Here is a 109,999-nt window from a genome sequence, read left to right as displayed (position 1 = left end):
CCGAACGGCTGGCGAGTGCTGAGGCAGCGCGGTGATGCGGTGGAGATCGGAGCGCCGCTCGACGCCGACCGTCGGCTGTGGCTGCTCGCGTCGGTGCGGCCGGGGGAAGAGGTCTGGCTGCTCGAGAAGCCGGAGCCTGTGCGTGCGAGCTACGCCGAGCGGCGTCGCGGGCTCATCCTCCGCTGGCCCGCAGCGGTTCGTGCGGACGCGGGGCCGGATGGTTTCGCGATCGACATCGTGAACACCGGTGAGGTGCGGTGGGAGCCGGACGGTGACTCGTTCGACGTGATCGGCACGGTGGCGGCGGTGGACGACGGCTCGGTCTCCATGGGCTGGGCGACGATGGGAGAGCGGGGAGCCGTACCGCTCGACCCGGGCGACTACGCGCGCGTGCCGGTGCGCATCGACGAATCCGCCTGGGCGAGGCTGACACCCGGCGAGCATGAACTGCACGCGCTGCTGGTGCCGTTGGCCGTGAGGAGCGAGCCGTTGCGCATCGACGTCGCCCCGCACACGGTCAACGTTGCTCAGATGTCAGAGCGCTCTCGGGACGGCGGCCGGCGTCGGCAGGCGATGCACGACGACCTTCGTCAGCAGCAGGCGATTCTGGATGCCGCCCCGCGCCTGGCAGACATCGTCGCCGCCGTCGGCCCGACGCAGACGGAAGAAGACGCAGTCGCGGCGATCGGGCACCTGCTGAGTGTGGACTCGGTCGGTGCCGAGGCGGTGTTCGCGGCATCCCTCAGCGATCTGCATCCCTCATCGGCGGAGTGGCGACGTGAGCGGATCGCGCACACCGAGCGGAGTCTCGAGCGGTCAGGCGCCGGTCTGGGGAAGGCGTGACTTCTTGAACTGGCCGAGGGCCAGCAGCAGCAGGATGATGCTGGCGCAGGCGAGCCAGCCGGGCCAGCTCAGTGGGGATGCCGTGAGGGGCTGCAGGCCGGGTGTCGACACCAGGAAGGCGAACCCCGCGGCGGCGTTGAACGCGCCGTGGCCGAGCACGGCTGGCCACACGTTGCCCGACCGCAGGCGCAGCCAGCCAAGGAGGATGCCGAAGCTGAGGCATCCCATCACCATCAGGCCGACGCCGAAGAGATTGGGCTCGGCGAAGTTGTAGCCGAGCAGGATGATCGGCGAGTGCCAGAGGCCCCAGATCACGCCGCTGATGAGCAGCGCCGGCCAGGTGCCGAGGGGGCGGAGTGCGGAGAGCAGCCATCCTCGCCAGCCGAGCTCTTCGCCGAACGCGAGGAACGAGTTGATCACGGCGCCGACGGGAATGAAGGCGATCTGGGCGATGACGAGCGCCGCCACCGGGAGCTCGATGTTCGGCGTGCCGGCCGCCTCGAGCTGAGCGTTGAGGGCCACGGCGAAGCCGGAGAAGTTGACGAGGTCGAGCTGCAGCGCTCCGGCCGCGGCGGCGATGAACGTGGCGAGCACCGGCACCACGACCGCGATGGCGAGTCCGATGCCGAGCAGGCCGAAGAAGCGGCCGAGGGGCTTGATCGGGACGAGCGCGAGCATGCGCCAGGCCCGCCGTCCGGCGGTGCGGCGCAGGAACAGGGTGACGATGAGCGCCGCGACGGCCGGCGTGAACATCATCACCGGCAGGAGCAGCGGTGCGATCGGGGTGGCGAGGCCGTCACCCGTCCAGAGCGGGAGCGTGACGAGCCAGGCGAGTCCGCACGCGATGAGGGTGAACGCGATGACCGCGATCCAGGGGACGGTGGTGGTTCCGCGCGTGTCCGGAGTGGTGGGGGCGGATGCCGCGGGGGTGGGGTCCGTGCTCATGGTGGGGTGGCCTCCTGGTGGCGAGGTGCATCCGCCGGTGTGGTCTGACGTGGGGACGAACGGGATGCCGACATGGTCGTGCGGCACTGTCGCAGCTGACCAGTAGCAGCTCATGTCGTGGTCGGCCGCGCCCGGGAACGAACATCTCGTGAATCGGACAGTTGTTCGACGAGGCATCTCGCGCACGGACGTCCGTTCGCTCTCCAACGTAACGGTTGCTGACACCGGGCCGAGGAACCTGTCCGACGTCTGCATGAGTTTCCGCTCGAGCGTGCTCGCCCCCGGCGAGTGTTGCGATGTTGGCGAGCCCGGCGGTGTGACCCTCAAGGTGGCCTCTGTCGCTCTCGTCACGATCGGATCGGACCCTGACCAGGTTCGTGCCGTCGCGGAGGACCACACGTGTTAGGCGTCGCGGGTGCGATCACAATCCGCGCAACGCAGTAGTTTGATTCGAGGGGCTCTGGGGGAGTCACCATCTGTGAGGCTCGGGGGCCGGAGTGTTTGTAGTCGATTCGATGATGATTCTTGGCGTTCCGACGCCGACCTGGATAGCGATTGCGGCGGCCGCCGTGCTGATTCCCCTTGTGATCGCGGCGGTGGTTGCCGGGCTTCGTCGGCTACAGCGGCGGCGTGTGGCCGAGTCGAGTTCTGCGCTCGGTGCGCTGGGTCGCCTCAACCACCGTTTCGGAGAGGTGATCACCCCGCTCCCCGCGATCGACCTGGAGTTCTTCGTCCGCGTCGATTCGAAGTCGAAGTTTGATTCATACGACTTGGCTCGGTATCTCCGTGAAGAAGTACTTGTTCACGAGCAAGAGTTCGAAGCCGAGATTGCCGTGCGCCGACAGGCGGTCCGCCACTACCTCGACTACGAGGCGGGTGTGGGCGCGGAGGTCATGAGCCGTCTGGGGCGCAGCAGTCGGGACGATATGCGCCAGAAGCGTTTCGACCGCGTCGAGACCGACCTGTACGAGAAGGGTCTGCTTCAGCGGCCGACGCCCGAGGCGAGCGTGCGGGCCGCCCTGCGATACACGAGCCCGCAGGGCCGAAACGCGTACTCCCGCACCGAAACGTGGGGGTTCGACGAGCTCCGCCAGGGTTTGGCGTGGGCGAGGGAGGAACGCGCGCGCCGGTCGACCACCCAGCACCTGCACCAGCGCGAGCGCGCGCTTATGACGCCGTCGCTCCGGGCTGATGTCCTCCGGCGCGACGGGTCTCGCTGCCGCGCGTGCGGTGCGTCGTCAGCTGATCGCCCCCTCCACATCGACCACATCCTGCCGGTGTCACGCGGAGGGCGGACCGAACTGACGAATCTGCAGACGCTGTGTCAGGCCTGCAACCTCGGGAAGGGCAATCGGTTCGTCGGGTAGAGCGAGCCTCCGGCGTGATGCGCTCACGCAAGGAGCCGCTTCCCCCTTTCGTCCCTAGACTCGCCAGAGACGTCTCAAGGGGGAGATAACCATGGCATCCACCGCGCCAAGCCGACGTGCAGAACGGATCCGCGCTGCTCTCGACTATCTCGCGACTCACGCTGGTCTGGACGAATATGTGCAGGCCTCGACTGTGTGGGACGCGGTTCAACATCGTTTCCCCCTCGCGCCCCAGGAAGCGGAACCGAACTCAAGCGGTCTGCCAAAGGGTGAAACGGAGTGGCGCTGGGCAAGTGTCGATGTCGCGGCGGCGGGATGGCTGAGGAAGGACCCTGCCGGTTCCGGTCGGTGGGCGATCACCTCAGAGGGTCTCGAAGCCCTCACGCAGTATCCGGGGGACGATCTCTACGCGGAGGCGGCTCGTCGGTACGCCGTGGTGCGAGCTGAACAACAATCTGACATCGACAAAGCCCTACCCGCGCAATGGGTGTCTCGCAGTGGCTCTGAACGGAAGCTGTTGGCGGCCGCTCACTCCTGGGTTGAGAACGGCTTGAAGCAGGGTGGTTCAGCCTTCAGCTCCGGGCACAACGTGTGGGACGTGCAAACCGTGGGTGCTTTGCATGACCTCTGGTCTCGAGCAGCTAAGACGGACGGAAAGGACCTGACTCAGAACCTCGCCGTCCAGCTGGAGAACCAACCGGACTCGGTCAAGCTCCTCATGGCGGAGATCATTGCGATCCAGGTTCTGCCGATCTCCGGGGCGCTTGGCCACGCGAAGAAGACCGAAAGAGTGCAGTCCATCCTTCGGCTGATGGAACATCCAGTGTCCATCCCGACACTGTTTGACGAGGCTTTCGGTTCCGGCGCGTTTGGTCCCGGTCCGGCGATGGCGGTGAACGTCAACAATGCCATCACCGTGATTCTCAATGTGGCCCGGAAATGGGTCGACGCGGGACCTGACGAGCAGGAAGCTGCGCTGCTGGACCCTCGGAAATGGCGCGCCTTAGTCATGTCTGCCGAGGGCCACGCTTTCCCCACCCAGCGCTACGCGTTGATGTACTTGGTCTACCCGGGGTACTTCGGTCCGATTGTCTCAACTGCTGATCGTGCGAAGATTCGCGAATCGTTCATCGGTGAAATCGGTGGAACGTACTCCAACGACGCAGACGATGATCTGTTTCGGATTGTCATCGCATTGCAGACGAAAACGGGAAAGCCGGTCGACTTCTACCGCGCGCCGCTGCTCGAGCGTTGGCAGAAAGCGCCGACTCCGCCATCCCGTGAGCCCGACCCTCTGCAGGACGGCGAGGACGTAGAACAGACACCCCACCCCCGCGGCTTCACCCCAACTGATGTCGACACCGCCGCGCTGAGTGACGAGCTCAAGCTCGATGTCTCTTGGCTCGACCGAGTCGTCTCTGCGCTCCATCGCCGCGGGCAGATCATTCTCTATGGTCCGCCCGGAACCGGAAAGACCTTCGTTGCGAAGGCGCTGACGAGTGCGCTGACGGGGCGGCCGGATGCTGCACGCCGCATCCAGTTCCATCCGTCGTACACGTACGAAGACTTCTTCGCCGGATACCGACCGCGGGAGAAGAATGGGCAGCTGATCTTCGAGCTCGCGAAAGGGCCGCTGCGAAGGATCGCCGACGACGCGCGGAGGGACCCCGACGTTGCTCACGTCCTCCTCATCGACGAGATCAACCGCGCCAACCTGTCGAAGGTGTTCGGAGAGTTGTACTACCTGCTCGAGTATCGCGATGACGAGATCGACCTCCTGTACGCCGGGTCGGGGACCGACGGGGGAGATACCTTTTCGCTACCTCCGAACGTTCTCATCATTGGGACGATGAATACCGCGGACCGATCCATCGCGCTGCTCGATTCGGCGATGCGTCGTCGCTTCTCCTTCTTCGAGCTGCATCCCGATGTCGAGCCTGTCGCTGGCATTCTCGACCGCTGGATCCACGAGCACCCCCAGGATCTGCCGCTGCCCGCGCTGTTCGCCGAGCTGAACGCCCGCATCGTCGAGCGAGAAGACCGCATCGGTCCCAGTCATCTGCTTCGGCGGGACAACCTGAGTCAGGCGGACCTTCACGCGATCTGGAACGAAAGCCTTCTGCCTCTGCTCGAAGAGCGCCACTTGGGAACCCAGGTCGATGTCACAGTTCGCTTCTCACTTCGCAGCCTGATGGATGCCGTAGCCCGGCGCGCCGAGCCCACACCGCCCTACCCGACATGACCGACGAACGTCGTTACGTCGCCGAGAAGGGCGAGACCTTTCTCGAGCTCTCGCTCGCTCAGGCGACAGAGCTGACGGAACTCGGCTTCTGCCGTGTGACCCCCTCGAGCTCGCCCGGTCGGTGGCGGGTGACGGACGTGAACAAGGTGGGTGTCGCCGTGCTCGACGGTGTCACCATCCACGTCATGCCCAAGACCCCGCTGGAGAACATCGTCTACATGGCGTCGCTCGGAGGGATGCAGCTCGCGCCTGGCGCGCTCGTAGGTCACGGCGTCGACCGTTCGCTCCCTTCGGCTCTCGCGCAGGCGTTCGTTCAGACAGTGGATGCGGCCACTCGGCGCGGGCTGGTGAAGGGGTACCGCACCATCCAGGAATCGGCATCGGTCGTCCGCGGTCGATGGGATATCGCGCGACAGCTCAGGGTGCGCCCCGGCATCCCTCTGCCTATTGAGATCGATTACGACGAGTTCTCGGAAGACACCGACGAGAACCGGATCCTCCACTCCGCGATCCGCCTTCTGGGCGGGCTCACTGATCTGCCGGGTGCTGTTCGCGTATCGCTCGCGCGCTTGCGCATGATGTTCGCCGAGGTCGGGACGGTTCCGCGAGGCGCCGCGCTACCGAACGTGACTCTCACGCGGTTGACGCAGCACTACGACCCCCCATTGCGACTGGCTCGAGTGATCCTCGATGCTCTGTCGTGGACCCACGTGGAGGGGCCATCGCGCGGAGGGAGCTTCCTCGTGAACATGGCGAACGTGTTCGAGCGCTACGTTGCCGCACGGGTGAGCGAGCATCTGCGCGATGCTGGAGTGGCACTCACGGCGCAGGATCGCGCGTGGTGGCTCGATGTCGACCGCGTGATCTCCCTGAGGCCGGACCTCGTGATTCGGCGTGCCGATCACGTCGTGACTGTCGCAGACACGAAGTACAAGAACCTGAGCGTGAACGCGGGGTCGCCCGCGAACAGCGATGTCTATCAGGCAGTGGCGTACGCGCTCGCGCTTGGCGTCTCGACCGCTCACCTCATCTATGTCGCGGGGGAGGTCGACTCCCGGCATCTCGAGGTCGCCGTCGCGGGTGTTACCGTCTGCGTCCACTCGGTGCCGCTCGCGGGCAATCCTGAAGCGCTCGAGTCGACGATGACCGCGCTTGCCGAAGTGCTCATCGAGTCGGAGCGCGCTCGGGTCTGAGGCAAGTCAGTCGCAGGTCTTGAACACGTACGCCGGGTCGTCCGGTGTGAGGAGATCCCGATCCCGCAGAACGACGGATGCCGGTGTCTCCGGGTCGGCGCAGACCTCGTCCCACGGGCGGGGGAGGTTGTCGGTGTACTCGATGGAGAGGACGTGATCGCCGTAGACCTCGGTGTAGGCGGAGCACTCCTCGTAGGCCGCGCACTCCTCGACGACGGCGAAGTCGAACCCGGCGCGGGAGCGGAGGAGTGAGGCATCCTCGGCTGCGTTCTTCTGCCCGGCCGCGAGTCCGACGTCGTGCGCGGTATCGACGAGCAGGGTCGCAAGGTTGAGCGCGTCGTCGCGACTGAGGGCGCCGTTGGTGCGGGTGTAGGTGTCGAGGTTGTCGAACTCGACGGCGTCGAACCCGTCGGACGCGCAGTCGCGAATCCACGGCCCGACGATCTTCGCGATCTCGTCCGCCTTGCGGGTGTCGAGGATGACCTCGTCCGGCCAGTCCGGGTCGATGACCGGCTCGCTGTCGTCATCGCGCAGGAGGAGATCGTCGGGCCAGGCGTCGAGCTCACCCGGCTGCGTCTGGAACCCGTTGACGTAACAGATGGAGTAGAGGTCGTCGACGGATGCTGCGGCCCGATCGCGCACGACGAGGTCGACGCCGCCGGGTGGGTCGTAGGCGCCGCCGAGCTGGTAATCGAGCTGGCCGCCGTCGGGTGAAAGCTGCGGTCCAGCGGGTGGGTCGTGCGGCGGCGACTCCTGGCCGGCGCAACCGGCGAGCAGCAACGCGGTAGCGGCGAGCAAGGGGAGTGCGCGCCGGACGGTCATGTCGCGAACCTACCGGACGCCGGGGGATCGGTAGACTCGTCGGGCCAGCCTCTGTAGCTCAATGGAAGAGCAGTTCCGTCCTAAGGAAACGGTTGGGGGTTCGAGTCCCTCCAGGGGCACTTCTTACGACTCGAGTCGAAGGGGATGAGAGTCGGGGCATGCCCTAGGCTCACTGAAGACTCACTGCCGGAGGAATGGTGACCATGGGGGTATCGGCCGTCTCGGAGCAGGTCATCCTTCAGTTGGGAGACCTGCACTTCACCGGATTCAAGGACGCCACGACGAACGTCGACAATCACGATCGGTCAACGCCGGGACGGCTCGATTCAACACTGGGGCTGCCCATACCTACAGCTATTCGTCGGGCTCTGGTCGAGCAGATCAACAAATCTCCTGGCGCGATGATCGCGATTTGCGGCGACATCACCACTCAGGGAAACAGGGAAGACTTCATAGGTGGCGTAGATTTTCTTGCCGACACGCTCGCCGATCCGCTTTTGGCTGTGCGTCCGCACGAGGATCATGTTCATCTAGTCCCAGGCAATCACGACGTCAGCTTTAAAGGTGATCAGCCGTTCACAAGTTTTGAAGATATCTCGAGGTTCGACGTTCTTGCCGACATCTGCAGAACCGCCGGGTTAGGGATCCTGGCGACGAGTCTCCGCCACACCACCATCACGCTCCCGCGGGGGGATGCGGGGTTGAGCGTCTTGAGTGTCAACACGTCCCGCGGGGCGGGGGCGACCCGACGTGATCTGCCGGGCGGCTCCGATGACGCGCTCCTCGACGCGCTTGTAGCGGAAATTGGGGGATCGGTAGACATTCACGGAATTTTGAAGAAGCACGCGCCTGAGAGTTCGGCGGCTGAAGTGCTGGATGTGCCTTTACTGCATCCTGAAGAACTGCATCAGATCGCCGGTCATTGGAGCGCTCTGAGCACCAGGTATATGCCGGTACTGCTGGCTCACCACGGTCTTCTGCCGCAGCACACTCCTCGATTGAACCCCTACACAGAGATGGCCAACGCCGGCCAAGCTCGCAAAGAACTCACGAAGCTGAATCGATCCGTACTCTATCTCCACGGACACATCCACGAGCACGTCGTGGAGGTTGTCGACTTTCCGAGGGCGGCGGATGTTATGCCGATGCATAGTCGAGCGATTATCGTTGCCGCCCCGGAACTGAAAGTGGGCTTCAACAAGGTATCGGTTGTCTTCGACGCCAAGGGATCCCCACTTGGTGTCCGCGTTGAGAAGTTTCGCATCAACCCAGGCGAGCAGACAGTCTCTCGCGAGCCAGACCTTATTGAGGTCTCGCTAGCGCGCCGCCCGAGTCTTACTGCAAACCAAAGGAAGGTGCTTGAGTTCGCAGTTGCCAGAGGCTCGGTGATGGGGATTGAACTCGCCGAGCACGCGGCAGGACTTACGCCCCCGTTGGACCGCCCCGGTGTCGAGTCTCTTGTGGAGACCCTTTGCTGGTCTGGTTTGCTCCGTCGCAACTCCCCGCCGAGCACGCCGTTCGAGGATACGGGGTACCTGCTTTGACATCACAGACGCTGGCCCATTTTTTCGATGACCGGTGGGAGCAGGATCGCATACAGCACTTCTACTACCTTGACACTCCGGCCTATCGAAAGGTCTCGCGACTAGCCAAACATGTCGTGCTGAAAGGACACCGAGGCACGGGAAAAACAACGCTCCTGCGGGCACTCGATTGGCGGGAGCGGCAAGCGAACTCTCACTTACGAGCAGCCCTCGGGCCCGATCCATGGGCCGACGGTGTTATTGGGTGTTTCCTCCAGATCAAGCTTCTCCCGGTCGACATGCTTGACATCTGGTTGCGGGAAAGCAGTGACCAAGTCCGTTACACAGTCATCTCTAGCTACTTGCGGGCGACGTGGATCGTCGAGATTTGTAGGGCAATCGCGGGACTGAACAGGGAGCGCAGATTCGCTACCTACAGCGAAGAGTTGGCAGACCTCAATCCGATAGCGGAATCGGTGTGGGCCTGGACTCCTGCTGTGCTCAAAATCCGGCCCATCGGTCCAGCCGACGTGATCTCGCTACAGGATGTGGATCGTCTGGGGCGAGCTGTGATGAAATACCTTCGTTCGGCAGCTGCTATCGAGTTGCCCAGCCCGGAGGATGCACTCGATCAGCTTGATCTGCTGGAGATGGCTTCGATCACATCGCAAGTGTTCGGTGCCCTCGCTTCGCTCGTGTCCAGACTTGGTGGGCACGAGGCTTGGACCTTCCGAATTTGCATGGATGAGGGAGAGTTTCTCTCTGAAGATTGGGCTGTGGCCGTTAGAACCCTCATCAGGGAGACGGATGCTCCGGTTTACTTGGCCGTATCTGTGCTGCATTCGCTCGGCACGACAACCCGAGCAGACGGCGTTTCGCTGTCAATCGATGATCGAGAGATAGTGGATCTCGACGATAGAACCGCCGAGGACATGATTTCGCTGCTCAATGGCGTGTTGCGAGCGCGAATGGAGGTGGTCGGTCTTGACCGGTCCAGTTTTGACCTGAAGCAATTCTTGGGCAATCCTGACCTGAATGAGCTGCTGGAGATTGCCGTGTCACGTTCGGAGACGCGGGAGGCTGAGCGGTTTAGGCGCCGATATGCGGACAAGTCAGCTGACCCAATTCGAGATCACTTGCTAGCGAATGATGCCATAAGGAGCGGTGAAGTGCTGAGCCGCCGAGAGGAGAGCGCCGGTTATCGAAAGAAGAAGATTGCCGGGTATCTGAATCTTTTGGGTTCCATTGGCGTCGATCGTCCCACCTACGCGGGATGGCGTATCGCGGTGAACATGGCTGACAACAGCGTTCGCGATTTTATACGGTTCCTCAGATATGCGATGGAGATAGGCAATCGGAGCGAACCGGAGTTGGCCACGAACCGAGACGTGGCTCGTTTTCTGTCCCTCAGGCAAATAGATTTCCGCACCCAGGATGGAGCGCTGGACCGTTTGGGGCGGCGGAAGCTCGAATCGATGTCGGCGACACTTGTAGATCACTTTGCCGCTTCCGCAGTTATTCGACTGTTTGGCGAGGTGTCCCACCGAGGCGACTTCTATCTTTCTGGTCGAATGGGCAAGCCGAACGCAAACCGTATAGTTATCCGCGATCCCGGTCGATCACTTGAGCCGCGCGCTTCCTTTGGGGCATTTCTTTCGCTACTGCGTGATGCGGCAAGCTACGGCTATATTGCGGACTTGAGTATCGTCGACGGCAGAGTCACTTGCCGGGTGAATAGGTCGTTCGCGAGACATTTCGGGTTCAGCTACTGGAAACCCCAATACGAAACATCGGTGTCGTTCAAGCTGGTTGAGCGCGCCATTGAAGACCCCGACGCCCCACCGAGCCGTTGGCTCGAGCCGGTGGCGGCCCGACGCTTGACAAGAAACCAGGCTGCGTTGCCAGGTTTTGAGGACTGGGCGGAGGGCGGCTCGTGAGTCGTCGCCGGATCGTCTCTCAGAGCGTCGCGGTTGATTCTATCGAAGTCAGCATTGAGGACGTCGACCTACTGATCGGTGGGGCAACTTGGGACGCGCGGTGCCTCGTGGTGAACGACATCTCGTACCGGAATCGGGTCACGCACGCGATGCTCCTGACCTTCGAGGATCGCGGTACTTCGGGCAGAGTAGACATTCACGAGGGACTTCTTCGCGAAGGAATGAGCAGGATTTCTGATAATCCGCTACTGACGCTACAGATTGATACATCCGCGCTTGTAGGAGCATGGGCGATGTTCCGTCGCGCTGTGCTCAATGTCTATGAGGCTGTTGGCCGACCTCTCCGCGTCGCCGTCGACCTGAATAGCGTGCCCCGCTACCTAGCGTTGAGTTTGCTCGGGTTTGGCGCAAAGACGGGAGTGGTGGCGAGCTTTTCAGCGATCTACTCCGCTGCCCGGGCCTACATCAACGAGAGCAGCTCACTTTCTTTCACCGAAGGATCCTGGAAGCCTCGGGCTATCCCTACCCTGGGTGAGGGAGCGTTTCCGAGTGCTCGCTCTGTGCTCGTCGTGTCCGGTGGTTTCGAGGGAGATCACACCCTCCGCCTCGTTAACGCGCTCGAACCCGACCGAGTGATCGTCGCGCTGACGACCGGGATCCGTGTCGAGCACGATCGGATGGCCCAACGCGCGAGCGTCAACCTCGCGGAGGACTATCTGCTTGCTGAGGGGGGCGTTGTGACCTTGCCTGCGCAGGACCTCGCGAGCTCAGTCGAGAAGCTCGAAGCTTCGCTCTCGCGTTTCTCAGAGGAAGGTGAGGATGTCGCGCTGAGCTTCCTCCTGAGCGGCACGAAAATCGCAGCGCTCGCTATGGGTTTATACGCTGTAGATCACGGGGTTGCGCAGGTGTACTACGCGGAACCCGAGCGACGTCTGGAATCGAGCGCGGTGGAGATCGAGTGGCACACAGTAGTTACGATCGCGCTTTGAACGCTCCAAATGCCGGGGTCTGCGAATCGCCGCTGCGGTGGGCGGGCGGGAAGCGTAGGCTCCTCCCGCTCCTCAGGTCCATATTGCCGCATCATGTCGATCGGATAGTTGAGCCGTTTTTCGGTGGGGGAAGTGTTTCATTCGGGTTATCGTCTGTGCGGGCGCACGGCACCGATTCCAATGCAGATCTCGTCAATTTTTACGACCAGTGCAAGATCAACCCGCTGGGCATCATCGACGGTCTGCGGCCGCTCGCTGATGACTCTCAGACATATCAGCGGATAAGAAGCGAAGAGCCCACGACTGGACTGGGGCGGGCAATAAGGTTCACGTATCTGAACCGGACGGCATACTTCGGTCTCTATCGAACGAATCAACAAGGACTCTTCAACGTTCCATACGGAGGCGGAGGGCGCTTACGGCTAGACACTCTTGAAGCCGGCCTGCTACGTCTTTCTAAGGTTCTCGATCGGGTGACGGTCGAATGCAACGATTACCTGACTTTGTTGTCGAATGTCGAGTCATCCGACGTGGTCTTCATCGATCCGCCTTATGGAACTAAGGGTGACTTTCCGTTCCGACGCTACGGGTCTCTGGTCTTTACGCACGCGGATCATAGAAGGCTCGGAGTCGAAGCGAATCGTTGTCGCTCCCTCGGAGCGACGGTCATTCTGACTCTCCCGGGCGATGGCGATGTTCTGGATGCGTACGCTGGTTGGTCGGTTATCGGCGAACGCACCCGTGGCGGCAAGATTGTGGAACTGTGCATCGCCTCGGCGCCCCTCCGAGCTTCGCATCTCAAATCCGGCGGGTGGCAAACTGTAAGCGGCGAACTGCCGATTTATCGGGGCTCTTTGTCGGCCACGGGAACTTGATCTGGACCAGTCCCATTCAGGCTAGGTGCCCGAACACAAAGCGCTGCCGAGCCAGCATGGTTGTGCACCCATCGCGTAAACGTCAGCGCGACATCCGCTAGCCTCGGTTCCACATGACCCGTCGAACCGGGAGGCGATCATGATCCATGCGATCGTCCCCTTCCTGCGCGTCGTTATCGAAGTCCTCGGGCGCATCGTCGCTGTCGACCCATCTATGAGCGCCCCCGCCCTTACCGTCGCGCTCCTCGCGCTCGCCGTCCTCACGCTCGCGCTCCTCGCGACCGCGCTCCACGCAGCAACTCGCGGGTCCACCCCGCATCCCACCCGCCGCATCGAACTCACGGCGCCGCTGGCGCAGAGCGATCCCGATGCACCGGGACACGTCCGCCGTCGTGGGCCCGGTCAGGTGACTGCGGCCGCGTAGCGTCGAACCGTCTTGGCACCTGGTGCCCCGGCATCCGTTCGCGGCCGATCAGTCGACCCTGATCGCTTCGACGAACGGAACCCTGTGGACATCACCACCCTGCCTGTCATCTCCACCCTGCTCGACCTCACCTCCTGCGGCCTCATCGGCCTGACCTCGCTCCTCACCCCGTGGACGGGAGCGTTCGCGGGCGCGCTCGCCGTCGTGCTCGTGACCCTCGTGGTGCGGGCGGCACTCATCCCCGCCGGCATCGCGCAAGCCAAAGCCGACCAGGCGCGTATCCGGCTCGCGCCGCGCCTGCGGGAACTCCAGACCCGCTACCGCGGCAACCGGGAACGCCTGCAACGCGAAACCATGGAGCTCTACCGCTCCGAGAACGTGTCGCCGTTCGCCAGCTGCCTGCCGATCCTCATCCAGGCGCCGATCGTCGGCCTGCTTTACTCCGTGTTCATCCACCCGAACCTCGCCGGGCACACCAACGAGCTGCTGTCGCAGACCCTGCTCGGCGTCCCGCTCGGCACGAGCCTGCTCCACGCCGTGTCGACCGGAACCGCCGGCCTCGCGACCTGGCTGGTGATCGGATGCCTCGTGCTGGCGATCGCTGCGGTGGGGGAGATCACGCGACGGGCGTTCCGGATCACACCGGTCGAGGGAGCGCCGGGGGTTCCGGTGGCGATGCTCGGGGCGCTGCAGTTCATGACCGCGGTGGTGGCGGTGTTCGTGCCGCTCGCGGCGGGGATCTATCTGCTGACGACCGTGACGTGGACGCTGGGGCAGCGGTTGGTGCTCAGGCGGGTGTTTGGGTGACTTGAGGCGGTTCCGCCGACCGGCCCGACATGAGCTCGCAAGTCGACAAACCTTCGCCGCATCAGCACTGAGTGGCGGTCGCCCGCGCCGGCGATACGATCAGCGCATGGGTGAGCAACTGGCGGGGTGGGCCGCCTTTGTCGGCGCAATAATTACGATCTTTCTCGAGATCAGGCGCCATAGGCGGAACGATCAGCCCGATGCGAGCAACATTCAGCGTGTCCTGCTCTCTGGGCTTGGAATTGTCATCCTCTCCCTTTCGGCAGTTGCCTTGAACGCGGTCGCTGCGGCTTTTCGGCTTGACGCCGACTACTTGAACGATTGCTTTGGCGACACCTGCTTCGGCACGACGCTCGATCAACTCAATGTCGAGAAGTTGGAGCTGGCGATTTCAGTCGTTGAGACTGTCACAGTCGCCGTCTGGGCGATCGCGGCGGTAGTCGCGCTGGTTGCCGTCGTAGATCTGGTGAAGTTGCTCCGACAATGGAAGAGGACCCGGCCCCGACAGACTGCGAGGCCTCATGTCTTGGAGGGAGCGCCCTCAGCTGAGCGCACGGCGACGCATTCGCGGACCAAGTTGAAGGCCGAGGGGCTACGGAGGGATCGCCGAAGTCTCTAACTGGCGCATCGAGGAGTGCGATGGCGAATGGTCGGGCTCTCTTTAGCTGCGAGGGTGCGGGGTCGGTAAGTCCTCGAACGTACGACATCTTCTGCGGCGCCGCTCTCGGGCTGCGCTCTGTAATTCATCACGCCAATCGTGGCTCGGCGGTCCCACGACCGCTCCCGCTAGCCTGACCGAGTGCCCTTCGCGCTCGTGCTCACCGTCATCCTCGCCCTGCTCGCGGTCTTCCAGATCACGCTCGCGCTCGGCGCTCCGCTCGGGCGATTCGCCTGGGGTGGCCAGCACCGCGTGCTGCCGACGCGGCTCCGCATCGGCAGCCTCGTCTCGACCCTCATCTACGCGCTGATCGCCGTCCTCGCCTGGGATCGTGTTCGCGCGATCGACGTTGTGCCTGACGTCGTCGCCCAGGTCGGCATGTGGATCGTCTTCGCGTACTTCGTGCTCGGAATCCTTCTGAACGCGATTTCGCGCAGCACGCCCGAGCGGAACACGATGGTGCCCGTCACGATCGTGCTCGCCGTGCTCTCCTTCCTCATCGCGATGGGGTACGGCGAGCTCGCCACCGCCGCTGACGCATAAATCCGGCATCCGCCCGCCCCACCACCTCACAGCGGTGGCACGCTGGAACCGTGACCCCCGCACCACCCGCTACCCCTCCGTACGTGACGCGGCTTCGCGCCCGTCTGCTCACCGCGCTCGCCGGTGACCCGACCGGGATGCCGCCCTACGTCCGGGCGATCGCGGAGGGCGACGACGCCGGCTACTTCGTCGAGAACGGCCCCGCGTGGACGGTTCACGCAGGCATGGGCACCCTGGTCGCCGGCATCCGCGCCCTGCTCCTGCAGGCTCTGCATCCGGGCGCGCTCGCCGGGGTGCACGACTGGTCGCGGTACCGCGACGATCCGATCGGGCGCCTCACCGGCACCGTCCGCTGGGTCATCACCCTCACCTACGGGTCGACGACACAAGCGGATGCCGAGACCGCCCGCGTCGGCCGCTTCCACCAGCGCGTGCAGGGCGAGTACGTCGCCGGCGACGGTTCGGCCCGCACCTACACCGCTGAGCAGACCGACCTGGTGCGCTGGGTGCACCTCGCCTTCACCGACGCGTTCCTGCGAAGCCACGAGGCGTACGGTCGCGCGATCCCCGGTGGCGCCGACGCGTACGTCGCTGACTGGGCCACCGCGGGGGGCCTTATGCGCTTGACCGACCCGCCGCTGACCGAGGCCGCTCTGCGCGCCGAACTCGACGGCTTTCTCGACCGCGGCGAGTTGCGCCGCGACGAACGCGTCGACGACGTCGTGCGGTTCCTTAAGAAGCCTCCGTTCACCGGGATGATGGGCGTCGCCTACCGCGTGCTCTTCGCCGCGGCGGTCGCGACCTTGCCGCCGCGCATCCGACGGATGCTGGGCCTCCGACGTTCGTGGCTGCCGGTGAAGACCGCGACCCGGCTCATCCTGCGGGTGACCGAGCGTGCCCTCGGCTCGGGCCCCCGCGCGCAAGACATGGCGCGGCTCCGCCTCGAGCGGCTAGGGCGCTAGCGCAACCGCCCGGTCGGCGTGACCCGCACCAGAGCCACGCCGACCGGCATCCTTCCGTCTTGGATGACATCGAGGACGTCGGACTGTCGTGCACCCGGTGTGAAGCAATACGCCGAACTTCCGCAGGAGCTCGGCGCGACGCCCCGCGACGCCCTCAATCGAACGTCGCCGCAGTGTCGCGCGGGTACTCGCCGCCGGCGAGCTTCACCAGATGCGCGTGCGCGTACTCGCAGACAAGCGCGTGCCGGTAGACCATCTGCGGCACGTCGACGTTCGAATCCATCCAGAGGCTCAGCGCCCCGACTTTCCACGCGCGGAACGTGTCGTCGCCCGTGATCGTCGTGAGGATCTCGAGGAACGAGTCGTCGAACTTCATCGAGTGCACCGCGCGGCGATACTCCTCGACCGTCAACGCCATCGAGAACGGGATGTTCATGAACGTGAGCGCCGTCTGGATGTCGAGGCGGATCAGCCGGCGGACGTGCCGCTCGGCATCCAGCTTCGGAATGTCGAGCTGGTCGAAGCTCAGCTCGTCGCGCTGCGTCACCCGCACGGTGTCGAGCGCGATCAGCACGTCGTAGACGTTCACGTCGTGCTCGACGACCGCCGAATCGCCGAGCCCCGACAGCGCCGTGGGCCGCAGCGTCACGGGCTCTATGTCGACGGGCGTGTTCCGGATGATGAAGTTCACGAGGTTCGTCTCGACGACGAAGTGGCGGATCAGCAGGTCGACGGCGCTCGGCGACACGAAGTGCCGCAGGAACCAGACGCACAGCGCGTCCATGACCGACAGCGGCATCCACCGGAACGGCAGCACCCGCTTCACGACCGACACGACCCCCACGACGACGCGCGAGAACACCCGCGCGACCGGATACAGCCACCGTCGCGACAGCCGCCGCTGGTCGTTGATGATCTGCCGGACCACGGCGCGGTCGAGCGGCACCGATGGGTCGGCATAGATCGCCTCCCACATGCTCGGATCGCTCTTCACGAACTCCCGCACCACCGGCAGCGGCGGCCGCTTCGCCACGTCAGCGATCCAGTTCTTCGAGCTGCAGTGCGTAGAGGCGCGCGACGACCTGCGCGCATCGGACGATCTCGTTCGCGTCCTCGTCGGTGATGATCCCCGAGGTCAGGATCGCCTCGAGGTCGCCCGTGTGGTTGCCGTCGGCGACCTCGTGGTACCGCATGAAGTTCACCTGGTTGTCGGCGAGCCCCAGCACTTCCTGGAAGCGTGCCGCCCACCCGGCCGCACGCTGCGCACCGAGTCCCTCGATGATGAACATCGCGCCCAGGAGCCCGGTCGGATTCGGCCGGTCGGCGTAGGTGAACATGTACCCCGACAGCGCCTCCGACCCGAGGTTCTTGCGGCCCGCGCGCAGCTCGGTGAGGGTGCCGCCGATCGCCACGTAGTCGCGCTCCAGCATCAGATAGTCACGGTGCTCCTCCTCGGCATGTTTGATCGCCGCCGCGCGCAGGTCGAAGTGGGCGATGTCGAAGTTGGATGCCGCCCGCGAGATCCACGGCGACCCGTCGACCACCTGCTGCCGCAGGTTGAAGAGCAACCGCTCGTAGTCGTGCAGGGTGACCGTACCGGCATCCAACCGCTGCAGGATCGGCACGCGGGAGAGGTGCTCGTCGAGATCGGTCCAGACGTCGGCGAGGCGGTCGGCGAGCGTGTCGACGGTGGCGGATGCGGTCATGAAGGTGCTCCTTGCTGCGGTGGGGCGACGACGGTCAGGTGGGCAAACGCGAACGAGAACCGGCCCGACTCGGGCACGGCGAGGAGGATCGTCTCGCCGGGGGCGAAGCGTCGGCTGCGGAACGCCTCTTCCAGCGCGATGAAGATGCTGGCCGACCCCGTGTTGCCGCAGGTCTCGAGGTTCGAGAACCAGCGGTCGGTGTCGAGCGTCGGGACGCGCTTTCGGAGGCCGTCGAAGGCGAGATCGCGGAACGCGTTGGTGCTGTAGTGGCAGATGACGTGGTCGAGATGGCTGATGTCGACGAGTCCGATGTCGACGAGTTCCTCGAACTGGGCGAGGCCCGCGCCGGCGAGGTCGTCGAGCATGCGGACGTCCTGGCGGAGCAGGAACATCCCCGCCGCGGCCGCGTCGTCGACCGGCAGGTCCTGCCACGTGGACCCGACGACCGGTTCGGGGCCGTCCATCCCGGCGCGCATGCAGACGTCGTGCTCGTGCGCGAGGGAGACATGCCTCACCCAGTCGACGCGGAGCGACAGGCGGGTCGGATGCGGCTGGAACTCGACGACGACCGCGCCGGCTCCGTCCGAGAGCATCCACCGGAGGAAGTGCGAGTCCATGCCGGCGCGGATGCCGTCGTACCGGCGCTGGCGGAGGCTGCGGCTCGACAGCTCCGACCCGACGACCGCGGCGCGCGGATGGTCGCCGAGCTTGATCTTCGACACCGCGGCATCCAGGGCAGCGAGGCTCGAGGCGCAGACGCCCGACGCCGACAGCAGCTGCATCGGCCCGCCGCCCAGGCGGCCGTGCACCATCGACGCGAACCCCGGAACGAGCACGTCGCCCATCGTCGTCGCGGTCGCGAGCATGCGCAGGTCGCCCGCCTCGATGCCGCGGTCGTCGAGCGCGGCAGTGAGCGCCTTGACCGCGAGCTCCTCGTTGAGCTCGGTCGGCTCGCCCCGCTCGTCGAGCGCGTAGTGGCGCTGACGGATGCCGTTCGCGTCGAGCACGCGACGACGGATGCGGGCGGTCACCGCGTCGTCGCCGCCGAGACGGCTCACGATGCCGTCGTTGTCGACCGGATCGCCCGGCAGGTAGCGGCCGAAGCCGGTCAGGTACGCGGACGCCGTCGATGCCATGGGTCCGACCCTAGGGGGTGAGGGTGCACGGATCGGGGTGTTGTCCACACGCGCACGGGTGCTCGACGTCGCGACCGTCTCGAGATCAAGGCGCCAGCGCCACCGTCGACGGTCGTCGTCGCGAGGTCGTGGCGTTCGCCGTCAGCGCGGCGCTGAGCCCGCGTCCGGCGCGGGCGACTACGGGGGCCGGGCACTCCTCGTCATCCCCGGGTTCGGCGTCATCGCGCTCGCCGCCCATGCGGTCTCTGACGGAAACCGCCCCGCGCGGGTAGCCTGAACCCCAACCGGGCGAGAACCGAGGGGGCGCGCATGATCGACATCGTCGTCAGCGCTGTCCGCGCGATGCTCGGGCTCATCGGGATGCTCGCCTCCGTCGACCCGCTGACCAGCGGCTCGTCGGTCACCGTCGTGGTCGTCGCCCTCGCGGTCGCCCTGCTCGTCGCCGCCGTCATCGCGGCCACCGTGCACACCGGCCAGGGCGGATCGCCCCCGCATCCCACCCGCCGCGCCGAACTCACCGCTCCGCTGACGCAGAGCGACCCCGACGCGCCCGGACACATCCGCCGGCGCGGGCCGAATCAGGTGACTGCGGCCGCGTAGCGTCGACCTGCCCGAGCGCCCGCGCTCCGGCATCCCTTCGCGGCCGATCAGCCGACCCTGATCGCTCCGAAGAACGGATGCCCCGTGGACCTCACCGACCTCCCGATCGTCTCGACCCTGCTCGACCTCACCTGCACCGGCCTGATGGCCTTGACCACCCTGCTCGCCCCGGCGACCGGCGCGTTTTCGGCCGCGCTCGCCATCGTGCTCGTCACCCTCGTCGTGCGCACCGGGCTCATTCCCGCCGGCATCGCGCAGGCGAAAGCCGAGCAAACGCGCGCCCGGCTCGCCCCGCGCCTACGCGACCTGCAGACGCGTCACCGCGGCAACCCCGAACGCCTGCAGCGCGAGATCATGGCGCTCTACCGCTCCGAGGGAGCATCGCCGTTCGCCGGGTGCCTGCCGATCTTCATCCAGGCGCCGATCGTCGGGCTGCTGTACTCCGTCTTCCTGCACGGGGCGATCGCCGGGCACGCCAACGACCTGCTCACGCAGACGCTGTTCGACGTGCCCCTCGGCGTCAGTCTCGTCGGCGCGGTGGCGCTGGGAACGGCCGAGCCCGTGACCTGGCTCGTGATCGGATGCCTCGTGCTCACCGTCGCGGCTGTCGGCGAGGTCACGCGGCGACTGTTCCGCATCGCCCCCGTCGAGGGAGCCGTCCGCGTGCCGACCGGGCTGCTCGGCGCACTGCAGTTCGCCACCGCCGTCGTCGCCCTGTTCGTGCCGCTCGCGGCGGGGCTCTACCTGCTGACCACGGTCATCTGGACGCTCTGCCAGCGGCTCGTGCTCCGGCGGGTGTACGGATGAGCGCCGGTCAGACGAGCTTCTCGAACACGAGCGTCGCCTGGATGCGGTCGCCCCCGCCGAAGCCGGTGCTGCCCGACGAGGCCGTCGTAATGGTGTGCAGGCGGTAGCCGAGCGAGGCCTGCGCGTTGATCGCACGCTCGAGCTCGGTGAGGTTGTTCGACCCGCTGCCGAACATCTTCTCCTTCAGCACCACCTGCAGCACGACGTAGCTCATGCCCGCCTGCGCCGGCCGAGGCTGCGCGCCCGCGACCGCATCGGCCTGAGCCCGATCGATGAAACCGCCGATGCCGGGCTGCGGGGGAGCGGGCGGCTGAGTCTGCTCCGTCCACGCCGTGCCGTCGAACCAGCGCATCGTGCCCGAACCGTCGTCGTACCAGCCTGCCTGTGTGTCGCTCATCTGGTCACCGTAGCGGTGCGCGCGGCGCGGGCGCCACGGGCGGTGTGGTGCGCTGGGCGGGATGCCTGCCGGTGGCGCAGTGTGCTGGTGACGGTGCGTGCCGGTGGCGCAGTCTGCGGGTGATGCCGCGGGCTAGCGCGCGTCTCGCCGACCTGTGCACACACCGGCGTCAATGTCGGAGGCCCTCGCAAGAATGGGAGCATGACCTTCATCGACGAGGCCCGCGGCGCGGGGGAGCAGGCCACGCTGCTGGCCGGTCTCGTCCACGATGTGGTCAGCGTCGACAGGCTGTTGACGCACATGCAGATCGTGCAGACCAAAGTGCTCGCACGCGCCGCTCGCTTCGCCGAACAGCAGGCTGAGGGTTCGCCCGCACGCGTGCAGGCGCACGACATGGCGCTGCGCTCCATCTCGGCCGAACTCGGCGGGGCGCTCAAGGTGACCGATCGAACCGTGCAGCGTCGCATCAACGAAGCGCGGACGATCGTCGAAGACTATCCCGCGGCCCTCACAGCGTGGGAGGGCGGCCGCATCACCCGCGGCCACGTCCTCGTGATCATCGATGCCGGCGCGAACCTGCCGGCAGAGGTGCGGCCTGCGTTCGAAGCCGTCGCGATCGAGCGGTGCCGGAGGGACACTCCCAATCGGGTGCGCGCCGAGATCGAGATCCTCGCCCAGCAGATGCACCCCCGCTCCTTCACCGAGCGACACCGAGACGCCGCCGCCGGCCGCGCCGTACGTCTCGTGCCCGGCCGAGACGGCATGTCCGACCTCGTTGCGACGCTTCCGACGGTCATCGCCGAAGGCATCCACGACCGGCTCACCCGCCATGCGCGCGCCATCGTCGACACGCGGGGGGAGCGTGCGTTCGCTGCCGGCGTGGGCGACCGGCGGGAGGTCATCGAGACCGATGCTCGGACGACCGATCAAGTGCGCGCCGACATGTTCGCCGACCTGCTGCTCGCCGGCACCCCCGCGCTCGACGACACCCACGACACGACGGCGGGGCCCCTGGGCGCGATCCGGGCACGGGTGCAGGTCGTCATCCCCGCCCTCGCGCTCGCCGGCGCGAACGTTCCGAGCGACCTTGTCGGCCGGTCACCGATCGACGCCGACACGGCGCGACGCCTCGCCGGCGACACCCCGTCGTGGGAGCGGCTCGTCACCGATCCCGTCACCAGCACCGTGCTCGCCGTCGACACCTACCGCGTGCCGCACGCGATGCGCCGATATCTGCAAGCGCGCGACCAGCACTGCCGATTCCCTGGATGCCGCATGGCCGCGATCCGCTGCGAGGTCGACCACACGCGCGATCACGCGCTCGGCGGCAAGACCGAGATCCGAAACCTGGGACACCTGTGCCAGCGGCATCACTCGATGAAGCAATTCACCGCCTGGAGGGTGCGACAACTGTCGGGTGGCGTCCTCGAATGGACCTCACCCCTCGGCAGAACGTATCGCGAAGACGCACCCACCCCGGTCGTCGCGTTCACCCCTGCCGAGCCATCGCCGTCGTCGGACCCGGCGCCGTTCTGACCCGGCGCCGTTCTGACCCGGCGCGGTTCGATCTGACGTGGCGCCGTTCGGGCTTGGCCGCGTTCGGGCCTGCCGCCGTGCGGGCCTGGCACCGTTCGGGCCTGCCGCCGTGCGGGCCTGGCACCGTGCGGGCCTGGCACCGTGCGCGCCGGGCACCGTGCGGGCCTGGCGCGGCACGGGCCCGGCATCGTTCTGATCCGACGCCGTTCTGACTCAGCACTGTTCGGGCCCAGCACTGTTCGGGCCCGGGGCCGTTCAGACCCGACACGGTTCTCACGCGGCACTGTTCTGACCCCGCACTGTTCTGACCCCGCACTGTTCTGACCCGGCACGCTTGTCACTCGCGCCGCCTCGACGCGCGCCAGGTCCTGGGCTCGAGCCTCCGTGACCTGCGCCCGGGCCCGTGCTCACGTCACCTCTCGTGCGACGTGTCACCCTCCGCACTCGGACGTGACCGCGGTCGTCGGCCCGCCTCCTCGCGCACGGATGCGGTGCGTTGCGGAGAAAGGACATCGAAAGCGGTCTTGTCCGTGTCCTTGGCGCGCGTCACGAACGCGACCACGCCGAGCAGGAGCAGCGCGGGGACGACGGTAACGGCCGCGATACCCAGACCCGCCAGCGCGCCCGAAGATGCCGCCACCGGCGCGGACAACGCGACGGCGACAGCAACCACCAGCGCACCGGCCAGAAGGACCCGATCGCGGTGCTTCTTCGTCATGACTCAGCCTCCTCCACGGTGGACACCTGCTGGCAAACGATCTTCTCGTGAAGCAAAATCTCGTCGGTGAGCCGGCCCGCGCGCGCCGGCCTCAGGGCAGGATGCTGTCGACGTACCCGCCGTCGACGCGCAGCGCACCGCCGGTCGTCGCCGACGCGAGCGGTGAGGCGAGGTAGACGACCATGTTCGCGATCTCCTCGGGCTCGATCAGCCGCCCGATCAGCGACTGGGGCCGCGCGGTGCGCATGAACTCGCGCTGCGCCTCATCCCAGCCCAGAGACCGGTCGACCAGCTCGTAGACGAAGTCCTCGACACCCTCGGTGTGCGTCGGCCCGGCGATCACCGAGTTCACCGTCACGCCCGTGCCGGCCGCCGCCTTCGCGTAGCCGCGCGACATCGCGAGCAGCGCACTCTTCGACGCGCCGTAATGGATCATCTCCTCGGGGATCACGATCGCCGAATCGCTCGCGATGTTCAGCACCCGGCCCCAGCCACGCGACGTCATCCCGGGCAGCGCGAGCCGCGTCAACCGCGCCGCGCTCACCACGTTCACGTCGAAGAACCGGCGCCACTCGTCGTCATCGATCTCGAGCGCGGGTGTCGACCCGAAGATGCCCAGGTTGTTCACCAGCACGTCGACGTCGCCCGCGGCATCCATCAGCGCCTGCGCGCCCTCGGCCGTCGTCACGTCGGCGGCCACTCCACGCACCGTCGCGCCGACCTCGCCGCTCAGCGACACGGCCGTCTCGGCGACCCGCTGCTCATTGCGGCCGTTGACGACCACGTCGGCGCCCGCCTCGGCGAGGCGACGAGCGATCGCCCGGCCGATGCCCTGCGTCGACCCGGTCACGACCGCGGTTTTTCTGGTCAAGTCGAGGCTGATCGTTGGGTGACGTTCCGAGGGCATGCGAGATACTTCCGTCGGGGGAGGAGCGTCAGGCCTCGACCGGACGGCCCTCGGCGATCCACGCACCGGTGCCGCCGTCGACGTTCGTCGCCTCGACGCCGTGGTGCTCGAGGAACGCCACCGCGCGGCCGCTGCGCCCGCCGACCTGGCAGATCAGGTGCAGGTCATCGAGAGCGCGCAGCTCCTCGAGGTGGTCGGGAACGGTCGCGAGCGGGATGTTGCGGGCACCCGGCACGTGGCCGGCAGCGAACTCGTCGGGCTCGCGGACGTCGATCAGGTTCGCAGGAGCCGCCTCAGCGAGCTGCGTCGTGGTGATGATGTGCATGCTTCGATGCTCCCAGATCGAGCGCCCGAATGGGCCGCCCCCGGCGGCCCCGCCCTCACCCGTGCCGGGGCACCCCTTTGAGCAGGCGATGGACCGCATTCTTGGGCCCGTGGATCGCCACACCCACGAGATCGAGATCGACACCGGATGCCGCTGCCACCACCTCCCGGTTCGCGGCATCGTGCCCCGTCGAGAACATCCCCCGGTCGTACACGGCCACCCGCATGTCGCGCTCGACCGCCTTCGCGCGCACCGCGCCCAGCGTCGCCCGGTCGCCCTCGAAGACCATCACCGGCTGACCCAGCAGCGGCAGGTACGCCGTGCCGTCGGCATCCACGTACTGCTCACCCTTCAGCTCCTCGTCGGTCACCCCGCTCGCGAGGAAGGCGGCGACGTTGATCCCCTGCCACGGTTCGAGCCCGCTCCGGAGGACGAGGGCGATACGGGTCGGAAAGCGCACAGGAGTATCCACCCCGCCAGTGTGCGGAGCCGGCGCCGGGGGAGTCTTGTACGTTTCTCACATGCCGCCCGCCGCCCGCATCCACGCCTGGAAGCCGGCCGTCCCCGGCGTCAGCGAAGTGCTGCACGCGAAGATGACGACGCACGCCTACCCCGCGCACGTGCACGGTGACTGGGCGCTCATGCTCGTCGACCGCGGCGCCGTCACCTACGACCTCGGCGGTCGCACCCGCATCGCCGACGGCTCGGCCGCGACGCTCCTGCCCCCCGGCGTCGCGCACGACGGCCGCGCCGCCCCCGGCAGCGCCGGCTTCACCAAACGCGTCGCGTACCTGGATGCCGCGTGGGTCGCCGGCGCGCGCACCGGCACCGTCGTCGACCGCCCCGGTCAGCCCGAGCTGCTGCGCCTCACCCGCGCAGCCCACGCCGCGCTCGCGAGCCCGGGCGACGAGCTCGCCGCCGAATGGGCGCTTCTCACGATCGCCGGCCGCATCGCCGGAGGCTCCGAGCAGTCCCGCGACCCCGCCGCGGCGGCGGCACTCCGCGACCTCCTCGAATCGCGCCTCGAACGCGGCATCACCCTCGCCGACGCCGGACGGATGCTGCACGCCCACCCCGGGCACCTCTCCCGCGTCTTCACGGCGACCTACGGCATCCCGCCCCACCGCTACCTCACCGCGCGCCGCGTCGACGTGGCCCGCCGCCACCTGCTCGGCGGCGCCACGATCGCCGCCGCAGCGGCATCCGCCGGGTTCTACGACCAGGCGCACCTGACGCGGCACTTCCGCCGGGTGCTCGGGCACACCCCCGGAGCGTTCGCGCGGTCGTGAAGAGGCGGGGGTCGGTGCCACCGCATACGCTTGACGCATGAGGACCCGCCGAATGACGAGTGCCCTGAACGATGCGTCGAGCGTGCCCCACGGCATCGTGTCGACCGCCCTGATCGCCGCGCTCGCGCTCATCGAGCCGCGCCGGCTGACGGTCGGACGGCGGGTCGCCTACCGCACCGCCACCGCCGTCGCGAGCGCGTGGATGGCCGCCGCCAGCATCCGCTCTGCCGATCGCAGCGGCACCATCCCGCCGGTCGGGCGTGCCGCGCTCGTCGCGGGAGCCGCCGGTGTCGCCTTCGGGCTCGCCGAGGCGGGGGAGGCGGTCGATGCGCGGATGCACGACGGGCTCGTGCGCGCCGGTGCCCGCCGCCCGCGCCACTGGATCGCCGCCGGCGAGGCCGGTCTCGCCCTTGCCTCGTGGTGGATGGGACGGAAGGTCGACGGTGTCGACCCGAACACGCCCGACGAGTTCGACGAGGCGACCGAGACGCTCGTGCCCGTGCCCGCTGATATTCGCGAGCTCGCCGCGCACCTGCTCGCGGCGACCGATGCCTATGGCGCACCCGAACTGCGCGCTCAGCTCGCCGCCGCGCAGATGATCGACTACGGCGATGGCGACGACGCCTCGTTCTGGCCCGGTGCTCAGCTCGACGCCCCGACCGACCTTCCTGCGGCGGTGCCCGCGCAGGCGACGTTCCCCGTCATCGGACGGTTCCGTGCGCTGAACGATCGCACGTTCGAAGTGCGGCTGGTCGTCGAGAACGGCGCCCTCGCGAGCGTCTACGTCGAAGAGGGCTCCGACTGGGCGCCCGAGGCCCTGGACGAGTGGAACGAGGCCGACCGCAGCGTCGGCGAACTGGGCGCCTGGCCCGCGCCCGGCGACATCGAGCTTCTGATCGAGACGCCGGCGGGATACCGCCCCGTCGCGCGCTGACGCGACACGCCGGGGCGCCGCCGGGGGAATGATCCGGGCCCCCGGGGCGCTGGACCCTCGCATGACGAACAGCTCACCCACCCAGCCCGCGCAGTCGTCCGGCACGTTCCGCCTCGGCGGCGACCTCGAGATCAACCGGCTCGGCTACGGCACGATGCAGCTCACCGGCCCCGGCGTGTGGGGTCCGCCGAAAGACCACGACGAGGCGATCCGCGTCCTCAAGCGCGCCGTCGAGCTCGGCGTCAACTTCTTCGACACCGCAGAATCGTACGGCCCGTACGTCGCGGAGGAGCTCCTCAAGGAGGCGCTCCACCCCTACGGCGACGACGTCGTCATCGCCACGAAGTCGGGCCTGACCCGCACCGGCCCCAACGAGTGGCCTCCGCTCGGCCGCCCCGAGTTCCTCCGCCAGGGCGCCGAGACCAGCCTCCGCCGCCTCGGCCTCGAGCGCATCGATCTCTTCCAGCTGCACCGCATCGACCCGAAGGTGCCCCTCGAAGACCAAGTCGGCGAGCTCAAGAAGCTCCAGGACGAGGGCAAGATCCGCCACATCGGCCTCTCCGAGGTCTCCATCGACGAGGTGAAGGCCGCGCAGGAGATCGCCACGATCGTCTCGGTGCAGAACCTCTACAACCTGCAGATGCGCGACGCCGAGGCTCTCCTCGACTGGTCGGAGGAGCAGGACATCGGCTTCATCCCGTGGTTCCCGCTCGCCACCGGCGGACTCACCGGCGCCGACTCGCCCCTCACCGACATCGCCGAGCGCAAGCAGGCCACGCCCGCGCAGGTCGCGCTCGCCTGGCTGCTGCGGCGTTCGCCCGTCATGCTCCCCATCCCGGGCACCTCGAGCGTCTCGCACCTCGAGGACAACCTGCAGGGCGCGACGATCGAGCTCACCGACGACGAGTTCGAGGAGCTCTCGAAGCTCGGCAGCTGACCTCTGGCCTCCGTATCGCCCGCCCGCCCGTCACCGGGGCGGGCGGGCGACGTCGATCTAGGCGATCGACTCGAGGTGGTTGGCGACGGTGGCGGGGAACCCCGCTCACGGCGGCGGGTGGGACCGCCTCGACCTCCTCGGCGTGCTCTTCGCGCTGGGCGCCGCGGTGAGCTGGGCGTTCTACATCCTCGCGTCGGCGCGAGTCGGCGCTGCCTTCCCTCGGCTGGACGGGCTCGCGCTGGCGATGACCTTCGCAGCCGTGCTGTCGCTCCCGTTCGGTATCGCGAACGCGGGCGCGGACCTCTTGCGGCTGGACCTGGTCGCGCTGGGCGCGGCGGTCGCTCTGCTCTCGTCGACGATCCCGTACGCCCTCGAGCTCATTGCGCTCCGTCGGCTCCCCGCGGCGGCGTTCTCGATCCTCATGGCCCTCGCCCCCGCGACGGCGGCGCTGGCCGGATTCCTCCTGCTGGGGCAGCACCTCACCGTCTGGGAGATGGCGGGCATCGTCCTCGTGATCGCCGCGTCGGTGGGCGCCGTCCGTGCTGGGGGCCGCCGCGCCGACGACATCGCCGAGCCGATCGGCTGACGCTGCGCTTGACTGGGCGCATGACCGTCGTCGTTTGCGGGCCCGCCGCGTGGAATCACCTCATCCTGCTCGATCGCCTCCCCGAGCCCGTTCCGCACATGCAGTTCGCCTCTGCCTCGGTGCACACCGTGGGGGGCACGTCGGCCGGAAAGGCGGTGCACCTGGCGGATGCGGGTGTCGCCGTCCGACTGCACGCCCTGCTCGGTGAGGATGCCGAGGGCGTGGCGGTCGCCGAGGCGCTGCGGCGCGCCGAAGTCGAAGTGGTGCGGCACGTGAGCGCGGTCACCGAGCAGCACGTGAACCTGATGACCGCTGAGGGCGGACGGGTGTCGCTGTACGTCGCCACCCCGTCGCCCGCCGACGAGTCGGCTGTGGAAACGTCGCTCGCCGATCTGGCGACCGCCGAGGTCGCCGTCGTCGATCTGGGCGCCTTCGGGGCCGAACTGATCCGGCGTGGCGTCGGCGCCCCGGTCTGGACCGACCTCCACGACTACGACGGGTCCTCGGCATTCCACGAGCCGTTCCTGCGTGCCGCCGAGGTCGTCTTCATGAACGATGACGCGGTCGACGACCCGTGGGCGCTGCTGCGATCGTGCGTCGACCGCGGCCCACGCATGGCGGTCTGTACGCGCGGCGCCGAAGGCGCGATCGCGCTGGGCGCGGAGGGCACGCGATACGCCGTGGCCGCGGCATCCGTCGACCTCGTCGACACCAACGGCGCGGGCGACGCCTTCTTCGCCGGGTTCCTCGCCGCGCATCTGGCGGGCGCCGACGTGGACGGATGCCTCGCGGCGGGCGCGCAGCAGGCTGTCGTCGCGCTGGAGTCCGCCCACCTGCACCCCGCGCTCGCCTGAGCCGCGCAGCGTCCGTGGCCGAGCGCGCCGCTTCGTGCCGAGCGCGCCATTGGATGCCGCGCAGCGAACAGCGCGCTCGGAACGAAGGAGCGCTTTCGCGGGGTGGGCGACGCCGGCTCAGGCGGCGTGAGCTACGGCGCCGGCGGCGGCGAGGTAGCGCTCGGCGACGATGCGGGCGACCGCGTCGTCGGGAGCCAGTGGCGCGGTGACGACGTCCGCGCCGCCGCGAGCGATGACGTCGGCGAAGTGGCCCGGCGCGAGGACGTAACTGGCCGCGACGACGCGACGGGCGCCGGTCGCGCGCGCCTGCGCGAAAGCCTCGGGAACTGCTCTGATCTTCAGTGGTTCGCAGAAGCTGGGCAGCGTCAAGGTCAAGAACGGCAAGGGTGCGATCACGCTGCCTGCGTCGATGAAGGTGGGATCGCACCTCGTATCGGTCAGGTTCCTCCCGAAGGACACGAAGAAGTTCAAGCGCACACTCGGTCCCACTCTTTCTTTCACCGTCAAGAAGAGCTGAGAACGTCACAGCCTGTCGGCTGGATGCCGTCGGATGTCGTATCCACTGGGACTACGGCGGTCTCGTGGTAGTCGCCGCTGCGCGCGCTCGCGCGAGACACCGACTGACGTCCGCAGCGAGCACGCGCCCGCGAGCGTCAGATCGAGGGGTCGTCGGTCGCGCCGAGCGTCGGGTGAGTCCTCACCTCGTCGGCGCTCTGGGGCTCAGCATCCTGGGCCTCAGCGTTCTGGGCCTCAGCGTTCTGGGCATCATCGCCGGTCGCTCCGGTGACAGGCTCCTGCGGAAGCCCGGTGTCGGGGTCGAGCGGCACGTCGGGGGTCGAATCGGTCGTCATCTCATCGTCCTTTCTGGGTGGGGCCGGTGGGTCCGGCGCCTCGTCACGGGGTCTCGGTCAGCGGCGGGATGTCGCCGGCGGTCACGTCGCTCGGAACCGGATGACTGCCGCCGTCGTCGGCCGCAGCACCCGGCTGAGCACCGGTCGACCCGTGCGACGATCCGCTGCGCGCGCGGTCGACGATCGAAGAGTCGCCCATGGCGCGAGCGCAGTGCGCGCCGCAGTAGATGCCGCCGCCGTCCTCGACGCCGTGACCGATGATCGCGCAGCCGCAGTGTCCGTAGGTCGGCGCCATCGCGTGGATCGCGCACTCGAAGCTGTCGAACGTGCCCGAGTCCTCGCCTCGCGTCAGCGTGAACGTCTTGTCGTACTCGTTGCCGCACATGTCGCAGATGGCCATTGCTTCTCCTCTCGGCTCGGCGCACCGGAGAAGTTCCGGGGGCCCGTCGATCCCGAGACGCTAAGAGCGGCCGCGACCCGCACCGCAGGGCCTTGACCCAGCGCGGCCCCCGACCTACCGTGCGATCAGCGTGCCGCCGCGCGCAGGGCGCGCACCACTTCTCCCACCGCCGCGATCGAGACGCCTCCCGGCCGGGTCAGCGCGACGACCCGCCGCGGCGGCTCGCCCACGATCGGCACGGTCGCGACGGCCGGATGCCGGCTCGCGGCGAGCGCCAGGGCGGGCAGCACGGCCACAGCGAGGTCGTCGGCGACGAGCGCCTGCACGACCACGTAGTCGTCGGTGCTGTGGCGGATGTCGGGCGCGAACCCGTGACGCGCGGTCGAGTGCAGCAGATGCCGCCGGCAGTTGACGCACCCGGCGACCCAGCGTGCGCCGGCGAGGTCGTCGAGGGCGACGGCATCCGCGTCTGCCTCCGGGTGGGATGCCGGCAGCACCGCCATCAGCGGATCATCGGCGAGCGGATGCGGGACGAAGGCGCCGAGCTCGAGCTGCTCCTCGGCGTACTCGAAGATGATCGCGATGTCGCACTCGCCGCGGGCGAGGCTCCGGAGTGCCTCGGGGGGCTCGAGCTGCGTCAGCTCCAGCTGCAGCCCGCCGTGACTGTCTGCGAGCGCGCGGACGGCGGGGGAGACGATCGTCGCCATCGCCGACGGGAACGCGACGACCCGCACCACGCCCGCCTCGGCCTGCGCGTGGGCGCGCATCGCGCGTTCGGCGTCGCGGAGGGTCGCCGCGACGGCATCCGCATGCAAGAGGAGGTCGTGACCGGCCGGCGTCAGCTCGATGCCGCGCCCGCGCCGCGCGATCAGCGGCACGCGATGGGTGCGCTCGAGCCGGCGAACATGCTGGCTCACCGCGGGCTGCGTCCACCCGAGCGCGGCGGCGGCCGCGCTCATCGAGCCGCGCCGGCCGACCGCGCGGAAGACCATCAGCGACCGCGGGTCGAGGGCGGTCTCGTCGCCGTCGTCGGGCTCGACGAACGCGGTGGTGTCGTCGGCATGGCTCATGCGCTCACCTCATAGTCAGGGTTTGGTCTCGCCCAACAACTATGGCGTAGACCGCACGTCTCCGCGTCGGGATGATCGGAGAGGAGCGAAGGAGGCGGTCATGAAGACCATCGGGATGCTGGGCGGCATGAGCTGGGAATCGACGGAGCTGTACTACCGGCTCGCGAACCAGCACGTCCGCGAGCGCGTCGGCGGCCTGCACTCGGCGCCCGTGCTCCTCGACTCGGTCGACTTCGCCGAGATCGCCGACATGCAGCGCCAGGGCGACTGGAGCGCCGCGGGCGCCCTCCTCGCCGAGCGCGCGCACCGCCTCGAGGCGAGCGGCGCCGACATGATCGTCCTGTGCACCAACACCATGCACAAGGTCATCGCCGACATCGAGGCGGCCGTCGACATTCCCGTGCTCCACATCGCCGATGCCGCGGCCGCCGCGATCGCCGAGCGCGGCATCCGTCGTGCGGGCCTCCTCGGCACCGCCTTCACGATGGAGCAGGACTTCTACCGCGAGCGGCTGGCTGCGCACGGCATCGAGGTCGTCGTTCCGGATGCCGCGGATCGAGCGATCGTTCACGGGGTGATCTTCGACGAGCTCGTCCACGGCGTCGTGTCGCCCGAGTCGCGGACCGCTTACTGCGGCATCGTCGACCGACTGGTCGAACAGGGCGCCGAGGGCATCATCCTCGGCTGCACCGAGATCGAGCTCCTGCTGTGCCAGGCCGACCTCGCCGTGCCGGTGTTCCCGACCGCGGCGATCCACGTGGCCGCCGCCGTCGACGCCGCGATGGCCTGAGGCGTCTTCTTCGCCTCGGGGCGGCTTCTCCACCACGGCGGCGCGAAGCGGCTGACACCCGCTCCGTAGGATGGCCAGCACGGCTGCGAACCCGCGCTGACCGCCTGACGAAGGAGACCGCCGTCGTGATCGTCCCCGAGGGCCTTGTTCCCATCGTCCTCCGGTTGACGAACGCCAAAGCCGTCTTCGCCAGCGAGGAGAAGGCCCGCGAGCGGATGCGCGAGCGGGCCCTGCGTCCGGTGTCCTACGCGCCGCCGACGCGGCTGGGCGCCGACGTCGACATCGTCGCCTCACGGACGGGCGACGGGTGGCCGGTCTACACGCTGACGCCCCGGCGCGGCCGGCCGCGCGGACACGTCGTCTACGTGCACGGCGGGGGATGGGTTCACGAGATCTTTCCGCAGCACTGGCGGCTCGCGGCGCAGATCGCTGCCGAGTCCCACACCACCGTCACCGTGCCGATCTACCCGCTCGTGCCCTACGGCACCGCCGCGGGCGCCGCAGACGGCGTGACGCAGATCGTGCTCGACCGTCTCCAGAGCGGCGAGCCGGCCGTGCTGGCGGGCGACTCCGCGGGCGGTCAGATCGCCCTGTCGGCGGCGCTGCAGTTGCGCGACCGGCACGGCATCGCTCTCGCACGCACGGTGGCCATCTCGCCCGCGGTCGATCTCACGTTCTCGAACCCTCGCATCCCCGAGATCGAACCGACGGACCCGTGGCTGGCGTCGGGAGGCGCATCGGTCTTCGTCGAGTCGTGGCGGGGCTCGCTCGAGGTCACCGACCCCGTCGTCAGCCCCGTGAACGGAGACCTGGCCGGTCTCGGCCCCATCACCGTGTTCTCGGGCACCCGCGACGTCCTGAACCCCGACGCCGGGCTGTTCGTCGCTGCGGCTCGAGACGCCGGCGTCGACGTCGAGTACGTCGAACGCGAGGGCCTCGTGCACGTCTTCCCGCTCCTCCCGACGCGCGCCGGTCGCGCCGCGCGCGTCCTCATCGTCGACCGCATCCGGCGCGCCTGCGCAGAGCGATGATGCGACGGCCTCACCGATCCGCCGGCGGCCACCTGCCCGCCGACCCCGACGCCGGCCCGTCGACCTCACCGGCATCCGAGCACTGGGAGCCCGGCGAGACGGCGCCCTTCCGGCGCGCGGAGAGCACGACGCTGATCGGACACGGCGAGGAGCTCTGGCGGAGAGCCTCGCGCGACCTGCTCCGGTGGGGTGTGAAGACCCGGAGCGGGTTCCGTGTCGACGACGCGCACGAGGTCGTCGCGGGGGAGCAGCTGGCGATCACCGCCGGCATCGGACCGGTCACGGTGCGCGAACCGGTCATCGTCGTGGCGGTCGTCCAGGGGCCGAACCGCGTCGGCTACACCTACCGCACCCTCCCCGGGCACCCGGTCGCCGGAGAAGAGGCGTTCATCGTCCACCGCTCGGGCGACGCCGTCTTCCTGACGTTGCGGTCGCTCACCGCGCCCGCGCCGAGCGGGTTCTGGCGCCAGGTCCACCCGCTCCTGCGCCTGGCGCAGCTCGTCGCACGCCGGCGGTACCGTCGCGCGCTGCGCTGATCTCCCTCGCGGGCGCCCGCGCGGGCGAGCCACTCCCGGGCGGCGGCATGTCAAGAGGCGGCCCGCTCAAAGGGAGAGGGCCTACGGTTGCCCAAATGAACCACGCGCAGAGGGTGACTCGGACCACCGTCCACATCAACGACGCGCGCTTCGAGCTGGCCCACCGCCAGCCCGTCGAGGAGATCCGCGCCCTCATTCTCGCCGCGCTCCGCGCCGGCGGCGATTTCGTCCGGCTTGTCGTGGTCGGAAATCGCACGGTCGACGTGCTCATCACCCCGCAGGTCACCGTCGTGATCGCCACCGAAGACGTGACTGTCGACGAACGCGCCATCGGCGACACCGAGGAGCACTTCGGCCTCCGCTACGTCGACGAGTTCTGACCCCCCACTTCCCGAGCCCGAGGACATCATGCGAACCATCGTCATCACCGGCGCCAGCGACGGCATCGGCGCCGCGGCATCCCGTCAGCTCGTCGCCCGTGGCGACCGCGTCGTGCTCGTCGGGCGCTCGCCCGAGAAGACGGCGTCCCTCGCCAGGGAACTGGGGATGCCGCACCACCTCGCCGACTTCTCCGAGCTCGCTCAGGTGCGCCGCCTCGCCGACGAGCTCCTGGCCGAATACCCCCGCATCGACGTGCTCGCCAACAACGCCGGCGGCATCTTCGGCGCTCGCCGCGTCACCGGAGACGGCTTCGAGCAGACCTTCCAGGTGAACCACCTCGCCGCGTTCCTGCTGACGAACCTGCTCCGGGGGCGCCTGGTCGACAGTGGCGCCTCGATCATCCAGACATCGAGCGCGGCCGCGCGGCTGTTCTCCCGCTTCGACATCGACGATCTGAACGCTGCGCGCAAATACAGCGGGCGCACCGCCTACGGCAACGCGAAGCTCGCCAACGTGCTCTTCACGCGCGAGCTCCAGCGGCAGTGGGGGCCGGACGGCATCTCGGCGGCAGCCTTTCACCCGGGCGTCGTCGCGACGCAGTTCGCCTCGAACGTGCCCGGACCGTTCCGCTTCATCTACCACAACCCCCTCACCCGGCGGCTGCTGACGACGACCGAGGAGGGCGGTGCCCGCCTCGTGCATCTCGCCGGTGGGCGCCCGGGCGAGGACTGGCTGCCCGGGGCGTACTACGAGCGCGACCGGGTGACGAAGACGCACCGCCTCGCCACCGATGACGCCCTCGCCCGCGCATTGTGGACCAGGAGCGCCGAGATGGTCGCCCTCGCCTGACCGGCCGCCCGGCGAAGGGAGTGGATGTCGCCGCGGCTCCCGAGGCGATCGGATGCCAAGATGATCCGTGTGAGTGACGTCATGCACGGCCTGCAGAACCACCCGGGCGACGAAGAGTTCCCGGTGCGTCCGCGGCGCCGCTATGTGCCCGTGCTCGATGCGCGGCGTCGCACCGACAAACGGGAGCGCACCCGTCGCGCGCTGATCGTGACCGCCGTCGCCCTGCCGTTCGGCATCGCCGGCCTCGTCGCCGTCGGGCCGCTGATCGAGGCGGGCGACACGTTCGCCTTCTTCGCGGCCTTCGGCTTCGCCATGGCGATCGGCCTCGCTGTCGCCGCCACCGCGATGTCGTTCTTCGACGCGCGCGCCCCGCGCCGGGCGCAGCAGCAGTACCTCCAGAAGTCGGGCCGCCGCGCCCTCACGCTGCACCAGCAGCAGATTCTCGCTCTCGACGCCGTCAGCGACTACGGCATGCGCGGCTGGAACTCGTCTCTCGCGTTCACGCCCAGCTACGCCGAGCTGCCTGCCGACATGCGTGCGCGCTACAAGGACGGCGACGACGGCTCGCCCTGGTTCGCGCTGCCCATCGCCTCGATGCGCCAGCTGCGGGGCGGACTCGACGAGCAGTTCAAGATCGTGTCCAAAGCGGATGCCGAGATGCTCGCCGCCGACATGCTGAACAAGGGCCCGCTCTCCCAGCGCTTCGAGGACGTCGCCGAGAGCGACGCCGCCGACCACATGATGTCGCGCGTCGCATCGCTCGCGGACATCCCCGTCTTCGACGTGCTCGACCTCGCCCGGGGGACGGCCGAGCACCCGCCGCGTCTACTGCTCGCCGCCGATGTCGAGCGGGCGATCGGCGGCATCCGCTATGCATACGTCGCCGGGTACCTCACGGCCGACGAGGCGTGGGCGCTGCTCGACCAGATCGCGGCCAAGGCGTTCGCGGCCTATGAGGGCTGGGACGAGTACTGGCGCGACGTCGTGGTCGCCACCGCGTTCCGCACCGATGCCCTCGACGCCGTGCAGCAGCAGCGCGAGAACGTCGCGAAGTTCCGCGGATCGACGTGGCCGGCCGCGTCGCTGCCGTTCCCGCGCTCCTGACCGCTTCGCGGGTCGGCTGACCGCCCCGCTGAGGGGTGGGAGCGGTCCCGTAGACTTTTCGGCGGCCACTCTCGGCCGCCCCTCATGAGCACCGATCCCGCCGCTTCCGCTCCGCGCCGCGACATCCAGGGCCTCCGCGCCCTCGCCGTCCTCGCGGTCATCGGCGCACACGCCGCCGGCTGGCCGACCGGCGGCGTGATGGGTGTCGACGTCTTCTTCGTGATCTCGGGCTTCCTCATCACCGGCATGCTCCTCGGCGAGACGCGCCGAAGCGGCCGCATCGCTCTCGGGGCGTTCTATGCCCGTCGTGCGAGACGGCTGCTGCCGGCGGCGCTCCTCGTGCTCGGGGTGACGGTCGCCGTCTCGTTCGTGGCCTTCAACCGGCTCCGCGCCGATCAGACGATGGCGGATGCCGTCTGGGCGGCCGTGTTCGCCTCGAACTGGAACTTCGCCGCGCAGGGCACCGACTACTTCGCGGCCGCCGCGGCCGTCTCACCCCTCCAGCACTTCTGGTCGCTGTCGGTCGAAGAGCAGTTCTACCTCGTGTGGCCCGGGCTCCTCGCGCTCGCCCTGCTCGTCCTTCCCGCCCGCCGCCGGCTGACGGCCGCCGTCGCCGGAATGGCCGTGGTGATCGGCGCCGCCTCGTTCGGCTGGGCGCTCGCGCAGACCGAGGCGCAACCCACCCTCGCGTACTTCTCGACGCTCACCCGCGCGTGGGAGCTCGCCGCCGGCGCCCTGATCGCGGTGCTCGTGCCGTTCCTGCGGCGGATGCCCCGCCCCCTCGGCGGCGCTCTGCAGTGGGCCGGCGTCGCCGGGATCGCCTGGTCGATCGTCGTCATCGATCCCGAGGGTGCGGGGTTCCCCGCGCCGTGGGCGGCCGTCGCCGTCGCGGCGACGTGCCTGGTGCTGGCGGGAGGAACGACCGGAGACCCCCGCCACCGGCACCTGTTCCCGCTCACGAACCCCGCCGCCGTCTTCCTCGGTGACATGTCGTACTCGTTGTACCTGTGGCACTTCCCCGTCATCGTGTTCGCGGGCGTGCTGCTGCCCCCGACGGGCGTCGACCTGTGGATCGTGCTCGGCGCCACCGCGGCCCTCAGCCTCGCGTCGTACCTCATCGTCGAGCAGCCCCTCCGCTACGCGCCCTTCCTCGGGGGCATGCCGCGGCCCGCTCCGAGGGCCGCGCTCGCCTCGGATGCGGTGGGTGCTTCTGGTGCGCCGGGTGTCTCGGGTGCTTCGGGTGCCTCGGATGCATTGGTCGGCCCGGGCGCTTCGGGTGTCTCGGATGCGCCGGTCGCCCCGGGTGCTGCGCTTGCTTCGGGTACTTCGGGTGCTTCGGGCTCTCCGTCCGTCGCCGGACCGACGCGGCCGCCGGGATGGACTCCGGGCACGCGGTACTTCCCGGGGTCGGCGCGCCCGGCGGCGCACGGGTCCGCGCCCGCGCTGCGCCATCCGCAGCGGCCCCAGTCCGCTGCGCTCGACGCGCCTGCCGCTCCCGTGGCTGCTCCTGCGCCCTCGGCCACGGCTGCCGAGCCGGTCGACCGGATGGCGGCCTGGCGCGAGAGGTTCGCCGGGCAGGTCTTCCTCGCCACCGCCGGATTCGTCGCCGTCGTGCTGGTCGGGGCGCTCTGGGCGACGAGCTCGGGTCTAGGGCCGCGGATCGGTTTACCGGCCGCCCCTGCGCCGGAGGCGGCGACAGACCCCGGCGCGCCCGCGCGAGACCCGCTCGCCGCGCTCCAGGCCGAGCTCGCGGCCGCCGTCGATGCCGACACGTGGCCCGAGCTGCATCCCTCGCTCGACCGCGTCATGGCGGCGTCGTCGGGGGCCAACCCGGCGCAGGGCTGCTTCTCGCCGACGAGCGAGCCCGACCCGGGCTCGTGCTCGTGGGGGCCGGCCGACGCGCCCGTGCACGTCTACATCGTGGGCGACTCGACCGCGATGGCCTACGCCCCGGCGTTCCGCCGCATCGCGGACGACAGCGACGGCCGCATCCGCGTGACCGCCGCAGGCATGTACGGATGCCGCTTCACCGACGTGCTCGTCGAGAACGACGATCCGCAGGTCATGGCCGGCTGTCAGCAGCGCAAGGCCGCGGTGCGGGGCATGATCCTCGCCGACCAGCCCGACCTGGTCGTGATGTCGAACGCGTTCACGCTCGGGCACACCCTCGACGGCGACGACCTGTCGGCCGAAGCGCTCATCGCCGCTCAGCAGCGCGAGGCCGCGACGTACGGGCTGCCCGGCAGGCTGCTCTCCCTCGCTCCGCCTCCTCACGGCGTGAGTCTCTCGGCCTGCTACACGCCCTCGTCGTCACCGAAGGCCTGCGACAGCGCCGTGGACGGCACGTGGCGGTCGATGGAGGCGGCCTCCCGGGCCGCGGCGGCGAAGAGTGGCGACCACGCACTGTCGTCGCTGCCGTTCACGTGCGCCGAGAACGTCTGCCCGCCGTTCGCGGGAGACGTCCCCACGAAGTACGACCAGACGCACCTGACGGTCGAGTTCGCCGAGCACATCGCGCCCGCCCTGAGGCAGGAGCTCAACGCGCTCGGCGTCCTCGTCGACCATTGACGGGGCGGCGCCCGTCAGCGGGTGGCGGCCTCCTCCGCACCCACGAGCACATCGGACATGCCCGCCGCCCGCCACTCGCGCAACAGGCGGTGGAACGCGATCGGTCCAGGGCTATATGACGCGCCGCCGATCGATCTCGTGCCCTCACCGTTGTAGTAGCCGGGCGTGCACGCCGCCTGGAACGCGCTCGGATCGGCGGCCGTCTCGTGGACGGTGCGGACCCAGGCCTCCTCGGCCTCCGCGGACGGCTCGATGCGGCGCACCCCTGCGTCACTTCCGCGGGCGATGACCGCGGCGATGTGCTCGGCCTGCTCGAGGAGGATGTGGGCGAAGTTCACCGAGTTCGCGTTCTGGATGCCGCTGAGGTGGAAGAGGTTCGGGAACCCGTGCGACGTGAAGCCGTGCAGCGTCCGCGGCCCGCGCGCCCACGATTCGAGGAGCGACCGGCCGCCTCTTCCCGTGACCGGGAGCGTGCCCGACATGACGCCCGAGATGCCGACGTCGAACCCGGTCGCGAAGATGACGCAATCGACCTCGTAGGTCACGTCGCCGACGACGATCGCCGATTCGGTCATGCGGGTGATGCCGCCGGCATCCGCGGTGTCGACGAGCCGCACGTTCGGACGGTTGAACGTGGGCAGGTAGGTGTCGCTGAAGCCCGGACGTTTGCACATGTACCGGTACCAGGGCATGAGCGCCGCGGCGGTCGCCGGGTCGTCGACCGTCGCCGCGACGCGCGCGCGGATGCGGTCCATCGTGTCGAGGTCGGCGAGCTCGTCACGGAGCTCGCGCTCCTCGGGAGGGACGGACGTGTCGACCGCTCCCGAGAGGATCTGCCGCTGCAGCGAGACGGTCGTGGTCCACCCGTCGTCGACGAGGCTCTCCTCGACCGGCTCGCCCGCCAGGACAGCGAGGAAGTTCTCCATGCGCTCCCGCTGCCATCCGGGCTGCAGCGACGCCGCCCACGCGGCATCCGTCGGACGATTGTCGCGGACGTCGACCGTCGAGGGGGTGCGCTGGAAGACGATCAGCTCCGCGGCATCCTCACCCACGTGCGGCACCACCTGCAGGCCCGTCGCGCCCGTTCCGACGACGGCCACCCGCTTGTCGGCGAGCCCGGTCAGGCCGCCGTCGGGCGTGCCGCCGGTGTACCCGTAGTCCCACCGGCTCGTGTGGAAGGTGTGCCCCCGGAACGACTCGATCCCCGGGATGCCGGGGAGCTTGGGCTGTGTGAGGGTGCCCGACGACGTCACGACGAATCGCGCCGCGAGGCGATCGCCGCGGTCGGTCTCGACCAGCCAGCAGTCGCCGTCGTCATCCCAGGTCAGCGAGGTCGCGCGGGTCTGGAAGAGAGCCTCGCGGAGGAGGTCGTAGCGTTCGGCGATCGCGACGGCGTGCCGGCGGATCTCCTCGCCGCGGGCGTAGCGTTCGGTGGGGATGTAGCCCACTTCCTCGAGGAGGGGCATGTAGACGTACGACTCGATGTCGCACCGGACGCCGGGGTAGCGATTCCAGTACCAGGTGCCCCCCACGCCGCCCGCCTCGTCCATCAGGCGCAGGGAGGAGACGCCCGCGTCGCGCAGGCGCGCGGCCGTGAGGAGACCCCCGAAGCCGGCGCCGATCACGAGAACGTCGACGGTGTCGGCGACGGGTTCGCGCTCGGCCCACGGCGTGTAGGGGTCTTTCGCGTAGTAGCCGAACGCCCCCGCGGCGCTGCGGTACTGGCGCGCGCCGTCGGGGCGGATGCGGCGGTCGCGTTCTCGCGCGTACTCCTCGCGCGCGGCGCTCAGGCGGGTCTCATCTGCGGGGGAGAGGATCGAAGAGGTCATGGGCAAAAGGTTAGCTTTGGGCTAACTAAGGTTCTCGAGGGATCGGCTATGGCTTTACGGTGAGGTCATGCCCTCCGACGCCCGCGAACGCGCCATCGCCGACATCGAAGCGCTGTCGATCGCGATCACCGTCCGCTCGATCCCGCGCGTGCTCGCGCCGCTGCTGACGACCGATCTCACGCTCCCGCAGCTGCGCGCCCTCAGCGTCGTCGTCACGACCGAGGCGGGCGCCACCGGCGCCGGTCTCGCCCAGATCTTCGGTGTCACGATGCCCTCGATGACGCGACTCGTCGACCGGCTCGTCGCGGGAGGCCTCGTCACCCGCGAGGCCGACGCCGCCGACCAGCGGGTGCGCCGCATCCACGCGACCGATCTCGGCCGCGCCGTCGTCCGCGAGCTCATGGCCGCCCGGCCCGAACTCGGCGCCGACGTCCTGTCCCGCCTCACGGTCGACGAGCTGCAGGCGCTCGAGACGGGCCTTCGCGCCATCAGCCGCGAGCTGCGGACGGAGCCCGACGCGGCAGCATCCTGAGCCGGCGTCGCACGGATTCGCCCGCACGGGTCGACGGCGGGCCGGTTCGTCCGAGAGGATCGCGGAATGACCTCTCTCATCCCGTCGCCGCGCCTGCTCGATCCCGCCGCCGTCCCCGCCCTCCGCTGGGGCATCGTGGGCACCGGGATCGCCGACCGCTTCGTGCACGCCATCCACGCGCACACGGCCCAGCGCGCCGTGGCCGTGACGGCACGGGATGCCGCGAAGACCCGCGCCTTCGCCGACGCGCACGGCATTCCTCGCGTGCACGCGTCGCTCGAGGCCCTGCTCGCCGACGATGAGGTCGACGTCGTCTACGTCGCGACCCCGCATCCGCTGCACCGGGAGCAGGCGCTGGCTGCGATCGCGGCCGGCAAGCACGTGCTCATCGAGAAGCCGATCGCCCTCTCGGCAGACGACGCCCGTGAGATCCTCGCCACCGGACGAGCCGCGGGCGTCCTCGTCGCCGAGGCCATGTGGACCCGCTACCTGCCGCAGGCCGACGTGCTGCGTCAGGTGCTCGAGTCGGGGCTTCTCGGCGACGTCGCCCTCGTTCGGGCCGACTTCGGCTCGCTCGTCGAGTTCGATGCCGGGAGTCGCATGTGGAACCCGGAGCTCGGCGGGGGAGCGATGCTCGACCTCGGCGTCTACATCGTCTCGTTCGCGTCGTCCGTGATCGGGCCCCCGGCCGAGGTCGTCGCGGTCGGCACAGTCGCCCCGACCGGTGTCGACTCGAGCGCCACGATCGCCCTGAAAGCGGCGACGGGGGCGCAGGCCGCCCTGACCACGACCTTCCACGCCGTGACGCCCGTCGAGGCATCCGTGTTCGGCGCCCGGGGACGCCTCGACATCCTCAGCCCTTTCTACGGCCCGAGCGGGGTGCGCGTCACGGTGCACACGGCCGAGGGCGAGCAGGTGGAGGAGTGGCGCGACGACGCTCTGCCGCAGGTCCACGACGGTCTCGCCTATCAGGCGACCGCGTTCGCCTCGTACGTCGGAGAGGGGCTGATCGAATCGCCGCTGCATCCGCACGACGAGGTCGTGTCTGTTCTGGCGACCATCGACGAGGTCAGGCGGCAGATCTCCGCCGGCTGATGTCGTGCCCCCGTCAGCCGGTGACGGGGGCACGCCGTATCAGGGGAGCGCGAGCTCGACGGGGTTGGCGAGCACGCCCGGAGTGACCCGGAACGTGCCGTCGAGAGAGTCGGGCACCAGGAAGACGAGCTTGCCCGAGTCGCTCTCGCCGGGGCCCACGCTCTTCAGGCCGAACATCGGCTCGATGCCGGCAGTGAAGTTCTCCCACGAGAAGATGCCGGTGCCGTCGGCCGTCACGTACTCGACCTGCACCAGGCCGGAGACGGTGTCGCCCGTTCCGACATAGGTGGCGGTGAGATCGAGGATGATCCACTGCTCACCCGCAGGTGCCGGCACGTTGATCGGGCTCGCCTCGGTCACGAGCGCCTCGGCGTCGGTCGTGAGGTTGTCGAGGCGGACCTCCCACTGGTCACCCGCGATGGGCGTCGAGAACGGCATGACCTCTGCCGCCGCCGGCGGGTCGATCGGCGCCGCGGTGGCGGGGGAGTCGGGGTAGCCGTCCGACCACGGGTTGTCGGCGATCGACGAGCTGACCGTGGCGAAGAACAGCACGACCGCGATGATCGCCGAGATCATCGAACCGACGACGGCGACCACCATCGCGGTGATGCTCTCCCACTTCGTCTTGTTCTTCTGGAAGACGCCGATGAGTCCGAGGATGAACCCCACCGGGAGCAGGAGCCAGCCGAGGAACTGGATGCCGGGGATGCATCCGAGGATCGTGCCGACGGCGGCGATCGCGAGACCGACGACGCCGAGGATGTTGCGGGTCACCGGGCCGGACGGAACGGACGACGGTGCCTGGCCGTACGGCTGCGCGTACGGAGCCTGCCCGTAGGGCGGTTGTCCGTATCCGGCCTGACCGTAGGGGGGCTGTGCGCCGCCGGCCTGACCGTAGGGGGGCTGTGCGCCGCCGGCCTGGCCGTAGGGCTGTCCGACGCCGGGCTGGCCGTAGGGGGGCTGTGCTCCGCCGGCCTGGCCGTACGGCGGCCGGCCGTAGGGCGGCTGCGCACCCGCGGGCTGTGCGCTGGCGGGCTGGCCATAGGGCGGCTGCGGCTGCTCGCCGTAGGGCGGCTGCGGGGCGCCGTCGCCGGGCTGGGCGCCGTACGCGGGCGGCGGGCTCGTGGCGGGCGGAACCGGGGGAACATCGCTCGAGTCGGAGTGCGGCTGGTCGGCCGGGGCCGAGCCGGCGTGCGGCTGGTCGGTCTGCGGCTGCCCGGGATCGGGCGTCGAGCTCGGCGGCGTGCCCTCGGGCGGCGTCGAGGCGGCATCCGGCTGCTGTGGATCTGACATGGTTCCCCCGTCGTGCGAACGGCTCGACCCGTGTGATCGAGAGCGGCGCCGTCCCGTGGAATCCGTAGCCCGCTGACCGGCCAAACCTATCGGCACCGGGCTACGGATCGCCACGTGAGAGCTCCCCCTTGCGGGGCGCGCCGGAGGAGCACTACGTCATCGGGTGGCGGAGCGCACCTCGTCGAGCGACGGGTAGTCGGTGTACCCCTCGGCGCTCGAGCCGTAGAACAGCTCCGGCCGCGGGTCGTTCAGCTCGGCGCGCTGCTCCCACCGCGACACGAGGTCGGGGTTCGCGATCACGGGGCGCCCGACGGCGACGGCGTCGGCCCATCCCTCGAGGATGAGCTCTTCGGCCTCTTCGCGGGTGGTCACGGTGCCGAACCCCGAGTTGAGGATGGCCGGGGCGGCAGCTGAGTGACGGATGCCTTGGACGATGGCGCTCTTCGGGTCGGCGTGCAGCACGTCGACGAACGCGAGGCCGAGCGGCGCGAGGCCCTCGGCGAGTGCGGTGTACGTCGCGCGGGCATCGGCGTCGTCGCTCTCGGAGACCCCGGGGATGTTGTGCTGCGGTGACAGGCGGATGCCGGTGCGGTCGGCCCCGACGGCCTCGGCGACCGCGCGGGTGACCTCGACGCCGAAGCGGGCGCGGTTCTCGGGCGAGCCGCCGTAGGAGTCGCTGCGGATGTTCGATTCGGGGGAGAGGAACTGGTGCACGAGGTAGCTGTTCGCGCCGTGCACCTCGACTCCGTCCATGCCGGCGGCGATCGCGTTGCGCGCCGCCTGGACGAACTGCGCCACGACGCCCGGGATCTCATCGAGCGACAGCTCGTGGGCGACCGGCAGGTCGACCTTGCCCGTCGCGGTGCGCGCCTGGTCGGGAGCGGCGAGGGCGCTGGGGCCGACGACCCGATCGACACCCGAGACGGCAGGGTGCGACACGCGACCGCCGTGCATGAGCTGCATGACGATGGTTCCGCCTTCGGCGTGCACGGCGTCGGCCACGCGGCGCCAGCCCTCGACGTGCGCGTCGGTCTCGATGCCGGGCTGCCCGAGGTACGACTTGCCCTCGGCGACCGGCCACGTGCCCTCGGTGATGATGAGGCCGACGCCCGCACGCTGGCGGTAGTGCTCGACCATGATGTCGGTGGGCACACCTGCATCCGTCGCGCGGGTGCGCGTGAGCGGCGCCATGGCGACGCGGTTGGACAGCTCGAGGGCGCCGAAGACGGCGGGTTCGTAAAGGCTCATACGGGGCGCAACCGTCTTCGGTCGCGGGATTATTCCGCGCGGGGGAAAGCTGTGCCTGTCCCCTCCGTCGTCGCCTCCTCGGATGCCGGAGCGCCGGCGGCGTGGCCGTCGCCGGCGGGTGCTCCGACCGGTACGGCCTCGGTGTCGGCGTGCGCCTGCTCGAACTGCGACCGGTACAGGCGGTAGTACGCGCCGCCCGCAGCGATGAGCTCGTCGTGCGTGCCCTTCTCGACGATGTCGCCGTGCTCCATCACGAGGATCAGGTCGGCGTCGCGGATCGTCGAGAGCCGGTGGGCGATGACGAACGACGTGCGGCCCTCGCGGAGGGCGGCCATCGCGTGCTGCAGCAGCAGCTCGGTGCGGGTGTCGACCGACGACGTCGCCTCATCGAGGATCAGCACCGCCGGCTGCGCGACGAACGCCCGCGCGATCGTGATCAGCTGCTTCTCGCCTGCCGACACGTTGGAAGCGTCCTCGTCGAGCACGGTGTCGTAACCGTCGGGCAGCGACCGCACGAAACGGTCGACACGCGTCGCCACCGCCGCGTCCTCGATCTCCTGATCTATCGCGGAGCTCCGGCCGTAGCGGATGTTCTCGCGAATCGTCCCAGCGAACAGCCACGGGTCTTGCAGCACCATGCCGGTGCGCGAGCGGACGTCATCGCGGGTCAGCATCGCGGTGTCCTGCCCGTCGAGCAGGATGCGCCCGCCGTCGAGCTCGTAGAAGCGCATCAGCAGGTTCACGAGCGTCGTCTTGCCGGCCCCGGTCGGGCCGACGATCGCGACCGTCTGCCCCGGCTCCACCCGGAACGAGAGATCGCCGATGAGGGGGTGCTCGGGCGTGTACGAGAACCTGACGTTCTCGAACTCGATCACGCCGTTGCCGGCCGCGAGAGCGGGCGCGTCATCGTCGTCGGCGTCCTGCTCGTCGGCGTCGAGCAGCTCGAACACCCGCTCCGCTGACGCCGTGCCCGACTGCACGACCGCCGCCATGCCGCCGAGCTCCGACAGCGGCTGCGTGAACTGCTGCGAGTACTGGATGAACGCCTGCACATCGCCAAGGCGCAGCTGACCGCTCGCGACCATCAGACCGCCGAGCACGGCGATGCCGACGTAGGTGAGGCTTCCGATGAAGGTCATGCCGGGCATGATCAGGCCGGAGAGGAACTGGGCCTTGAACGCGGCCTGGTAGAGCTCCTCGTTTTCGTCCTGGAACTTCTCCCGCGCGTCGGCCTCGCGCCCGAAGACGCGGACGAGCGCGTGGCCCGAGAACGACTCCTCGACGCGCGCGTTGAGGCGCCCCACCTTGCGCCACTGCAAGCCGAAGGCCTTCTGCGACTTGGGTCCGATGACACCGAAGATGACGGCCATCAGCGGCAGAGAGATCAGGGCGACGATCGCGAGCTGCCACGAGATGGAGAACATCATGACGAGCACGCCCACGACCGTGAGCACTGCCGTCAGCGCACCCGACAGTGACTGCTGCATCGTCTGCGTGATGTTGTCGATGTCGTTGGTCACGCGGGAGATCAGCTCGCCCCGCTGCACCCGGTCGAAGTGCGACAGCGGCAGACGATTGAGCTTCGCCTCGACGTCTTCACGCAGGCGCCACATCGTGCGCACCATGATGACGTTGATGACGTAGCCCTGCAGCCAGGTCAGCACAGCGGATGCCACATAGATGACGAGGACCCAGGTGATCACGACCCGGAGCGCGTTGAAGTCGACGCCGGCGCCGGGCGCGTAGTTCGCCATCGCCTCGACGATGTTCGCCTGCTCAGCTTGACCGGCGCCGCGGAGCGCCTCGACCGTCTGCGCCTGCGTCAGCCCGGCGAACTCGGGGCGCGCGCCGAGGGTGTTCGACAGGACGCCCTCGAAGATGATGTTCGTCGCCTCACCGAGGATCTTCGGGGCGGCGACCGCGAGGACGACCCCGATGGCTCCCGCGAGCGTCACGAGGGCGAAGACCCACCTGAACGGGGCGAGGAGCCCGATCATCCGGATGAAGCTCGGGCCGAAGTTCGACGCCTTGCCGGGGGCGACCGAGTCCCAGTCGCCGCTGTTCTGGCGGGCTTGCTCGGCGAGTTCGAGCTCGAGCTTCTCCTCGTCGGTCAGCTCGGGCGCCGCGGTGGGCGCACCCGCGTTCCGGCGCCCGCGGGGCGTCTTCGTCGGCGTCTTCTCCGTGCCGCTCATGCGTCCACCCCCAGCTGTGATTCGACGATCTCCCGGTAGGTGGTGCTCGTCGCGAGAAGCTCCTCGTGCGTGCCGACGCCCACCATCCTCCCGGCGTCGAGGACGACGATGCGGTCGGCGTCGGTGATCGTCGACACGCGCTGGGCGACGACGATCTTCGTCACCGCGGGCAGCTCTCGCCACAGCGCCTGGCGGAGTTTCGCATCCGTCGTCAGGTCGAGCGCCGAGAACGAGTCGTCGAAGACGAGGATCTCGGGACGGTGGACGATGGCGCGGGCGATCGACAGGCGCTGACGCTGCCCGCCGGAGACATTCGTGCCGCCCTGCGAGATGCGGCTGCCGAGCTGGTCGTCCATCTCCTCCACGAAGTCGCGCCCCTGCGCGATCTCGAGCGCGTGCCACAGGTCGGCATCCGTCGCCTCCTCGCGGCCGAAGCGGAGGTTCGAGGCGATCGTCCCGGTGAACAGGAAGGGCCGCTGCGGCACCATTCCGATGCCCTGCCAGAGGGCGTCGAGGTCGGCCTCGCGCACGTCGACGCCCGCAACGGCGACCGAGCCGCCCGTCACATCGAACAGACGCGGGATGAGTGAGACGAGCGTGGTCTTGCCGGCGCCGGTCGAGCCGACGATGGCGACCGTCTCACCCGGGTCGGCGCGGAAGGAGATGCCTTCGAGAACGGGGGAGTCGGCTCCGGGATAGGTGAAGCTCACGTCGTCGAAGACGACCGACCCCGGGGTCGGGAAGACGCTCACCGGGTTCGCGGGCTTCACGAGCCCGCCCTCGACGGCGAGGACCTCGCCGATGCGATCGGCGGAGACGGCCGCGCGCGGGATCATGATCGTCATGAAGGTCGCCATGAGGACGCCCATCAGGATCTGACCGATGTACTGCATGAAGGCGAACAGCGTGCCGATGTCGACGTTGCCCTGATCGACCTCGATGCCGCCGAACCAGATGACGCCGACGACCGTGACGTTCAGCACGAGCATCGCGAGCGGGAACATCAGGACGAAGAGCGAGCCGACCTTGCGGCCCACGACGAGGATGTCGGTGTTCGCCCCGCGGAAGCGCTCCTCCTCGATGCGTTCGCGGACGAACGCGCGGACGACCCGCACGCCCGTGAGCTGCTCGCGGAGGATGCGGTTCACGTTGTCGAGCTTGACCTGGTAGCTGCGGAAGAGCGGCACCATGCGACTGATGATCAGGATGCCGATCACGAGCAGGGTCGGCACCGAGATGCCGATCAGCCAGCTCAGCCCGACGTCCTGCTGCAGCGCCATGATGATGCCGCCGATCGCCAGGAGGGGAGCGGTGACCAGCATGGTCGCGCCCATCATTGCCAGCATCTGCACCTGCTGGACGTCGTTCGTGTTGCGGGTGATGAGGGAGCCGGCGCCGAACTGCGCGACCTCGCGCTCGGAGAACCCGCTGACCTTGTCGAACACGTCGCGGCGGATGTCGCGGCCGACCGACATGGCGGCTCGCGCGGCGAAGAAGGTGGCGATGACGGAGGCGACGATCTGGCCCAGGGCGATGACGAGCATCAGCACGCCGTTCGACCAGATGTAGCCGATGTCGCCGCGAGTGACGCCGTTGTCGATGATGTCGGCGTTCAGGCGCGGGAGGTAGAGGGCCGCGAGGGCGGAGGCGAACTGGAAGACCAGCACCCCGAGCAGCAGCCAACGATAGTTCCGGAGGTACCGGAGCAGAAGGGTTCCGAGCATGAGATCAGAGTGGCACTGACATCCGACATCCGCGTCCCCCCGAGGGCTGATGTCCGCTGACGGCGTAGCGGCGCGCGCCATAGGATGTGCGCGTGACCACGCCGCCGCCCGCCGCTGCCGACACGGGCCGTACGGGCGCCGCGCCGCAGACGCCTGCCCGGCCACGGCGCGCGCCCGGATGGGTGGGCGCCGTGACCGACCGCGTGCCGACGGGGTGGCTCACCGGCATCCTGACTGTTCCCTTCCTCGCGGTGACCGCCGCCTTCGGAGGCTTGAACGCCGTCGCGGCGCCCCCCGTGCCGGACCTCGAAGCGGGAGAGACCCACGAGAACGGCCCCTTCGCCCTGACGGTCGAGCGCGCCGTGCTCATCGACGAGCTGCCCGAAGCCGGGATCACGATCGCCGAGGAGGACAAGGCCGACACGCGCGTGCTGGCTCTCGTCGTGACGGTGGAGAACCTGTGGAACAGGGCGCTCCCGGCCGGCCACGCGAGCGGCGTCACCGGGGCCGTGCGCGTCGACCAGCTGGGAGACCTGGCGCCCACCGCCGTCGCCCGATTCGATGACGCCAACACGGCGCCCTTCCTGCAGCCCGGCGTTCCCGCCGAGCTGGTGCTCACCTGGGCGGTGGACGCCGATCTTTTCGCGGACGGCGACGAGCTGGAGATCGATCTGCGCGACTTCACCCTGCAGACCGGTCAGCTCATCACCTACGGGACATGGTGGGCGAATCCGGTCGAGGGCGCCCGGCTCACCGTCGACGTCACCGATGTCGGAGCGGGCGCCGACGCGGGCGAGGACGGTGAAGGATGAAGCCGTGGCTCGTCTGGGTCGTCGGGATCACCCTCGTCGTCGCGGCGTGGGGCGTGGGGCGCCTGACCCCGTCGGACGATGCCGTGCAAGCCCCGTTCGTCGTCACCGGCTCGCTCGACGAGGAGATCGTGGGACGCGAGTTCACTCTGACCGTCACCGAGGTCAGGCGTGGGGCGACCGCGGTCGACCAGGCGGGCTGGTACGGCGACGGCAACTGGGTCGTCGTCGACATCGAGGCGGAGTCGCGGACGACCGAGCAGGGCACCACGCTCGGCCACGTCGTCCTCCTCGTCGACGGCGCGACCTACCGGGCCAGCGAGAGGCCGACGTCCATCTCGCGCGGCGGTCTCGCCGTCGGTCTGCCGCGCCAGGGGAGCGTCGCGTTCGAGCTTCCCGCGGATGCCGGCACGGGTACCGCGGTGCTCCAGGTGGCGATCGACGAGACCGAGACGCGGCTCGACTCGCTCGTCGAGGTGCCCTTCGACCTCGGCGCGCTCGAGCCTGCCGACGAGGTCGAGCTGCAGGCGACGGAGTGGGTGCTGCCGTGACCGGCGCGTGGTGGCGCCGCAACGCCCTCGCTCTTGTCGCCGTGGTCCTCCTCCTCCCCCTCACCGCGGTGGTCGTCGGGGGCAATGAATGGCTCGATCGCAACGTCGGCCGGCCGGTGTTCCCCGACACCCGGACAGCGGGGGAGGAGCCGGCGTTCGGCGGGATCCTCTTCGGTCCTGTCGAGCTCGACGAGACCTACGTCGTCCCCGACGGCATCTCCGTTCCCGCCGCGTCGCGGGTGGTCGTCGCGCGGGTGCGCGTCGACCGGCTCGGCACGACGCGACCGTGCTCGGTGCCGCTCCTGACCGAACTCGACTCCGGTCGCGAATGGTCGTCAGCCAGCTCCGAGGTGGGCTGGCGCAGCGTGCAGCCGCCGCTATGCCCCTCAGAGCTGTTCGTCCCGGTGGACCCGAGCGGAAAACCGACGTCAACGATCGAGGGCAGGTTCTGGATCGAGGTCCCCTTCCTCATCCCTCGAGACGCGGACGGGCCGTTCGGCATCGACATCGTCGTCGCGGACGAGCTCCCGGGCTATCTGCGCCTCCTGCCCCAGGACTGAATCGCGGTCGTCCTCGGGGTGTCCGGGCGCGACGGCGGGTGCGCCGATCAGCGAGCCCACCGTGGCGTCATAGGCGCTCGCGATCACGACCGTGCGAACCGACTCCGTCACGATCGAGACGACGAGCACGACCGGCAGGTAGGCCGGAAGCCAGACGGTCCAGAAATCCTGCGGCCCGATGAGCCGGGTGAGTCCGAATCGCGCGCCGCGGTCGGCGATGACGACGAGTGCGTAGGCCAGGACGTAGCCGCCGATGAGGATCGGCCCGCCCCGCCACATCAGCACGATCGCGCGCCAGATCGGCCGGAACCGGGCTCCCGCGCTCGAACCGAGGTCGGCGAGCCGCCGGCGGAGCCGCTGCGGCACCGTGCCGTAGCGCGACCGCGCCCGCTCGGCGAGCTCCCCGCGCCACTGCACGCCCTGCGGGGTCACCGCCTGCCCGTAGATCACTCCGGCGATCGTGAGCCACGCGAGCGGCACGAGCAGCACCTGCCCCGCTTCCGCGAGGAGCACGCCGACGGCATCCCAGGCCCAGCCGAGCGGAGCGAACCATCCGCCGACCCACTCTCTCGCGTCGGCGAGCCACACCATGGCCTGCCGCGAGTCCACCCACGCGGTCGCCTGTCCGAGTGCCTCGCCGATGAAGTACGCGGTGAGGAACACCCACAGTCCCTCGAGGTAGGTCGCGATCAGCGCCGTCCACCGGGGGAGCTTCGCCTTGTAGCGGTTCCACGCCCATCGTCCGGCGAATGCCAGGATCACGACGGCGATGGTCCACGGTTCCCAGGTGAGCGAGTCGACGGCGCCCGTACGGTCCAGCGTCACGCCGGGGGGTGCGCCGAAACTCCGAGAGGTGAAGCTCTTGAGCGCCGCATCGAGGTAGGCGGCGACGTCGTCGCGGAGGAAGCCGAGCGCCGCGTACACCGCGATGAACGGCAGCACGGACGAGACCAGTGCGTCGCGAAATGCCGCGCGCCGCTCGCGCGACCCCGTCGGAACCGGCGCGACGACACCGAGTCGCACCATCCCGTCGCGGAGCACCAGGAACATGGCGACCACACTGATGAGCTTCGCGAGGATCGCGAGCGGAATCAGCAGGATGCCGCCGATCGCCGTGTATCCGCCCACATACCCCGCCACTTCGAGCCCGACGTAGCGGCCGAGGGTCCCCGCCAGATACCAGGCGACGAGCGCAGGCCAGTGCGCGACGAGCAGTCGCCCCGACATCCCGATTACCGATCGCACGGTCTCACCGTAGTGGGCGACATGTCGCGCCGTACTCCATCGTCGCCCGGGTGACAACCCGATGGGGCGAGTCGGGCGCCGACCTCAGGATAAGGAGGACGCGCGGCGCCTTCGGCGCGAGCGCGAGCGAACGTCGATGAGAGGTCACCAATGAGCACCGAAATGTCACGAGGAGTCGCCGTCGTCACGGGCGGCAGCGCAGGCCTCGGCCGGGCGATCGTCCGCGAGCTCGCCGGACGCGGATGGGACGTCGCGATCCTCGCCCGCGGCAAGGACGGCCTGGATGCCGCGGCGGCGGAGGTCCGCGCCGCAGGTCGCCGCGCCCACGCCGTGTCCGTCGACGTGTCGGACAACGACGACGTCGACCGCGCGGCATCCGAGGTGGAGAGCGAACTCGGCCCCATCGCGCTGTGGGTGAACAACGTCATGTCGGGGAGCATCTCGCCCTTCCTCGACACGAAGCCCGAAGACTTCGAGCGCGCGACCCGCGTCACCTACCTCGGCGCCGTCAACGGCACCCGCGCCGCGCTCACCCGCATGCGCACGCGCGACCGCGGCCACGTCATCCAGATCGGCTCCGCCCTCGCCCACCGCGGCATCCCGCTGCAGGCGGCGTACTGCGGAGCGAAGCACGCGATCGACGGCTTCACCGACTCGGTCGTCTCCGAGCTCACGCACGAGAAGAGCGCGATCGCCGTTTCGATCGTCGACATGCCGGCGCTCAACACAACCCAGTTCGGGTGGGTGAAATCACCCTTCCCGCAGCACCCGCAGCCCGTGCCGCCGATCTACCAGCCCGAGGTCGGGGCGAAGGCGGTCGCGGATGTCGCCGACCGTCCGCGTCGCCGCACCTGGGTGGGCGAGTCGACCGTCGGCCTCGTGCTCGGCACCCGCTTCGCCGGGCGGTTCCTCGACTGGTACCTCGCGCGCAACGCCTGGGAGGGCCAGTTCGCCCCCGACAAGGGCGAGTCGACGACGCCGCCCAACCTCTACGAGCCGGTGCCCGGCGACCACGGCTCGCACGGCGCCTTCGACGACCGGGCCAAGAACGGCAGCATCCAGACCTGGGCGATCGGACACCGCCGCACCGCGACCGCGGCCGGGTCGGCGCTCGCCGCTGCCGCCGCCGTCGGCGCGGCCGCCCTGCTCCGCCGGCGCTGAGCTCGGCGGGCGACGCCCACGAAGAACGGCCCTGCCCCCGAGATCGCTCTCGAGGACAGGGCCGTTCTCCGTTGCGGTTCAGCGGCGGCGTTTGGCCTCGCGCTTCGCCTCTTTGGCGGCGAGCTCCGCCCGGATCGTGTCGGTCCGGACGTCGGTCGGGCGCTCGCCCGGCTGCCACATCCGGTCGACCGCCGCCTGCGGGTGGCCTTCGTCGGCAGCGAGGGAGGCCTCCAGAGCGAGCTCGTAGCGGTTCTGGCGACGCTTGAGCCAGAGGCCACCGGCCAGCAGCACGGCCAGCACGATGTACGCGCCCGCAGCGAACGGGTGCATGACGAGGTCGAGCATGTCGCCCTGGCTGAGCTGCAGCGCCTTGCGGAGCTGCTGCTCGCCCATCGGCCCGAGGATCAGCCCGACCACCAGCGGAGCGATCGGGAACCCGAACCTCCGGAGGAAGTAGCCGAGCGCTCCGACGATCAGGAGGATCAGGATGTCGAGAGTGGAGAAGCTGATCGCGTAGGCCCCCAGCACCGCGAACATGAGGATGCCGCCGTACAGGTAGGGCCGCGGGATCTGCAGCAGCTTGACCCAGATGCCCGCGAGCGGCAGGTTCAGCACGATGAGCAGCACGTTGCCGATGTAGAGGCTCGCGATGAGCGCCCACACCAGGTCGCCCTGGTTCTGGAACAGCTGCGGCCCGGGCTGGATGCCGTACGACTGGAAGGCCGTGATGATGATCGCCGCGGTCGCCGTGGTCGGGAGGCCGAGGGTCAGCAGGGGCACGAGCACACCGGCGGCGGCCGCATTGTTGGCGGCCTCGGGGCCCGCGACGCCCTCGATGGCGCCACGGCCGAACTGGCCCTTGTTCTTCGACAGGCTCTTCTCGGTCGCGTACGACAGGAAGGTCGCGACGTCGGCGCCGCCGGCGGGGATCGTGCCCACCGGGAAGCCGATGAAGGTGCCGCGGAGCCAGGGCTTCCACGACCGCTTCCAGTCGTCGCGCGTCATCCAGTTGCGCCATCCGCGGGTCACCGGGATCACCGGGATCGGACCGTGCCGCAGCCGCGACGCGACGTAGAACGTCTCGCCGATCGCGAAGAGGCCGACCGCCACGAGGACGACGCTGATGCCGTCGGAGAGGGCGAGGATGCCGAGGGTGTAGCGCGCCTGGCCGGTGGTGACCTCGGTGCCGATGAGGCCGACCATGAGGCCGATCCCGAGCGAGGCGAGGCCGCGCGCCGGCGAGGACCCGAGGAGAGCGCCGACCGTGATGAAGGCGACCACGATGAGCGCGACGAAGTCCGCAGGCCCCAGGTTGACCGCGAAGGTCGCGATGATCGGGGCGAAGAGGGTGAGCAGCACCGTCGCGATCGTGCCGGCGATGAACGAGCCGATCGCCGCGGTCGCGAGCGCGGCGGCGCCCCGACCGAGCTTGGCCATCTTGTTGCCCTCGATCGCGGTGATGACCGAGGCCGACTCGCCGGGGGTGTTGAGCAGGATGCTGGTCGTCGAGCCGCCGTACATGCCGCCGTAGTAGATGCCGGCGAAGGTGATGATCGCCGCGGTCGGCGACAGCGAGTAGGTGAGAGGGAGGAGGAGGGCGACCGTCATGGCGGGGCCGATGCCGGGGAGGACCCCGACGGCGGTGCCGATGATGACGCCGAGGAGGGCGAAGAGCAGGTACTCGGGCTGAAGAGCCGTCGCGAACCCCTGCATGAGGGAGTTGAGTGCGTCCATGTCCGTTTTCCGATCAGCCGAACAGGGGTCCGGGGCCGTACCACCAGTCGAACGCCATGCCGCGGGGCAGCGACAGGCCGAGGCCCTCGCCGAACAGCAGCTGCGTGGCGAGGCCCATCGCGAGCCCGACGAGGAAGGCGAGCCAGGGCTTCTTCGCGCCGAGGGTCCAGGCGGCGCCGCCGAACAGGAGCGCCGCGACCATCCACCAGCCGAGGATCTCGAGCAGGAGCATCACGGCGACGACGAGTCCGACGAGCTTGAGGATCGTCCACCAGTCGGTCGGGGCGTTCGGGTCGATGTCCTCACCGGCATCCGGCGCGGCCACGTTCCCGCGGAGGGCGCCGACGACGAGGGCCGCCCCCGAGGCGAGGAGGATGACGCCGACGAGGATCGGGAAGACCTGGGGTCCGACGAAACCGCCGCTCGGGATGCGGATGCTCAGCGCGCCGACGAGCGCGAAGATCCCGAGCCCGACGATGACGATCGCGAAGATCAGGTTCCCGATGCGGTCGGCCTGCCACCCGGAGCGGGGCGGGGCGTCCGCCTCGCTCCGGGTGAGGGGCTCGTTCGTCATTGGACCAGACCGATGCTCTCGAGCGTGCCGGAGACCTCGGCGATGTTCTCGTCGATGAAGGTGTCCAGCTCAGGACCGGTCAGGAAGGCGTCGGTCCAGCCGGCCTCCTCGAGCGCGTCCTTCCAGCCGGCGGAGTCGCGCATCTCGGTGACCAGGGCCACGAGGCTCTCCTTCTCGGCATCCGTGATGTCGCCGGGGGCGAGGAGTCCGCGCCAGTTGGTGTAGACGATGTCGTAGCCCTCGTCGGTCATGGTGGGGGCGTCGGGCAGCAGCTGGGCCGGCTCGCCGCTCGAGACGGCCAGCGCGCGGAGGTCGCCCGATTCGACGTACTCGGAGAACTCGCCGACGCCGGAGATGCCGGCGGCCGCATTGTTGCCGAGGAGGAGGGAGACGGCCTCGCCGCCACCGGCGTTGGGCACGTAGTTGAGCTTCTCGGTGATGCCCGCCCCGTCGAGGCCCGCCTCTTCGAGGAGGAGGCCGGCGAGGATGTGGTCGGCGCCACCAGCCGATCCGCCGGTGATGGTGATGTCCTGGCCCTCGGCCACGACGGCGTCGACGAGCTCCTTCAGGGTCTGGAACTCGCTGTCGGCCGGCACGACGACGACGAGGGGCTCATCGGTGAGGCGGGCGATCGGCGTGGTGTCCTCGATGCGGTTCTCGGCGGCGTTCGTCTCGACGGCACCCACCATCACGAGTCCGGTCACCATGAGGGTGTTGGGGTCGGTCTCGTTGGCGAGCGAGGCGAGCCCGACCGTGCCGCCGGCGCCGCCGATGTTGGTGACGGCGGCGGTGTCGACGAGGCCTTCGCCGGTGAGGACGCCGGACGCAGCGCGACCGGTCTGGTCCCATCCACCGCCGGGGTCGGCGGGAACGATGATGCTGACGGAGTCGATCGCGGCAGCCTCGGCGCCACCGGACTCCGAGCCTCCGCCGACGGCTGCGCCGCGGGGGTTGCAGCCGGTGAGGGCGATCGCTGCGATACCGGCGACGGCGACAACAGTGAGCGTCTTGCGCATGGGAACTCTCCTTCGAGTTGCGACGAGCGTCTTCGCATCGTCGTCCTGTGCAGACGGTAGGCACCCCGGCATCCGTTGTCGCGCTTGCGAAAGAAAGAGCGACTTACGCAACTATTGGTCGCACCCAGGCCTGCGCGAACTGCCGCTGAGAGGCACAATGGGCAGGTGCCCCGAGCGATGTCGCTTCGCTGGCAGCTGTTGCTGCTGCAGGCCTTCATCGTGTGCATCGTCATCGTGATCGCCGGGGTCGTGTCGGTGAGTCTGCAGGAGCGTTCGATCCGCGACTCGTACCGCGATCGCATGGCCGGAGTCGCGCTGTCCATCTCGCGCCTCCCGACGATCGTCGACGCATTCGACGGCCCCGATCCCAGTGCGACCATCCAGCCGATCGCCGAGGTCATCCGGGAGGCGTCCGACCTGACCTACGTCGTCGTGACGGATGCCGACGGCATCCGCTACTCGCACCCGAACCCCGACCGCATCGGAGAGAGCGTCTCGACCGACCCGTCGATCCCGCTGTCCGGCCAGATCTGGTCGGGCACCGAGACGGGCACCCTGGGGGAGTCGTACCGCGTGAAGGTGCCGATCTTCCGGGGCGGCGCCGGCGACGGCGAGATCATCGGGTCGGTGTCGGTGGGTGAGCTCGAAGCCGAACTGGCGGCCGACGTGCAGGGGCGCCTGCCGTGGCTGCTGCTCGCGCTCGGCGGGTCCGCCGTCGTAGGCGTCTTCGGGGCGGCGTGGGTCGCCGCGCTCATCCGGCGACGGATCCTCGGACTCGAGCCGGGCGAGATCGCCGACCTGGTCGGGGAGCGCGAGACGATGCTGCACCGCCTCAGCGAGGGCGTGCTGCGCGTCGACCGCGACGGCTCGGTCGCGAGCGCCAACGACGCGGCCGCGCGGCTGCTCGGCCGAGCCGACCTGGTGGGCGCGTCGGCGGCCGAGGTGCTCGACCCGCCCATCTACGACGTCCTCCGCAACGGCGAGCGGGAGGGCCGGCTCGTCCTCGCGGGCGAACGCGCCCTCATCGCCCGTGCGACCGGACTCCGGGGCGACGACGGCAAGCCCGTCGGCGGAACCCTGCTGCTGCGCGACCACACCGAGCTGCACGAGGCGATCCGCCAGATGGACGGCCAGCAGTCGCTCACCGACGCCCTGCGCGCCCAGGCGCACGAATTCGCCAACTCGATGCACGTCGTCGCCGGCCTCATCGAACTCGGCGCGTGGGACGACGCCCGCGACTTCATCGCGCGCACGCAGCCCGGCGGATCGCTCGACATCGGCGAGGCGGGCGAGGACCTCGGCGCCGAGCTCGCCGCCCTCCTGGCCGCCAAGCTGGCCCGCGCGCGGGAGCTCGGCATCTCGATGACGATCGCGGCCGACGGTGCGGTACCCGCGCTCGTGACCGGTGACCTCGTGACCGTGGTCGGCAACCTCGTCGACAACGCGCTCGACGCGTGCCGGCCCGGCGATCAGGTGGCGGTGACGGTGCGGACGGATGCCGACGGCGTGGCCGTCGTCGTCGAGGACAGCGGGCCGGGGGTCGACGCCGCCCTCGGCGACCGGGTATTCGACGAGGGCATCAGCACGAAAGACCCGACGGCGCGCACCCGCGGCGTCGGTCTCGCCCTCGTGCGCCGCATCGCCCGTCGCCATTCCGGAGACGTCACCCTGTCGCGCTCGCCGCTCGGTGGCGCGCGGTTCACGGTGGCGCTCCTCCGGGAGGTGAGGGTGCCGTGACCCTTCGAACGCTCGTCGTCGACGACGTCGCCGCGGTCGCCTCGTTGCACGGGCGCTTCGTGTCGGCCCACCCCGAGTGCGACCTGATCGGCATCGCGGCGTCCGGCCCCGAAGCGGTGGCCGCGATCCGCTCGCTCGCCCCCGACCTCGTGCTGCTCGATGTCCATCTGCCCGGCTTCTCGGGCATCGAGGTGCTCCGCGCGGTGCGGGCCGATGAGACGCTCGTGCAGCCCGAGATCGTCGCGGTGACCGCCGCCCGAGATGTCGGCACCGTCCGTGACGCACGCCTGATGGGGGTGCGTCACTATCTCGTCAAGCCGTTCACGGCGCACGATCTGCACGAGCGCATCAACGACGTGATCGCCCAGGGGCACTTCTCCACCGGCGCCGCCGCGAACCTCGACCAGTCCACGATCGACGCCGTCATGAGGCCGCCCGGCCGTCGCAGCCTGCCGAAGGGCCTCGCGAAGGAGACGCTCGATCTCGTGCACGCCTCGCTCGTGAGGCTGGGGGGCGGGACGGCGGGCGACGTCGCCGCCGAGCTCGGGCTGTCGCGTGTCAGCTGCCGCCGCTACCTCGAGCATCTCGCCGACGAGGGGGCGGTGCGCCGGACGATGGACTACTCGACCGCCGGTCGCCCGAGCACCCGCTACCTCCTCGCCGAGCCGACGCCGCAGGAGTGACCTCGTTCCGCGGCCCTCGGATCGCCGTCGGACGGCCGCCGGACCGGGGGATTTCCGCGCTCCCGCGATAGCGTGGGGTGACGTCCCTCGACCGCGGGAGTTCCGGTCGCCCTCCCGGCGCGACCCACCCCCTCCTCGCGGACCTCAGGACCGGTCGGATGCCGGCCGGCTCCGCCGAAAGGAACCCGATGACCACTGGCAGCGACCCGCTCCACGCGCACGTGCACGTGACCGGTGACGACGCGCGCGTCACGAGCCCCGACGGACAGGTCGAGACGCTGACCGCGGCGGATGCCGACGGCATCCGCCGGCTGATCGTCGAGCGCCTGCGCGGTGAGGCCGCCGCCGCCGGCGAGCCCGTCGACCTCGTCACGAGCGGCGACCGCGGCGAGCACACGCTGCGCATCGCCGTGGACGGCGAGATCACCGCGATCGCGGGCGACGCGCCCGCCACCCGGTCGGAGCGGCGCCAGCAGGCGTGGTGGGCGACCGATCCGGAGCCCGCCGCCAAGGAGGCGGCCATTGAGCAGCCCGCCGCCGAGGAGCAGGCGCCCGGCCTCGTCGACGAGGTGCCGCTCGTCGCCGCATCGCCCGAGACACCCGCTGGTGCCGATGATCACGCGGGCACGTACGACCCCGCGGACGACGACGACATCGACGAAGACACGCTCGCCGTGCGAACCGCGGCGGCGCAGCCGGCGCGCGCGGCGGTGCCCGAGTTCTTCCTCCCGGCAGCGAGCGTCGCCGGCGACGACGCACCGTCGTCGGTCGGCCTCGAGACGCAGGCGATCACGTTCCCCGACGAGACCGGCTGGTCGCCGCGCGGGGCGAGCGACGACTCCGATCCCATCGACGTCGCCCGCGCCGCCTTCGACGCCGAGGAGGACGACGACGACGCGGTCGACGAGGGCGATCGGGTGGCCGCCGCCGTCGAGCCGTCGACCGCTTCCGCTGACGACGATGATGACCCCGCCGCCGTCGATGACGCCGCCGCCGCCGTCGATGACGATGATGCCGTCGACGCCGACGATCATGCCGATGCCGAGCCGGCCACCGCGCCCTCCGCCGTGCCGCGCGGCGCCTCCTCCGATCGGGTCGGCGATGCGCCGGTCTCGGTCGCGTCCGTGCCGCTCGCGTCGGGCCTCGGCCTCGGACTCCCGGCCGGAACTCTCACGCCGCCCACGGGCGCACGTCCGTCGTTCATCGAGCCGGCCGTCGACCACCCCGCCACCGTGTCGGGGTGGCGCGCATTCTTCGTCCGCCTCGGCATCCCGATCGGGCCCTCGCGCGCCGAGCAGGAGCGGGCCGAGTGGGAGAAGTCCGTCTCCCGGCAGTGGGCCGGATGCCGCGCGATCGCCGTCGCGAACGGCAAGGGCGGGGTCGGAAAGACCATGACGACCGCCGTGCTCTCGGCCGTCTTCGCCCGCTACGGCGGGGGCAACGTCCTCGCGTGGGACAACAACGACACCCGCGGCACCCTGGGGTGGCGCACCGAGCAGGGCGACTACGACACGACGATCCGCGACCTGCTGCCGCAGGCCCGCCAGCTGCTCGACGCGACGGCATCCGTCAGCGACATCGCCCGGTTCGTGCATCACCAGTCGGTCGACCGCTACGACGTGCTGCGCTCGAACCCCGAGCTGCTCGCGGCCGACCAGCGCATCACGACGGCCGATTTCGACCTGCTCGCACAGGTCGCCGCGCGGTACTACCGCATGGTCATCTTCGACTCCGGCAACGACGAGTCGGCCGACCGCTGGCTGCGCATGATCGACTCCGCGCACCAGCTCGTCGTGCCGACGCTCGCCGCGCCGGAGTCTGCTGAGTCGGCCGCACTGCTGCTCGACGCTCTCCGCCACCGCGACGAGCACTCCCGGCGCCTCGCCGACAACGCGGTCGTGATCGTGGGTCAGTCCGAGAAGTCGAGCGCCGCGGCCGTCCGCGACATCGCCGCCGGCTTCGAAGGTCACGTCCGGGCGGTCTCGGTCATCCCGTTCGACGATGCGCTGAAGGCAGGGCCGATCCGCTACGACCGGCTGCAGAGCAAGACGAAGGATGCCTGGATGCGCGCCGCCGCATCCGTTGCCGAGGGGCTCTGACCCCCACGCGCAGATCGCCGCGCGCGGCGCTGGCGTCCGCGCCACGCGAGCCAGCGCCCGCGTCAGGCGACGCCGTCGGCGCACTCCGCCGAGACCACACGCGTCGTCGACGCGGGGTTCCGCTCCAGCGCGCCGCCGCGGCGCGACGGACGCGCGCTCAGCTCGCCCCCGCAGTTGGGGCACGCGCCGCCCGGAAAACGGGTGACGCAGTCGGCGCACCAGGTGCACTCGAACGAGCAGATGTAGGCGGGTTCGCCCGGCGCGAGGTCGCGGTCGCAGCATTCGCAGTTCGGGCGCATCTCGAGCATCCCCTCACGCTACGGCGCCTGCCCGTCGCGGGCCTGCTCCTTCGGGCCGTGCTCCGGCGGAATCCTGCCAGGGTGAATTCGGTCCACAATGGTCGGATGAGCGACATCGACGCGCGTCTGACAGAGATCGCCGCCCGGCTGAGCGTCGTCCCTCTCGAGGAGTTCGTCTCCGCCCGTGCGTCCGAGGCCACGGCCGCCGATGATTCCGCGCTGGCCGCGGCCGTCCGCCGACTGCGCAAACCCGTCCTCGCGGCGTGGGTCGTCAACGTGTTGGCCGCAGAAGCGCCGGACGTGCTCCAGCCCGCGCTCGGGCTCGCCGCGGAGCTTCGCGACGCTCTCGATGCGGGGGATGCCGCCGCGCTCGGCGACCTGACCGCGCGCCGCCGGTCCACTCTCCGATCCCTCACGGCGGAGGCGCTCGACAGAGCCGCACGCAGAGGGGCCCATGTCAGCCCCGCCGTCCGCGACAGCGTCGAGCGCACCCTGAATGCGGCCCTCCGCGACCCGGATGCCGCCGCGGCCGTCGCCTCTGCCCGTCTCCTGCGTCCGATCGACGCCACCGGCATGGAGTCTCCCGATCTGACGGATGCCGTCTCGGGCCCGTTCGATGCCGCGGCGCCCACGGGCGATGCGGCTCCGACCGATGAGCTCGCCGAGCGGCGCCGGCGGCGGGATGCCGAGCGCGAGGCCCGGGAGGCTGCACGTCACGCGCAGGCGGCGGAGCGCGAGCTCACGCGGGCAGCCGAGCGCGGTGATCTCGCGCGACGAAAGGCGGAGGAGCTCGAGGAGCGACTGCGGGCGCTCGACGCCGAGCGGGCTCAGCTCGAGAGCGAGATCGCCGTGGCGCGGGAGGGCGTCGACCGGCTCGACGCTGAGGTGGGCGACCTGCGGAGCGCCGCGCGCACAGCCGCCGCCGATGCGGAAAAAGCCGAGCGCCGACTCACGTCGAAGAGCTGAGCCGAGGAGTGGTCGGCGGCGCGATGATCAGCGCGAGCGGGCGTGGTCGAGCGCGGCGGTGGCCGTCGACCAGACGAGCGTCTGCATGATCTCCTCGGCGCGGTCGTACCGCGCGCCCGAGAGCACCACGTACACGGCGCCGACGACATCGACGTAGCCGACGGTCTCGCCGGAGATCCGAACCACATAGCGGTCGGCTGCCAGCTGATCCCACTGGATGCGCGACGCACGCGGAGAGGGGGCCGCTGGTCGACGGGACGGAAGTGCGCGCAGCGCTTCGCTGTCCACGGAGACCTGGGCGGGCTCGGCGTCAACGACCTCGGATTCGATATACATCTCGCACCTCGTCCCACTTCACCCAGTTGATCCGCCCCAGTTACAGGCACCACCATCTCCCGGGCGCGCCGGATCGATCAGGGGATTGACTCCCGCATCGCTGTCGGCTACTCCGGGGCTATGTGACCGAGGGGGAGTCGCGGGCGGCCGCGCGGACGGCATCCGTGACGCGGTCGAGAAGGGGCGATGAGAGGTTCCACCGCTGCCAATAGAGCGGCACGGAGATCGTGTCGTCGGCGAGGGTCACGAGCGACCCGTCGGCCACTCCGGCCTCGTACTGGCCCGGCAGCAGCATGCCCCAGCCGAGCCCTGTCCTCACCGCTTCGGCGAACTCCGCCGAGGCGCTGATCACGTGCCGCGGCGCGCTCAGCCGGGCGCCGTGCCGCCGGGCGAACGAGGACTGCAGCGTGTCGTGGTGGTCGAAGTCGACGATGGGTGCGGTCTCGAGCGACGCCCTATCGAGTCCGCCCGCGAACCAGCGCTCGGCGAAGGCCCGCTCGGCGACGGCGGTGTAGTGCATTCGCCCCAGAGGAGAGACGACGCACCCGGTGACGGCCTTCCGCTGCGAGGTCACCGCTCCCATGACCGTGCCCGCGGCGAGCAGCTGCGCAGTGCGCTCCTGATCCTCCCGGTGGATCTCGAAGGTCACGGCGTGATCGGCGGTCACGGCGGCGAGGGCGGGCAGGAACCAGCTGATCAGCGAGTCGGCGTTCACCGCGAGGGGCACGCGCGGCGCCGAGACCTCCTCGCCGAGCGCGACGCGTGCGTCGTGCTCGAGGACGGCGAGCTGGCGCGCCAGGCGCACGAGCGGTTCGCCGGCGTCCGTCGCCGTGACCGGCTTGGTGCGCCGGAGGACGACCCGCCCGATGCGCTGCTCGATCGCCCGAATACGCTGGCTGACCGCGCTGGGGCTGATGCCGAGGCTGGCTGCCGCCCGTTCGAGGGTGCCCGCGTCGACGACCGCGGCGAGGGTCCGGAGCTGCTCGAGGGGGAGGTCCATGAAGCCCACCGTAGATGAAGCTGTGCTTCACATAACGAAGAATCCTTCGCTGTACTGTCTACCGTCACACCCTTAGCGTCGATGTCATGCCTCCCGAGATCATTGCGCTCCTGTCCGGCCTCGGACTCTGCCTCGGCCTGATCGTGTCGATCGGCGCCCAGAACGCGGTCATCCTCCGCCAGGGTCTGCGCCGTCAGCACGTGGGAATCGTCGTCGCCGTCTGCGTCATCAGCGACGCGATCCTCCAGACGATCGGCGTCGCCGGCGTCGCCACGCTCGTGACGTCGCACCCGTGGCTCGAGACCGTGGCCCGCTGGGCGGGTGCGGCGTTCATCGTCGGCTTCGCGCTGGTGAGTGCGCGGCGGGCCTGGCGCGGCGGAGGCTCGCTCGAGGCGGCGACCGACGACGCGGATGCCGCGCCTTCGGCATCCGGTGGTGCGTCGCCGCAGGCGCAGCCGGTCGATGCGGATGCCGCGCCGCAGCCGGCCGGGGGAGTGCTCACCGCGGTGCGACCCCGCCGCCGGAGCGGCCGGATGGCGACGCTCCTCACGATCCTCGCCGTGACGTGGCTGAACCCGCACGCGATCGTCGAGACGACCGTCGTGCTCGGCTCAGTCGCGGCGACCCACGGCGACGCGCGGTGGTGGTTCCTCGCCGGGGGCATTGCCGCGAGCACGGCGTGGTTCATCGCGTTCGGCTACGGCGCGCGCTACCTCGCACCCCTCCTGCGCACCGAGCGCGCATGGCGGATCCTCGACGGCGGCATCGCGGTCGTGATGATGGGGATCGCCGTCAGCCTCGTGGTGGGCTGACGTCTGGATCAGTGCGCGGCGTCGTACGCGTCGAGCACGTTGGCCGGCACGCGACCGCGCTCGGAGAGCTCGAAGCCGTTCTTCGCCGCCCACTCGCGGATGGGGCCGTAGTCGCGCTGACCGGTGCGGCGCTGCTTGCGGCCGGCCGCTCCGTTGCCGCCGTTCGACGCGCGGCCCGACGGCGCCCGCGTCGACACGCGGCGGGCGGCGTCGATGTACGCGGCGAGCGACTCGCGGAGTGCCGCGGCGTTGTCGTGAGTGAGGTCGATCTCGTAGGCGGTGCCGTCGATCGAGAAGAGGACCGTCTCGCCGTCACCCACTTCGAGGACGGTGCCGTCCAGGTCGTCGACGAGCTGATGCACGATTTTGCGGGCCATGGCCGAAGCCTAGGGGAAAGCGCGGGAATTACGGGAGAAGACCCGCGCGGCGAGCCTTGGCCACTGCGGCGTGGCGGGTGGAGGCATCCAGTTTCGCCATGGCGGCCTGCAGGTACGACTTCACCGTTCCCTCCTTGAGGGTCAGGGTCGCCGCGATCTCCGCGTTCGTCGCCCCCAGGGCGCAGCAGGCGAGGACGTCGATCTCCCGCGGTGACAGGGTCACCTCGAGGGGCACGACGGGGCCGTCGCTGTCGCGCGAGATGGCTGCGAGTCGGCGCTCGACGGCGGCGATCCGCTCGCGCACGCCGGCGTCGGCGACAGACGCCGCGATGCTCCGGAGCTCCGCGTAGCTCTCGCGCAGGTCCTCCTGCGTCGCGGCCGACAAGGCCGGATCGTGCGGCACGAGGGCGGCGACCCGGCGGTCGACCTCCTCGCGCACACGGATCTCCGTGGCGATGATGTCGGCGGCGCGGAACGCGGGCCGGCTGACGAGGTCGCCGACGGGTCCGGGTGTCCACGATCCGCAGTACAGGATGCCGCGGGGGCGCCCGGCGACGACGATCGGCACCGCGAGGAGCGTCGAGATGCCCTCACCGAGGATCGCGCGGTCGTAGTCGTGGGTGATCGTGCGGGCGGTGCGGTAATCGAGGGCGAGGCGCGGCCGCTTCTCGACCATCGCGGCGCCGCCGAGTCCACGGCCCGACTGGACCACGAGGCCTTCGATGTGGTGCGTGCGGGCGCCCGAGATGGCGCTGACGTGAACGCTGCCGCTGCGCTCGAGTCCGCCGAAGACGACGGGGAAGCGGGTCTGGCGGGCAAGATCTGCCACAGCTCGAGACATGAGCTGCGTATCGGTGTCGATATCCACGCGGTGCCCACTTACCTACTTCCGGGGGTGACGGCCCCCGCGCCGCCTTCGTACGGTCGAACCTACCACGCGGCCATTTCTGTGAAACCGCCGTGAGAGCAACGTCGCTCATCCCATGAGGCAAGGAGGCCACATGTCGCAGTCATCCCACGACGGCGCGGACGGGAGTGCCATCGACTACGTCGCGATCGAGCGATCGCCACGATTCGTCGAGCTGAAGAAGAAGCACCGGAGCGTGGTCTTCCCGCTCGCCGTGCTGTTCCTCGTCTGGTACTTCGCGTTCGTCCTGCTGTCGTCGTTCGCGCCCGACTTCATGGCCCAGCAGGTGTGGGGTCACATCACCATCGGGCTGCTGCTCGGGCTCGGGCAGTTCGTCACGACCTTCGCCATCACCACGGGCTACGTCTCGTACGCGAACCGCACCCTCGACCCGATCTCCTCCGAGATCCGCAACGACCTCGAGAAGCAGGAGACCCGATGACCCCCGTGCTCTTCGCCGCCGCACCCGCGGGCGCCGCCGAGAACAATCCCGTCCTCAACATCTCGATCTTCGGCGCCTTCGTCGCGGTGACGCTGTTCATCGTCATCCGGGCGAGCCGCAACAACAAGACGGCTGCGGACTACTACGCGGCCGGACGCTCGTTCACCGGACCGCAGAACGGCTTCGCCATCGCGGGCGACTATCTGTCGGCGGCATCGTTCCTCGGCATCGTCGGCGCCATCGCGATCAACGGCTACGACGGGTTCCTGTACTCGATCGGCTTCCTCGTCGCGTGGCTCGTCGCCCTGCTGCTGGTCGCCGAGCTGATGCGCAACACCGGCAAGTTCACGATGGCGGATGTCCTGTCGTTCCGCCTCGCGCAGCGCCCGGTGCGCCTCGCCGCCGCGATCACGACCCTCGCGGTCTGCTTCTTTTACCTGCTCGCACAGATGGCCGGTGCCGGCGGGCTCGTCTCGCTGCTTCTCGGCATCAACGACCAGGTCGGTCAGTCGATCGTCGTGGCCGTGGTCGGCGTCCTCATGATCGTCTACGTCCTCATCGGCGGAATGAAGGGCACCACCTGGGTGCAGATCGTCAAGGCGTTCCTGCTCATCGGCGGCGCCATCGTCATGACCATCTGGGTCCTGGCCATCCACGGATTCAGCCTCGACACCCTCCTCGGTGCGGCGGTGGACGCCTCGGGCAGCGACCCGCAGGAGGCCATCCTCGGACCGGGCCTCCAGTACGGCGCGAACCCGTGGGACTTCATCTCCCTCGCGATCGCGCTGGTGCTCGGCACCGCCGGCCTGCCGCACGTCCTGATGCGCTTCTACACCGTTCCCACGGCGAAGGAGGCGCGTCGATCGGTCGTCTGGGCGATCTGGCTCATCGGCCTCTTCTACCTGCTCACGCTCGTCCTCGGCTACGGCGCGGGTGCGATCGTCGGCGCGGAGACGATCAAGGCGGCGCCCGGTGGTGTCAACTCGGCGGCTCCGCTGCTGGCGGCGGCGCTCGGTGGTCCGGTTCTGCTCGGTTTCATCTCGGCGGTCGCGTTCGCAACGATCCTCGCCGTCGTCGCCGGTCTCACGATCACGGCCGCCGCGTCGTTCGCCCATGACATCTACGCCAACGTCGTGAAGAAGGGCAACGTCCCGCCGGACGGCGAGGTCAAGGTCGCCCGCCGCACCGTCATCGTCATCGGTGTGCTCGCGATCCTCGGCGGCATCGGCGTCCAGGGTCAGAACGTCGCGTTCCTCGTCGCGCTGGCCTTCGCGGTCGCCGCGTCGGCGAACCTCCCGACGATCCTGTTCTCGCTGTTCTGGCGGAAGTTCACGACGCGCGGCGCGGTGTGGAGCATGTACGGCGGTCTCGCGACGGCCATCGTGCTGATCGTCCTGTCGCCGGTGTTCTGGGGCACGGAGACGAGCGTGTTCAAGAATGTGGGCATGGCCATCTGGCCGCTCAACAACCCGGGCATCGTCTCGATCCCGGTCGGCTTCTTCCTCGGCTGGCTGGGCTCGGTCACCTCCCGGCGGGCAGAAGACGCCAAGAAGGCAGCCGAGATGGATGTGCGATCGCTCACCGGCTACGGCGCCGAGAAGGCGGTCGATCACTAGAGCGGATCACGACCCCCTCTCGAGGCGGGAGCAGACGGCCTACTCGTCTGCTCCCGCCTCGAGGTCTATGAGCAGGCGCTTGCGCTCGGGATGCCCGCCGTATTCGCCGAGCGATCCGTCCGACCGGATGACGCGGTGGACGGGCACCACGATCGACCAGGGCGTCTTCGCGCACGCGGAGCCGACGGCGCGGTTGGCTCCCGGCGCGCCGGCGGCGATCGCGATCTCGGCGTAGGAGGCCGTCTCGCCGTACGGGATCTCGGTGATCGCCTCGAGGGCGCGGCGCGTGAATCCGCCGACAAGGCGCTGGTCGAGCGGGATCGTGAACGCGCGGCGCGTGCCCGAGAAGTACTCGTCGAGCTGAGAGGCCACCGCAGCGCCGGCTGCCGGATCGGCCTCCGGCAGAGCTCGGAGGAGCATGCTCAGGCGGGCGAGCTCGGCATAGGCGGGCCCGTCGAGGATGGAGAGTGCGGCGAGGCCCTCGTCGGTCATCACGACGAGGGCCTCGCCGATCGGTGTCGGGTGCACCGAGTATGTGGCGAACGTCATGCCCTCATCATGTCGGGGCGTCGCACGCCGAAGGGCGCAAGGCGGCGGCTGTGGAGGGCCGGGCCGGGTCGCACGGGTGGGGGAGGAGGCGCGATCGCGCGAAACTCGGGGCCTGTTCCGGTGTTTCCCGGGCGAGTCCGCATAGTGTTTGTGCTGTGTGGCGAGCGGAGAGTGGTGCGGTGCGCGGCGAGAGGGCCGAGTACCTGGCGTCGGTGACCCCGGCGGACATCCACCTGTCCGATCCGGATGTGCTCCTCATGCACGCCGCGGTTCCCGAGCAGAAGCGCCTCCGCGAAGAGGCAGCGCACCTGGGCGGGTCGTCGACGCTGCTGCACTACCGCGACACCGGTGACGCGGGCATCGACATCACGAAGGCCCACCCCGGCAGCCTTCCCCAGTTCATCACCGGCCGACCGACCCTGCTGTCGAACATGTTCCGCGACGAGGTCGCGCTTCGCACGGCCCGTCTCGCGGCCGAGCGGATCACGTCGAAGGACGTCGAGCTGCGGACGGCGCGCGGGCTCGACACCGTGCACCTCGCGATCGGCATGGCCTCGTGGCGCATCGGCGGCGTCGCCTGCATGGCTCCGGTCCTGCTCCGTCCACTCCAGATCCGCCGGCATCATTCCGACTTCGATCTGCGCCTGCACGGCTCGTTCGCGATCAACCCCGAACTCGTCACGGCCGCCCGCATCCACTTCGGCATCGACGTCGACGGCGACGCCCTCGCCGCCCTCGCCCATGATGGTGGCGTGTTCCAGCCTCAGCCGGTGATCGATCACCTCCGGGCGCTGACCTCCCACATCCCGACCTTCACGGTGCTGCCGCGCCTGATCGTCTCGACGTTCGCCGACGTCGCCTCCGACATGGAGCGCGACGCCGTCTCGCTCGACCATCCGGTGCTCAACGCCCTCGCCGGCCACCCGGCCGATCGGGAGCGCCTCTCGTTCGTGCGGCCGCGACCCGAGTCGGTCAGCGCCGATGATCGACCCCCGGCATCCGATCGCCTGCTCCTCGATGCGGATGCCGAGCAGGAAGCCGTGCTCTCGCGCATCGTCGAGGGGCAGTCGCTGGCCGTCCACACCCTCCCGGGCACGGGGGGCACGCAGACCGTGATCAACGCGGTCGGGGAGCTCGTCCGCACCGGCAAGCGCGTGCTCGTCGTGAGCGCACGCCGCTCGACCCTCGACGGGGTCCGTCACCGGCTCGCCGGAATCGGGCTGCCGGGGCTCACGGTGTCGCCCACGCGCCTGCACCGCGACCTCGTACGGGCGATCGCCCGCAACGAGAAGGCCGAGCCCCCGAAGGTCGCCGAAGTCGACGATGCCCTCGTCCGGCTCCGGAGCGTCTTGCGCGACTATCGCGCCGCCCTCACGCAGCGCCACGCCTCGGTGGGCGTCTCGCCCCTCGAAGCCCTGCGCCAGCTGACGACGATCGCGGCGCACGACCCGCAGCCGAGCGCGACCACCCGTTTCGACCTCGCGACGGTTCAGAAGCTCGCCACCCGGCGCACCGAGGCGGCGCAGACGCTCGCCGCGGCCGCGCGCCTGGGCGAGTTCCGCTTCGGACCCAACGACTCTCCCTGGTACGGCGTGGTCTTCACCACGACTGCCGACGCCCGCGCGGCGCACGCGCTGGCCGGCAAACTGCACCGCACCGAGGTGCCCGCGATCCTCGAGCGCGGCTACGAGCTCATCGGGCAGACGCGCATGCGGCCGTTCACGACGCTCGCCGAGATGGGCGCGTACATCCAGCTGCTGCAGGGCATCCGCGCTTCGCTCGATCGCTTCAGCCTGACCGTGTTCGAGCGGCCGCTGACCGACCTCATCGCCGCTCATTCGACGCGCCGCGAGTCGAGCGCGATGACGAGCGCGAACCGTCGCCGGCTCCGGCGCCTGTCGAAGGAGTACGTGCGTCCCGGAATGCACGTCACCGACATGCACGAGGCCCTCCTGAAGGTGCAGAGCCAGCGCACCGAGTGGCAGCGGCTGGTGGATGCCGGTGTCTCGCCGGAGCTCCCCCTCGGCCTCGACGACGTCGCCGCCGCCTGGCAGCGCGCCAACGCCGATCTGAACGAGCTCGACCGGTCGCTCGGTCGCACCGAGCCCCTGGCCGGTCTGCCGATCCCGCAGCTGCTCCGTACGCTGGCCGGCCTCGCCGCGGCATCCGACGTCTTCGACAACCTCGTCGAGCGTGCGACCCTCCGCGGAGACCTCGCGCAGCTCGGTCTCGAGCCGCTGCTGACCGAGCTCTCCGTGCGGCACGTGCCCGAGGCCGACGTGGCGATCGAGTTCGAGTACGCCTGGTGGCGGTCCGCGCTCGAGGCGATGCTCCGCTCCGACCGCGCGCTCCTCGGCGCCAACACCGCTGTGGTCGACCGCCTCGAGCGCGACTTCCGGCTGGTCGACGAGGCGCACGCCGGGTCTTCCGGTCCGCTGCTGGCATCGGAGCTCGCGAAGCGCTGGCGCATCGCCATCGTCGACGAGCCCCGTGAGGCGTCTGCGCTCAAGAGCGCGCTCCGCGGCGGAACCGCATCGCCGACCGAACTCGTCGCCTCCGCGCCCACCCTGATGCGCGTCCTCGCGCCCGTGTGGCTCGCGTCGCCGTACGAGGTTCCGAATGTCCCCGACCACCCCGACTTCGACGTGGTGATCATCGCGGATGCCGCCGCGCTCTGCCTGGCGGAGGCCGCCCCCGCTCTCCGTCGAGCCCGCCAGGTCGTCGTGTTCGGAGACCCGGTCACCCAGAAGCCCACTCCGTTCCGGCTGTGGTCGGGCCGCGGGGAAGACGAAGAGGCGCCCGAGGTGCCCTTCGACCACTCGAGCGTGTTCGAGCGACTGAGCGAACACCTGCCCGTCGAGGTCTTGACCCGGAGTTATCGCGCCGGCGGGGAGGACCTCGCCGAGCTCGTCAACGACGCGTTCTACCGAGGGGCGATCGACTCGCTGCCCTGGGCGGGGTCGTATCTCGGTCGCGGCAGCCTGAGCGTCGACTACGTCGAGGGGGGAACGGGCGCGCCCGACCCCGAGACCGGCGCGGTCGAGAGCCCCGACACCGAGGTGGCCCGTGTGGTCACCCTCGTCGTCGAGCACGCGATCAACCGCCCGGCGGAGTCGCTCATGGTCGTCACGGCATCGTCGCGTCACGCCGAGCGCATCCGTGCCGCGGTCGCCGCTGCGTTCGCCGGACGCTCCGACGTCGCCGATTTCGTGGGTCGTGAGACCGCCGAGCCGTTCGCCGTCCTCGGCCTCGAGGAGTCGGTCGCCGAGAGCCGCGACCGCGTCATCTTCTCGCTGGGGTTCGGACTCACCAAGCACGGTCGCGTGCTGAGCGACTTCGGCGACCTGTCCACGCCCGACGGGGAGCGACTGCTCACGGTCGGCATGACGCGTGCGCGCCGCTCGATGGTGATCGTCTCGTCGATCCGTCCCTCGGCGTTCGAAGAGGGCCGGCTCGCACACGGTGCTGCGACGCTGATGTCGATCCTCGGCAGCGTCGCCGCTCGCGGACGCGACGCCCGCCTCGAGGATCTCGCCGATCCCCTCACCCTCACGCTGGCGCAGCACCTCCGGAGCCTCGGCGTCTCGGTCGACGTGCACTACCGCGGCGGCCAGCTGCCGCTCGTGGCGCAGTTCAAGGGCAAGGCCGTGGTCGCCGATCTCGACCCCGAGAGTCGCCCCGAGAGCCTGCGGGAGACCCTCCGCCGACGGCCGCAGATCCTCCGCCGGCTCGGATGGCACTACGTCCGCGTCCATGCGTTCGACGTCTACCACGACCCTGCGAAGGTCGCGCTCCGCATCGCGGGCGTCATCGGCGTGCAGCCCGAGACGCCGTCGGCGCACGGCTCCACCCAGCCGATCGATGTCGACTGATCGCCAGCGGATCGAGCGGGTCGCCGGCTCACGTCGCGCGCGCCTGACCCCGGCCCCGGGCACCGACCCCGATCCGCACGTCGAGAAGACGGACGCCTCGCCCTCCCCGGCGGGGAAGGGCGAGGCATCCGGTCCGAACGACGATCGCCTGCGCGCCGACGTCCCGCCGCACTACTAGAGCGTCGGGCGGGTGCCCTCGCCGCGCTGCGCCTCGAGGAGGTCGCGGATCTGGATGAGGAGCTCCGCCTCGGTGGGGAGCTTCGCCGCCTCTTCGACGACGCCGGCCTTCGCGGCCTGGCGCTTCTTCCACTGGTTCATCGGGACGACGAACACGAGGTAGACCACGATCGCGACGGCGAAGAAGCTGATGATGGCGGAGATGAGGCCGCCGACGGGGAAGATCACTTCGCCGTGGAGTCCCTCGACCGGGATGCCGATCGCACCCGTGGTTTCATCAGCCTCGAAGACGAGGCCGACGAGAGGCGTGATGATGCTGCTCACGATGGCGGTGACGAGAGCGGTGAAGGCGCTGCCGATGACGACCGCGACGGCCAGGTCGATGACATTGCCGCGCATGATGAAGTCTTTGAAGCCCTGGATCACGGCTCCTCCTTCCGATGCCGGCACGAAGCCGGGGTTACGAACCCGCGGGTGCGGGAGAAGCGGGTGCCTCCGACTTCGATGATGTCGAAGAAGCGGACGACCCGCCACCGCTGTCACCCGACGACGACGATCCCGCCTTCCCGCCCGCGCCCGCGCCCGCGCGGGAATCGGTGCGGTAGAAGCCCGAGCCGTTGAAGGTCACGCCGATCGAGCCGTACTGCTTGCGCAGCACGCCGCCGCACTCAGGGCATTCCGTGAGCGACGACTCGGAGAAGGCCTGGACGGCGTCGAAACGGTGACCGCACTGCGTGCAGGCGTAGGCATAGGTGGGCATGAGACCTCGGTCGTTCAGCGTGGGGTGGGAGTTCAGCGATGAGTCAGGGCGACGGTGCGCGTCGGGGTGACGACGCCCGAGACGGGCTGGTCGTGCAGGTCGCGGGGGACCTCGTCGACGAGCTCGGAATCGAAGATGACGGCGTAGACCGGCGGGCAGCGTTCCATCGAGCCGATGGTCTTGTCGAAGTAGCCGCGTCCCCATCCCAGTCGCATGCCGGTGCGGTCGACGGCGGCGGCGGGGATCACGAGCAGGTCGACGTCGTTGACCGCGACGGGGCTCAGCAGTTCGCCGACGGGCTCCGGCATCCCGAACAGCCCTTCGGCCGTCGCGCCCTCTTCTTCGGCCACGGCCCAATCGAGGAGCCCGTCCGCACGGGTGATCGGGAGCAGGACGCGGATGCCGCGGGCCACCGCGGCGGCGATGAACGCGCGCGTGCCGGGCTCGGTGGTCGTCGAGAGGAAGCAGGACATCGACGTGACGCCGTGCTCGCTCACGAGGGCATCGAGCTGAGCGTGGACGCCGGCTGCCGCCTCGTCGAGGGCGGCCGCGGAGCGCTGCTGGCGGCGTTCGCGCAGTTCGGCGCGCAGAGCGCGCTTCTCACTGTCTATGGTGTCCGCCATTCTCCGATTCTAGGTGGACCCGGCCGGACCGCGCCCGCGTCGTGTGACATAGGCGTTACCCGGAATCTGTAGGGTGAAGTCCATGTCTGAGCGCATCAAGGCCGTCATCCCCGCCGCTGGTCTGGGAACACGCTTCCTCCCCGCGACCAAAGCGATGCCGAAGGAGATGCTCCCCGTCGTCGACAAGCCCGCGATCCAGTACGTGGTCGAGGAGGCGGTCGCCGCCGGCATCGACGATGTGCTCATCATCCTGGGGCGCAACAAGAACAACATCTCCAACCACTTCGACTCCGTCCCCGAGCTCGAGTCGGCACTCGAGAAGAAGGGCGACGTCGACAAGCTCGACCGGGTCAAGAAGTCCTCCGACCTCGCCGACATCCACTTCGTCCGTCAGGGGGAGCCCAAGGGGCTCGGCCACGCGGTGCTGCGTGCCCGCGCGCACGTCGGCGACAACACGTTCGCGGTGCTGCTCGGTGACGACCTGATCGACGCCCGCGACCCGCTGCTCGACAAGATGCTCGACCAGAACCGCGCGACCGGCCTGACCGTCATCGCACTGATGGAGGTGTCGCCCGACCAGATCCACATGTACGGCGCCGCCGCCGTCGAGGCGACCGACGACCCCGACGTCGTGAAGGTCACCGGTTTGGTCGAGAAGCCCAAGAAGGAGGACGCCCCCTCCAACTACGCCGTCATCGGGCGCTATGTCCTCACCCCCGGTGTCTTCGACATCCTCGAGCGCACCGAGCCGGGCAAGGGCAACGAGATCCAGCTGACCGATGCTCTGCAGGAGCTCGCGTCCACCGACGGCGTCTACGGCGTCGTCTTCCGCGGTCGTCGCTACGACACCGGTGACCGCGCCGACTACATCAAGGCCATCGTCCAGCTCGCGGTCGACCGGGACGACCTCGGCCTGGAGCTCAAGCCGTGGCTCAAGGACTTCGCGGCGGGTCTGTGACCTCGACGCGGCGCGGGTGACGATGGACGGCACGGTGCTCCGCGCCCACGGGCCCGTGTCGATCCGGCTGGTCCGCCCCCGCGACGCGAAGCCGCTGCAGACCGAGCTGGCCGAGAACCGGTCGTGGCTCCGGCAGTGGGAGGCGACGAGTCCTGACGGACCGGTGTCGCTCGACATGCGCAGCGGCGTGCGGCGGCTCCTCCAGCAGCACCGCGACGGGGCCGGCATCCCTCTCGTCATGGAATACGACGGCGTCGTGACCGGGCAGCTCAACGTGTGGGGGATCGCGCGCGGATCGCTCTCGTCGGCGACGATCGGCTACTGGGTGAGCGAGCGGTTCGCGGGTCGGGGGATCACCCCCACGTCGGTCGCACTGGCGACGGATCTCTGCTTCGAGGACATGCGCATCCACCGGATGGAGATCTGCATCCGACCCGAGAACGCGAAGAGCCTGCGGGTCGTCGAGAAGCTCGGGTTCCGGTACGAGGGACTCCGCCGCCGGTACATCCACATCGACGGCGACTGGCGCGATCACTACGCGTTCGCGCTCGTGCGGGAGGAGGTTCCGGAGGGTGTGCTCCAGCGCTGGGTGTCGGGACGCGTGCCCCCGGGGGTCGCCGACATCCCGCCCGCCGACCGCCTCTCGGGCTGACCGGCCCCGCGAACCTTCGAGTTCAACAAGAACCTCAGACACACCAGGGCGGATGCCGCGTCGTGCCGCCCGCGGACCGTACGGTTGCGACATGGGTGAGCAGGTTCTGGGTGGTGGCGTCATCGTCCTCGTTGCCGTGCTGCTGTGGCTCGTCTATCTGCTGCCCTCGTGGCACGGGCGACACCAGTACCAGGCCGCCGAGCGCAACGCCGTCCGCCTGAATCAAGCTCTTCGCGTGCTCGCCGAGACGAGCGAGGCCCCCGCCGAGGTCTCCCTCGAGCTCAATGCCCGCACGGCGCTCGCGCAGCAGCGACTCGCTCGCCAGGTGCAGGCCGAGAAGGAGAGCGTCGGCCTCGAAGCCGCGCGGGCCGAGCTGGCCCTCGCCAAGGCGCAGGCCGCCCTCGATCGCGAGACCGCACGGGTCGAACGCCGCCAGGCAGCCGCCGATGCAGCGCTCGCCCACCAGCGGGCGCGCGCCGAGGCGGCCGTCGCCCGTGAACGCGCCCTTGCCGAAGCCGCTGCCGCCAAGGCCGCCCCCGCCGTCCGCCGTGCACGCGCTCGTCGCCGCATGCGACTCGCCGCCGTGGTGACCGCCGTCGCCTCGCTCGCCGCCGCCGGCTGGGGCAGCTCCGTCGCCGTGGTCTCGGGGGGCTGGAGCCTCGTCGCGATCTCCGCCGCCGTCTTCGGCGTCAGCGTGATGGCCCTCGGCCGCATGAACGCGGTCGCGCGGCGCGCCGTGTCCGTCGTGGTCGCCGCACCGGCCGCACGCGTCGCCGCCGATCTGCAGGACGTCGAGCTCGCCGAAGCGCGTGCCGGATGGACTCCGCGCCGGCTGCCGCAGCCGTTGACCTCCGCCACCGGATCTCGCGCCGCCGCCGTCCTCGACGGCGCTGCCGCTCAAGAAGCGCTCCGTCAGGCCGGCGTCGAAGAAGCCATGCGGGAGCGTGTGGCGCAGTCCGCGCCTCCGTCGCTCGACACCGCGCGTCGCACGCGCACGGCCGAGACGGCCTTCGCCGGCCCCGTGGACGACGCCCACATCGAGGCGCACGTGCGCCGGCTGCTCGAGCGCCGCGCGGTCGGCGAGTGACCCGCCGCCGTTTCTGGTGAGGTTCGCGGTCGTGTAATATCGATGCTCTTGGGCCTGTGGCGCAGTTGGTAGCGCGCTTCGTTCGCAATGAAGAGGTCAGGGGTTCGAATCCCCTCAGGTCCACGGCGAAAAGCCCCCGCATCGCGGGGGCTTTTCTGTTCCCCAGCCCCTCTTCGGGTGAGTGGTTATATTACGTCGGGTGGAGTATAAAGGGACCATGAGCGCAGCGCTGAGTCCCACCTCCTTCTGGATCCTCACGGTCCTCGCGGGCGGCCGCCGGCACGGGTACGACATCCTGACCGAGACCGAGACGGCGTCGCAGGGCCGGGTGACGATGAAGGTCACCACGCTCTACGCCGCTCTCGAACGCCTGGAGCGCGAAGGGCTCATCCACGCCGACGGCGAGGAGATCGTCAACGGCCGCGCGCGCCGGTACTACCGCCTCGCCGAGCAGGGCACGGCATCGCTCACGGCAGAAGTGGACGCCCTCGAGCAGCAGGCGCGTGTCGCGCGCGAGCGCCTGCGCGGACAGGCCCCGACCGGACGGACGGCCCTCGCATGAGCGGCGACATCGAGGCCCGGTACCGCCGGCTCCTGCGCTGGTACCCACGTCGCTGGCGCCGCGAGAACGGCGACGTCCTCGTGGCCACCGCTCTCGACGAGGCGCAGCGGACGGGGCGCTCGTCACCGACTCCGGGCGAGCGCTGGGCGGCGGCGGTCCACGGCACCGGCGCCCGGCTCGATCGACGGCTCGCTCGCGCCGTCGCCGTCGTCGCGCTCGTTCTCGGAGCTCTGGCGGGCGTGACGATGACCTGGGCGTGGGGTGGGGGCGAGGCTGCCGGCTGGGGGATGCTGAGCATGCTGCTGTCGGCGGGAGTCGTTCCCGCCCTCGCTGCCGTGTCGGCCGCGGCCGTGCTGCGATCGACGGGTCTGCTCTCCGACGGTGTCGCTCTCGTCTCCGCGGGTGTCGGCGCGGCGGCCTTCCTCCTCGGTGGTCTGAGCGCAGCGTCCTGGAGCATCGGCTTCGAGGAGGCCGATGCCGGTGTCACCCGCTCCTGGTTCGCGGAGGCCTGGCTGCCGATGATCCTGTCGGCGCTGGCCCTCGGCGGGCTCGCCGTGGGCGTGACGGGGTCGGCGCTTCTCAGCAGGCTGCGCGTTCCTGTCGCGGCGCACGTGACCGTGGCGGTCCTCACCGCCATCGCCGTCCCCCTGATGCTCGGGGTCGCGATGATTCCCCAGGGAACGGGCGCTGCCCTGGCTCTCGGGCTCCTCATCGTCGCCTCCCTCCCTCAGCGACGTGCCGCGATCGCCGCAGGGCCCGGCACCCGGGCCGTGTCGCCGATTCCGGTCCCGGGGCGCATCGCGGGGCGGGCGCCTGAATGGCGGGTCCGCCGGCTCCGCGCCGTGCGCCTGCTCGCCGCCGCGGCGACGGCAGCGGGCGCCGTCGGCGCGGCATACGCGCTCACCGGTTCCACCTGGTCGGTCCTCACGAGGGATGCCACGGCCGCGATGAGGATCGGCATCGTGATCCTGCTGGTCGGGGCCGTGCCGTTCCTCGTCGCCCTCGGGCTCGTGATGGCGCGGCGGTCCCGCGCCGCGGCGCCGCACACCTGGGTTCCGGTTCTTTCCGCCGTGGCATCCGTCGTCCTCCTCGCCGCCGACTTCCTCGTCTCCGGCGGCTCCGGTGACATCGGCCCGCTGTGGCTGACGAGCGGGTTTCTCGGCGGCGTCGCCCTCGGGTGGTGGATCGGTGCGCGGCTCCGAATCGCGACCGTCGCACGCATCGGAGTCGGTGCCGGCATCGTGGTCGTCTACACCGTGTACCCCGCGACGGGCACGCTGCTCATGCTCCTGTTCGCGCTGCCGGTGTTCGCTCTCGCCGTCCTCGTCTTCGCGGGCCGGCGGCCGCGTCGCCGGTCGGCGCCGTCCGCCGGGGCGATCGGCGCGGTGCCCCGCGGGGCCTGAACCGGATCAGTCGGGAAGGCGCACGGCGGCGCGGGCGTCGGCGAGCTCCTCGGCGCGCCGGGAGCTCGACCAGTGCAGCTCCGCACCGGCGACCTCGGCGGCCTGACGCAGCACCGCCTCACCGGGATCGCCGCGCTGCCCGACGCCGGTCCGGCGCAGCAGGATGTCCGTGAGATGCACCACCGCTTCGTGGCGCGCGGCGAAGGCGACGCCGGCGAGGATCTCGCCGTCGTCGGTCGTGGGCGCCGCGAGGCGGCGATCGGCACGGGCGAGGGCGTGGACGGCATCCGCGTCGGTTCCGTAGAGCTTCTGCACGAGCGTGGCCGATGCGATGTCGGGGAGATCGGCGGCGTCGAGGGGCACGTGCGCGGTGCGGCTGACACCGACCCGGCGGCCGGCGATCCGCGCGAGCCGGCCCACCGTCTTCTCGGCGAAGGCGCGTGAGGTCGTGTACTTGCCGCCGTTCGCCGAGACGAGCCCGGGGAGGCCGTCGGAGGCGTGATCGGTCAGCTCCGACGCTCGCGACGCGCGGTAGGTGTCGGCGCCCGCGGTCTCGGTGAGCGGGCGGAGCCCGCCGTACGCGGCGACGACGTCGCTGCGCTCGAGGGCCACCGGCAGGCGGCTGTTCGCGTTGATCTCCGCGATGAAACGGTCGATCGACTGACCGGTGAGGCGCCAGTCGTCCACGGCGCCCCGGTACGGCGTCTCGGTCGGCCCGATCAGGGTGCGCCCGCGCCACGGCGCGAAGCTGAAATGGCCGGAGGGCGACACCGTCAGCACCATGGTGTCGGTGAGGGGGCGGGTGAGCAGGTAGATGCCTTCCGACCTCACCGCCGGGGCGGGGCCCACCGCCGCGGACGTGCCGGCCTGTGCGCGCAGCACATCGCGGGCCCAGGGGCCGCTCGCGTTCACGGTGACCCGCGCGCGTACCTGCCCGGGCGACCCGGTGACGGCATCATGGGTCAGCGCCCCGACGACGCGGCCGCGCCGCACCAGCACCTCCTCGGCGCGCACATAGTTCGCCACGCGCGCGCCATGGGCGACGGCGGAGCGGAGGAACGCCAGGGTGAGGCGCTCGGGCGAGAGCATCATCGCATCGGAGTAGAGGATGCCGCGGCTCAGGTGCCCGAGTCCGCGCCCTGCCAGTTCCCGCCGGCTGAGCGAGCGGTGGCGGGGGATGCGGTGGGTCGCCGCCACGCGGTTCCGGTCGAACGACAGCAGGTCGTAGGCGGTGAGCCCGACATGCTCGACGAGGCCGGGATCGGGGAGGACCATCTCGATGGGGGCGACGAGCCCGGGCGCGATGCGCGAGAGCGTGCGCCGCTCGGCGAGGGACTCCCGGACGAGGCCGATCTCGAGGTTCTTGAGGTAGCGGAGCCCGCCGTGGATCAGCTTGCCCGTCGCGGCCGACGTCGCTCCGCCGAAGTCCGCCTTCTCGATGAGCACGACCGACAGCCCCCGGCTCGATGCCTCGTAGGCGATCGCGGCTCCCGTGATGCCGCCGCCGATGATCAGGACGTCGACGGTCCCGGCATCCGTGAGGGGGTCGCGGTGGATCGTCGTCGTCACCGGGGGGTCTCCTCGCTGAAGCGCCGGATGCCGCTGCGGATGCCCGCCAGGAGCCGATCGCGTTCGCTCGGCACGTCGAGCGTGCCCAGGCGCAGGACACGCGCTGCGGTGGCCCAGCGATCGATGTCGGCGTCGCGGAGACCGCTGACGGACTTGTACTCGCGCAGGTACATGCGGCCCATCGTCTGGCGGGCGGCGCCGTAGACGGCGCGCTGGAGCGCGGATGCTCCCGGGAAGAGCTCGGCCTCGGTGAACAGCAGTCGGGTCATGGCGACGTCGGCGGCAGGGTCGCCCGTCGCGGTCGACTGCCAGTCGATCACGGCGTAGCCGCCGTCGTGCTCGAAGACGTTCAGCGGGTGGTAGTCGAGATGCAGCGGCCGGTCGCCGCGCGGGAGTGACTCGAGGTGACCCCGGAGGATCCGCTTCTCGGAGGCGCTCAGCGACGCGAGGGGGGCGGTGCCCACCAGGTCGGCGGCGAGCACGCGCACGTCGGGGAAGGCGTCGGTGCGGGCGCGGTGGATGCGGGCGTGCTCGACGGCCAGGGCGCGGGCGACGCTGCCCATCCGAAGGATGTTGCGCTCGGCGACGGTCGTGAGGGCGGCGCCGTCGACACGGTCGAACGAGACGGCACGGCCTCCGTCGACCTGGATGCGGCCGTGGCAGCGGATCGGGGTGAGGCGCAGATCGAAGGCGGTCTCGGCGTCGCCGATCTCGCGTCCGATCGCCGCGTCGGGCCAGTCGTCGTGATACTTCTTCGCGACGCGCCCGCCGGGCAGCTCGAACACGTCGGCCGATCGGCCGTGGGCGACGAGCGCGCCCAGTCTCGCGCTCATGCGTTCACCGGCTTGGTCGCGCCGTAGCCGAGGCGGGTGGCGTGTGCGACGACGTCGCGCTGCTCGGCGGGGGAGAGCGACCGTGGCGCGCCCACGACCGAGGCCCGGAGGTACAGCTCGCTCAGCCACTCGAGGAGCAGGGCGCTCGCGACGGCATCCGCGAGGCTCTCGCCCACCGTGACCGCGCCGTGGTTGGCCAGCAGCGCGGCGCGCCGCCCGTCGAGCGCCGCCCCGACGGCGCCGGCAAGCTCGTCGGTGCCGAACGGGTGGAAGGGTGCGACGCGAACCGGGCCGCCCAGGAGCAGCTGCTGGTAGTGGATGACCGGGAGCTCGTCGAGGACGAGCGAGACCGCCGTCGCCGCCGGGGCGTGGGTGTGCACGACGGATGCCGCGGGGCCGGCGTGACGCAGAACGCCGAGGTGGAGGGCCAGCTCCGAGGTCGGACGGAGGTCGCCGTCGAGGATGCGGCCATCGAGTGAGACGACGGTCACCTGGTCGGGGGTCGCGTCCGCGAGCACCGCGCCGGTCGCAGTCACGGCGACGACGTCACCGGCGCGGGCGCTCACATTGCCTGCTGTGCCGATGAAGAGGCCGTGCGAGGCGAGCTCGCGCGCGGCCCCGGCCACCGACGCGCGTAGGCCTGAGAGGGAAGACGTCGTTGTCATGGTGCTAGCGTTGCGGCCAGCCCTAACCAAAGTCAAGTTTGATTCCACGATGACCTCTTCAGATGCCACCCCGGAGCGCGACCCTCTTCTGGCCGAGCTGCCGCTCCGGCGCGTGCCCACCCAGACCCGCTCGCGGGCGAAGGTGCTCCGCGCCGTCGACGCCGCCGAGGTCCTCGTGCGCCGAGAGGGCGTCGAGGCCATCACCCTGCCCCGGGTGGCGGCGGCGGCGGGTGTGAGCGTGGGGGCGCTCTACCAGTACCTCCCCGACCGTGAGGCGATCCTCGCCGCGATCGTCGCGCGCTACCACGCGCGCCTCGAACGGCTGCTCGACGATGTGCTCGAGCAGATCGAGGTCGCCGGCCCCGACCCCGTCGGACGCGTGCTGCGCGCGGTCATCGACATCTACGACGACGAGGAGCTGGCTCGCTCGCTCGGCACCGTGCGCTCGGGAGCACCGGATGCCGATGAGGCGCGGCGCCGACACAAGCAGCGGATGGCGTCGAAGGTGGCCGCCCTGCTGCAGCGGGCCGGCGTGATCGACGAGGGCGATGACGAACGCGCCTACGCGGTGTCGCGGGTGGCGTTCGCGTCGGCGGATGCCGTGCTGCACGAGGCCTTCGCGGCCGAACCCGATGAGCGCGCGCTCCTCCTGGCGGAGCTGGAGCGCGCGCTGCGGATCTGGCTCGGCGCCTGACCGCGCCGCACGCGCGCACGGCGTCACCGGGCCGTCGTCCTCCGCGCCTCTCGCAGGGCGGGGAGGGCCACGGCGAGGAGGAGGGCGGGCAGGAGGAAGGCGAGGCCCGGGCCGGTCACGTCGAGCATCACTCCGACGGCCACGGCCCCGAGCACCGCTCCTGCGTAGTTGAAGAGGTTGACCCGGGCGATCACCTCGTCGCTCCTCACCGGATCGATCGCGCCGGCCATGCCGAACGCGAGGGGCACGAGCACCCCGACGGCGAGGCCGCTGAGGGCGAAGCCGGCGAAGGCGGCAGCGGGCAGCGGCACGGCGGCGACGAGGATCCCGCCGGCCGCGCCGACGGCGAGAGCTCCGCCGAGGACGCGCGCGCGCCCTGCACGCCGGGCGAGCGGATCGAACGCGAGGCGGGCGCCGAGGACGGCTGCCTGATAGATCGCGTAACCGACGGGGGCGAGGGCGGCCGCCGCGCCGATCGCCGACAGGTGCACGGCGCTCCACGAGCTGACGGCCGAATCGATCGTGAACGCCGCGAGCACGACGAGGCCCGCCATCGTGATGGCGCGGCGGTCGAGCCGCGGCCTCGGCCCCTGACGCGGCGGGAGCGCCGCACGCTCCGGGGTCAGGAGCCGCGACCCCGTCAAGATGAACCCGATCTGCAGGGCCGCGGCGCCGATCAGCGCCGTGACGCCGCCGATGCCCGCGGCGATGACGGCCGCCATCGTGAGCGCCCCGACGATCGCCCCGACGGTGTAGGAGGCGTAGAACCGGCCGAGCAGCGGCAGTGCACGGCCCCGCTGCACGAGCACGCCCTGCATGTTGGACGCGGCGTCGATGAGGCCGAGGCCGAGGCCGTACAGGAGCACCGTCGCGACGAAGACGATGGTGTCGGGCGCGAGGGCGGCGCCGACGAGGGCCAGGGCCTGCACGCCGAGACCGACGCGGACGCCCAGCCGGCTGCCCGCTCGCCGGGCGATCGCGTCGGCGACGATCGATCCGGCCGCCGCAGTCAGGCACACCCCCAGCAGGATGAGCGACAGCGCCGTGCCGTCGAGGCCCGACCGCCCCTGGAACAGGGGGAGCGCCGTGACGAGCACGGCGTACCCCAGACCCTGGAGGCCGTAGACGATCGCGACGGCGACGATGCGGGGCGGGGAGACGGGCACGTCAGACCGCCTCGGGGTGGCGCTCTCGGAGCACGCCGAACGCCTCATGGGCGATCTGGACCGTGCGGTCGATGTCGGCATCCGTCACGGCCGCGTTCAGGAAGTGATTGTGATGCGACGTCAGGTAGACGCCGCGCTTCACGCACTCGGCCACCCACTCCTGATGGAGCATCAGCGAATCGGCGGGGTCGGCGACCCGCAGGTAGAACAGCGCCGGGGCGCCGGAGGCCACGAGAGTGAATCCGTGCTCGGCGCCGGCGGCGGCGAGCCCGGTGGTCAGCGCGGTGCCGAGTCGCTCGAAGAGCGCCGGAGCGCCCAGCTCCCGGAGCTTCTGCTGCGTGGCGATGCCCGCGGCGAACGGCACGGAGCTCATCCAGTAGCTCCCGGTGTAGGTGATGCTGCTGACCGCCTCCTTCAGGGAGTCCTTCCCCATCAGCGCCGACACGTTGTAGCCGTTCGCGAGCGCCTTGCAGAAGCAGATCAGGTCGGCTTCGAAGCCGAAGTGATGATCGCTGCCGGCGAGGTCGAGCCGGAATCCGGCTCGCACGTCATCGACGATCAAGACGATGCCGTGCTCGTCGCAGAGGCGCCGGACGGCCGCCCAGTAGCCTTCCGCGGGCAGCGCGTTGTCGACGAAGTTGCCGTGCATGTAGGGCGTCGCGATGAGGGCGGCGATCTGGCCGCGGTGCTGGTCGAGCAGCGCGCGCAGGGCCCCGAGGTCGTTCCACGGCACCGACAGGTTGTTCGCGACGTCCTCCTCGAGGACGCCGGGGTAGTCGAGCTTCTGCGTCCAGGGTGCGACGCCGTGATAGTAGCCCTTCACGAACACGATCTTCTTGCGCAGGGTCGCCGCGCGCGCCGTCATGATCGCGAGGGTGGTCGTGTCGCCGCCGTTCTTGGCGAACATGGCCCAGTCGGCGCTCGCGACCTGGTCGACGAGCAGTTCGGCGAAGTCGATCATGACCGTCGACGGCAGACTCACGACGTCTTCGAGCTTCGCCTGCGCGGCGGCCGCCGCCGTGACATCGGGATCGTTGTAACCGAGGATGTTCGGCCCGTAGGCGCACATGTAGTCGATGAACTCGTTGCCGTCGATGTCCCAGAACCGGGTGCCCTCGGCGCGCGCGGCGAATTTCGGGAAGGCGTCGTGGGGGAGGTGCAGGCCCTCGGTGGGGCCGAGATGGCCGGGGATCCCCGCAGGGATGACGCGCTGCGCGCGGGCGAACGCCGCGAGGCTCTGAGTGAAGTCGTACACGGTGCTCACTTTCCGAGGTAATGACCGACGCGGCCCAGGATGCGGCTGATGTTGTCGACGAGCGGCACGTACCCGCGGATCGCGATGCGTCCGTCGCCGACGCAGGCGAGCGCGCTCTCGCGGCCGGCGAGCACGTCGCCGGCGGTCGGGAGATCGACGAATCGGAAGACGGCACGCGGGCCGGCGTCGCTCACCGGAACGCGCTCGAGGCGGTGATCGGAGACGCGGATCCGGTGGCGGAGAGTATCCCCGACGGTGATGTCGAGGTCGCCGTCGGGCATCTGGCTCGCGCTGAACCGCCCCGACCGGTCGAGGTTGCCGACGACCACGATCGCGCCGACCGCCACCTCGAGGAGCAGGGTGCGGCTGGCCTCGGCGAACGCCGGGTTCTCGAGATCGGCGTCGCTGGGCTCCAGGTAGCGGCTGAGCAGGTCGGTCAGCGGCGTGAACACGCCGGTGAGGAACCGGATGCCGGCGGGCCCGGTGACCGGGATCGGCGTGCCGGTGCCCGCGAGCACGCGGTTGGCATGCGCGGCAGACCGGAACACGAGGGTGGCGCGCGTGCCGACCGGCTCTGCCCCCGCGGCGACGCCCGCCGGTGAGAACACGAACCTGGTCCTCTCCCCGCCGAGGACCGCCGCGGTGAGGGTCGCCGGCCCGTTCATCGCGGCGAGGATCGCGGCCGCCTCGGGGGAGAGCTCGGCCAGGCGCGGCAGCGCGCCGAGGACGGCATGGAGGTTCACCGCCGCGAGCACGCGGTCGTCGATCTCGGTCAGCATGGGCGGGCTCCGTCTCGGTCGGTCGGTGCGTGGGGTGCCCGGCCGGGATGGCCGGGGCGGACGGCGCCGTGGGGGCGCGCGGCCGCGGCGAGAGCGGATGCCGCGAACGCCGCCGTCCGGCGTGCGGCATCCGTGTCGTGGTCGGCCAGCCAGGCGAGGGTGATGCCGTCCGAGATGGCGACGAGCAGGCGCGCGAGGTCGGCGACCGGCTGGGTCCATGTGGTGCCGGTGACCCGCGCCGCGTAGGCGAGGAGCTGCTCCGCGGCACGGAAGTACGACTCCCACTGGGTGCGCATCTGACCGTCGGGGTCGCGCCGACGCGCGAAGAGGGCGAGCTCGAGGAGGGCGAGTTCGTGGTCGGGCTCGGCGGCGAGCAGATCGATGTAGCCGTCGAGGCCGCTGCGGAGCGCGGACTCGAGCGAGGTCGAGTCGATCGCCCTGGCCTCGGCGGCGAAGCGCTCCTGATCGATGACCGAGTCGATGACGGCGGTCATGAGGTCGTCGTGCGTGCCGAAGATGTAGCTGAAGGCGCCGAGCGGCATGTCGGCCTCCGACACGATGGCGCGGGTGGTGGCCCCGGCGACGCCGCGGCGGGCGATCACGCGGATCGCGGCGGCGATGAGTTCGCTGCGGCGCTGCTCCGGCGGGATCCGCCTCATCGTGCGCCTCCGACCGCGCGCGCCGCGACCCACAGGCGCAGCCGCCGCGGGGAGATCCGGCCGAGCAGACCCTGCAGACGGTTGCCGGCGCCGACGGTGTGCACGGGGCCTGGCCGGCCCGACTCGAGCGCCGCGAACGCCTCGTCGAGCACGACGTCGACCGAGACGCTCCTGCCGACCTTGAACGTCTCGGAGCCGGCGACCTCGAAGAACTCGGTCTCGGTGGGCCCGGGGCAGAGCGCCAGCACGGTGAGTCCCGTGCCGCGCGACTCCTGCCAGATCGCTTCGGTGAGCGCGGTGACGTAGGCCTTCGTGGCCGCGTAGACGGCGAGACCGGGCAGCGGTTGGTGGCCGGCAGTGCTCGAGATGGTGATCAGGATGCCGCGCGCGGCCAGCAGCTGGGGGAGGAGCTCGCGGGTGAGGAGGGTGAGCGCGGCGACGTTCACCTGCAGCTCGGCGGCGACGCGGACGGCATCCTCTTCGGCGAACGGCCCCGCGGTGCCGAACCCCGCGCTGTTGACGAGCCCCACGGCGCGGATGCCGCGATCGTGCAGGCCCTGGGCGATCGCGGCGGGTGCGGCCGGATCGGTGAGATCGGCGGTGAGCACGGTCGCGGTGACCCGGTGCACGGACTCCAGCTCGGTGGCGAGGGCGGCCAGGCGGTCGGCCCGCCGCGCGACGAGGACGACGTCGACTCCTCGCGCGGCGAACCTGCGGGCGAACCCCGCGCCGATTCCCGAGCTCGCCCCGGTGATCACGATGGCGTCGGCCATGTCCGCCTCCTCGAGTTGTTCAACTGACCAACTCAGTATGGGGGCGTCGGATCACCGGGTAAAGAGGGAGGCGGCGGAGTTAACGCCCGCGAAACGACCTACACGCTCGCGCCCTCTCGAGCGCCCTGCGCCAGACGCTCGGCCGCGTACGCCTCGGCGGCGTCGAGCGGGGTCACACCGCGCGCCTCGGCCTCGTCGAACAGGCGGCGCATGGTGTCGCCGATCCCGTCGATGCGTGACGCGATCTCGTCGTGGTGACCGGGATGCTTGGCCTCGACGTCGAGGTAGATCACGCCGCCCGCATTGGCGACGAAGTCGGGCGCGTAGAGCACGCCCCGGCTCGCGAGGCGTGCGGCGCCCGAACGTGCGGCGAGGGGATTGTTCGCGGGGCCGCAGACCGCCCGCGCCGCGAGCGCGTCGATGACGTCGTCGGTCAGGAGGCCGCCGATGCCGGCGGGCACGAAGACGTCGGCGGCGATGAGGTGCTCGGTGCCCGGCTCGACCCAGGTGGCTCCCAGCTCGGCGGCGAGCGATCGCTTCGCCGGGTTCACGTCGGTCACGGTGAGGACGGCGCCCTCCGCGGCCAGGCGTTCGGCGAGCCGGCCGCCCACCTGGCCGAGGCCCGACACGGTGATGCGTCGACCGTGGACGGCGGCGGAGCCCGACACCCGTTCGAGCGTCGCGCCGAGGGCCGCGTAGACGCCGCGGCTGGTGGGTCCGGCGGGCTCGCCCGAGCCGCCGACCGAACTGGGCAGGCCGACCACGTGCGCCGTGCGCTCGCTGACGACGAGCATGTCGTCGGTCGTCGAGCCGACATCCTCCGCAGTGCGGTACAGACCGCCGAGCGACTCGACGGCGTCACCGAGGTCGAGGAAGGCGGCGCGGCGCCGGTCGGCGTCGAGGGAGTCCTCGGGCGAGAGCGCGATCACGGACTTGCCGCCGCCCGCGTCGAGGCCGGCCGCCGCGTTTTTCAGCGTCATCGCCGCCGACAGCCGCAGGGCATCGCCGACCGCATCGGACCAGTGCGGGTACCGCCACAGACGGGCGCCGCCGAGGGCGGAGCCGAGCGTCGACGAATGGAGGGCGACGGTCACGACCAGACCGCTCCGGCTGCCCGTCATCACCTCCACGCGTTCGTGGCTGAAATCGGGCAGGGGCAGAGTGTGCGTCATCGCATTCCTCATCGACGGGCCTTGTGGGCGCTGCAGGATCGGATGCCGCGGGTGCGCGGCATCCGTCATCATTCTGCCCCTCCCCGCGTGCCGTGCCTAGGCTGACCGGACCCGGCGGGGTCGCTGTCAGCGTCGCCGCATGACGATCTCGTGACAGACGACCGCCGCGGCCGCCGACCACGCCTGCGGGCGGCATGCCGCGGGGTAGGGCGCCGGGACGGCGACGTCACCGGCGGCGTCGCCGGCGTGGAGCTCCGGCATGCGGAACGCGAACGCCTCCGCGGCATCCAGCATCCCCTCGACGAGGACGGCCGCCTGGCGGTGGAGCCCGGCTCGAGCCATCCCGCGCGCGACGATCGCCGTGTCGTGCGCCCAGACGCTGCCGCCGTGATAGCTGAGCGGCCAGTAGCCGGCGGCATCCGTCGACATGGTCCGCAGCCCGAAACCCGAGCTCATGGACGGGCCGACGAGCAGGTCGGCGATCGCTTCCTCCTCGTCCGTGTCCAGGATGCCGGTCCCCAGCAGGTGACCGATGTTCGACGTGAGGGTGTCGACGGGGCGGCCGTCGCGGTCGAGTGCGATCGCCGGGTAGCGGCCCTCGGGCGTCTGGGTCCAGAAGCGCTCCCGGAACCGGGTGCGCAGAGCCGCCGCCCACGCGCGGAGGTCGTCCGCGCCCGGCTCGTCGAGCGACTCGAGCAGGCCCGCGGCGCCCATTGCCGCCTCGTACGCGTATCCCTGCACCTCGGAGAGGGCGATCGGACCGTCGGCCAGGGAGCCGTCGCGCCACTGGATGGAGTCGCCGGAGTCTTTCCACCCCTGGTTCGACAGTCCATGGCCGGTCGCGTCGACGTAGTCGAGGAAGCCGTCCGCGTTCACGGCGCCGCGCATCCAGTCGAGCGCGGCGGAGAGGGTCGGCAGCAGGTCGCGGACGGCGGGATCTGGCATCCCGGCGGCACGCGCCTCGACGAGCAGGGTGATCCACAGCGGCGTCGCGTCGACCGTGCCGTAGTACAGCGGGGGCAGGGAGATCCCCTCGCCGGGCATGGTGAGGGTGCTGGCGCGCAGTTCGTGCGCGATCTTGCCCGGCTCCTCCGCGGTCGACAGGTCGGCCGCCGTGCCCTGCAGTCTGCCGAGGACTCGCAGGGTCGATGACGCCATGTCGACGTCGACCGGCAGGAACAGCCGCGCCGCCCACAGCGAATCCCGTCCGAACAGGGTGAAGAACCACGGCGCGCCCGCCGCGAAGAACTCGTCCGGGTCTCCCGGCATGGTCAGCCGCAGGGCGTCGAGATCGTCGATCGCCTGCCGCAGCCACCGGCCCAGTCGCGGGTCGGAGCCGGCAGGTGCCGGCACGGTCCAGTGCGTCTCGCGCTCGGTGCCGCGGACGACGAGCGACGGGTCGTCGAGCTCGACCTGCCACGAGACGGTGGCCGTCGCCCGGGGCGGGCAGACCAGCCGCCAGGTCAGGACGATGCCGTCGCCCGATGCCGTGACCTCGGCGACCGGTGCCGTCAGCTGCATCGAGGCGGCGCCGGCGGTGACGGATGCCGCGTCGCCCGTCACGCGCCGATCGGTCGGGGCCACCTCCGCGGCGCCGGACTTGACGTCCTGCATGGGCGTCGCGTCGGGTGTGACGACGATCTCGACGACGACGGCGACCTCCTCCGCGAGATGCGAGGCGAGAGTGAGCTCCTCCGTCATGCGGCCGTCCGCGACGATCCGGCGCCGTGTGAGGCGCAGCTTCGGGTCGGGGGTGCGGTCGTCGACGTGTCTCAGCAGCGCCTCGAACCGCACGTCGGATGCCGAGGCGGACGACCTCGAGATCCACTCGGGCGTGTGCACTGCGGCGTCGGCGCCGTAGCGCAGCCGGGTGCGGCGGATGAAGCGCGTATCGCCGTGGAAGACGCCGTCGATCGCGCCGGCGCCGATCTCACCGTCGTCGCGCGACCACACCTGGGTGGGGGCGCGGAGGGCGACGACGGCATCGGACAGGAAGGGCTGGAGGCCTGCGGTCATCCCTTGACTGCTCCTTCGGAGGTGTTCATGATGCGCTTCTGGAAGATGAAGAAGACGACCGCGACGGGGATCGTCATGAGGGCAGCCGCGGCGAGCTTCAACGGATACTGCGTGCCCTGGCTGAGTTGTCCCGACGACAGGCTCGCGACGCCTCGGGTCAGTGTGGTGAGTTCGGGCGACTGCACCGACACGATGAAGTGCGTGAGCTCGTTCCACGAACCCTGGAACGACAGGATCACGATCGTGACGAGCGCGGGCCGGGCCATCGGGAGCACGACCGACCAGAACACGCGGAAGGTCCCCGCCCCGTCGATGCGCGCCTGCTCCTCCACCGAGGGCGGGATCGACTCGAAGAAGTTCTTCATGATGAACACTCCGGCGGCGTCGACGAGGAGCGGCAGCACCATCCCCGCGTACGAGTCGTACATCCCCAGCTGGTTCAGCACGAGGAAGCGGGGGATGAGGAGCACCACCGACGGCACCGCCATGACGGCGACGACGAGAGCGAAGATGACGCCGCGTCCGCGGAAGGTCAGCCGCGCGAGCGCGTACCCGGCGAGTGAGACGAAGAACACGCGTCCGAGGGTGACGAGGATCGTCACGACCGTCGAGTTCGCGAACCAGAGCGGGAAGTCGCTGTTGAGGAACAGACGCTCGAACGCCGCGAAGGAGAAGGTCTGCGGGAGGAGCGAGATCGGGTTGGATGCCGCTTCCTGCTCGGTCTTGAACGACGTCGCCACCTGCACGAGGAACGGATAGATGTAGACGATCGCGAGGACGGCGAGCATCGAGTAAAGGAGAATCTGCCCTGCGAGGGAGCGCGGCGTGAGGCGCTTCCGGCGCGGCTTCGACGGATCGGCGATCGGCTTCTCGGTGAGCGTCGCCGTGCGGGCGAGCGTTCTGCTGTCGGTCACGACCGGGCCCCCTTCGGGAGATAGGCGCGGATGCGCCGCTTCGAGACCGGCCGGTCACGCAGCACCCACCGCTGGAGAAGGGTGAAGGCGATGATGATGAGGAACAGGATGAAGGCGATGGCCGCCCCGATTCCCCAGTCCTGGTTGCTGAACGCCGAGGTGTACGACAGGTAGGCCGGAGTGATCGTGGTCTTGCCCGGCTGGCCCTTGGTTCCCGTGTAGATCTGGTCGAACACCTGCCAGCAGCCGATGAGGCCGAGGGTGATCACCGTGAACAGGGTCGGCCGCAACTGGGGGAGCGTGATGCGCCAGAACTGCTGCCAGGGCGTGGCGCCGTCCATCATGCTCGCCTCGGTGAGCTCGTAGCCGACGTTCTGCAGTGCCGCGATGAACAGCAGCATGAACGTGCCGCTCGTCGTGAACACCGCCATGAGGATGAGCGCGCTCATCGCGATCGACGGCCCGGAGAGCCAGTCCCACCCCGACAGTCCGAGAAATCCGGGACTCGACAGTGCCGCCGGCGCGGTGTCGATGCCGACCGCGCCGAGGAGCAGATGCACGATGCCGCGGGCGTCGTTGAACCAGTTCGGTCCTTCCCCGCCGGTGACGGCGGCGATGAAGGCGTTGACGGGGCCCGAGGCGCTGAACAGGAAGAGCCACAGCACGGTGATCGCCACCGAGCTCGTCACCGACGGGAAGTAGAAGGCCGTGCGGAAGAACCCGCGAGCCCGCATCATCCGCCGGCTCACCAGCACGGCGAGGAAGAGCGACAGCGCCGTCTGCAGCGGCACGACGAGCACGACGTACCAGGCGTTGTTGCGGAGCGCCGTGCCGAAGTCGCGACTGCGGAGGCCCTCGCCCGAGGTGAGCTCGGCATAGTTGTCGAGCCCGACGAACCCCACGCTGGGGGAGAGCGGACTGCCACGCCCGCTCCAGTCGGAGAAGCTGACCCACAGCGCCATCAGCACGGGGAGGAAGAGGAACACCCCGAGGATCACGACGACGGGCAGAACGAACAGCCATCCGGCCGCTCCCTCGCCGCGGCGGATGCCTCCGGCGCGGCGAGGGAGTGTCTCGGTGGCCCGATCCTTCACGACGGGCGTCGACATGTCAGCCGACGATCGCCTCGAGGTTGGCCTGGGTGCTCTGGAGGATCGTCGCCGGGTCGGCATCCTTCAGCGTCGCCAGCTGGGCGTTGAGGTCGGTGAACACGTCGGAGACGCCGTCGTTGGTCGGCACGCCCTGGGCGTAGTCGGCGCCCGCGAGGAAGGCCTGCAGGTCGGGGTTGTCGGTCGTCCACTGGCCAGCAGCCGACTGCACGGACGGCATCGGTCCGAAGGCCTTCGAGAAGGCCAGCTGCTGGTCGGCGCTCGTGAGGTACTCCACGAGGTCGAGCGCGGCCTCCTGGTTGGGGCTGTCGGCGGCCATGCCCCAGCAGTTGGTGAACTGCAGGGTGCCCTGACCGGCGGGGCCGGCGGGCAGTTCGACGACGAGCGGGTCGACGTCCGGGAAGTCGCCCAGCGCGCCGGTGATCCAGTTGCCCTCGATCGTCATCGCGCCGAGCTGCTTGCCGAGTGCTTCGCCGCCCCAGCCGGCGCCCACGTCGGCGGCGTAGGCGAACGTGCCGTCGGCCAGGTGCTCCTTGACGTAGTCCAGCGCCTCGGCGTTCTCAGGGCTGTCGGCCACGGCCTCGGCGCCGTCCTCGGAGACGAGCCGGCCGCCCGCCTGGGCCATGAACGATCCGACGCGCTGGTACTCGCCGCTGAAGACGAGTCCTGTGGTGTCACCGGTCGTCAGCTTCTCGGCCGCGGCCGCGAGGGAGTCCCAGTCGGTCGGGATGTCGGCATCCGTCAGACCGGCGTCGTCCCAGAGGTTCTTGTTGATGATCAGCTGCAGCGTCGAGAAGTCCTTCGGCGCGCAGTAGAACTGGTCGTCGTAGGTGAAGTTCTGCACGAGGGACGGGTAGAAGTCGTCCTTGTTCTCGAGCATGTCGCCATACGGGAAGACCGAGCCGTTGTCGGCGTAGCCGGCGAGGAGTTCGGTCGCGAGGTAGAAGAGGTCGGGCGGGTTGCCGCCCGCGAAGCCCTGCGAGAGCTGCTGGGTCAGATCGGTCGCGGCGATGACCTCGACGTCGACTCCGGACTCCTCGGTCCACGCGGCCACCGCGTCGTTCACCGCGGTCGTCTCGGCGTCGCCGGAGGAGCCGATCATGATCGTGAGGCCGTCGTCCGACGAGGTGAGCCCGCCCGCGTCGCCGCTCGGGGCGGGGTCTCCGCCGTCGAAGCCCTGTCCGCCGCAGGCCGCGAGAGTGAGCGTCGCGGCGATGCCGATCCCGCCGACCGTCATCAGTCTTCTCGTGCTGTGTCGCATGTCCGCATCTCCTTCGATACCGGTTCGGACCGTTCGGCGCCGGGCCACGAACCGGTCGGGACGGTTCGGACAGGGCCTGGGTTTGAACGATCAAATTGTGGAATGATGCCCAAGGTAAGAGGGTGGTGGGGCCCCTGTCAAGGGTCGAGAGGTGCGTATGGGCGACAAATCGGTCACGATCGAAGACGTCGCGCGCGCCGCCGGGGTCTCGCGTCAGACGGTCAGCAACGTCGTGAACACGCCGTCGATCGTCAAGGCGGAGACGCGGGAGCGGGTGCAGCAGGCGATCCGCCGCATGGGCTACGCCCCGCATGCCTCCGCCCGGCGGCTCCGCACCCGCCGGAGCTCCACCATCGGCATCCACCTCGACCCCTATGCGGGCGGAATCTCGGGCGTCGTGCTCGATCGGTTCGTCCACGCCCTCACCGAGCTCGCCGGAGAGCGCGGGCTCCGCGTGCTCGTCTACGCCGCCCGCGACCACGACGAGGAGATCCGCCGCATGGGCGACCTCGTCGACGGCGGTGACGTGGATGCCGTCGTCGTCACGGGCACGTCGTACGGCGACGGCCGCATCGCCTGGCTGCGCGAGCGCGGGGTGCCCTTCGTCTCGTTCGGCCGCCCGTGGGATGCGGACGACATCGACGACCCCGCGCATCTGTGGGTCGACGTCGACGGCGCGGCGGGCACCCGGGCCGCGACCGCCCATGCGCTGACGGTCGGCCCGCGGGTCGCGTTCCTCGGCTGGCCGGCCGGATCGGCGACGGGCGATGACCGGGAACGCGGCTGGCGCGAGGCCATGACGGAGGCGGGCGGGCTCGCCCGGACCCGCCTGGTCGCGGAGGAGAACGTGTCGGCGGCGCGTGACCGCGTCGCCGAGCTGCTGGACCGCACCGGACCGGACGGCGTCGATGCGATCGTGTGCGCGAGCGACACCCTCGCCGTCGGCGCCCACGTCGCGACCGTCGCCGCGCAGCGCGCCGACGTCGCGATCGTCGGATTCGACAACACCCCCGCGGCCGAGGCGCTCGGGCTCTCGAGCATCGAGCAGCTCCCCGAGCTCGTCGCGGCGGGGACCCTCGACCTGCTGCTGGCCGGCAACACGCACATCGAGCGGCGGGCCACTCTGCCGGGGCGTGCGCACGTGCTCGTGCAGCCGCGCCTCGTCACTCGCTGACCGCGTCGAACCCGTCGCGAGGGCGCCGTCAGCCCGCCCGTCCGCCGATGCGGCGCGACAGCTCGGATGCCGACTCGGCGACGAGTGCGGCGAGGCGGGCATCATCGACGTCGGTGTCGCCCGGCCAGGTGAGCGCGATCGCCGCGGCGGGCCAGCCGGCATGATCGCCCACCGCGACGCCGATCGAGCGCAGCCCGAGGGTGACCTCGCCGTCCTCACGCGCGTGACCGCGTGCCCGCGCCTCACGCAGCAGTTCGCGCAGCCCCCGGGGCGACACGGGTCCTCGCCCGGTCCGGTCGGCGGCGAGCGAGGCGGCATCCGGATACAGTGCACGGACCTGCTCGCGGGGGAGCGCCGCCAGCATCGCGCGCCCGGTGGCGGTGAGGTGCGCGGGCAGCCTCACCCCGACGTCCGTGACGAGCACGGGTCTGCGCGGTGCGCGCTCCTCCACGATGTACAGGACGTCCCGCCCGGTCATGACCGCGAGGTGGGCGCTCTCGCCCGAACGGTCGGCGAGCTGGGCCACGAGCGGCCGGCCGAGGCGCGCCAGCGGCTCCTGCCGCGCGTAGCCGCCGGCGAGCTCGAACGCCGCCGTGCCGAGGCCCCACCGGCGCTCGCCCTCGAGGTGGACGACGAAGCCGTGCGCGGCCATGGCCCCGAGCAGGTGGTAGACGCTCGACCGGGGGATGCCGAGCTGCGCCGCGATCGTCTGCGCCGCGACCGGTCCGCGCTGGGATCCGAGGAACGCGAGGATGCGCAGGGTCTGGTCGGCGGCCGGGACCTGCGGCGAGGACTGCCGGTCGGAGTTGTCTGGAATCACAGACACAGGATGCCACGTCGCTCTGTCGATCGCGCCTCCGGAGCGCTGGACTGTGACCATGCCGGCATCCGCTCCCTCCTCCGTCCTCCTCGGCGACGCACCCCTCACCCCCGCAGACGTCGTCGCCGTGGCGCGCCACGACGCGGAGGTCGTGATCTCGCCCGCCGCCCTGGAGCGCACCGCCCAGACCCGCGCCCTCATCGACCGCCTCGCGAGCGACCCGGAGCCGCACTACGGCATCTCGACGGGCTTCGGCGCCCTCGCGACGACCTTCATCGCCCCGGACCGCCGCCGGCAGCTGCAGGCGAGCCTGATCCGCTCCCACGCCGCCGGAACGGGGCCGGAGGTCGAGCGAGAGGTGGTGCGGGCGCTGCAGGTGCTGCGCCTGCAGACCCTCGCGACGGGCCGCACCGGCGTCCGCCCCGTCGTCGCGGAGACCTACGCGGCGATGCTCAACGCGGGCATCACGCCGATCGTCCACGAGTACGGGTCGCTCGGCTGCTCGGGCGACCTCGCGCCGCTCTCGCACATCGCCCTCGCGGCGCTGGGCGAGGGCGATGTGCGCACCCGCGACGGCGATCGCGTCTCGGCGGCGCAGGCCCTCGGCGCCGCCCGCATCGCGCCGCTCGTACTCGAGGAGAAGGAGGGCCTCGCCCTCATCAACGGCACCGACGGGATGCTCGGGATGCTGGCCCTCGCACTGGCCGACCTCGACCGCCTGCTCGACACCGCCGACCTCGCCGCCGCGCTCTCGGTGGAGAGCCAGCTCGGCACCGACGCGGTCTTCGCCGCCGACCTCATGGCACTCCGCCCCCAGAGCGGTCAGGCCGTGTCGGCGGCGAATCTCCGCCGCGCGCTCGCCGGGTCGCCGATCGTCGCGAGTCACCGCGACCCCGCCGTCTGCACCCGCGTGCAGGACGCGTACTCGCTCCGGTGCGCGCCCCAGGTGCACGGGGCGGCGCGCGACACCGTCGACCACGCCCGCACGGTCGCCGAACGCGAACTGGCCTCGGCCGTCGACAACCCGGTCGTCACCCCTGACGGCCGGGTGGAATCGAATGGCAACTTCCACGGCGCACCCGTCGCCTACGTTCTCGACTTCCTCGCGATCGCGGTCGCCGACGCGGCATCCATCTCGGAGCGTCGCACCGATCGCGCCCTCGACCGCACGCGCAGCAACGGACTGCCGCCCTTCCTCGCCGACGAGGTCGGCGTCGACAGCGGCCTGATGATCGCGCAGTACTCGGCGGCGGGCATCGTCTCCGAGCTCAAGCGCCTGGCCGTGCCGGCATCCGTCGACTCGATCCCGTCGTCGGCGATGCAGGAGGACCACGTCTCGATGGGATGGGCGGCCGCCCGCAAGCTCCGCCGCGCGATCGACGGTCTCGCCCGGGTGCTCGCGATCGAGATCGTGACCGGATGCCGCGCCCTCGACCTGCGGGCGCCGCTGGCGCCCGCGCCCGTCACCGGCGCCGTCCGCGACCTCGTCCGCACCGTCGTGGCCGGACCGGGCCCCGATCGTTTCGTCGCCCCCGAGATCGAGGCCGCCACCGGCCTGGTGCTCTCGGGCGCCGTCGCCCGCACCGCGTTCGCAGCGTTCGAAGGAGAACCCGCATGACCCGCACCGACCCCGCCCGCACGATCCGCGCAGCCCGCGGCGCCACCCGGACGGCGAAGAGCTGGGGCGCCGAGGCCGCCAAGCGGATGCTGATGAACAACCTCGACCCCGACGTCGCCGAGCACCCTGAAGACCTGGTCGTCTACGGCGGCACCGGCCGCGCGGCACGGTCGTGGGAGGCGTACGACGCGATCGTCCGCACTCTCGACGAGCTCGAGCCCGACGAGACCCTCCTCGTGCAGTCCGGCAAGCCGGTCGGCGTCTTCCGCACGCACGAGTGGGCGCCACGGGTGCTGATCGCGAACTCGAACCTCGTGGGCGACTGGGCGACGTGGCCCGAGTTCCGCCGGCTCGAGCAGCTCGGCCTGACCATGTACGGCCAGATGACCGCCGGGTCGTGGATCTACATCGGCACGCAGGGCATCCTCCAGGGCACGTACGAGACCTTCGCGGCGGTGGCCCGCTCCCTCGGCCGCGAATCGCTCGCGGGCACGCTGACCCTCACCGGCGGCGCCGGCGGCATGGGCGGCGCGCAGCCGCTCGCGGTGACCATGAACGGCGGCGCCGTGCTCATCGTCGACGTCGACGAGACGCGGCTCTCGCGCCGGGTCGCGCACGGGTACCTCGACGAGTACACGACCGACCTCGACGAGGCCGTCGCGCGGGTTCTGACGGCCAAGGAGCAGGGCGACGCGCTCTCGGTCGGGATCGTCGGCAACGCGGCCGACGTCTTCCCCGAGCTCCTCGCCCGCCGGATCGCCGTCGACATCGTCACCGACCAGACGAGTGCGCACGACCCGCTCGCCTACCTTCCGGCTGGCGTCGCGGTCGACCGTTGGAAGGCCGAGTCCGCCGCCGACCCCGAGGGCTTCACGACCCGGTCCCGGGCATCGATGGCGCGCCACGTCGAGGCGATGGTCGGCTTCCAGGATGCCGGTGCCGCGGTGTTCGACTACGGCAACTCGATCCGCGCCGAGGCGGAGCTCGGCGGGTACGACCGCGCGTTCGCCTTTCCCGGCTTCGTCCCCGCGTACATCCGTCCGCAGTTCGAGGAGGGCCGCGGCCCGTTCCGCTGGGTGGCGCTGTCGGGCGACCCGGAGGACATCGCGAAGACCGACCGGGCGATCCTGGAGCTCTTCCCGCACGATGTCGCCCTGGCCCGCTGGATCGAACAGGCGGGCGAGAAGGTGCACTTCGAGGGACTGCCGGCGCGCATCTGCTGGCTCGGGTATCAGGAGCGTCACCTCGCGGGGCTCAGGTTCAACGAGATGGTCGCCTCGGGCGAGCTGTCGGCCCCGATCGTGATCGGGCGGGACCACCTCGACTCCGGCTCCGTCGCGAGCCCGTACCGGGAGACCGAGGCGATGAAGGACGGGTCGGACGCGATCGCCGACTGGCCGCTGCTGAACGCGCTCCTCAACACGGCATCGGGCGCATCATGGGTGTCGCTGCACCACGGCGGCGGCGTCGGCATCGGGCGCTCGATCCACGCCGGCCAGGTCACCGTCGCCGACGGCTCCGCCCTCGCCGCCGAGAAGCTCGCGCGCGTGCTCGTCAACGACCCGGGGACCGGCGTCATGCGGCACGTCGACGCCGGCTACGCGCACGCGGCCGACGTCGCCCGCGAGCGCGGGCTGACCGTGCCGATGCTCGATGCCGGGCACTGACGTGGCCCCGCTCCTGCTGACCGGCATCGGCGAGCTCACGACGCACGCCGACCCGGACGACGTGACGGCGACGACCCCCGATGCGGCTCTCGTCGTCGATCAGGGCCGCATCGCCTGGGCGGGGCCCGCCGCCGGCGCCCCTGCCGCCGATCGGCGCGTCGAGCTCGAGGGCCGTGCGGTGATCCCGGGCTTCGTCGACAGTCACACCCACCTGGTGTTCGCCGGCGACCGCGCCGACGAGTTCGAGGCGCGCATGACGGGCACGCCGTACGCGGCCGGGGGCATCCGTCGCACCGTCGCGGCGACGCGCGCGGCATCCGACGACGCCCTGCGCGCGGGACTCGCGGCGCTCGTCGCCGAACTGCACGCGCAGGGCACGACCACGTTCGAGGTGAAGACCGGCTACGACCTGACGGCTCCGGGGGAGGCGCGCCTGGCCCGCCTCGCCGCCGAGGTCACGGACGAGGTGACCTACCTGGGCGCGCACGTGGTCCCCGCGGGCGCCGATCGCGGCGCGTACGTCGACCTCGTCTGCGGCGAGATGCTCGACGGGGTGCGCCCGCACACGCGCTGGATCGACGTGTTCTGCGAACGCGGGGCGTTCACGGCGGCGGAGGGCGAGCGGATCCTCCGCGCCGGAGCGGATGCCGGTCTCGGCATCCGCGTGCACGGCAACCAGCTGGGTGAGGGTGACGGCGTCCAGCTCGCCGTTCGCCTCGGAGCGGCATCCGTCGACCACTGCACGCACCTGAGCGATGACGACATCCGCGCCCTCGCCGGGTCGGATACCGTGGCAACCCTCCTGCCCGGGGTGGAGTTCTCGACGCGGCAGCCCTACCCGAATGCGCGCCGTCTCATCGATGCGGGGGTGACGGTCGCCCTCGCCAGCGACTGCAACCCGGGCTCGAGCTTCACCAGCTCGATGCCGCTGATGATCGCGCTCGCCGTCCGTGAGATGGGGATGACGGTCGGGGAGGCCGTGTGGGCGGCGACGGCTGGGGGAGCGCGTGCGCTGCGGCGAAGCGACGTCGGCCACCTCGGCGTGGGCGCGCGAGCCGATCTCGTGGTGCTGGCCGCGTCCTCGCGCCGGCACCTCGCGTACCGTCCCGGAGTCCCGCTCGTCCATCGGGTCTACCGGGGCGGCGAGGTGCTCAGCCCTCGGTGACCCCGCGCGGAGTGTCGATCGTCCAGCGCGTCGGGTCGAGCGCCGTCGCGACGTCCCAGTCATCGGCGTCCCAGACGAACGTCGCGACGGCGCACGTCGGCATCGCGCCGATGCCGCCGCCCGAGAGCCGGTCGGCCAGGACGGTCATGCCGGGATCGTGGCCGACGACCATGACGCTGCGATGCCCTGTCGCCGCTGCGGCCGCCAGGAGCCGAGCGCCGGGAGCCCCGTAGAGGCCCTCGTCGAGGCGCAGCGGCGCGCCGAGCACGTCGGCGAAGAACCCCGCCGTCGTGCGGGCGCGCAGGGCGGTCGACGAGAGGATCTCCGCGGGCCGGAATCCGGTGCCGGCCAGACGAGCGGCCATCACGGGCGCGTCGCGGAGACCGCGTGCGCCGAGCGGCCGGTCGTGATCGGCGAGCCCGGGGTCGCCCCAGTCGCTCTTGGCGTGGCGGGCGATGACGAGGGTGATCATGCGAGGGCCCTTCCGGCGAGCAGCTCGAGGACGCACAGCGCGGCGAGGCGCACGGTTCGCCCGTCGGGGGTGTCGGCGGTCGCATCGACCTCGACGATGTCGGCCGACGCGATCCGGCGATCGGATGCCGCCGCGCGTACGAGGGCGCGGAGCTCCCACGCCTGCAGGCCGCCCGGAACCGACGCCGGGCACCCCGGCGCGACGGCGCGATCGCAGACGTCGACATCGATGTCGAGGTGGATGTCGCCCGCAGCGCCCGCGACCTCGAGAGCCTGGATCATGACGTCGTCGGCGCCGCGCCGGCGCACCTCGTCGAGGGTGATGACCGTGATTCCGAGATCGGCGGCCCGGCGCGCGTAGGCGGCGGAGTTGGCGAAGTCGGCGATGCCGATCTGCACGATGCGGGCCGGGTCGAGGCCGTCCTCGATGAGGCGACGCACAGGTGAGCCGTTCGAGACGCCGTCGCGCAGGTCGAAGTGGGCGTCGATCGTGATGAGCCCGGCCGACCCGGCTCCCTGGGCAGCCGCGTAGGTCACGGAGTTGTCGCCGCCGAGGGCGATGACGAGCGCTGCTCGCTCGCGCAGTTCCCGCACCCGGTCGCGCACGCGCGCCTCGCCGTCGGGGCCGTCGGGTTCGGCGACGTCGCCGGCATCCGCGATGCGGAGCACATCGTCGAGGTCGATTTGGGGCGGACCGAGGAGGGTCGGGCTGTACCGACGCAGCGCCTCGCGGACGGCGGCCGGCGTGGCATCGGCGCCCGTGGGGGAGAGCGAGGTGCGGTGTGCCGGAAGGCCCAGGAGCACGACGTCGACGTCGCCGTCCGGCGCGCCCCATCCGCCCGCTCGGGGCCAGAGGGGATCGATCGACAGGGCCATGGTCAGGGGAGCAGTGCGTGAGCGACGGTGAAGATGACCAGGCCCGCGAGGGCGCCGACGATCGTGCCGTTCAAGCGGATGTACTGCAGGTCGCGTCCGACCATCAGCTCGATCTTCTGACTCGTCTCGTCGGCATCCCAGCGCTCGACGGTGTCCGTGATGATCGAGGCGATGTCGTGGCGGTAGCGGTCGACGAGGAAGACGGCGGCGTCGGCGACACGCTTGTCGACGCGCTGCTGGAGGGCCGCGTCCGTCGCGAGGCGATCGCCCAGGTCGCCGAGGGCCGCGGCGACGCGGAGCCGCAGCGGGCTCTCCGGGTCTTCCAGGGCGCGCAGGAGACCGGTCTTCGCGGTGTTCCACGCGTCGGCGGCGAGGCCGCGCACACGGGGCGAGTCGAAGACGGCCGACTTGGCGCCCTCGAGACGCGCCATGGTCTCCTCGTCGTGCTGCAGGTTGTCGGCGAGGCGACCGAGGTACTGGTCGAGCGCCTGGCGGGCGGGGTGCACGGGGTCGGCCTTGACCGCGGCGATGAACTTCGTGGCCTCGTGGTAGACGGTGTCGTCGACCAGTCGCATCGCGACCGACGGCACCCACGATGGCAGGCGGCGCGAGACGAGGCCGTCGAACGCCTCCCGGTTGAGGTCGAGCCAGCGGGCGATGCTGTCCACGCCCAGGTCGACGGCGCCGCGGTGCGCATCGGCGTCGACGACGCGTGTCAGCCAGGTGCCGAGCGAGGGACCCCAGGCGGGGTTCAGGAGGTGCTCGTGGGCGAGATCGCTGATGAGGTCCTGGACCTCATCGTCGCTCAGGGCGGTGAGCACGCCCGCCGCCATCGTCGACGCCTCCGCGGCGACCGTCGTGCTGTGCGCCGGGTCCTGCAGCCAGGTGCCGGCCGTGCGGGCGATGGAGGCCGACTCGAGCTTCTGTCGAACGACCCCCGCTTCGAGGAAGTTCGTCTCGACGAACTCGCCGAGCGTGCGACCGATCTCGTCCTTCCGGCGCGGGATGATCGCGGTGTGCGGGATCGGCAGGCCGAGCGGATGCCGGAAGAGCGCCGTCACGGCGAACCAGTCGGCCAGCGCGCCCACCATGCCGCCCTCCGCGGCCGCCCGGACGTATCCGAGTGCGGGGAGGTCATCTTCGAGGATGAAGGCGACGACGAAGACGATCGCCATGAAGACGAGGGCGCCGAGAGCGACCGCCTTCATGGTGCGGAGCCCCCGATAGCGCTGCTGGTCGGCGCTGCTCAGCGAGCCGAAGGGGATGCGGGCCATTCGGCCATCCTGCCACGCGCTCCGCTCAGGGTTCGAGAGCGCCGAGCCATGCGCCGGCGACGGCGCTGTGCACCGACTCAGGGTCGGAGGGGTGGAACATGCCCGCCAGCACGTCGCGGTAGAGCCGGCTCAGCTCGCTCCCACTGAAGAACGAGGAGCCGCCCGCCGCCAGCATCGCCTCGTCGACGACCTGTTTCGCACCGGTCGCCGCGCGGTGCTTGACGGCGCTCAGCCGGGGGAACCACAGCGGCCCGTGGTCGACGAGGCCGTCGACGTCGCGCGCGAGCTGCTCGACCTGCACGGGGAGCGCGTCGTAGGTGAGTGCCATGTCGGCGACCCGCCAGCGGATGTCGGGGTCCTGGCTGTAGGTGCGGCCCGTCTTCTTCGAGGTGCGGGTGCGCGCTGTCTCGACCGCGACGTCGAGGGCGCGGCGGGCGATGCCGGTGTAGACGGAGGCGAGGAGGATCTCGAATGAGCTGAAGATGCCGAAGACGAGCGGGTCGGGGCTCGGACCCACCGGCAGGCGCCGCACCACGCGGTTCTCGGGCGCGACCGCACCGTGCAGCTCGGTCGTCCGCGACTGGGTGCCCCGCATGCCGAGCGTGTCCCAGTCGTCGCGCGTCACGACCGCGTCGCTGCGCGGGATGAAGGCGAAGACGAGCTCCGGCGCGTCCGGCGTGGAGGTGTCGAGCCCGTGGAGGCCCAGCTGCGTCCACACCGGTGCGAGGGAGGTGAAGATCTTGGTGCCCGTGAACGCGTACGAGCCGTCCGGGCGAGGCGCGGCATCCGTATCGCTGCCGAACAGCACGAGGTCGTTGCCCGCCTCGCTGATGCCGAAGGCGAAGACCTCGCCGGCGGCCGCGCCCTCCTGCACGAAGCGCAGGGCGTCGTCGCCGCGGTCGCTCATGACCTTCGCCACCGCCGTCCACACGAGGTGCATGTTGATCGCGAGGGCGGTGGCCGGGGCGGCGGTCGCCAGTCGCTGCTGGAGGACGGATGCTTCCGCGAGGCCGAGTCCACCGCCGCCGAGGTCCGTGGGGACGAGGATCGCGAGGTAGCCGATGGCGCGCAGGTCGGCGAGGTCCTCCTCGGGGAACACATTGGCGGCGTCGACTCCCGCGGCCCGCGACCGGATGCGCACCAGCAGGTCGTCGGGGAGGATGACCGAGGGATCGAAGCTCATGCCCTCATGGTCTCATCCGCCCCCGACCCTTCGCAGGCGGGTGAAGATGGACGGGTGATCTCCACCGACCTGGCACGAGAGCTCCGCGCGAACGGCCTCATCTGGCGTCCGCGATCGGGTGACCGCTTCCAACTCGACGAGCCCGAGTTCGAGGCCGACGTCTACACCGTCAGCGACATGACGGTCGAAGCGCGCAGCTACCCGACGGGCGACCTGCTCGCGTTCAACGGGACGACCGAGTGGGCACTCGACTCCGTCGCCGTCGAGGAGGCGCTGTGGCTGCCCTCCGAGGCGCAGCTGCGCGAGATGCTCCGGGGGGCCTTCCGCGCGCTCACCCGGCTCACCGACACCTTCGAGGTCGAGATCGAGGTGGATGCCGCGCGCCACCGCTTCCGGCATCCGCAGCCCGCCGACGCGTACGCGCAGGCCGTGCTGTTCCTGCTCCACCGCGCGGCCTGAATCGTTCGCGCGTCCTGGGCCGATCAGGTGATGACCGGCACCGGTTCGGTGTCGGGGATGGGGCTTGCGTCGCGCCCTCGGAGGTCGGGGAACCCGCGGACGAACACGGCGGCGACGACCGCGCCTGCGAGCGCGAAGACCGCCGCGGCGTAGAACGCGCCGACCGGGCCGACGCCGTCGATCAGGAATCCGGCCACGGCGGAGCCCGCCGCGGAGCCGATGAGCTGACCGGTGCCGATCCAGCCGTACGCTTCGGCCGTCTCGCTGAACTTCACGCTCGCGCTCGTGATCGCGAACATCACGGCGAGGGCGGGTGCGACGCCGAGACCGGCGACGAACAGTGTCGCCCCCATCCACCAGGCGTTGAGGGAGAAGACCACGGCTGAGACGCCGATCGTCACGATCGTGAGCCGGCGCGCCATCGCCCACCGGCCGATCGGGATGTGGCCGAAGCCCAGACCCCCGGCGAGGCTGCCGACCGCGAAGACCGCGAGGACGACGCCCGCTTCGATGCCGTCGTGCCCGAACGATGCGACGACACCCGCTTCGACGGCCGCGCACGCTCCGATGAGCAGGAAGCCGGTGACCGTCGCGAGGAGCACGACCGGCTTGCCCAGCACGCGCCCGAATCCGCGGCGGCTGCGGGGGATGCGGACGCGGCCGACCTCGGGGGAGAGGATGAACCACGCGCAGCCGCCGATGAGGATGACGACGATCAGGAGGAGCGCGGGTACGGTGCCGACCTGGGTCGCGACGAGCGTGGTGACCACGGGCGCGATGATCCAGATGATCTCCTGCAGGCTCGCGTCGAGGGAGAACAGCGGGGTGAGCTGACGGGAGGTCACGATCTTCGGGTAGATCGTCCGCACCGCCGGCTGCACCGGCGGGTTGGAGATGCCGGCGAGGAAGCCGAACACGATGAAGCCGGGGAGCCCCAGGGGGAGGACGGCGAGAGCCAGCACGGCGGCGGCGCAGACGGCCGCGGTGAGGGTGAGCACGCGCCGCATGCCCCAGACGCCCATCCACCGGCTCGTCACCGGCCCCGAGATCGCCTGGCCGAGCGAGACGGCCGCGAGGACGATGCCGGCGGCGCCGTATGAGCCGGTGGACTGCTCGACGTGCAGGAGCACAGCGAGGCTCGTCATCCCGCTCGGAAAGCGCGCCGTCAGCTGTGCGGCGATGATGCGCGCGACGCCCGGCGCGCGCAGAAGTTCTTTGTACCCCGCCACCTCTTCACCGTACCGGTGCAGGGCCCTCCCGCGGCACGCCGGAACGGCGTCGACACGCCCGACACGCCGGGGCCTCCGGAATCGGATGTCGGAGGGTCTCCGTAGCGTCACGCCTGTGGATGGATCGGCTGGGCGCTGCCCGGAAAGCCCGTCTGCCCGGGCTTTTCGACGACCCGGATCCGACCCGCGGTTGTGGATGAAATGGTGGACAACCTGTGTTGTACCTGTGGAGGAGTGGGGGAAAACTACACGGATGTAACTACTAGCCCTTGTGGTTCCACTCAGTGTCGGCACCCATATGTAGTATTGAGCTCCGGGCAACACCACGCCGGACGACTCAGCGAGTCGCCGACCGGAGCCCCGAGCTTTCACCACGATTTTTCACCAGGAGAGAGGGTCGAACATGGCGATCACCGTTTACACCAAGCCGTCCTGCGTCCAGTGCAACGCGACGTACCGCGCGCTGGACTCCAAGGGCATCGAGTACAACATCCTCGACGTCTCGGCCGACGCCGATGCGCTCGAGCACGTCAAGTCGCTCGGCTACCTGCAGGCGCCGGTCGTCGTCACCGACGAGGACCACTGGTCGGGCTTCCGTCCCGACAAGATCGACGAGCTCGCCGCACGTCTGGTGTGACGATGAGCGCGGCCGTCGCAACGAACGTGCCGCTGCTCGTCTTCTTCTCGAGCGTGTCGGGCAACACGGCGCGATTCATCGAGAAGCTCGGGATGCCGGCTCTCCGGATCCCGATCCACTCCTCCGAACCTCTCCTCCATGTCGATGAGCCCTACGTGCTCGTCACTCCCACCTACGGGGGAGGACAGGGACGGGGAGAAGAGAAGGGCGCGGTTCCCAAGCAGGTCGTCCGGTTCCTCAACGACGAGGCCAACCGGGCGCTGCTGCGGGGAGTGATCTCCGCGGGAAACAGCAATTTCGGCGAGGCCTTCGGCCTGGCCGGAGACATCATCAGCCGCAAGTGTTCAGTGCCGCACTTGTACCGGCTCGAAGTATTCGGCACACCCGACGATGTCGACCGCGTGAGCGGCGGATTGGAAGACTGGTGGAAGCTGCAGTGACCGACAAGGCCTTCAAGACCGAGGTCCGCTTCGAGGGCATGGATTACCACGCCCTCAATGCGATGCTCAACCTGTACGGCGAGGACGGCAAGATCCAGTTCGATGCCGACCGGCGTGCGGCGCGGGAGTACTTCCTGCAGCACGTGAACCAGAACACCGTGTTCTTCCACTCCCTCAAGGAGAAGCTCGACTACCTCGTCGAGAAGGAGTACTACGAGGGCGCGGTCATCGACCAGTACCCGTTCGAGTTCATCCAGGCCCTCAACGACCGCGCGTACGCCAAGAAGTTCCGCTTCGACACGTTCCTCGGCGCGTTCAAGTACTACACGAGCTACACGCTCAAGACCTTCGACGGCAAGCGCTACCTCGAGCGCTTCGAGGACCGCGTCGTCATGACGGCCCTCGCGCTCGCCGACGGCGACCAGCAGCTCGCCAACATGCTCGTCGATGAGATCCTCTCGGGACGTTTCCAGCCCGCGACGCCGACCTTCCTCAACGCCGGCAAGGCGCAGCGCGGCGAGCTCGTCTCCTGCTTCCTGCTCCGCATCGAAGACAACATGGAGTCGATCTCCCGCGGCATCAACTCCTCGCTCCAGCTCTCCAAGCGCGGCGGCGGCGTTGCGCTGCTCCTCTCGAACATCCGCGAGGCCGGCGCGCCGATCAAGCAGATCGAGAACCAGTCGTCGGGCATCATCCCCGTGATGAAGCTCCTCGAAGACAGCTTCAGCTACGCCAACCAGCTGGGGGCGCGTCAGGGCGCCGGCGCCGTCTACCTCTCGGCCCACCACCCCGACATCATGAAGTTCCTCGACACCAAGCGTGAGAACGCCGACGAGAAGATCCGCATCAAGACGCTGTCGCTCGGTGTCGTCGTGCCCGACATCACGTTCGAGCTCGCTCGCAACGACGAGGACATGTACCTCTTCTCGCCCTACGACGTCGAGAAGGTCTATGGCGTTCCGTTCGGCGACATCTCGGTCACCGAGAAGTACCGCGAGATGGTCGATGATGCGCGCATCAAGAAGACGAAGATCAACGCGCGCGAGTTCTTCCAGACCCTCGCCGAGATCCAGTTCGAGTCGGGCTACCCGTACATCATGTTCGAGGACACGGTGAACCGGGCGAACCCGATCAAGGGCCGGATCAACATGTCGAACCTGTGCTCGGAGATCCTGCAGGTCAACACGCCCACGACGTTCAACGAGGACCTCTCGTACGCCGCGATCGGCAAGGACATCTCCTGCAACCTGGGATCGATGAACATCGCCCTCGCGATGGACGGCCGCGACCTCGCCGGCACGGTGGAGACCAGCATCCGTGCCCTCACCGCGGTCAGCGACCAGAGCCACATCCGCTCCGTCCGCTCGATCGAAGACGGCAACGACCGGTCGCACGCGATCGGCCTGGGCCAGATGAACCTGCACGGCTACCTCGCCCGCGAGCATGTCCACTACGGCTCGGAGGAGGGTGTCGACTTCACGAACATCTACTTCTACACCGTGCTGTTCCACGCGCTCGAGGCATCCAACAAGATCTCGATCGAGCGCGGCCAGGTGTTCGACGGGTTCTGGGACTCGACCTACGCATCGGGCAGCTTCTTCGACAAGTACATCGAGCAGGAGTGGGCTCCGGCCACGCCGCGCGTCGCCGAGCTGTTCGACGGCATCCACATCCCGACGCAGGAGGACTGGACCGCGCTGAAGGCGTCGATCCAGAAGCACGGCATCTACAACCAGAACCTGCAGGCCGTGCCGCCGACGGGCTCGATCTCGTACATCAACAACTCGACGAGCTCGATCCACCCGATCGCGTCGAAGATCGAGATCCGCAAGGAAGGCAAGATCGGCCGCGTCTACTACCCGGCGCCGTTCATGACGAACGACAACCTCGAGTACTACGAAGACGCATACGAGATCGGCTACGAGAAGGTCATCGACACCTACGCCGCGGCGACGCAGCACGTCGACCAGGGCCTCTCGCTGACGCTGTTCTTCAAGGACACCGCCACCACGCGTGACATCAACCGGGCGCAGATCTACGCATGGCGCAAGGGCATCAAGACGATCTACTACATCCGTCTCCGCCAGATGGCGCTCGAGGGCACCGACATGGCCGAGTGCGTCTCGTGCATGCTCTGAGCCGCCTGAGACTCCCTAAGGAAACGACATGACCCCCGAACCGCTCAAGCTGCTCGGATCCGTCCAGGCCATCAACTGGAACCGGATCCAGGACGACAAGGACCTCGAGGTCTGGAACCGTCTCGTCAACAACTTCTGGCTTCCCGAGAAGGTGCCGCTGTCCAACGACATCCAGTCGTGGGCGACGCTGACCCCCGAGGAGCGCACCACCACGATGCGCGTCTTCACCGGTCTGACCCTCCTCGACACGATCCAGGGCACCGTCGGCGCCGTCTCGCTGATCCCGGACGCCATCACCCCCCACGAGGAGGCGGTGTACACCAACATCGCGTTCATGGAGTCGGTGCATGCGAAGAGCTACTCGTCGATCTTCTCGACGCTCGCCTCGACGCCCGAGATCGACGACGCGTTCCGGTGGTCGACGGAGAACGAGAACCTTCAGAAGAAGGCTCGGATCGTCATGGACTACTACCGGGGCGACGAGCCGCTCAAGCGGAAGATCGCCTCGACGATGCTCGAGTCGTTCCTCTTCTACTCCGGCTTCTACCTGCCGCTGTACTGGTCGTCGAAGGCGAAGCTGACGAACACGGCCGACATCATCCGCCTCATCATCCGTGACGAGGCCGTGCACGGCTACTACATCGGCTACAAGTTCCAGCGGGGGCTCGAGACGCTGGGCGAAGCCGAGCGCGCAGAGCTCAAGGACTACGCGTTCTCGCTGATGTACGAGCTCTACGACAACGAGGTGCAGTACACCCAGGACCTCTACGACGGCATCGGCCAGACCGAGGACGTCAAGAAGTTCCTGCACTACAACGCGAACAAGGCGCTGATGAACCTCGGCTACGAGGCGATGTTCCCGGCGAGCGTCACCAACGTGAACCCGGCCATCCTCTCGGCGCTGTCGCCCAACGCCGACGAGAACCACGACTTCTTCAGCGGGTCGGGCTCCTCGTACGTCATCGGCAAGGCCGTTGCGACCGAGGACGACGACTGGGACTTCTGAGATCCCCGGGTCGCGAACGCGCGACCGACCTGCGAAAGGCCCCCGGCATCCGCTCTTCTGAGCGGGTCGCCAGGGGCCTTCCGCATTCGCGGCGGGGCGCTGGTGACGCTGGCGTCGCCGCCCGAAGAGGAGCAGAGGCGACCGGACCCACGTCGCAGCGTGCGAACTCAGCCCGGAAGATGGCGCCATTCGATGAGAACGCGCTAATCTCACGTTCGTCGGCGCGACGACGCGGCGACGAATCTGGGGGGATCCGAATGACTGACACGCCTTTGCCCGCGCCCGGCTGGTACCCGGCCGCTCACGCGAATAACGAACCGCGCTACTGGGATGGCGCGCAATGGCAGGAACAGAATCCGTCGCCTGCGACGCGTCCCGACGCGGCGCCTGCATCACCGAACGCGAAGAAACGAGGTCGAAGGGGCTGGATCATCGGCGGCTCCATCGCCGCAGGTGTGCTTCTCATCGGTGGGATCGGGTCTGCGCTCGGCGGCGGCAGGGACATCGAACCAATTGCGGCAGAAGCGTCGCCCAGTTCGCCCCCCGCGGCCGTGGAACCTGTTGACGCAGTCGAAGAAGAGGCCGCCGAGCCTGAGCCGGAAATGGTCGAGGTGCCGGTCCTGGAGGGTCAGACGGCTGAGGAGGCCGCCGGCGAACTCGTCGCTCTCGGGCTCGTGCCTGAGTTCTCCACGAAAGGCGATGCCGACGTGACGGGTACGGTGCCCGCAGGAGGCACCAAGGTCGAGATCGGCGGCACGATCGTGATCGAAGCAGTAGACAAGCCCGTCCTCTCGGTGGGGCAACAGAATGCTGTCGATAAGGCAGGCAGTTATCTCAGCTTCAGCGCCTTCTCTCGAAGCGGACTCATCGAGCAGCTCGAGTTCGAGGGGTTCACGAAAGACGAGGCGACCTTCGGTGTTGAGAACGTTGGAGCCGATTGGATGGACCAAGCGGCAGCAAAGGCAGCGGACTACATGGAGTTCTCTTCCTTCTCCCGTCAGGGCCTGATCGACCAGCTAGTTTTTGAGGGCTTCTCGAAGGAACAAGCAGCGCAC

At 70.0% G+C, this 109,999-nt stretch carries 109 protein-coding genes and 2 tRNA genes (2 of these 111 cut by a window edge); 60 read left to right on the top strand and 51 right to left on the bottom strand.

The window, feature by feature from the left end:
• Positions 1 to 843, top strand: the 3' portion of a protein-coding gene (locus ACJJV7_RS10300) for a hypothetical protein (RefSeq protein WP_405375083.1). The gene continues 129 nt to the left of window position 1, outside the view; the window shows 843 of its 972 coding nt (coding positions 130–972); its start codon lies off the left edge, out of view; it ends in the stop codon at positions 841 to 843.
• Here ACJJV7_RS10300 and ACJJV7_RS10295 read toward each other — a convergent pair.
• Positions 817 to 1,788: a CPBP family intramembrane glutamic endopeptidase gene (locus ACJJV7_RS10295; RefSeq protein WP_405467850.1), complete on the bottom strand. Its 972-nt coding sequence runs from the start codon at positions 1,786 to 1,788 to the stop codon at positions 817 to 819. The genes ACJJV7_RS10300 and ACJJV7_RS10295 overlap by 27 nt on opposite strands.
• 569 nt (positions 1,789 to 2,357) lie before the next feature.
• Here ACJJV7_RS10295 and ACJJV7_RS10290 point away from each other — a divergent pair.
• The 3 genes from ACJJV7_RS10290 (at position 2,358) to ACJJV7_RS10280 (ending at position 6,590) form a co-directional block, all read left to right on the top strand.
• A complete protein-coding gene (locus ACJJV7_RS10290) occupies positions 2,358 to 3,155 on the top strand; it encodes an HNH endonuclease (protein ID WP_405375086.1) in 798 nt (265 codons plus the stop codon).
• A 91-nt stretch (positions 3,156 to 3,246) separates the two neighbouring features.
• Positions 3,247 to 5,397, top strand: coding sequence for an McrB family protein (locus ACJJV7_RS10285; protein ID WP_405375088.1), 2,151 nt, complete (start codon positions 3,247 to 3,249; stop codon positions 5,395 to 5,397).
• Positions 5,394 to 6,590: an McrC family protein gene (locus ACJJV7_RS10280; RefSeq protein ID WP_405375090.1), complete on the top strand. Its 1,197-nt coding sequence runs from the start codon at positions 5,394 to 5,396 to the stop codon at positions 6,588 to 6,590. The genes ACJJV7_RS10285 and ACJJV7_RS10280 overlap by 4 nt, the downstream gene beginning before the upstream one ends.
• 6 nt (positions 6,591 to 6,596) lie before the next feature.
• Here ACJJV7_RS10280 and ACJJV7_RS10275 read toward each other — a convergent pair whose 3' ends face one another.
• Entirely contained in the window at positions 6,597 to 7,412 is an 816-nt protein-coding gene (locus ACJJV7_RS10275) for an endo alpha-1,4 polygalactosaminidase (protein WP_405375091.1), read from the bottom strand.
• A 47-nt stretch (positions 7,413 to 7,459) separates the two neighbouring features.
• On the opposite strand from ACJJV7_RS10275, the gene ACJJV7_RS10270 reads away from it, so the two are divergent.
• The 10 genes from ACJJV7_RS10270 to ACJJV7_RS10225 all read left to right on the top strand — a co-directional run bounded on the left by ACJJV7_RS10270 (position 7,460) and on the right by ACJJV7_RS10225 (position 16,130).
• Positions 7,460 to 7,531 (top strand) — tRNA-Arg (locus tag ACJJV7_RS10270).
• Positions 7,532 to 7,606: 75 nt separating this feature from the next.
• Positions 7,607 to 8,956 (top strand): metallophosphoesterase family protein, encoded by a 1,350-nt coding sequence (locus tag ACJJV7_RS10265; RefSeq protein WP_405375092.1) that lies wholly within the window; start codon positions 7,607 to 7,609, stop codon positions 8,954 to 8,956.
• The gene (locus tag ACJJV7_RS10260) at positions 8,953 to 10,872 is read left to right on the top strand and encodes a hypothetical protein (protein WP_405375094.1); all 1,920 of its coding nucleotides are present in this window, start codon (positions 8,953 to 8,955) and stop codon (positions 10,870 to 10,872) included. The genes ACJJV7_RS10265 and ACJJV7_RS10260 overlap by 4 nt, the downstream gene beginning before the upstream one ends.
• On the top strand, positions 10,869 to 11,861 hold the full coding sequence (locus ACJJV7_RS10255; RefSeq protein WP_405375096.1) for a hypothetical protein: 993 nt from the start codon (positions 10,869 to 10,871) through the stop codon (positions 11,859 to 11,861). Before ACJJV7_RS10260 ends, ACJJV7_RS10255 begins: the two co-directional genes overlap by 4 nt.
• Positions 11,831 to 12,736: a Dam family site-specific DNA-(adenine-N6)-methyltransferase gene (locus ACJJV7_RS10250; RefSeq protein ID WP_223246997.1), complete on the top strand. Its 906-nt coding sequence runs from the start codon at positions 11,831 to 11,833 to the stop codon at positions 12,734 to 12,736. Before ACJJV7_RS10255 ends, ACJJV7_RS10250 begins: the two co-directional genes overlap by 31 nt.
• 139 nt (positions 12,737 to 12,875) lie before the next feature.
• Positions 12,876 to 13,160, top strand: a complete 285-nt coding sequence (locus ACJJV7_RS10245; RefSeq protein ID WP_405375098.1) for a DUF6412 domain-containing protein — start codon at positions 12,876 to 12,878, stop codon at positions 13,158 to 13,160.
• Positions 13,161 to 13,244: 84 nt separating this feature from the next.
• The gene (locus ACJJV7_RS10240; protein WP_405375100.1) at positions 13,245 to 13,967 is read left to right on the top strand and encodes a YidC/Oxa1 family membrane protein insertase; all 723 of its coding nucleotides are present in this window, start codon (positions 13,245 to 13,247) and stop codon (positions 13,965 to 13,967) included.
• A 106-nt stretch (positions 13,968 to 14,073) separates the two neighbouring features.
• The gene (locus ACJJV7_RS10235; protein WP_405375102.1) at positions 14,074 to 14,586 is read left to right on the top strand and encodes a hypothetical protein; all 513 of its coding nucleotides are present in this window, start codon (positions 14,074 to 14,076) and stop codon (positions 14,584 to 14,586) included.
• 180 nt (positions 14,587 to 14,766) lie between these two features.
• Entirely contained in the window at positions 14,767 to 15,168 is a 402-nt protein-coding gene (locus ACJJV7_RS10230; RefSeq protein ID WP_405375104.1) for a hypothetical protein, read from the top strand.
• Positions 15,169 to 15,251: 83 nt separating this feature from the next.
• Positions 15,252 to 16,130, top strand: coding sequence for an oxygenase MpaB family protein (locus tag ACJJV7_RS10225; protein WP_405375106.1), 879 nt, complete (start codon positions 15,252 to 15,254; stop codon positions 16,128 to 16,130).
• A 154-nt stretch (positions 16,131 to 16,284) separates the two neighbouring features.
• Here ACJJV7_RS10225 and ACJJV7_RS10220 read toward each other — a convergent pair whose 3' ends face one another.
• From ACJJV7_RS10220 to ACJJV7_RS10210, 3 genes are read right to left on the bottom strand one after another with little or no spacing between them, the layout of a single operon-like run.
• The gene (locus tag ACJJV7_RS10220; protein WP_405375108.1) at positions 16,285 to 17,163 is read right to left on the bottom strand and encodes a DUF6999 family protein; all 879 of its coding nucleotides are present in this window, start codon (positions 17,161 to 17,163) and stop codon (positions 16,285 to 16,287) included.
• Position 17,164: 1 nt separating this feature from the next.
• Complete coding sequence (locus ACJJV7_RS10215; protein ID WP_405375110.1) at positions 17,165 to 17,836, bottom strand: iron-containing redox enzyme family protein; 672 nt, start codon at positions 17,834 to 17,836, stop codon at positions 17,165 to 17,167.
• On the bottom strand, positions 17,833 to 18,972 hold the full coding sequence (locus ACJJV7_RS10210; protein ID WP_405375112.1) for a 3-oxoacyl-[acyl-carrier-protein] synthase III C-terminal domain-containing protein: 1,140 nt from the start codon (positions 18,970 to 18,972) through the stop codon (positions 17,833 to 17,835). Before ACJJV7_RS10210 ends, ACJJV7_RS10215 begins: the two co-directional genes overlap by 4 nt.
• 309 nt (positions 18,973 to 19,281) lie before the next feature.
• On the opposite strand from ACJJV7_RS10210, the gene ACJJV7_RS10205 reads away from it, so the two are divergent.
• Positions 19,282 to 19,572, top strand: a complete 291-nt coding sequence (locus tag ACJJV7_RS10205; RefSeq protein WP_405375114.1) for a DUF6412 domain-containing protein — start codon at positions 19,282 to 19,284, stop codon at positions 19,570 to 19,572.
• A gap of 84 nt (positions 19,573 to 19,656) precedes the next feature.
• Positions 19,657 to 20,379, top strand: a complete 723-nt coding sequence (locus tag ACJJV7_RS10200) for a YidC/Oxa1 family membrane protein insertase (protein WP_405375116.1) — start codon at positions 19,657 to 19,659, stop codon at positions 20,377 to 20,379.
• A 7-nt stretch (positions 20,380 to 20,386) separates the two neighbouring features.
• Here ACJJV7_RS10200 and ACJJV7_RS10195 read toward each other — a convergent pair whose 3' ends face one another.
• Positions 20,387 to 20,776, bottom strand: a complete 390-nt coding sequence (locus ACJJV7_RS10195) for a DUF2510 domain-containing protein (RefSeq protein WP_405375118.1) — start codon at positions 20,774 to 20,776, stop codon at positions 20,387 to 20,389.
• A 201-nt stretch (positions 20,777 to 20,977) separates the two neighbouring features.
• On the opposite strand from ACJJV7_RS10195, the gene ACJJV7_RS10190 reads away from it, so the two are divergent.
• Positions 20,978 to 22,312 carry a DUF222 domain-containing protein gene (locus ACJJV7_RS10190; protein WP_405375120.1) on the top strand — a complete coding sequence of 445 codons (1,335 nt, stop codon included), beginning with the start codon at positions 20,978 to 20,980 and terminating at the stop codon, positions 22,310 to 22,312.
• A gap of 412 nt (positions 22,313 to 22,724) precedes the next feature.
• Here ACJJV7_RS10190 and ACJJV7_RS10185 read toward each other — a convergent pair whose 3' ends face one another.
• The 4 genes from ACJJV7_RS10185 to ACJJV7_RS10170 all read right to left on the bottom strand — a co-directional run bounded on the left by ACJJV7_RS10185 (position 22,725) and on the right by ACJJV7_RS10170 (position 24,734).
• Positions 22,725 to 23,030, bottom strand: a complete 306-nt coding sequence (locus ACJJV7_RS10185) for a hypothetical protein (RefSeq protein ID WP_405375122.1) — start codon at positions 23,028 to 23,030, stop codon at positions 22,725 to 22,727.
• 91 nt (positions 23,031 to 23,121) lie between these two features.
• Positions 23,122 to 23,913: an SDR family NAD(P)-dependent oxidoreductase gene (locus tag ACJJV7_RS10180; protein WP_405376163.1), complete on the bottom strand. Its 792-nt coding sequence runs from the start codon at positions 23,911 to 23,913 to the stop codon at positions 23,122 to 23,124.
• Positions 23,914 to 23,965: 52 nt separating this feature from the next.
• Positions 23,966 to 24,262: a rhodanese-like domain-containing protein gene (locus tag ACJJV7_RS10175; RefSeq protein ID WP_405375124.1), complete on the bottom strand. Its 297-nt coding sequence runs from the start codon at positions 24,260 to 24,262 to the stop codon at positions 23,966 to 23,968.
• 55 nt (positions 24,263 to 24,317) lie between these two features.
• Entirely contained in the window at positions 24,318 to 24,734 is a 417-nt protein-coding gene (locus tag ACJJV7_RS10170; protein WP_405375126.1) for a DUF2000 family protein, read from the bottom strand.
• A 49-nt stretch (positions 24,735 to 24,783) separates the two neighbouring features.
• On the opposite strand from ACJJV7_RS10170, the gene ACJJV7_RS10165 reads away from it, so the two are divergent.
• The 5 genes from ACJJV7_RS10165 to ACJJV7_RS10145 all read left to right on the top strand — a co-directional run bounded on the left by ACJJV7_RS10165 (position 24,784) and on the right by ACJJV7_RS10145 (position 28,862).
• On the top strand, positions 24,784 to 25,551 hold the full coding sequence (locus ACJJV7_RS10165; protein WP_405375128.1) for a helix-turn-helix domain-containing protein: 768 nt from the start codon (positions 24,784 to 24,786) through the stop codon (positions 25,549 to 25,551).
• Positions 25,552 to 25,588: 37 nt separating this feature from the next.
• Positions 25,589 to 26,485 (top strand): hypothetical protein, encoded by an 897-nt coding sequence (locus tag ACJJV7_RS10160; RefSeq protein ID WP_405375130.1) that lies wholly within the window; start codon positions 25,589 to 25,591, stop codon positions 26,483 to 26,485.
• 61 nt (positions 26,486 to 26,546) lie between these two features.
• Positions 26,547 to 27,422, top strand: a complete 876-nt coding sequence (locus ACJJV7_RS10155; protein WP_405375132.1) for an aldo/keto reductase — start codon at positions 26,547 to 26,549, stop codon at positions 27,420 to 27,422.
• Between the two features lie 88 nt (positions 27,423 to 27,510).
• On the top strand, positions 27,511 to 28,008 hold the full coding sequence (locus tag ACJJV7_RS10150; protein WP_405375134.1) for an EamA family transporter: 498 nt from the start codon (positions 27,511 to 27,513) through the stop codon (positions 28,006 to 28,008).
• A gap of 20 nt (positions 28,009 to 28,028) precedes the next feature.
• On the top strand, positions 28,029 to 28,862 hold the full coding sequence (locus tag ACJJV7_RS10145) for a carbohydrate kinase family protein (protein WP_405375136.1): 834 nt from the start codon (positions 28,029 to 28,031) through the stop codon (positions 28,860 to 28,862).
• Positions 28,863 to 28,979: 117 nt separating this feature from the next.
• On the opposite strand, the gene ACJJV7_RS10140 is transcribed toward ACJJV7_RS10145, so the two are convergent.
• The 4 genes from ACJJV7_RS10140 to ACJJV7_RS10125 form a co-directional block, all read right to left on the bottom strand.
• Positions 28,980 to 29,258 (bottom strand): sirohydrochlorin chelatase, encoded by a 279-nt coding sequence (locus ACJJV7_RS10140; RefSeq protein WP_405375138.1) that lies wholly within the window; start codon positions 29,256 to 29,258, stop codon positions 28,980 to 28,982.
• A gap of 257 nt (positions 29,259 to 29,515) precedes the next feature.
• On the bottom strand, positions 29,516 to 29,713 hold the full coding sequence (locus ACJJV7_RS10135; protein WP_405375140.1) for a hypothetical protein: 198 nt from the start codon (positions 29,711 to 29,713) through the stop codon (positions 29,516 to 29,518).
• Between the two features lie 43 nt (positions 29,714 to 29,756).
• Complete coding sequence (locus ACJJV7_RS10130; protein ID WP_405375141.1) at positions 29,757 to 30,113, bottom strand: hypothetical protein; 357 nt, start codon at positions 30,111 to 30,113, stop codon at positions 29,757 to 29,759.
• Between the two features lie 125 nt (positions 30,114 to 30,238).
• Entirely contained in the window at positions 30,239 to 31,183 is a 945-nt protein-coding gene (locus ACJJV7_RS10125) for a LysR family transcriptional regulator (RefSeq protein ID WP_405375142.1), read from the bottom strand.
• A 100-nt stretch (positions 31,184 to 31,283) separates the two neighbouring features.
• Between ACJJV7_RS10125 and ACJJV7_RS10120 the strand changes: the two genes are divergently transcribed.
• From ACJJV7_RS10120 to ACJJV7_RS10090, 7 genes are all read left to right on the top strand, one after another.
• The gene (locus ACJJV7_RS10120; RefSeq protein WP_405375144.1) at positions 31,284 to 31,973 is read left to right on the top strand and encodes an aspartate/glutamate racemase family protein; all 690 of its coding nucleotides are present in this window, start codon (positions 31,284 to 31,286) and stop codon (positions 31,971 to 31,973) included.
• Positions 31,974 to 32,098: 125 nt separating this feature from the next.
• Positions 32,099 to 33,004: an alpha/beta hydrolase fold domain-containing protein gene (locus ACJJV7_RS10115; RefSeq protein WP_405375146.1), complete on the top strand. Its 906-nt coding sequence runs from the start codon at positions 32,099 to 32,101 to the stop codon at positions 33,002 to 33,004.
• Complete coding sequence (locus ACJJV7_RS10110; RefSeq protein WP_405375148.1) at positions 33,001 to 33,540, top strand: DUF1990 family protein; 540 nt, start codon at positions 33,001 to 33,003, stop codon at positions 33,538 to 33,540. Before ACJJV7_RS10115 ends, ACJJV7_RS10110 begins: the two co-directional genes overlap by 4 nt.
• Before the next feature lie 113 nt (positions 33,541 to 33,653).
• Positions 33,654 to 33,920: a hypothetical protein gene (locus ACJJV7_RS10105; protein ID WP_405375150.1), complete on the top strand. Its 267-nt coding sequence runs from the start codon at positions 33,654 to 33,656 to the stop codon at positions 33,918 to 33,920.
• A 28-nt stretch (positions 33,921 to 33,948) separates the two neighbouring features.
• Positions 33,949 to 34,770: an SDR family NAD(P)-dependent oxidoreductase gene (locus tag ACJJV7_RS10100; protein ID WP_405375152.1), complete on the top strand. Its 822-nt coding sequence runs from the start codon at positions 33,949 to 33,951 to the stop codon at positions 34,768 to 34,770.
• A gap of 60 nt (positions 34,771 to 34,830) precedes the next feature.
• Positions 34,831 to 35,874: a DUF1266 domain-containing protein gene (locus tag ACJJV7_RS10095; protein ID WP_405375153.1), complete on the top strand. Its 1,044-nt coding sequence runs from the start codon at positions 34,831 to 34,833 to the stop codon at positions 35,872 to 35,874.
• A gap of 84 nt (positions 35,875 to 35,958) precedes the next feature.
• Positions 35,959 to 38,442, top strand: a complete 2,484-nt coding sequence (locus ACJJV7_RS10090; RefSeq protein ID WP_405375155.1) for an acyltransferase family protein — start codon at positions 35,959 to 35,961, stop codon at positions 38,440 to 38,442.
• Between the two features lie 14 nt (positions 38,443 to 38,456).
• Here ACJJV7_RS10090 and ACJJV7_RS10085 read toward each other — a convergent pair whose 3' ends face one another.
• Positions 38,457 to 40,271, bottom strand: a complete 1,815-nt coding sequence (locus ACJJV7_RS10085) for a flavin-containing monooxygenase (protein ID WP_405375157.1) — start codon at positions 40,269 to 40,271, stop codon at positions 38,457 to 38,459.
• A gap of 67 nt (positions 40,272 to 40,338) precedes the next feature.
• Here ACJJV7_RS10085 and ACJJV7_RS10080 point away from each other — a divergent pair, with 67 nt between their 5' ends.
• Both ACJJV7_RS10080 and ACJJV7_RS10075 read left to right on the top strand, forming a co-directional pair.
• Positions 40,339 to 40,803, top strand: a complete 465-nt coding sequence (locus tag ACJJV7_RS10080) for a MarR family winged helix-turn-helix transcriptional regulator (RefSeq protein ID WP_405375159.1) — start codon at positions 40,339 to 40,341, stop codon at positions 40,801 to 40,803.
• 66 nt (positions 40,804 to 40,869) lie between these two features.
• Positions 40,870 to 41,898 (top strand): Gfo/Idh/MocA family protein, encoded by a 1,029-nt coding sequence (locus ACJJV7_RS10075; RefSeq protein ID WP_405375161.1) that lies wholly within the window; start codon positions 40,870 to 40,872, stop codon positions 41,896 to 41,898.
• A 39-nt stretch (positions 41,899 to 41,937) separates the two neighbouring features.
• Here ACJJV7_RS10075 and ACJJV7_RS10070 read toward each other — a convergent pair whose 3' ends face one another.
• The 4 genes from ACJJV7_RS10070 to ACJJV7_RS10055 all read right to left on the bottom strand — a co-directional run bounded on the left by ACJJV7_RS10070 (position 41,938) and on the right by ACJJV7_RS10055 (position 48,355).
• Positions 41,938 to 43,191 (bottom strand): hypothetical protein, encoded by a 1,254-nt coding sequence (locus tag ACJJV7_RS10070; RefSeq protein ID WP_405375163.1) that lies wholly within the window; start codon positions 43,189 to 43,191, stop codon positions 41,938 to 41,940.
• A gap of 156 nt (positions 43,192 to 43,347) precedes the next feature.
• Positions 43,348 to 44,439, bottom strand: coding sequence for an alkene reductase (locus ACJJV7_RS10065; protein WP_405375165.1), 1,092 nt, complete (start codon positions 44,437 to 44,439; stop codon positions 43,348 to 43,350).
• Positions 44,440 to 44,468: 29 nt separating this feature from the next.
• Positions 44,469 to 46,631, bottom strand: coding sequence for an ABC transporter ATP-binding protein (locus ACJJV7_RS10060; protein ID WP_405375167.1), 2,163 nt, complete (start codon positions 46,629 to 46,631; stop codon positions 44,469 to 44,471).
• Complete coding sequence (locus ACJJV7_RS10055; RefSeq protein ID WP_405375169.1) at positions 46,628 to 48,355, bottom strand: ABC transporter ATP-binding protein; 1,728 nt, start codon at positions 48,353 to 48,355, stop codon at positions 46,628 to 46,630. The genes ACJJV7_RS10060 and ACJJV7_RS10055 overlap by 4 nt, the downstream gene beginning before the upstream one ends.
• 92 nt (positions 48,356 to 48,447) lie before the next feature.
• Between ACJJV7_RS10055 and ACJJV7_RS10050 the strand changes: the two genes are divergently transcribed.
• The gene (locus ACJJV7_RS10050) at positions 48,448 to 49,167 is read left to right on the top strand and encodes a hypothetical protein (protein ID WP_405375171.1); all 720 of its coding nucleotides are present in this window, start codon (positions 48,448 to 48,450) and stop codon (positions 49,165 to 49,167) included.
• Entirely contained in the window at positions 49,164 to 49,715 is a 552-nt protein-coding gene (locus ACJJV7_RS10045; protein WP_405375173.1) for a hypothetical protein, read from the top strand. The genes ACJJV7_RS10050 and ACJJV7_RS10045 overlap by 4 nt, the downstream gene beginning before the upstream one ends.
• 428 nt (positions 49,716 to 50,143) lie before the next feature.
• On the opposite strand, the gene ACJJV7_RS10040 is transcribed toward ACJJV7_RS10045, so the two are convergent.
• Positions 50,144 to 51,520, bottom strand: coding sequence for a hypothetical protein (locus tag ACJJV7_RS10040; RefSeq protein WP_405375175.1), 1,377 nt, complete (start codon positions 51,518 to 51,520; stop codon positions 50,144 to 50,146).
• Between the two features lie 150 nt (positions 51,521 to 51,670).
• Here ACJJV7_RS10040 and ACJJV7_RS10035 point away from each other — a divergent pair, with 150 nt between their 5' ends.
• Positions 51,671 to 52,681 carry an SDR family oxidoreductase gene (locus tag ACJJV7_RS10035; RefSeq protein ID WP_405375177.1) on the top strand — a complete coding sequence of 337 codons (1,011 nt, stop codon included), beginning with the start codon at positions 51,671 to 51,673 and terminating at the stop codon, positions 52,679 to 52,681.
• 78 nt (positions 52,682 to 52,759) lie between these two features.
• On the opposite strand, the gene ACJJV7_RS10030 is transcribed toward ACJJV7_RS10035, so the two are convergent.
• Genes ACJJV7_RS10030 through ACJJV7_RS10020 form a run of 3 tightly spaced genes read right to left on the bottom strand, consistent with a single transcriptional unit; the run spans position 52,760 to position 56,005 of the window.
• Positions 52,760 to 54,415, bottom strand: a complete 1,656-nt coding sequence (locus tag ACJJV7_RS10030) for a tripartite tricarboxylate transporter permease (protein ID WP_405375179.1) — start codon at positions 54,413 to 54,415, stop codon at positions 52,760 to 52,762.
• A gap of 13 nt (positions 54,416 to 54,428) precedes the next feature.
• Entirely contained in the window at positions 54,429 to 54,989 is a 561-nt protein-coding gene (locus tag ACJJV7_RS10025) for a tripartite tricarboxylate transporter TctB family protein (protein WP_405375181.1), read from the bottom strand.
• A complete protein-coding gene (locus ACJJV7_RS10020) occupies positions 54,986 to 56,005 on the bottom strand; it encodes a Bug family tripartite tricarboxylate transporter substrate binding protein (protein ID WP_405375183.1) in 1,020 nt (339 codons plus the stop codon). The genes ACJJV7_RS10025 and ACJJV7_RS10020 overlap by 4 nt, the downstream gene beginning before the upstream one ends.
• Before the next feature lie 165 nt (positions 56,006 to 56,170).
• On the opposite strand from ACJJV7_RS10020, the gene ACJJV7_RS10015 reads away from it, so the two are divergent.
• From ACJJV7_RS10015 to ACJJV7_RS10005, 3 genes are all read left to right on the top strand, one after another.
• Positions 56,171 to 57,742, top strand: a complete 1,572-nt coding sequence (locus tag ACJJV7_RS10015; protein ID WP_405375184.1) for an ATP-binding protein — start codon at positions 56,171 to 56,173, stop codon at positions 57,740 to 57,742.
• Positions 57,739 to 58,425 (top strand): response regulator, encoded by a 687-nt coding sequence (locus ACJJV7_RS10010; RefSeq protein WP_405375185.1) that lies wholly within the window; start codon positions 57,739 to 57,741, stop codon positions 58,423 to 58,425. Before ACJJV7_RS10015 ends, ACJJV7_RS10010 begins: the two co-directional genes overlap by 4 nt.
• Positions 58,426 to 58,613: 188 nt before the next feature.
• Positions 58,614 to 60,524, top strand: coding sequence for a ParA family protein (locus tag ACJJV7_RS10005; protein ID WP_405375187.1), 1,911 nt, complete (start codon positions 58,614 to 58,616; stop codon positions 60,522 to 60,524).
• Between the two features lie 62 nt (positions 60,525 to 60,586).
• Here ACJJV7_RS10005 and ACJJV7_RS10000 read toward each other — a convergent pair whose 3' ends face one another.
• Entirely contained in the window at positions 60,587 to 60,832 is a 246-nt protein-coding gene (locus ACJJV7_RS10000) for a DUF1272 domain-containing protein (protein ID WP_405375189.1), read from the bottom strand.
• A gap of 96 nt (positions 60,833 to 60,928) precedes the next feature.
• On the opposite strand from ACJJV7_RS10000, the gene ACJJV7_RS09995 reads away from it, so the two are divergent.
• Positions 60,929 to 61,789, top strand: coding sequence for a hypothetical protein (locus tag ACJJV7_RS09995; protein ID WP_405375190.1), 861 nt, complete (start codon positions 60,929 to 60,931; stop codon positions 61,787 to 61,789).
• A 27-nt stretch (positions 61,790 to 61,816) separates the two neighbouring features.
• On the opposite strand, the gene ACJJV7_RS09990 is transcribed toward ACJJV7_RS09995, so the two are convergent.
• The gene (locus ACJJV7_RS09990) at positions 61,817 to 62,125 is read right to left on the bottom strand and encodes a hypothetical protein (protein WP_405375192.1); all 309 of its coding nucleotides are present in this window, start codon (positions 62,123 to 62,125) and stop codon (positions 61,817 to 61,819) included.
• Between the two features lie 118 nt (positions 62,126 to 62,243).
• Positions 62,244 to 63,125, bottom strand: coding sequence for a LysR family transcriptional regulator ArgP (locus tag ACJJV7_RS09985; protein WP_405375194.1), 882 nt, complete (start codon positions 63,123 to 63,125; stop codon positions 62,244 to 62,246).
• A gap of 86 nt (positions 63,126 to 63,211) precedes the next feature.
• Between ACJJV7_RS09985 and ACJJV7_RS09980 the strand changes: the two genes are divergently transcribed.
• Positions 63,212 to 63,937, top strand: a complete 726-nt coding sequence (locus ACJJV7_RS09980) for a LysE/ArgO family amino acid transporter (RefSeq protein WP_405375196.1) — start codon at positions 63,212 to 63,214, stop codon at positions 63,935 to 63,937.
• 8 nt (positions 63,938 to 63,945) lie between these two features.
• On the opposite strand, the gene ACJJV7_RS09975 is transcribed toward ACJJV7_RS09980, so the two are convergent.
• Both ACJJV7_RS09975 and ACJJV7_RS09970 read right to left on the bottom strand, forming a co-directional pair.
• Positions 63,946 to 64,314, bottom strand: coding sequence for an Lsr2 family protein (locus tag ACJJV7_RS09975; protein WP_405375198.1), 369 nt, complete (start codon positions 64,312 to 64,314; stop codon positions 63,946 to 63,948).
• Between the two features lie 28 nt (positions 64,315 to 64,342).
• Positions 64,343 to 65,155: a LuxR C-terminal-related transcriptional regulator gene (locus ACJJV7_RS09970; protein WP_405376165.1), complete on the bottom strand. Its 813-nt coding sequence runs from the start codon at positions 65,153 to 65,155 to the stop codon at positions 64,343 to 64,345.
• Positions 65,156 to 65,315: 160 nt separating this feature from the next.
• Between ACJJV7_RS09970 and ACJJV7_RS09965 the strand changes: the two genes are divergently transcribed.
• Together ACJJV7_RS09965 and ACJJV7_RS09960 are read left to right on the top strand one after the other, a co-directional pair.
• Positions 65,316 to 65,663 (top strand): DUF485 domain-containing protein, encoded by a 348-nt coding sequence (locus tag ACJJV7_RS09965; protein WP_405375200.1) that lies wholly within the window; start codon positions 65,316 to 65,318, stop codon positions 65,661 to 65,663.
• Positions 65,660 to 67,279 (top strand): cation acetate symporter, encoded by a 1,620-nt coding sequence (locus tag ACJJV7_RS09960; RefSeq protein ID WP_405375201.1) that lies wholly within the window; start codon positions 65,660 to 65,662, stop codon positions 67,277 to 67,279. The genes ACJJV7_RS09965 and ACJJV7_RS09960 overlap by 4 nt, the downstream gene beginning before the upstream one ends.
• Before the next feature lie 39 nt (positions 67,280 to 67,318).
• Here ACJJV7_RS09960 and ACJJV7_RS09955 read toward each other — a convergent pair whose 3' ends face one another.
• Entirely contained in the window at positions 67,319 to 67,828 is a 510-nt protein-coding gene (locus tag ACJJV7_RS09955; protein WP_405375203.1) for a methylated-DNA--[protein]-cysteine S-methyltransferase, read from the bottom strand.
• Positions 67,829 to 68,007: 179 nt separating this feature from the next.
• On the opposite strand from ACJJV7_RS09955, the gene ACJJV7_RS09950 reads away from it, so the two are divergent.
• On the top strand, positions 68,008 to 71,700 hold the full coding sequence (locus ACJJV7_RS09950) for an AAA family ATPase (RefSeq protein WP_405375205.1): 3,693 nt from the start codon (positions 68,008 to 68,010) through the stop codon (positions 71,698 to 71,700).
• Positions 71,690 to 71,878, top strand: a complete 189-nt coding sequence (locus ACJJV7_RS09945; protein WP_405375207.1) for a hypothetical protein — start codon at positions 71,690 to 71,692, stop codon at positions 71,876 to 71,878. Before ACJJV7_RS09950 ends, ACJJV7_RS09945 begins: the two co-directional genes overlap by 11 nt.
• Here ACJJV7_RS09945 and mscL read toward each other — a convergent pair.
• From mscL to ACJJV7_RS09930, 3 genes are read right to left on the bottom strand one after another with little or no spacing between them, the layout of a single operon-like run.
• The gene (mscL, locus tag ACJJV7_RS09940; protein WP_405375208.1) at positions 71,875 to 72,303 is read right to left on the bottom strand and encodes a large conductance mechanosensitive channel protein MscL; all 429 of its coding nucleotides are present in this window, start codon (positions 72,301 to 72,303) and stop codon (positions 71,875 to 71,877) included. The genes ACJJV7_RS09945 and mscL overlap by 4 nt on opposite strands.
• Positions 72,304 to 72,337: 34 nt before the next feature.
• A complete protein-coding gene (locus ACJJV7_RS09935; RefSeq protein ID WP_405375210.1) occupies positions 72,338 to 72,637 on the bottom strand; it encodes an FmdB family zinc ribbon protein in 300 nt (99 codons plus the stop codon).
• Between the two features lie 32 nt (positions 72,638 to 72,669).
• Positions 72,670 to 73,260 carry a 5-formyltetrahydrofolate cyclo-ligase gene (locus ACJJV7_RS09930; protein WP_405375212.1) on the bottom strand — a complete coding sequence of 197 codons (591 nt, stop codon included), beginning with the start codon at positions 73,258 to 73,260 and terminating at the stop codon, positions 72,670 to 72,672.
• Positions 73,261 to 73,342: 82 nt separating this feature from the next.
• Here ACJJV7_RS09930 and galU point away from each other — a divergent pair, with 82 nt between their 5' ends.
• From galU to ACJJV7_RS09900, 6 genes are all read left to right on the top strand, one after another.
• A complete protein-coding gene (galU, locus tag ACJJV7_RS09925; protein ID WP_405375214.1) occupies positions 73,343 to 74,218 on the top strand; it encodes a UTP--glucose-1-phosphate uridylyltransferase GalU in 876 nt (291 codons plus the stop codon).
• 22 nt (positions 74,219 to 74,240) lie between these two features.
• Positions 74,241 to 74,870 carry a GNAT family N-acetyltransferase gene (locus tag ACJJV7_RS09920; RefSeq protein WP_405376167.1) on the top strand — a complete coding sequence of 210 codons (630 nt, stop codon included), beginning with the start codon at positions 74,241 to 74,243 and terminating at the stop codon, positions 74,868 to 74,870.
• 91 nt (positions 74,871 to 74,961) lie between these two features.
• Entirely contained in the window at positions 74,962 to 75,957 is a 996-nt protein-coding gene (locus tag ACJJV7_RS09915) for a large exoprotein (protein ID WP_405375215.1), read from the top strand.
• Positions 75,958 to 76,007: 50 nt separating this feature from the next.
• Positions 76,008 to 76,080: transfer RNA gene (locus ACJJV7_RS09910), tRNA-Ala, on the top strand.
• A 94-nt stretch (positions 76,081 to 76,174) separates the two neighbouring features.
• Positions 76,175 to 76,519 (top strand): PadR family transcriptional regulator, encoded by a 345-nt coding sequence (locus ACJJV7_RS09905; RefSeq protein WP_405375217.1) that lies wholly within the window; start codon positions 76,175 to 76,177, stop codon positions 76,517 to 76,519.
• Complete coding sequence (locus tag ACJJV7_RS09900) at positions 76,516 to 77,922, top strand: hypothetical protein (protein ID WP_405375219.1); 1,407 nt, start codon at positions 76,516 to 76,518, stop codon at positions 77,920 to 77,922. The genes ACJJV7_RS09905 and ACJJV7_RS09900 overlap by 4 nt, the downstream gene beginning before the upstream one ends.
• A gap of 6 nt (positions 77,923 to 77,928) precedes the next feature.
• Here the strand turns inward: ACJJV7_RS09900 and ACJJV7_RS09895 are convergent, their stop codons facing one another.
• Genes ACJJV7_RS09895 through ACJJV7_RS09885 form a run of 3 tightly spaced genes read right to left on the bottom strand, consistent with a single transcriptional unit; the run spans position 77,929 to position 80,989 of the window.
• Entirely contained in the window at positions 77,929 to 79,491 is a 1,563-nt protein-coding gene (locus ACJJV7_RS09895; protein WP_405375220.1) for an FAD-dependent oxidoreductase, read from the bottom strand.
• On the bottom strand, positions 79,488 to 80,324 hold the full coding sequence (locus tag ACJJV7_RS09890) for a phosphotransferase (protein WP_405375222.1): 837 nt from the start codon (positions 80,322 to 80,324) through the stop codon (positions 79,488 to 79,490). The genes ACJJV7_RS09895 and ACJJV7_RS09890 overlap by 4 nt, the downstream gene beginning before the upstream one ends.
• The gene (locus tag ACJJV7_RS09885; protein WP_405375224.1) at positions 80,321 to 80,989 is read right to left on the bottom strand and encodes a class II aldolase/adducin family protein; all 669 of its coding nucleotides are present in this window, start codon (positions 80,987 to 80,989) and stop codon (positions 80,321 to 80,323) included. The genes ACJJV7_RS09890 and ACJJV7_RS09885 overlap by 4 nt, the downstream gene beginning before the upstream one ends.
• Positions 80,990 to 81,038: 49 nt before the next feature.
• Here ACJJV7_RS09885 and ACJJV7_RS09880 point away from each other — a divergent pair, with 49 nt between their 5' ends.
• Positions 81,039 to 81,683, top strand: a complete 645-nt coding sequence (locus ACJJV7_RS09880) for a TetR/AcrR family transcriptional regulator (RefSeq protein ID WP_405375225.1) — start codon at positions 81,039 to 81,041, stop codon at positions 81,681 to 81,683.
• Between the two features lie 23 nt (positions 81,684 to 81,706).
• On the opposite strand, the gene ACJJV7_RS09875 is transcribed toward ACJJV7_RS09880, so the two are convergent.
• The 10 genes from ACJJV7_RS09875 to ACJJV7_RS09830 form a co-directional block, all read right to left on the bottom strand.
• Positions 81,707 to 82,849, bottom strand: a complete 1,143-nt coding sequence (locus tag ACJJV7_RS09875; RefSeq protein ID WP_405375226.1) for an MFS transporter — start codon at positions 82,847 to 82,849, stop codon at positions 81,707 to 81,709.
• Between the two features lies 1 nt (position 82,850).
• Positions 82,851 to 84,113: an aminotransferase class III-fold pyridoxal phosphate-dependent enzyme gene (locus tag ACJJV7_RS09870; protein WP_405375227.1), complete on the bottom strand. Its 1,263-nt coding sequence runs from the start codon at positions 84,111 to 84,113 to the stop codon at positions 82,851 to 82,853.
• Positions 84,110 to 84,883 carry a hypothetical protein gene (locus ACJJV7_RS09865; protein WP_405375229.1) on the bottom strand — a complete coding sequence of 258 codons (774 nt, stop codon included), beginning with the start codon at positions 84,881 to 84,883 and terminating at the stop codon, positions 84,110 to 84,112. The genes ACJJV7_RS09870 and ACJJV7_RS09865 overlap by 4 nt, the downstream gene beginning before the upstream one ends.
• Positions 84,877 to 85,542: a TetR/AcrR family transcriptional regulator gene (locus ACJJV7_RS09860; protein WP_405375231.1), complete on the bottom strand. Its 666-nt coding sequence runs from the start codon at positions 85,540 to 85,542 to the stop codon at positions 84,877 to 84,879. Before ACJJV7_RS09860 ends, ACJJV7_RS09865 begins: the two co-directional genes overlap by 7 nt.
• The gene (locus ACJJV7_RS09855; protein ID WP_405375233.1) at positions 85,539 to 86,315 is read right to left on the bottom strand and encodes an SDR family NAD(P)-dependent oxidoreductase; all 777 of its coding nucleotides are present in this window, start codon (positions 86,313 to 86,315) and stop codon (positions 85,539 to 85,541) included. Before ACJJV7_RS09855 ends, ACJJV7_RS09860 begins: the two co-directional genes overlap by 4 nt.
• A 98-nt stretch (positions 86,316 to 86,413) precedes the next feature.
• Positions 86,414 to 87,487: a Glu/Leu/Phe/Val dehydrogenase dimerization domain-containing protein gene (locus tag ACJJV7_RS09850; RefSeq protein ID WP_405375235.1), complete on the bottom strand. Its 1,074-nt coding sequence runs from the start codon at positions 87,485 to 87,487 to the stop codon at positions 86,414 to 86,416.
• A 126-nt stretch (positions 87,488 to 87,613) separates the two neighbouring features.
• A complete protein-coding gene (locus tag ACJJV7_RS09845) occupies positions 87,614 to 89,503 on the bottom strand; it encodes a glycogen debranching N-terminal domain-containing protein (protein WP_405375237.1) in 1,890 nt (629 codons plus the stop codon).
• A complete protein-coding gene (locus ACJJV7_RS09840; protein ID WP_405375239.1) occupies positions 89,500 to 90,417 on the bottom strand; it encodes a carbohydrate ABC transporter permease in 918 nt (305 codons plus the stop codon). Before ACJJV7_RS09840 ends, ACJJV7_RS09845 begins: the two co-directional genes overlap by 4 nt.
• The gene (locus ACJJV7_RS09835) at positions 90,414 to 91,526 is read right to left on the bottom strand and encodes a carbohydrate ABC transporter permease (RefSeq protein WP_405375241.1); all 1,113 of its coding nucleotides are present in this window, start codon (positions 91,524 to 91,526) and stop codon (positions 90,414 to 90,416) included. Before ACJJV7_RS09835 ends, ACJJV7_RS09840 begins: the two co-directional genes overlap by 4 nt.
• 1 nt (position 91,527) lies before the next feature.
• Positions 91,528 to 92,787 carry an extracellular solute-binding protein gene (locus tag ACJJV7_RS09830; RefSeq protein ID WP_405375243.1) on the bottom strand — a complete coding sequence of 420 codons (1,260 nt, stop codon included), beginning with the start codon at positions 92,785 to 92,787 and terminating at the stop codon, positions 91,528 to 91,530.
• Positions 92,788 to 92,944: 157 nt separating this feature from the next.
• On the opposite strand from ACJJV7_RS09830, the gene ACJJV7_RS09825 reads away from it, so the two are divergent.
• Positions 92,945 to 93,961, top strand: coding sequence for a LacI family DNA-binding transcriptional regulator (locus tag ACJJV7_RS09825; protein ID WP_405375245.1), 1,017 nt, complete (start codon positions 92,945 to 92,947; stop codon positions 93,959 to 93,961).
• A 28-nt stretch (positions 93,962 to 93,989) separates the two neighbouring features.
• On the opposite strand, the gene ACJJV7_RS09820 is transcribed toward ACJJV7_RS09825, so the two are convergent.
• Positions 93,990 to 94,787 carry an IclR family transcriptional regulator gene (locus tag ACJJV7_RS09820; protein ID WP_405375247.1) on the bottom strand — a complete coding sequence of 266 codons (798 nt, stop codon included), beginning with the start codon at positions 94,785 to 94,787 and terminating at the stop codon, positions 93,990 to 93,992.
• 52 nt (positions 94,788 to 94,839) lie between these two features.
• Between ACJJV7_RS09820 and hutH the strand changes: the two genes are divergently transcribed.
• From hutH to hutI, 3 genes are read left to right on the top strand one after another with little or no spacing between them, the layout of a single operon-like run.
• On the top strand, positions 94,840 to 96,399 hold the full coding sequence (gene hutH / locus ACJJV7_RS09815; RefSeq protein WP_405375249.1) for a histidine ammonia-lyase: 1,560 nt from the start codon (positions 94,840 to 94,842) through the stop codon (positions 96,397 to 96,399).
• Positions 96,396 to 98,066, top strand: a complete 1,671-nt coding sequence (hutU, locus tag ACJJV7_RS09810) for a urocanate hydratase (protein ID WP_405375251.1) — start codon at positions 96,396 to 96,398, stop codon at positions 98,064 to 98,066. The genes hutH and hutU overlap by 4 nt, the downstream gene beginning before the upstream one ends.
• Positions 98,053 to 99,231, top strand: a complete 1,179-nt coding sequence (gene hutI / locus ACJJV7_RS09805; RefSeq protein ID WP_405375252.1) for an imidazolonepropionase — start codon at positions 98,053 to 98,055, stop codon at positions 99,229 to 99,231. Before hutU ends, hutI begins: the two co-directional genes overlap by 14 nt.
• Here hutI and ACJJV7_RS09800 read toward each other — a convergent pair.
• Genes ACJJV7_RS09800 through ACJJV7_RS09785 form a run of 4 tightly spaced genes read right to left on the bottom strand, consistent with a single transcriptional unit; the run spans position 99,218 to position 103,035 of the window.
• Positions 99,218 to 99,703: a SixA phosphatase family protein gene (locus ACJJV7_RS09800; RefSeq protein ID WP_405375254.1), complete on the bottom strand. Its 486-nt coding sequence runs from the start codon at positions 99,701 to 99,703 to the stop codon at positions 99,218 to 99,220. The genes hutI and ACJJV7_RS09800 overlap by 14 nt on opposite strands.
• Positions 99,700 to 100,578: an agmatinase family protein gene (locus ACJJV7_RS09795; protein ID WP_405375256.1), complete on the bottom strand. Its 879-nt coding sequence runs from the start codon at positions 100,576 to 100,578 to the stop codon at positions 99,700 to 99,702. Before ACJJV7_RS09795 ends, ACJJV7_RS09800 begins: the two co-directional genes overlap by 4 nt.
• A gap of 2 nt (positions 100,579 to 100,580) precedes the next feature.
• Positions 100,581 to 101,852, bottom strand: coding sequence for a DUF445 domain-containing protein (locus tag ACJJV7_RS09790; protein ID WP_405375258.1), 1,272 nt, complete (start codon positions 101,850 to 101,852; stop codon positions 100,581 to 100,583).
• A gap of 25 nt (positions 101,853 to 101,877) precedes the next feature.
• A complete protein-coding gene (locus tag ACJJV7_RS09785) occupies positions 101,878 to 103,035 on the bottom strand; it encodes an acyl-CoA dehydrogenase family protein (RefSeq protein WP_405375260.1) in 1,158 nt (385 codons plus the stop codon).
• 54 nt (positions 103,036 to 103,089) lie between these two features.
• Here ACJJV7_RS09785 and ACJJV7_RS09780 point away from each other — a divergent pair, with 54 nt between their 5' ends.
• On the top strand, positions 103,090 to 103,494 hold the full coding sequence (locus ACJJV7_RS09780) for a pilus assembly protein CpaE (RefSeq protein WP_405375262.1): 405 nt from the start codon (positions 103,090 to 103,092) through the stop codon (positions 103,492 to 103,494).
• 23 nt (positions 103,495 to 103,517) lie between these two features.
• On the opposite strand, the gene ACJJV7_RS09775 is transcribed toward ACJJV7_RS09780, so the two are convergent.
• On the bottom strand, positions 103,518 to 104,723 hold the full coding sequence (locus tag ACJJV7_RS09775; RefSeq protein ID WP_405375264.1) for an MFS transporter: 1,206 nt from the start codon (positions 104,721 to 104,723) through the stop codon (positions 103,518 to 103,520).
• A 403-nt stretch (positions 104,724 to 105,126) separates the two neighbouring features.
• On the opposite strand from ACJJV7_RS09775, the gene nrdH reads away from it, so the two are divergent.
• From nrdH to ACJJV7_RS09750, 5 genes are all read left to right on the top strand, one after another.
• Positions 105,127 to 105,360, top strand: coding sequence for a glutaredoxin-like protein NrdH (nrdH, locus tag ACJJV7_RS09770; protein WP_405375266.1), 234 nt, complete (start codon positions 105,127 to 105,129; stop codon positions 105,358 to 105,360).
• Positions 105,361 to 105,362: 2 nt separating this feature from the next.
• Positions 105,363 to 105,800 (top strand): class Ib ribonucleoside-diphosphate reductase assembly flavoprotein NrdI, encoded by a 438-nt coding sequence (gene nrdI, locus ACJJV7_RS09765; RefSeq protein WP_405375268.1) that lies wholly within the window; start codon positions 105,363 to 105,365, stop codon positions 105,798 to 105,800.
• Between the two features lie 38 nt (positions 105,801 to 105,838).
• Complete coding sequence (gene nrdE / locus ACJJV7_RS09760) at positions 105,839 to 107,938, top strand: class 1b ribonucleoside-diphosphate reductase subunit alpha (protein WP_405376168.1); 2,100 nt, start codon at positions 105,839 to 105,841, stop codon at positions 107,936 to 107,938.
• A 28-nt stretch (positions 107,939 to 107,966) separates the two neighbouring features.
• A complete protein-coding gene (gene nrdF, locus ACJJV7_RS09755) occupies positions 107,967 to 108,944 on the top strand; it encodes a class 1b ribonucleoside-diphosphate reductase subunit beta (protein ID WP_405375270.1) in 978 nt (325 codons plus the stop codon).
• 257 nt (positions 108,945 to 109,201) lie between these two features.
• On the top strand, positions 109,202 to 109,999 hold the 5' portion of the coding sequence (locus ACJJV7_RS09750; protein ID WP_405375272.1) for an Ltp family lipoprotein. It continues 24 nt past the right edge of the window; 798 of the gene's 822 nt are visible here — the first part of the coding sequence; the start codon lies at positions 109,202 to 109,204; its stop codon lies beyond the right edge, outside the window.

This window comes from Microbacterium sp. Ld4 (assembly GCF_045066555.1).
Classification (GTDB): Bacteria; Actinomycetota; Actinomycetes; order Actinomycetales; family Microbacteriaceae; genus Microbacterium.
Note: the sequence above shows the minus strand (reverse complement) of the source record. Positions and strands in the feature narration are given on the sequence as shown.

Bases quoted from the DNA above. Each gene is read 5' to 3' on its own strand.
- hutI (WP_405375252.1), top strand. From the start codon at position 98,053: ATGCCGGGCACTGACGTGGCCCCGCTCCTGCTGACCGGCATCGGCGAG.
- ACJJV7_RS09995 (WP_405375190.1), top strand. From the start codon at position 60,929: ATGAGCGACATCGACGCGCGTCTGACAGAGATCGCCGCCCGGCTGAGC.
- ACJJV7_RS09935 (WP_405375210.1), bottom strand. From the start codon at position 72,637: ATGCCCACCTATGCCTACGCCTGCACGCAGTGCGGTCACCGTTTCGAC.
- ACJJV7_RS10205 (WP_405375114.1), top strand. From the start codon at position 19,282: ATGATCGACATCGTCGTCAGCGCTGTCCGCGCGATGCTCGGGCTCATC.
- ACJJV7_RS09865 (WP_405375229.1), bottom strand. From the start codon at position 84,883: ATGCTGACCGAGATCGACGACCGCGTGCTCGCGGCGGTGAACCTCCAT.
- ACJJV7_RS10295 (WP_405467850.1), bottom strand. From the start codon at position 1,788: ATGAGCACGGACCCCACCCCCGCGGCATCCGCCCCCACCACTCCGGAC.
- ACJJV7_RS10025 (WP_405375181.1), bottom strand. From the start codon at position 54,989: ATGACGAACGAGCCCCTCACCCGGAGCGAGGCGGACGCCCCGCCCCGC.
- ACJJV7_RS10020 (WP_405375183.1), bottom strand. From the start codon at position 56,005: ATGCGCAAGACGCTCACTGTTGTCGCCGTCGCCGGTATCGCAGCGATC.
- ACJJV7_RS10125 (WP_405375142.1), bottom strand. From the start codon at position 31,183: ATGAGCCATGCCGACGACACCACCGCGTTCGTCGAGCCCGACGACGGC.
- ACJJV7_RS10280 (WP_405375090.1), top strand. From the start codon at position 5,394: ATGACCGACGAACGTCGTTACGTCGCCGAGAAGGGCGAGACCTTTCTC.
- hutU (WP_405375251.1), top strand. From the start codon at position 96,396: ATGACCCGCACCGACCCCGCCCGCACGATCCGCGCAGCCCGCGGCGCC.
- ACJJV7_RS10275 (WP_405375091.1), bottom strand. From the start codon at position 7,412: ATGACCGTCCGGCGCGCACTCCCCTTGCTCGCCGCTACCGCGTTGCTG.
- ACJJV7_RS09890 (WP_405375222.1), bottom strand. From the start codon at position 80,324: ATGAGCGCGAGACTGGGCGCGCTCGTCGCCCACGGCCGATCGGCCGAC.
- ACJJV7_RS09945 (WP_405375207.1), top strand. From the start codon at position 71,690: ATGTCGACTGATCGCCAGCGGATCGAGCGGGTCGCCGGCTCACGTCGC.
- ACJJV7_RS10285 (WP_405375088.1), top strand. From the start codon at position 3,247: ATGGCATCCACCGCGCCAAGCCGACGTGCAGAACGGATCCGCGCTGCT.
- ACJJV7_RS09880 (WP_405375225.1), top strand. From the start codon at position 81,039: ATGACCTCTTCAGATGCCACCCCGGAGCGCGACCCTCTTCTGGCCGAG.
- ACJJV7_RS09830 (WP_405375243.1), bottom strand. From the start codon at position 92,787: ATGCGACACAGCACGAGAAGACTGATGACGGTCGGCGGGATCGGCATC.
- ACJJV7_RS10085 (WP_405375157.1), bottom strand. From the start codon at position 40,271: ATGACCTCTTCGATCCTCTCCCCCGCAGATGAGACCCGCCTGAGCGCC.
- nrdE (WP_405376168.1), top strand. From the start codon at position 105,839: ATGGATTACCACGCCCTCAATGCGATGCTCAACCTGTACGGCGAGGAC.
- ACJJV7_RS10100 (WP_405375152.1), top strand. From the start codon at position 33,949: ATGCGAACCATCGTCATCACCGGCGCCAGCGACGGCATCGGCGCCGCG.
- ACJJV7_RS09845 (WP_405375237.1), bottom strand. From the start codon at position 89,503: ATGACCGCAGGCCTCCAGCCCTTCCTGTCCGATGCCGTCGTCGCCCTC.
- ACJJV7_RS10110 (WP_405375148.1), top strand. From the start codon at position 33,001: ATGATGCGACGGCCTCACCGATCCGCCGGCGGCCACCTGCCCGCCGAC.
- ACJJV7_RS10245 (WP_405375098.1), top strand. From the start codon at position 12,876: ATGATCCATGCGATCGTCCCCTTCCTGCGCGTCGTTATCGAAGTCCTC.
- ACJJV7_RS09990 (WP_405375192.1), bottom strand. From the start codon at position 62,125: ATGTATATCGAATCCGAGGTCGTTGACGCCGAGCCCGCCCAGGTCTCC.
- ACJJV7_RS10175 (WP_405375124.1), bottom strand. From the start codon at position 24,262: ATGCACATCATCACCACGACGCAGCTCGCTGAGGCGGCTCCTGCGAAC.
- ACJJV7_RS09795 (WP_405375256.1), bottom strand. From the start codon at position 100,578: ATGGCCCTGTCGATCGATCCCCTCTGGCCCCGAGCGGGCGGATGGGGC.
- ACJJV7_RS10265 (WP_405375092.1), top strand. From the start codon at position 7,607: ATGGTGACCATGGGGGTATCGGCCGTCTCGGAGCAGGTCATCCTTCAG.
- ACJJV7_RS10120 (WP_405375144.1), top strand. From the start codon at position 31,284: ATGAAGACCATCGGGATGCTGGGCGGCATGAGCTGGGAATCGACGGAG.
- ACJJV7_RS09800 (WP_405375254.1), bottom strand. From the start codon at position 99,703: ATGATCACCCTCGTCATCGCCCGCCACGCCAAGAGCGACTGGGGCGAC.
- ACJJV7_RS10135 (WP_405375140.1), bottom strand. From the start codon at position 29,713: ATGACGACCGATTCGACCCCCGACGTGCCGCTCGACCCCGACACCGGG.
- ACJJV7_RS10165 (WP_405375128.1), top strand. From the start codon at position 24,784: ATGCCGCCCGCCGCCCGCATCCACGCCTGGAAGCCGGCCGTCCCCGGC.
- ACJJV7_RS09955 (WP_405375203.1), bottom strand. From the start codon at position 67,828: ATGACGTTCGCCACATACTCGGTGCACCCGACACCGATCGGCGAGGCC.
- nrdI (WP_405375268.1), top strand. From the start codon at position 105,363: ATGAGCGCGGCCGTCGCAACGAACGTGCCGCTGCTCGTCTTCTTCTCG.
- ACJJV7_RS10060 (WP_405375167.1), bottom strand. From the start codon at position 46,631: ATGAGCGGCACGGAGAAGACGCCGACGAAGACGCCCCGCGGGCGCCGG.
- ACJJV7_RS09785 (WP_405375260.1), bottom strand. From the start codon at position 103,035: ATGAGCTTCGATCCCTCGGTCATCCTCCCCGACGACCTGCTGGTGCGC.
- ACJJV7_RS09985 (WP_405375194.1), bottom strand. From the start codon at position 63,125: ATGGACCTCCCCCTCGAGCAGCTCCGGACCCTCGCCGCGGTCGTCGAC.
- ACJJV7_RS10095 (WP_405375153.1), top strand. From the start codon at position 34,831: ATGATCCGTGTGAGTGACGTCATGCACGGCCTGCAGAACCACCCGGGC.
- ACJJV7_RS09825 (WP_405375245.1), top strand. From the start codon at position 92,945: ATGGGCGACAAATCGGTCACGATCGAAGACGTCGCGCGCGCCGCCGGG.
- hutH (WP_405375249.1), top strand. From the start codon at position 94,840: ATGCCGGCATCCGCTCCCTCCTCCGTCCTCCTCGGCGACGCACCCCTC.
- ACJJV7_RS09920 (WP_405376167.1), top strand. From the start codon at position 74,241: ATGGACGGCACGGTGCTCCGCGCCCACGGGCCCGTGTCGATCCGGCTG.
- ACJJV7_RS09860 (WP_405375231.1), bottom strand. From the start codon at position 85,542: ATGAGGCGGATCCCGCCGGAGCAGCGCCGCAGCGAACTCATCGCCGCC.
- ACJJV7_RS10070 (WP_405375163.1), bottom strand. From the start codon at position 43,191: ATGTCAGATCCACAGCAGCCGGATGCCGCCTCGACGCCGCCCGAGGGC.
- ACJJV7_RS10035 (WP_405375177.1), top strand. From the start codon at position 51,671: ATGAGCACCGAAATGTCACGAGGAGTCGCCGTCGTCACGGGCGGCAGC.
- ACJJV7_RS10075 (WP_405375161.1), top strand. From the start codon at position 40,870: ATGACCTCTCTCATCCCGTCGCCGCGCCTGCTCGATCCCGCCGCCGTC.
- ACJJV7_RS10045 (WP_405375173.1), top strand. From the start codon at position 49,164: ATGAAGCCGTGGCTCGTCTGGGTCGTCGGGATCACCCTCGTCGTCGCG.
- ACJJV7_RS10210 (WP_405375112.1), bottom strand. From the start codon at position 18,972: ATGGCATCGACGGCGTCCGCGTACCTGACCGGCTTCGGCCGCTACCTG.
- nrdH (WP_405375266.1), top strand. From the start codon at position 105,127: ATGGCGATCACCGTTTACACCAAGCCGTCCTGCGTCCAGTGCAACGCG.
- ACJJV7_RS10005 (WP_405375187.1), top strand. From the start codon at position 58,614: ATGACCACTGGCAGCGACCCGCTCCACGCGCACGTGCACGTGACCGGT.
- ACJJV7_RS10215 (WP_405375110.1), bottom strand. From the start codon at position 17,836: ATGACCGCATCCGCCACCGTCGACACGCTCGCCGACCGCCTCGCCGAC.
- ACJJV7_RS09960 (WP_405375201.1), top strand. From the start codon at position 65,660: ATGACCCCCGTGCTCTTCGCCGCCGCACCCGCGGGCGCCGCCGAGAAC.
- ACJJV7_RS10185 (WP_405375122.1), bottom strand. From the start codon at position 23,030: ATGACGAAGAAGCACCGCGATCGGGTCCTTCTGGCCGGTGCGCTGGTG.
- ACJJV7_RS10055 (WP_405375169.1), bottom strand. From the start codon at position 48,355: ATGCTCGGAACCCTTCTGCTCCGGTACCTCCGGAACTATCGTTGGCTG.
- ACJJV7_RS10160 (WP_405375130.1), top strand. From the start codon at position 25,589: ATGAGGACCCGCCGAATGACGAGTGCCCTGAACGATGCGTCGAGCGTG.
- ACJJV7_RS09970 (WP_405376165.1), bottom strand. From the start codon at position 65,155: ATGTCTCGAGCTGTGGCAGATCTTGCCCGCCAGACCCGCTTCCCCGTC.
- ACJJV7_RS10080 (WP_405375159.1), top strand. From the start codon at position 40,339: ATGCCCTCCGACGCCCGCGAACGCGCCATCGCCGACATCGAAGCGCTG.
- ACJJV7_RS10235 (WP_405375102.1), top strand. From the start codon at position 14,074: ATGGGTGAGCAACTGGCGGGGTGGGCCGCCTTTGTCGGCGCAATAATT.
- ACJJV7_RS09930 (WP_405375212.1), bottom strand. From the start codon at position 73,260: ATGGCGGACACCATAGACAGTGAGAAGCGCGCTCTGCGCGCCGAACTG.
- ACJJV7_RS09855 (WP_405375233.1), bottom strand. From the start codon at position 86,315: ATGGCCGACGCCATCGTGATCACCGGGGCGAGCTCGGGAATCGGCGCG.
- ACJJV7_RS09885 (WP_405375224.1), bottom strand. From the start codon at position 80,989: ATGACAACGACGTCTTCCCTCTCAGGCCTACGCGCGTCGGTGGCCGGG.
- ACJJV7_RS09905 (WP_405375217.1), top strand. From the start codon at position 76,175: ATGAGCGCAGCGCTGAGTCCCACCTCCTTCTGGATCCTCACGGTCCTC.
- ACJJV7_RS10030 (WP_405375179.1), bottom strand. From the start codon at position 54,415: ATGGACGCACTCAACTCCCTCATGCAGGGGTTCGCGACGGCTCTTCAG.
- ACJJV7_RS10000 (WP_405375189.1), bottom strand. From the start codon at position 60,832: ATGCTCGAGATGCGCCCGAACTGCGAATGCTGCGACCGCGACCTCGCG.
- ACJJV7_RS09980 (WP_405375196.1), top strand. From the start codon at position 63,212: ATGCCTCCCGAGATCATTGCGCTCCTGTCCGGCCTCGGACTCTGCCTC.
- ACJJV7_RS10155 (WP_405375132.1), top strand. From the start codon at position 26,547: ATGACGAACAGCTCACCCACCCAGCCCGCGCAGTCGTCCGGCACGTTC.
- ACJJV7_RS09835 (WP_405375241.1), bottom strand. From the start codon at position 91,526: ATGTCGACGCCCGTCGTGAAGGATCGGGCCACCGAGACACTCCCTCGC.
- ACJJV7_RS09790 (WP_405375258.1), bottom strand. From the start codon at position 101,852: ATGGCCCGCATCCCCTTCGGCTCGCTGAGCAGCGCCGACCAGCAGCGC.
- ACJJV7_RS10145 (WP_405375136.1), top strand. From the start codon at position 28,029: ATGACCGTCGTCGTTTGCGGGCCCGCCGCGTGGAATCACCTCATCCTG.
- ACJJV7_RS09900 (WP_405375219.1), top strand. From the start codon at position 76,516: ATGAGCGGCGACATCGAGGCCCGGTACCGCCGGCTCCTGCGCTGGTAC.
- galU (WP_405375214.1), top strand. From the start codon at position 73,343: ATGTCTGAGCGCATCAAGGCCGTCATCCCCGCCGCTGGTCTGGGAACA.
- ACJJV7_RS09965 (WP_405375200.1), top strand. From the start codon at position 65,316: ATGTCGCAGTCATCCCACGACGGCGCGGACGGGAGTGCCATCGACTAC.
- ACJJV7_RS10130 (WP_405375141.1), bottom strand. From the start codon at position 30,113: ATGGCCATCTGCGACATGTGCGGCAACGAGTACGACAAGACGTTCACG.
- ACJJV7_RS10190 (WP_405375120.1), top strand. From the start codon at position 20,978: ATGACCTTCATCGACGAGGCCCGCGGCGCGGGGGAGCAGGCCACGCTG.
- ACJJV7_RS10065 (WP_405375165.1), bottom strand. From the start codon at position 44,439: ATGAGCCTTTACGAACCCGCCGTCTTCGGCGCCCTCGAGCTGTCCAAC.
- nrdF (WP_405375270.1), top strand. From the start codon at position 107,967: ATGACCCCCGAACCGCTCAAGCTGCTCGGATCCGTCCAGGCCATCAAC.
- ACJJV7_RS09850 (WP_405375235.1), bottom strand. From the start codon at position 87,487: ATGACGCACACTCTGCCCCTGCCCGATTTCAGCCACGAACGCGTGGAG.
- ACJJV7_RS09915 (WP_405375215.1), top strand. From the start codon at position 74,962: ATGGGTGAGCAGGTTCTGGGTGGTGGCGTCATCGTCCTCGTTGCCGTG.
- ACJJV7_RS10195 (WP_405375118.1), bottom strand. From the start codon at position 20,776: ATGAGCGACACACAGGCAGGCTGGTACGACGACGGTTCGGGCACGATG.
- ACJJV7_RS09975 (WP_405375198.1), bottom strand. From the start codon at position 64,314: ATGGCCCGCAAAATCGTGCATCAGCTCGTCGACGACCTGGACGGCACC.
- ACJJV7_RS10090 (WP_405375155.1), top strand. From the start codon at position 35,959: ATGAGCACCGATCCCGCCGCTTCCGCTCCGCGCCGCGACATCCAGGGC.